Origin of the sequence: Bradyrhizobium sp. 197 (assembly GCF_023073375.1) — a bacterium.
Classification (GTDB): Bacteria; Pseudomonadota; Alphaproteobacteria; order Rhizobiales; family Xanthobacteraceae; genus Bradyrhizobium.
Window position 1 is genome coordinate 111,508 of record NZ_JADPJJ010000108.1, and the last position, 110,882, is coordinate 222,389.

Below are 110,882 nucleotides of genomic sequence, written 5' to 3' on the forward strand. Positions count from 1 at the left end.
AATTGACGCCCCCGTCACGCGGGACGACGTCGATGGGTCGCAGGAGAGGCTTTCGATGCGGACGATTCTGGCTGGCTTGGCTCTCGTGGGTCTGGCGTTGTGCAGTGCGGTTACGAGCGCGGCCCTCGCTTCAGAGCCGTCGCCGGAGCTGATCGCCTACGGCAAGGTGCTGGTTGAGGCCGGCGATTGTGCGGGCTGCCACACCGCTGATCCCGCAAAACCGTTCGCGGGCGGAAAGCGCATCGACACGCCCTTTGGCGCAATCTACGCGCCGAACCTGACCCCGGACCGCGACACCGGCATTGGCGCCTGGACGGATGCCGATTTTACCCGCGCTGTGCGCACCGGCGTCGCACCCGACGGCTCGAACTATTATCCGGCGTTCCCCTATCCCTATTTCACGCGAATGACGAAAGACGACACGCTGGCGATCCGGGCCTATCTCGGAACGCTCGCGGCCGTCACGAGCCGGAACAAGCCGCCGGAGCTACGCTGGCCGTTCGGCTATCGCGGCCTGATGCGGATCTGGAACATGGTGTATTTCAAGCCCGGCTTGTTCGAGCCGGACCAGAGCCAGAGCGCAGCGTGGAATCGGGGCGGCTATCTCGTCACCGGGCTCGGCCATTGCGGCGCCTGCCATACGCCGAAGAACTATTTTGGCGCGGACAAGCAGGCGCAAGCACTCTCGGGCAACAAGGTCGGCGGCTGGTACGCACCAAGACTCGATGGCGCTCCCCGCGCCGGGCTGAAGTCGTGGAGCGTCGAGGACATCACCGAATATCTTCAGAGCGGGCGCAACGCCAGGAGCCATGCCGGCGGGCTGATGGCGGAGGTGGTCGTCAACTCGACCTCGAAGATGAGCGATGCCGATGTGCGTGCGATCGCGGTTTACCTGAAGGGCCTGCCGCCGGCACGGCGCGAGACGATCGTGACGCCGCCTGACGATGCCGAGATGAAGGCCGGCCAGGCGGTCTACGCCAAACTCTGCATTGCCTGCCACGAGGCCGACGGCTCCGGCGCGCCGCGCATCTATCCGCCGCTGCCTGGCAACGCGCTGCTGCAATCGGTCAATCCGTCCTCGACCTTGCGCATCATCCTCGACGGCGCCCACACCGTAACAACGCAGCGCGCGCCCAACACCGGCGAGATGCCGGCCTATGGCAAGCAATTGTCCGACGAAGAGATCGCGGCGGTGACGAACTACATCCGCAATTCCTGGGGCAATGCCGCGCCGCTGGTGACGGCGTCGCAGGTCGCCAAGGCGCGGAAGCAGGAGCCGTAGTCAGGGCTTTCGCTCCTCATCTTCCGTGAAGACGAATTTCGGCATCTCCCATTTGTAGCGCACCGCCAGCAGGCGGAAGCTGATGCCGAGGATAAAGGTCAAAATGGTCCAGAGCTCGGTGTTGAGCTTGAGGCCGAAGGCGGTCGCATAGAACAAGCCGGTAACGACCGAGACGCTGGCGTAGAGCTCGGAGCGGAACAGCAGCGGCACGTCATTGCAGAGCACGTCGCGCAACACGCCGCCGGCGCAGCCGGTCACCATGCCGGAGACAATGACGATCGGCAGCGTGGCGTCCATCTGCCAGGCGATATCGCAGCCCGTCATGGTGAAGACGACGAGGCCGATGGCATCGAGCACGATGAAGGCCACCTTCAGCCGGTGCACGAGGCGCGCCATCAGGATGGTGAGGAAAGCGGCGCCGCCGGCCAGCGCGAGGTAGATTGGGTTTTGCACCCAGGCCAGCGGATAGTGACCCAGGAAGAGATCGCGCAAGGTGCCGCCGCCGAGCGCCGTGATGCAGCCGAGGAAGCAGACGCCGAGCCAGTCCATGCTGCGGCGGCCGGCGGCGAGCGCGGCGCTCATGCCTTGCGCTGCGACCGCGACCAGCGACAGCAGGTGCAGCACGCTATCGCTCGGCGGCAAGCTCCACATCGTTCAGTTCCTTCCTATGCCACGGAACTTACGCTTCGGGTTCCCAGGCGAACAGGTTCCCGATTCCCGGCATGGGGGCAACATGCGACGAAAGCATAATGGGGAATGGAACAGAATCTCGCACCTGAGGGTTGTCCGAGCGCAATAATCGAGGAGACCAAATCGATGGCTGACGACCGTTTTACCAACGATCCGTATCGCCCGAATCTCGCCGATGATGAGTATCGCAACGCGGCGCGACGGGATGCCCAGCTTCAGGCCGATCCCGAGCTTGGTGAAGGCCCTGCCTCCAGCGGCAAGGTTGCGATGTTTGCAGTAGCAATTGCGCTGGTGCTGGGTGCCGTATTCTACGGCCTGAACAACACACACACCGGCAACGAGGCGAGCAACGCGCCGGCGACGCAGACTGCGCAGCAGGCGCCGTCGGCCAATCCGGCGGCACCTCCCGGCATGCGCGACGTGACGCCGCCGCGCACCAACACCGGGCCTGGCGTGACCACAGGCGCCGCGCCGAGCAAGCCGGCCCCGGATACCCAGAAGCCGTCTGACGGCGCGAAGTAACGATTTGCAACAACATGCAACAGCGGCGGGACTCACGTCCCGCCGTTTTCGTTTGCCTCTACCGTCTGAGCATGATCTTTTCGGGAGAACCGCTGCACACTTCTCCGGATCATGCTCTAGCTGAACATCTTGTTGAGCTCGCCGCCGGGATAGCCGCTCCCGAGTTCCGCGAAGGTGCCCTTCTCCGCCATTTCCTTGGCGGCCCGCATGAAGCCGCCCCAGGCGGCGCGTGCGAGCGAGCCGCCGACGCTGATCCGGCGCACACCGAGATTCGCCGCTTCCTGCAATGACAGCCCGGAGCCGCCGATCAACAGGTTGAACGGTTTGGGATGCACCGCCTTCACCACCGCGGCGATGTCCTCGCGGCTCTTCAGGCCCGGCGCGTAAAGGCAATCGGCGCCGGCATCGGCGTAAGCGGCGAGCCGGTCGATAACGAGCTTGAGGTCCGTCACGCCCCACAGATATGCCTCGCAGCGGCCCACCAGCAGCGTGTTGCTGTCACCGATCGCGTTCCGCGAAGCCCTGATACGCTCGACCGCGAGCGCGCGCTCGTAGATCGGCTTGTCCTTGTCGCCCGTGGAGTCCTCGATCGAGAGACCGGCAACGCCGGTGCGCACGCAGCGCTCGACATTGTCCGCGACCTTGTCGGGTTCGACCGCGAAGCCGCCCTCGAAATCGGCGTTGACGGGGATGTCGACGGAGGAGCTCAATGCTGCCAGATGCTGACAGACGTCCTCGACCGAGACGCGGTTGTCGGCCTTGCCGACGGTCCATGCAAAGCCCGCGCTCGACGACGCAAGCGCCTTGAAACCGAGATGCTGCAACGCTTTGGCGCTGCCGACGTCGACCGGATTGGGCAGGATGAAACAGCCGCTCTCGTGCAGCTTCCTGAAGGTCGCGCGCTTGTCAGCAATTGTCACCTGCATGTTTTTCTCCCTTGTCGATCGCGCAGAGATGGGGACGTGCCGCCGCGAGCGCTAGTGCGCGTCGTGCACCGCGCGGCTGTCCTTCGGCGCCTGCTCGCGATCATTCATGCTGTAGTCACGGATGACGCTGGCGATACGCAAATGATAATCGGCGAAGATTTTTGCGCGGCCCTTCGCTTGCGTGCGCCGGTGCTCCATCGTGTTGCGCCACGCCTGAACCGCCGCCTCATCCCGCCAGAACGATATCGACAGGATCTTGCCCTTGTCGGTCAGGCTCTCGAAACGCTCGACCGAGATGAAGCCGTCGATGGTTTGCAGGATGGGCTTGAGGTCGGCCGCGAGGTCGAAATAATCCTGGCGGTGTTCCGGCTTCGGCCAAACCTCGAAGATCACGGCAATCATGGGCATCTCTCCTGTCATTGATGGCCTATAATACCACCTACAAGATCACTTGGCGCAGAAACGTGCGCTCTTCGGCGAGGATGAATTTGTGCTCCTCGGCGAAGTGGAAGTTTGCCATGCCTTCGGTATCCTGACGCAGCCGGGCGCGATAGGCCTCGTAAGCGGCCAGACTCTCGAAGGTGATCAGCGCAAACGCGATGTTGTTGGTGCCCTCGTGCGGCATGAAATAGCCGATCAGGTCGCCGCCGCATTTCGGGATGATGGTGAGCCAGCGCTTCGAATACTCCTCGAACTGCGCGCGCTTGAACGGATCGAGTTGGTAGCGGATGAAGACGGTGACGGACATGATGAGCTCCTGTTTTCTTCGTCATTGCGAGCGAAGCGAAGCAATCCAGAGTGCCTCCGCGGAGACATGCTGGATTGCTTCGTCGCTTCGCTTCTCGCAATGACGACGTGGTGAAAGAATACGCGCTTGCCCGACCGCGATGCTTCGGCTATCATCGAAGTATGAAGTCAGGCCCAGACATTGCCATGATCGCCTCGCTGGTCGGCGATCCCGCCCGCGCCAACATGCTCACGGCGCTGATGAACGGCCGCGCGCTCACCGCGAGCGAGCTGGCGCAGGAGGCCGGCATCACGCCGCAGACCGCAAGCTCGCATCTTTCCAAGCTTGAGGCCGGTGGCCTCATCGAGCCGGAGAAGCAGGGCCGCCACCGCTACTATCGCCTCACCGACGACGACGTCGCTGGCGTGCTCGAAGGCCTTGCGGGCCTCGCCGCGCGGACCGGCCATATGCGGGTGCGCACCGGGCCGAAGGATCCGGCGCTGCGGCGTGCGCGGATCTGCTACGACCATCTCGCCGGCGATCTCGGCGTGCAGATGCTCGACACCCTGCGCGCGCAAAACCTAGTCAGGCAGAAGAAGCAGGACATCGAGCTGACGGCGGAGGGCGAGCGCTTCCTGGCCAAGCATTTGCAGATCTCGCCCGACATGCTCACCCATCCGCGCCGGCCGGTCTGCAAGGCCTGCCTCGACTGGAGCGAGCGGCGCCACCATCTCGCCGGCACGCTTGGTGCCGCCATGATGCAACGTTTCGCCGAGCTGAAATGGGCCGCCCGCGACGCCACGCCCGGCAGCCGCGTGGTGAATTTTACGCGCACCGGCGAGAAGCAGTTTGCGGCGTTGTTCGGTGATGGGCGGGAATAAACACAAGTCCGTGTGAACGACGTCTCTCGTCGTGGCCGGGCTTGACCCGGCCATCCACGTCTTTATGCGAACGATCGTTCCGTGACCTTCAGAGACTCCCATGAACCGCTTCGCTTTGGCCGCGCTCGCCGCCGCCCTCATCGCCTCTCCGCTCACCTCCACTCGCGCCGCCGACACCGCCTCGCGCGAGCCCTACGGCATCGCGCTGGAAGGCTTTGCCTATCCCTACCCCGTGCAATTGCTGCCTCTGACCAATGACGGCGAGCAGCTCAGCATGGCCTATATGGATGTTGCGCCTGCGCGGCCGAACGGCCGCACCGTCGTGCTGCTGCACGGGCGCAATTTCCCGTCGAGCTATTGGGCGCCTGTCATCAAGATGCTGAGCGAGGCCGGTTTCCGCGTCGTGGTGCCGGACCAGATCGGCTTCGGCAAATCCTCCAAGCCGACGGGTGAGCTGCATTTCGACACACTGGCACGCAATACGATGGCGCTACTTGATCATCTCAAGATCGAAAAAGCGGAGATCGTCGCCCATTCGCTCGGGGGCATGCTGGGCGTGCGCATCGCCCGCGCCTATCCCGACCGCGTCGCTCACCTTGTTCTGACGGCCCCAATTGGGCTGGAAGACTACCGCCTCTACGTGCCACCGACACCGACCGAGAAGATTTTCGAGACCGAAGACAAGCTCACGGCCGAAGGCTATCGCAAGCAGCTCCAGACCAATTACGCGATCAAGCTGCCGCCGGACGCGATCACGCCGTTCATCGACGCCCGCTTCAACATCAAGGGCAGTCCTGATTATCCACGCTGGCTGCGCGCCTTTGTCAGCTCCGGCCAGATGATCTATCGCGAGCCGGTGGCGCACGAGGTCGCGCTGATCACCGAGCCGACGCTGTTCATCATGGGTGCCGACGACCACAACGCACCGGGCCGACCGAACGCACCGGAGGCGCTGCGCGCGAAAATGGGGCAGAACGCCGAACTGGCTAAGGCACTGGCTGCGAAGATGCCGAACGCGCGGGCCGTGGTGATCCCGGACACCGGCCATCTCGTCTTCCTGGAATCACCGGAGAAGTACAAGGAGCTGGTCCTGGGCTTTCTCGGCCGCTAACGCCATTGCCGTCGCCTGAGGCGCCTGTGGGGAACGTTCATGCCTCATTCAGGTCATGATTGGCAGATCTGCGTCGCGTCGTGTCGGCATGTTGCGAGCTTTAACGTGTCGAATCGTGTCTTTTGATTCATTGTGCGCCGAAAGCGCCAAGCCCTCCTGCCCCAATCCTGCCCCCCCAATCCTGCCCCCCAAAGCCTGCCCTCCAAAGCCTGCCCCAAAGACGAGAAGGAAGATCAAATGAAATACCTGTTTGCCGCCGTGATGCTCGCCAGCGCGGTCGTTGGTTTCAGCGAGGCGACCAGCGCCGCCGGCGGTTGCGGCCCCGGCTGGCATCGCGGCGCCTATGGCGGTTGCCGGCCGATGCGCGGTCCGGTCGTTGTCCGCCCCCGTCCGATCGTGGTTGCGCCGGCCCCTGTCGTGGTCGTGCCGCGCGCGCGCGTGTGCCCCTACGGCTTCCGCTGGTACGCCGGCCGCTGCCGCCCGCTCTGATCTCGTTTTTTTCGCATAGCGAAATGGCCGCGCGGCAAAAGCCTGCGCGGCCATTTTCTTTTTGAGACGTCTCCAAACAGTTGGTCCGCGTTCCTGCAAGCGGCTCCGAATCAAACGGGGGTCGCAACCGCGATCCCCCGTCCCGATGTCGATCGACGAGCGGTTACCAATGGCGGCGATGCCAGCGCCGGCGGCGCCAGCCCCAGTGACGGCGATGCCAGTGGCCGTGGCCGCGCCAATGCACCTGTTCCGGTTTCAATTGCGCCGCTTCATCGCTGCTGGTGACTGCGGGATGAGCGTCCGGATTGCGCTGCGGCATGCCGGGATCACCGAGCGGGTGCGGCGCCAGCGGCGCGGCCTGTGCGGCGGTGGTGAACGCGGCGGCTCCGGCAGCGACACCGATTGCAAATTTCAAGAAGTTCCGGCGCTCCATGGCATGTCCTCTGGGCTATCGAGCAAGTGATGCAGAGGCAGTGTCGTGGTCACGACATGAACCAAAGCTGAATCCCGCATTCAGGTTAGTTGCGAAGTGAGAGGTTTTGTAGCCCCGACGCCGGGCTACAACGCCGGTGCGCTATTTCCCAAACTCCTGCGCCAGCACCAGCGTTTCGCGCGTGCGCTTCACGTCGGGCCAATCGCGGTTGAAATCGGCGACCAGCTGCTTCAAGGCATCGCCCTTCAGCATCGCCGCGAGCCTGGCCTCGTCGTCGAACTGATACATCGCCTGATGCAGTGAGGGATCGTCCAGGCTCCAGAACCGCCAGGCTTTGCTCACACCGAACGCCTTCACCGCGTCGGGCAGATGTTCCGTCTCGTACCATCTGTCGAAGGCGGCGCGCTTGCCGGCTTCGGTGACGGTGGCGCGAACGACGAAGAAGGCTGACGGCATCGGAGTTCCTCCTGTTTGTGGGGTGAGATTAACCGGTTACGGCGCCGACGACAAAAGAGTTGGCATCACTGTCGGAACGCGTCCGCTTCATCCGTCCTATGCCCAGACAGCACGGAGACACCACATGGCCGACCTCACCCTGACCACCTTCGATTGGGTTCCCGAGATGCCGCGCGGCTTCGTGCGGGACCTTCGCGTGCGCTGGGCCCTTGAAGAAGCTGCCTTGCCGTATCGCGTTGCGAGCGTGCCGTTCGGTGACCGCGACGCTGCGCATTTCGCGCACCAGCCCTTTGGGCAGGTGCCGTGGCTCACCGATGGCGACATCTCGATCTTCGAGAGCGGCGCGATCCTGCTCCATCTCGGCGAACGCAGCGCAAAGCTGATCCCGACTGATCCGCGCGGCCGCAGCGAAGCGATCGCGTGGGTGTTCGCCGCACTCAATTCGGTGGAGATGCCAAGCCTGCCATGGTCGATGCTGAAGTTCATGGGCGATGCGGGCGATACGCCGGCGTGGAAATTCGTGGACGGCTTTCTCAAGCTCCGCCTCAAGCATCTTGAGCCGGTGCTGGCCGGCCGCGAATGGCTGGCGGGCTCCTTCTCCATCGCCGACATCCTGATGTCGGACGTGCTGCGCCCCGTCGATCGCTTCGACGGTTTGGCGGAACATCCGGCCTGCCGCGCCTACGTCACCCGCGCTACGGCGCGCCCCGCCTTCGTCAAGGCCCGCGCCGACCAGATGGCGCATTTCGCCGCGGCGGACGCCGTACGATCTGCGTGACGTGCCTCACATAACTAGCCCGGCATTGGCCATACGATCGCGACCATCGGAACGAAGCAAACGGCTTCAATTATCAGGGGCGGAAGGTGACACATGGCCCGCATCGAATATCTCAAAGACCAGCTTGCCCGCGCCGAGCGCCTGGCAAAGGCGATCCTCGACCAACAAACCGCGCAACGCCTTCAGGCGCTCGCAGCCGAATGCCGCACGGAGTTGCAGGTGCTGACGCACAGGGCCGCGGCGTAAGGCAGTTCGTTACACGAGCTTCATCGGCGTATCGGCGACCACGCGAAGATCGAAGCTGCTGATCAAAGCTGAACGGCGCGCCTCCGCAGCACCGATGGCCTCGTCAGTCTGTCGCAGCGTACTGACGTTCGAGCCGAGCGAGACGATCCCGCCGAGCACGAGAGCTACTGATCCCAGCGCGGCGGTCTGACCTGTCCCGAACAGACCGAGGATCGTGATCAGCAACAGTGCAGCCCCGCCACCAATGGCGATCTTGGACGCCAGAATATACTTCCGGCATCGCTCGGCAATCTCGGCCAGCGCCGCGATCCGGTCTTCAAGGTCTGAAATCTCGTCGGTCGGATCGGCTTCGGTCATGGGATTTGGATCGAGGATGCCAGATCAAAAACGGAGCCGGTAGCCCGCATGAGCGAAGCGACATGCGGGACTTGGATAGAAAACCCGGATGTCGCTACGCTCCTCCGGGCTACAAGTCCTCTACAACGGCAAATTGTCGTGCTTCTTCGCAGGCGTTTCCACCTTCTTGTCCTTCAGCATCGACAACGCCCTTGCAATCCGTTTTCGCGTCGAGTGCGGCATGATGACGTCGTCGATGTAGCCGCGCTCGGCGGCGATGAACGGCGACAGGAAGCGATCTTCGTATTCCTTGGTGCGGGCCGCGATCTTGTCGGGGTCGCCGATGTCGGCGCGGAAGATGATCTCGACCGCGCCCTTGGCGCCCATCACGGCGATCTGGGCGGTTGGCCATGCATAGTTCATGTCGGCGCCGATCTCCTTGGAGGCCATGACGTCGAAGGCGCCGCCATAGGCCTTGCGGGTGATGATGGTCACCAGCGGCACGGTGCACTGCGAGTAGGCGAACAGCAGCTTTGCGCCGTGTTTGATCAAGCCGCCATATTCCTGCGCGGTGCCCGGCAGGAATCCCGGCACATCCACGAAGGTGACGATCGGGATGTTGAAGGCGTCGCAGAAGCGGACGAAGCGCGCGGCTTTCCGCGAAGCGTCGCTGTCGAGCACCCCGGCGAGCACCATCGGCTGATTGGCGACGAAGCCCACCGTGCGGCCGGCGATGCGGCCGAATCCGGTGACGATGTTCTTGGCGAAGGCGTCCGCGATCTCGAAGAAGTCGCCCTCGTCCACGACCTTCAGGATCAGCTCCTTCATGTCGTAGGGCTTGTTCGGATTGTCCGGGATCAGCGTGTCCAGGGACATGTCGACGCGGCCGATGTCGTCGAAGCTCGGCCATTCCGGCACGCCGTCGGTGTTGTTGGACGGCAGGAAGTCGACCAGGCGTCGCATCTGCAGCAGCGTCTCGACGTCGTTCTCGAAGGCGCCGTCCGCGATCGAGGAGCGCGTGGCGTGCACCGAAGCGCCGCCGAGCTCTTCCGCGGTGACGACCTCGTTGGTGACTGTCTTCACCACGTCCGGGCCGGTGACGAACATGTAGCTGGTGTTCTTCACCATGAAGATGAAATCGGTCATGGCCGGCGAATAGACGTCGCCGCCGGCACACGGGCCCATGATGACTGAGATCTGCGGGATCACGCCCGAGGCGAGCACGTTGCGGCGGAACACGTAGGAATAACCGGCCAAGGCAGCTACGCCCTCCTGGATGCGGGCGCCGCCCGCGTCATAGAGGCCGATGATCGGCGCCCGCGCCTTCATCGCCATGTCCTGAAGTTTTGTGATCTTCAGCGCGTGCGTTTCAGAGAGCGACCCGCCGAACACCGTAAAATCCTTGGCGAACACGAACGTCTTGCGGCCGTTGACAGTGCCCCAGCCGGTGACAACGCCGTCGCCGGGCACCTTGTTCTTCTCCATGCCGAACTCGGTGGAGCGGTGCTCGACGAACATGTCGAATTCCTCGAACGATCCCTTGTCGAGCAAGAGCTCGATGCGCTCGCGCGCGGTCAGCTTGCCGCGGGCGTGCTGCGCCTCGATGCGCTTCTCCCCGCCGCCGAGCTTTGCGCCGGCGCGACGGTCTTCAAGGGCGTCCAGGATATTCTTCATTTGCTCCCGCCAGTTCTTAGCCTAAATGCGATTGCCGGGGTTCTAACACGGCATTTTGCGGGCCGGGAAGCGGCTTTCGGCGCCGCAGAGCTGCCTTGCCGCAGCGCGAAAGCGCAAGGAATTACAAAGTTTTGCCTGGGAGGCGAGCATGACCGAAGGAACGGCTGAGACGGGCGCGGCGACGGGCGGCGTCAATATCCTGCTGCGGCTGGAGGGCCTGACCTTGTTTGTGGGGATGGTGATGCTCTACTGGACCTGGGACGGCTCCTGGGCAGTCTTTGCCCTGCTCTTCCTGGTCCCCGATCTGAGTTTTCTCGCCTATCTTGCCGACGCCAAATTCGGCGCGCTGGTCTACAACGCCGCCCACAGCTACATGGCGCCGGTCGCGCTGATGACGCTTGGCTTCGGCCTCGCCTCGCCGCTCACCCTGTCCATCGCCTTGATCTGGCTCGCCCATATCGGCCTCGACCGGGCGCTCGGCTATGGCCTGAAATATGCGGCCGGGTTCGGCTTCACCCATCTCGGCCGGATCGGCCGGCAGAAGGACGCCTGACCCGCTCCTCGCGCAATGACGAGCCTACGGCTCACCCGCCTTGAACGGCTCCTGCTTGTCCGGCGGCACCGTCTCTTCCGCCATCGCCAGCAGCATGGCGACCATCACATAGTTGCCTGCGAGCGCGGTGAGGTCGACGATCTGCTGATCGTTGAAGACCTTCCTGGCGCGCGCATAGGTTTTGTCGCCGACCTTCTTGGTCGTGGTGAGTTCGGTGACGAAGTCGTAGACGACGGTCTCGTCCTCGGCCATCTTCGACGGCCGCTTGTTGGCCTTCAGCTCCGCGATGATGTCGGCCGACAGGCCAGCCTTGGCCGCGAGCGGCGCATGGGCGTACCACTCGACCTGCGAGCGCCACTGCCGCCCGATGATCAAAATCGCAAACTCGTTGAGCTTGCTCGGGACCGAGGTTTCCCAGCGCAGATAATAGAACAGATCGAACAGGCGCTGGCCGAGCACGGGACTGCGGATCATCGGATTGTACGGACCGCCGATGCCGACGCTCGACACCTTCATGATCTGCTCGCCGAGCGGCTTCTGCTTGGCGTCGAGCTGGTCCATCGTGAGCTGCGGAAAGCGTGGCTCCTTGCTGGTGGCAGGCGCTGCAAACATCGTGGCGGCGAGCCAGCCGCCAGCTGCGGCAAGCGTGAGCGACGGCAGCCAGAGTGGTGTTGAGTTCATTTTGTCCTCCCGGTTTTCTTGACCCGGGGGATGCTAATCAAGCGGCGCCAGCCTGGTAGCGCTAGATCGCGCCGATCTCGGCAAGGCAGGCTTGCGTCAGCGGCATGCGCTCGCCGACCAGACGCGGCTCCTTGCAGTCCATGTTGAGCGCGAACACGGTATGCGCTTCGCCCTTCTCGGCCCAGCCCACCATCCAGCCAAGCGACGGCTCGCCGCGCTCGGCGCCAAGCAACCCTGACTTGGCCCGAATGACGCTATCGCCGACCTTGGTCACCGGCAGGATGTCGGCGACGAGATCCTGGCTGCGCTTGGAGATCGGCAGCGCGCGGCGGCGCAGCCTGTCGACGAAATCGACCTGCTCGACCGGATCGATGCGCAAGGCGCCGGTGAGCCAGAACTGGTCGATGCCGCCGCCGATGTCGCGGTTGCCATAGTCGAACAGATCGACATACTTTTGCATGCGCTCTTGCCCGATGCGGCGCGCGATCTCCTGATAGACCGGTACCGCGCTCACCGCGATCGCGCTGCGTAGCGTGTGAGCCTTGTTCCAGGCCTCGATCGGACGCTTCACGCCATCCCAGGGAAATACGTCCTTGTCGGGATCGGCAACGATGCCAGTTTCGAGCGCGATCAGCGAGTTCGGAATCTTGAAGGTCGAGGCTGGCAGCTTCGCCTCGCCCGAACGTTCCTTGTCGCTCGCGACGATCAGATAGTCCTCGACCTTGTAGCCGACGAACGTCCCGGCCGTGCCGAGGTCGGTGAAGCGCTTTGCGAGGCTGTCACGGATCTCGTTGCGTGGCGGCGCGACATGGGCGAATGCACGCGATGGCAAAGCGGCAGCTGCGGCGAGAAAGCCGAGGGTGGAACGGCGGGTGAGCACTGGCGGTGTCCGTTACGCGATGAAGATGGCCGCGACCATGCGGTCGCTATCGTGGTGAAACGATGACAGGTTATTTCTTGAGCATGATCTCTTCGGAAAACCGCTGCACACTTTGCGCTCACGCGGCCCTTCGGGTCCGGATCATGCTTTACCGCCTGCCCGACAGCCGCAGCACGAACACCAGCACTTCGGCGACGGCCTTGTAGAGATCGGGCGGGATCTCCTCGCCGAGTTCGACCTTGGACAGCGCGCCGGCCAAGATCTCGTTCTCCTCGATCGGTATGTCGTTGGCCTTGGCGATCTCGACGATCTTTTCGCCGATCGTGCCCTTGCCCTTGGCGACGACGACCGGCGCGTTGCTGCCCTTCTCGTAATGTAGCGCAATCGCAAGCTTCGACGGGTCGCTCATGTGGCGCGATCCAGGAAGTGGCCGGCGCGGGCGGGTGCGGGCTGTGGCGGGGTGCCATCGCGGACCAGGATGTCGCCGGGCTTGAGCTCGGCCCTGGTCAGGGCCTGGTTGAGCTCGCCGATTCCTGCGCGGAGCTGCTGCGCCGTCGCCGGCCGCTCCGCCCACATCCGCACGAAGGTCTTGTCGCCGTTGAGCGTAATCAGAGCATGCACGGGACCGGCCGGCTCGACATTGAGCGTGAAGCGCGCGCGCCATGCGCGCTTGGCGGGATCGGCGGATTCATTGCCGCCGTCGCGCGAGATTTCGAACTGCGCCATTGCGGTGCCCTGCGGCGTTGCGAAGGGAATCTCGAAATTCCACTGCGGCACGCTCGGATCGATCCTGTGACCGCTGGCGTCAATGCGATCAGGAAGCGAAGCAACCTGGAGCAAGGTCTGGCGCGCGATCGCAGCATCGGTGTCGTCGAGCAGCCGATGCACGGTCGCAGCGAGCGGCGTATCCGGTGCGAGTGATGGCGAGGCAATGGATTGCGGCGACGGCAACGCGCCGCGAACCGGCGGCGGCGTCGCGCGCGAGGCGGCTTCGAAAACATGTCCGTCAGGCACGACCTTGTTTGAGCCCGGCACGTTGCCGGTCATGCGCGGCAGGCTCTGCGTGATCTCCTGCAGGAGGCTCGCGGCCAGGCCTGCGGTCATGGTTCGTGGCATCGCGGCCTGCGGAGAGTTGCCGGCGATGTCGGCCAGTATGGTAGCCGCAAGATTGGCGCTGCGCGGCGGTTGGGCGATGTCGGGTTCGGTTGACGGCAATGCGGTCGGCGCGGCCTCATCTGCTGCCCGAGCCGGCGCGACAGCGGCCTGCGGTGTCCCCGGGGCGCCAGCAAGAGTCGCGGCGCCCTGTGGGGTCGCGGTATCGAGCGTCGTCAGCGTCTGTCGCAGCACCAGCAATGCCGCCTTCAGGTCGGGCATCGTGCCAGAGGACGGCGTCGCGCCGGAGGCCAGCGAGGCCTCGAGGAACAGGCCGGACTTCTGGAAGGCGGATTCGATGTCGCCGCCATCGAGCCCGGTGTCGAGCGGCGTCTGCTGCGCCAGCACGCCCAGCACCGCCTGCTTCAGCCCTCCCGGCAGATCGCTGCCCGTGACGACCGCTGCCAGATTGGCGAACAGCGGCGCCTGACTGCCCTGCTTGGTAACGGCCTCGGCCGAGGCCGTTGTGACGGCGACCTGTTCGGACGAGCTCAGGGTATTGCGGGCCGCGCCCGTCGACGGCGCCAGCGCCGGACTGTCCACCAGCGAGGCCGCAGCCGGCGTCAGCGTGACCTGATCGGCCGCCGCCTCGCCCGCCCCGCCGATAATGGCGAGCCGGATGGTGCCGTCGTTCTGCGACACCGCGAGCTGGAGATTTTGTCCGGGCGATAGCGCCACCTCGGACATTACATCCATCGAGAGGTTGGCGATCGCGATCCGCACCAGATTGTCCGCGAGCACGCTGACGACTTTTGCGTCCACCACGCTGCCGGCCTGCAGCACAAGATCAGGCATCGCCACATCAGCAACAGGGCTGGCAGCACTGACGGGAACGATCGAGCTTATCGGCGTCGGCATTTGGGGCGGCCCAGGGAACGCTGGCATCACCCTAAGGCCGCCTCGTAAACCTCTCGTTAAGGACCTTCGGCCGTGGGCGGCTTCACCGCAGTCAAAACCGCCACGGCAGCCTCGAAATCCCGCAGGCGGGCGACCCGGCGGCCGGCCGCCTCCTCGTCCGCGCCCCACTTCTCGGCGTTCCAGTCCTCGTCGACATGAGCGGCCGCCCAGACCTGGCCGGCATCGCGGACGCCGTGGGCCAGCGCCAGCGCCAGCAGCGCCGAGCCGGTCAGGGTCGTCACCACATGGAGCGCCGCGACCGACCAGGCATCCCGCGGCAGCGCAGCGCGCGCGGCCTGGACCGCCTCGTCCGGCTGCTTCACATGCATGATGCCCTCGGACAGGATGAAATGCGCGCCCAACGCCTCCGCGGCCCAGAACAGCACGGGGTCCCAATGTGCGGCCTCGCGGGCAACCAGCCCCTCCGGATCGCCGGCGCGATAGAACAGCAGGTCAGTCTGAAGGTATTTCGCGAGATCGTCGCTGACGAGATCGACGCGATCCACGACGCCCTCGACCACGCTGTTGGCGATCCGGGTCAGCGGCATGGTCATGGGACTGATCGTCTCGCCCTGAGCCGCCCATTCCGCGGCGACCGCATCGGCCAGCGCGCGCGACGGGATCACGACCTGGCGGCCGGACGGCGTACGGATCGGCTTGCCGTCAAGCGTGATGGCGAAGCCGCCTTCGGCCTCAGCAACGCCGGCGTCCTTGTAGAAGCGCTTGCGCTGCGGCACGCGCGCGGCCTGGCGGACCGATTCCTGCGGATCAAGCGGGGGGCGCCCCGCAGCTTCATCGAACAATTCGCGCATCTCGTTTTCGGTCCCGATCACTCAATGCTAGGCTTGTAAGGTAAGACCGGCCGCCGATAAAGCGAGCGGGAGGTATGAGGGAACTTGCGGGCATTGTGTCTCTGCTCGCCGGGTTTTGGCAGGCCACGGCGGAGGCCGGCTTTCGGACTCCGGAATCGGTGGTCCGCAACGTCTACGCTCATTACGGCCAGGGCGCGCCGGAGCGTTCGAAAGGCCTGCCACGGGATGCCGCCACCGCCCCGCAATTCTTCGACCCTCCTTACGCAACGTGTGGTCCATGCCGCGGGTCGAGCCCTACGATTTCCTGGTGCAGAGCCCGAGCTGGAAGCTCTGCCCCGTCGCGATCGCGATCATTCGCATGCAATACGACAAGACCTATGTCGCGGCGAATTTCGACAACCGCGGCCGGCCGGTCACGCTGAACTTCATCCTGGTCAACGGGCCCGAGGGTTGGCTGATCACTGGTATCGAGAGCCCGGATGACAGCTTGCCGATATTTCTCGAGCAGTTTCGGAATTGAGGTAGTCTAGCCTATCTGGCGTTCTGTTCGCCGGCCATGCATTCATGGGGGCAAGCAATGGCTACATGCGACTATTGCAGTGGGACTTATAGAGGCTGGGCAATAAAGGACGGATCGTATCGCTATTGTAATGGGCTTTGTCACTCAAGAGGAAAGGCGTTGCTCAGCTGCCTCGACGGTTTTCCCTCCGACAAGTTGGATGCAATTATTGCGCGGGAGCACGCGGGACCTTGCCCGAATTGCGGTCAGAACCGTAATGTCGACATCTACGAGTCTCACAAAATACAGTCCTTCTTCGTATATTCATCGTGGCAAACGAGTTCTTTCGTTGCTTGCCAGACATGTGCTCATCAGCGGCAGAAGGAGGATCTATTGTGTTGCCTCTTGGCGGGATGGTGGTCTCCAAGAGGAATGCTCACTACCCCATTCTTTTTAGTATTCAACATTCTCGCGATGTTTCGTCGCCAGGATCCCGTAGTGGCGTCCGACCGGTTTCGCAAATTGATCAGAATGAACCTAGCCCGCCAACTTGCGAGCCAATAAGACAGCCCAACTACTCTTCCGGCGCGTTCTCGATCGGATCAAATCTGGTTGCATCGAGCCCGAGCAAATTCCACGACTGCTGCATGTGCTGCGGCAATGGCGCGGTGGCGTCGATCACGCCGCCGCGCGGATGCGGAATGACGATACGGCGCGCCAGCAGATGCAGCCGGTTTTGCAGGCCGCCCGGCAGTTGCCAGTTCTCGATGTTGAAATATTTGGGATCGCCGACGATGGGGTGGCCGATATGTTCCATGTGGGCGCGCAGCTGGTGGGTGCGCCCCGTCACCGGCTTCAGCGACACCCAGGTCAGCTTGTTGCCGGCAGTCTCGACCACCGCATAGTATGTCACCGCGTGGCTTGCGCCCTCGTCGCCATGCTGGGCGATGCGCATGATGGTGTCGTCCTCGCTTTCTTCCTTCGCAAGGAAGGTAGAGATGCGGCCCTGCTTCGGCTTCGGCAAGCCCGGCACCAGCGCCCAATAGGTCTTTCGCGCCGACCGCGAACGAAATGCGCCGGTCAGATGCGAGGCGGCAAAGCGCGTCTTCGCGACCAGGAGGCAGCCCGACGTCTCCCTGTCGATGCGGTGCACGAGGCGCGGCTTCTGGCCCTTGGAATCGCGCATCACCTCGAGCATCTGGTCGATGTGCCGCGTCATGCCCGAGCCGCCCTGCACGGCGAGGCCGGCCGGCTTGTTCAGGACGAGAACGTCGTCGTCCTCGTAGATCGTCATTTCCTTCAACGCAGCAAGCGTCTTTTGCGCTGCCTCCGACTGCGGATTGGGCGCCTTCGGCGTGTCGAGCTTCAGCGGCGGAATGCGGACGCTCTGGCCCTCCTCCAGCCGGTCCTTGCTGTCGACACGCTTGCCGTCGACCCGCAGCTCACCTTTGCGGACGACGCGTTGGATGTGGGAGAACGACAGGCCGGGAAAGCGCGCTTCGAGGAAACGATCGACGCGCATGTTGTTCTCGTCGGCCGTAACCTTGACGGTCTCCACCTTGGTCGGCAGCAGCGCCTCGACGGGCTTTGCTGGCGCGGACGTTTCCAGCGCAGGCTCCGACACACGCCGCTCAGTGCGCTCGGGCGCAAAGCGCGGTGGCTTCGCGCCGGGCTTGCCGCCCGGCCGCGGCCCAGCTGTCTTCGCGCTGTGCGCCTTGAACGGGCGCGTTTCCTTGCGCTCATCGCGCGAACGGGGCTTTGGATCGGTTCTTTTGATGCGGCGGCTCATGATGCCTGCCTAGCCCAAAAGTGCCCTTTCGTCACGACGAAATGGCGCTTCTGGCCTCAGCCACCCCGCTCCTTCCGCAACTTGGCCCAATAATCCAGCCGCTTGCGGATCTCGCGTTCAAAACCGCGCTCGGGCGGGTCGTAGAAGGTCTGGCGGCCCAGGGCTTCCGGAAAGTAGTCCTGGCCGGAGAACGCGTCCGGGGTGTCGTGGTCGTATTCGTAAGATGCGCCGTAGCCTTCCGACTTCATCAGCTTGGTCGGGGAATTCAGGATATGTTTCGGCGGCAGCAGCGAGCCGGCCTGCTTTGCGACCTGCATCGCCGTGCCGAAGGCGGTGTAGACGGCGTTCGATTTCGGCGCGGTGGCGAGATAGACCACGGCCTGCGCGATGGCGAGCTCGCCCTCGGGATGGCCGAGGAAGTCGAAGGCATCCTTGGCGGCGTTAGCAATGACGAGCGCCTGCGGATCGGCAAGGCCGATGTCCTCCACTGCCATGCGCACGACGCGCCGGGCCAGGAACAGCGGGTCCTCGCCGGCATCGAGCATGCGCGCGAGATAATACAGCGCGGCATCGGGATCGGAGCCCCGTACCGACTTATGCAGCGCCGAGATCAAATTGTAATGGCCATCGGCCGACTTGTCGTAGATGGGCGCGCGACGCTGCAAAATCTCCTGCAATTGCGCGGCGTCGAAAACCTCGTCCTTGCGCGCGGCGCGCCAGACTTCCTCGACGAGCGTCAGCGACGCACGGCCGTCGCCATCGGCCATGCGAACCAGCACGGCGCGCGCTTCCTCGTCGAGCGGCAGCTTGCGCCCCTCGACCTCCTCGGCATGCGCGAACAGCTTTTCGATCGCGGCCGCATCGAGCGAGCGAAACACCAGCACGCGCGCCCGGGACAGAAGCGCCGCGTTGAGTTCGAAGGACGGGTTTTCGGTGGTGGCGCCGACCATCACCACCGTGCCGTCTTCCATGACGGGCAGAAACGAATCCTGCTGGGCGCGGTTGAAGCGATGCACCTCGTCGACGAACAGCAGCGTGCCCTTGCCCATCTCGCGGCGGGCACGCGCGGCCTCAAAGGCTTTCTTCAAATCGGCGACGCCGGAGAACACCGCGGAGATCTGCTCGAAATGCAAATCGGTGGCGTCCGCGAGCAGCCGCGCTACCGTGGTCTTGCCGGTGCCGGGCGGGCCCCAGAATACCAGCGACCCCAGCGTGCGCGTCTCCAGCATGCGCGTCAGCGCGCCGTCGGGACCCAAGATGTGATCCTGGCCGACGACCTCCGCGAGCGCGCGCGGCCGCAGCCGATCCGGCAGCGGATGCGGAGCCTCGTGATCGAGCCCCGCCGCGGCAAAGAGAGTTGGCGTCTCCTGTGGTCGCTTCGGACTCATCCGCCCAGCGTGACGTTGATTTGCTGCCCGCCGCGCACCAGCGTGATGCGCCAGATGCGCTGGCGCTCGGCCGCCGCCTTTTCGAGGTCGCTGGTCTTGCTGATCTTCTGGTTGTTGACCGCCAGGATCACGTCGCCCTTCTGGAAGCCGACATTCGCGGCCGCGCTGTCGCCGCCGAGATCGGTGACCACGACGCCTTCGGTGTCGGCGTCCAGATGCAGCTCGTCGGCGAGCGCCGGGGTGATGGTCGAGACCTTCGCGCCCTGGAGAGGCGAGCGCGCGGTGATGACGAGCTCGTTGCGGCCGGTATCGGGCGCGGCGTCCAGCGCGACCGTCAGCCTGACCGGCTTGCCGCCGCGCTGCACGTCGATCTGCGCCGTGCCGCCGAGCGGCCGTGTGGCGAAGCGATAGTCGAAGGCGTTGGGATCATCCACGGTCTGGCCGTCGATGGAGACGATCAAGTCGGAGGATTTTAGCCCGGCCTTGGCCGCCGGTCCGTTCGGAACGACGCTTGCGACCAGCGCGCCGGTGGGCGAACGCAGGCCGAGGCTTTCGGCGATCTCGGGCGTCACCGCCTGCAATTTCGCGCCAAGCCACGGCCGCTTCACCGCCTTGCCGCCGCCCTTTGCGGAGGCGACGACGACGCGCACCATGTTGGCGGGGATTGCGAAGCCGATGCCCTGCGAGCCGCCGGAGCGCGAATAGATCGCGGTGTTGATGCCCGCGAGCCTGCCGTTCATGTCGACCAACGCGCCGCCGGAATTGCCGGGATTGATCGCCGCGTCGGTCTGGATGAAGAACTGGTAGTCGGTGATACCGACCTGCGTACGCGCCAGCGCCGAGATGATGCCGTGGGTCACGGTCTGGCCGACGCCAAAGGGATTGCCGATGGCCATCACGACGTCGCCTACCATCAGCTCGTCCGAATTGGTGAATTCGAGAGCCGGAAACTTCTCTTTGGTGTCCTTGAGACGCAACACCGCGAGATCGCTGCGAGAGTCCTTCAGCACGATCTCGGCCTCGAACTCACGCTTGTCCGACAGCGACACCTTGACCTGGTCGGCGCCTTCGATGACATGGACGTTGGTGACGACGAGCCCGGACGCATCGACGATCACGCCCGAACCAAGTGAGCGCTGCACCTGCTCCTGCTGCTGGCCGGGCGCGCCGAAGAAGCGGCGGAAAATCGGATCGTCGAGCAGCGGGTTGCGGTTCTGCACTACCTTGGCGGCATAGACGTTGACGACCGCCGGCTGCACCCGCTGCACGATCGGCGCATAGGACAGCCGCAGTTCGGCGGGCGAGGACGGGACACGGCGGTCCTGCGCGGCGGCCGGATTGAAGTTGGCCGAAAAGGCTATGCACAGTGCCGTGACGACGGCGGCCCAGGTCGATCGAAACATTCCTACCTCTCGGAAAAGACGCCGGAATATAGGCGCGTTCGCCCGCTAATAGAAGGGTGCCCGGCGGCATATTCAGCCCCCTTTTGGTGTGTCCGGCCTGCAAGCCCTGCGTGCGAAATAGCAATTTGCCGGGGCTGTGGATTGGCATGATGCACGTCATCTTGCATGGTGGTGCAAGGCGGATTCGGTTGCGGCGAATTTACATCAGTGGGAACCGCGCAACCGGGCGCAGAGTCGCGGGGCAGTCATCGATCATACCTAGGCTCTCCGTTGCGACTTGAGGAAGTTCGTCAACCGATGGAGTCATGACGTGAGCAGGATCAGAATTGCAGCCACGGCGATCGGTCTCGCCGGCGCGCTGGCGGCCTCGCAGGCCCAGGCCCAATCGGCGAGCAGCAGCGATCAGGAGATCGCGCTCCTGAAGCAGCAGTTGAAGATGCTGGAGCAGAAGCTCGACAAGCTCCAGAGCCAGACCGCCGCGAACACCGCGGCTGCGGCCAAGGCCAGGACCGAAGCGAAGGCGGAGGCGAAAGCCGAAGCGCGTTCCGAAGCGAAGGCCGTCGTTGCCAATGCCAACGCGGCGATCCCGCTCAAGGGACCGGCGCCAGCGTCCGGCGTCGTGGTGACGATGCCGAATAACCGGCCGACCATCTGCACCGCCGATGGGGCGAACTGTGTGGGGATCACCGGCCGCGTGCATTGGGATGTCGGCGGCTATGACTATCGGCCCAACACGGCGGCGACCGTGCCGCAAAAGCTCGACAGCGGCGAGAACGTCCGTCGCGCGCGCATCGGTCTCGCCGGCAAATTCTTCAACGACTGGAATTTCGCGCTGGTCTACGACTTCGGCGGTTCCTCCGACGGATTTGGCGGCTCTGCGCCCGGCTCGCTACCCGGCGGCGGCGTCTCAGGCGTCGAGAACGCCTATCTCAGTTACACCGGCTTGAAACCGTTCGGCGGCAAGATGGCCATCGAAGGCGGCATCATGGACCTGCCCTACACCCTCGATGAGGCCACGAGCTCCAACGACATCATGTTCATGGAGCGCGCCTCAGCGGGCATCGTCGCGACCAGCATCGCCGCGGGCGACTTCCGCTCCGCCGTCGGCACACGCTGGTACAACGACCAGCTCTGGATCGGCGGCTATGTCACGGGATCCTCGACCGGTGCGATCCATTCCGCGTCCAGCGTGGCACCGAACGGTGCCTCCGAGCAGTATGGCGCCGTCGCCCGCGTTGCCGGCCAGGTCGTCAGCGGCAAGGATTACTCGCTCCATCTCGGCGGAAACGCCGAATGGCTGATCCAGCCGCCGCGCAACATGATGACGGGTGCGCAGACGGTCACGCTCAGCGACCGCCCGGAACTGCGCATCGATCCGACGGCACTGGCTACCACCGGCGCGATCGCCAATGCCTCCGGCGCGCAGGTCTACAGCGTCGAAGCGGCCGCCACCTACGGACCGCTGATCCTGCAGGGCGAGTATTTCTGGTACAACATCGACCGCAGCGCCAATACCGGCCTGCCGCCGCTGGGTGCGCCGAGCCTCAAATTCCAGGGCGGCTATGCACAGGCCGGCTACGTGCTGACGGGCGAGGGCCGCAGCTACAACGCGGCGAACGCGGCCTATGGCGGCGTCAAGCCGGCGCACCCGTTCTCGCTCGATGGCGGCGGCTGGGGCGCATGGGAAATCGCGGGGCGCTTCTCGACGATCGACCTCAACGACCAGTTCGGAACGGCCACCGGCATCGCAGGCGGCCGGCAGACCGTCTACACGGCGGCCCTGAACTGGTACGTCAACGGCAACGTCCGCTTCATGCTCGACTATCTGCATGGCACGGTATCGAAACAGGCCTCACCGGTCTCGGCCGCCGATGTCGGCTCGAAGTTCGACGCTGTCGCGATGCGCACGCAGTTCGCGTTCTGAGATGATCTCTGCCGGGAGCGACACCGTCCGCTCCCGGAAATCTACGCGGCGCGCTTCGGTTTCTTCACGACGACCGGCGCCGGCGCGCAGGACAGCCGCTGCTGATGGCTCTCGCCCCAGGCCTTCAGGATGTCGATCACGGGCTTGAGGCTCTCGCCGAGCTCGGAGAGAGAATATTCCACGCGCGGCGGCACCTCGGCGTAGACCTTGCGAATGACGAGCTTGTCCTCCTCCAGCGCACGAAGCTGCTTGGTCAGCATGCGCTGGGTGATGCCGCGCACCCGGCGGCGTAATTCGCCGAAACGCTGGGTGCCGTCCTGCAAGTGGTAGAGGATCACGCCCTTCCACTTGCCGTCGATGAGATCGAGCGTCGCCTCGACCGAGCATCCGGGACGACGGGCGAAGTCGCGCCGTTTCATGTGTGTTTTCCCAATAGTATCCAAACAGGGACTATATCCCCGAATTTACAGTACTTGCCAAATTAGAGCCAGAGCGACAGTTAGGACGGCAGGCGAGCACGCCATCTGATGGAGACAAGCCATGAAGGCCGTCGGCTACAAAAAGTCGCTTCCGATCGAGGATCAGGACGCGCTGATCGATTTCGAGACCGCCAAGCCCGAACCCAAGGGGCGCGACATCCGCGTGGCCGTGAAGGCGATCTCGGCCAATCCGGTCGATTACAAGGTGCGCAAGCGCGCCGCCCCGCCCGAGGGCGAGACGAAGATTCTGGGCTATGACGCGACCGGCGTGGTCGACGCCGTCGGTCCCGACGTCACGCTGTTCAAGCCGGGCGACGAGGTGTTTTACGCCGGCTCGATCCTGCGCCAGGGCACCAACTCCGAATTCCATCTGGTCGACGAGCGTATCGTCGGCAACAAGCCGAAAAGCCTGTCGTTCGCGCAAGCCGCCGCCCTTCCCCTCACCTCCATCACCGCTTGGGAGCTGTTGTTCGATCGGCTCGGTGCGGTACCCGGCAAGAGTGTCGATCCGCGCACGCTCTTGATCACGGGCGGCGCCGGCGGCGTCGGCTCGATCCTGATCCAGCTCGCCCGCCGCCTCACCGGGCTGACGGTGCTTGCGACCGCGACGCGGCCGGAATCGCAAAAATGGTGCCTCGATCTCGGCGCGCATGCGGTGATCGACCACGGCAAGCCAATGAAGGAGCAGATCGAGAAGCTGAAGCTGCCGCCGGTGGCGCTGGTTGCGAGCCTCACCTTCACCGACCAGCACTACAAGGCGATCGCGGACGTGATGGCACCCCAGGGCAAGTTCGGCCTGATCGACGATCCCCCGGAATTCACCATGAGCACGTTCAAGGGCAAGGCGATCTCGGTGCATTGGGAATCGATGTTCACGCGCTCCTCGTTCCAGACCGCCGACATGATCGCGCAGCATCATCTGCTGGGCGATGTCGCCGACCTCATCGACAAGGGCGTGCTGCGCACCACGCTCGACCAGACCTTTGGCACGATCAACGCAGCAAACCTCAAGCGCGCGCATGCGCTGCTCGAGAGCGGCAAGTCGCGCGGCAAGATCGTGCTGGAGGGGTGGTAGATAATGCTGCGTAGGGTGGCTTAGCCCTGCGACTGCGCGAAGCGCAGTTCGCACGGCGCATCCCACCCTGCGATTCCGCGCTTGACGCTGCACTGCAGCCTTTACGCAATCGTGTTGACGATGCCGCCCTCGGCACGCAACGCCGCGCCGTTGGTCGCGGAGGCTTCCTTCGAAGCCGCATAAACCACCATGTTGGCGATTTCGTCGAGGCTGGCGAAGCGCTGGAGCAGCGAGCTTGGGCGATGCTGTTTGACGAAATTGGCCGCGGCCTCGTCGAGTGACTGGCCGTTCTGCTTGGCAAGATCCTTTACAAACGTCTCGACGCCTTCAGACATGGTCGGGCCCGGCAGCACGGAATTGACGGTGACGCCGGTGCCGCGGGTTAGCTGCGCCAAGCCTCGCGCGACCGAAAGCTGGGCCGTCTTGCTCATTCCATAGTGGATCATCTCGACGGGAATGTTGAGCCCGGACTCCGAGGAGATGAAGACGACGCGGCCCCAGTTACGCCCAAGCATGCCCTTCAAATACGCGCGCGAGAGACGCACGCCGCTCATGACGTTGACCTCGAAGAAGCGGCTCCAGTCCTCGTCCGGAATGTCGAAAAAGTCTTTCGGCTCGAAGATGCCGGCGTTGTTGATGAGGATATCGACCTCAGGCAGCGCCGCCACGAGTGCCTTGCAGCCCGCAGCGGTCGAGACATCGGCGGCGATGCCGCGGACCTTCCCGCCCACACCTTGCAGCTTGCGCACGACCGCATCGACCTTCTCCTGGCCGCGTCCGTTGATCACGACGCTAGCTCCCGAGCCGGCAAGACCCTTGGCGATGGCGTGGCCGATGCCGGCGGTCGAGCCGGTCACGAGGGCGGTCTTTCCGGAAAGGTCGATGTTCATGCGATGTCTCCATTGATGCTGACGGAGATATCGTGCGCTGCAAGGGCGGCCGCAATCGCCCCTCACCGACGCGTGAGGATTCAGTTGCGAGGCGGAAGCGTCCTGAGAAACGCGACCATGGCGTCGAAACGATGCGCGCCATGAGACGTCGCCGCGTCATACAAAAAAGCGGCGCCCAAGGGCGCCGCTTTCTGAAAACTCGCTACCGGTCGGCTTACGCCGCCTCGGCTTCCTTTTCCTGCACCGGACCGGAGTCCTGGCCCTTGGCATCGACGTCGCGATCAACGAACTCGATCACGGCCATCGGGGCGTTGTCGCCGTAGCGGAAGCCGGCCTTGATGATACGGGTGTAGCCACCCTGGCGATCCTTGTAGCGGGGCGCGAGCGTGTCGAACAGCTTCCTGACCTGATCCTTGTCGCGCATCTCGGAGATGGCCTGGCGGCGCATGGCCAGCCCGCCCTTCTTGCCGAGAGTGATCAGCTTCTCGACGATCGGGCGCAATTCCTTCGCCTTCGGCAGCGTCGTGACGATCTGCTCGTGCTTGATCAGCGCGGCGCACATGTTGGCGAACATCGCGCGGCGATGCTCCGCGGTGCGGTTGAGCTTGCGATGAACCTTGCCGTGACGCATTTTTCTATTCCTTGAATTTCATTCGTCGCGACGGTTCGTCGGACTTGTTGCTCAGGTGGGCTGCCTGCGTTCGCCCGCAAAGGCGCAATGAATTCGCGCCTTTGCCTGTTGTAGTTCAGATCAGTAGTGATCCTCGAAGCGCTTGGCGAGCTCGTCGATGTTCTCCGGCGGCCAGCCCGGCACTTCCATGCCGAGATGCAGACCCATCTGGGCCAGCACTTCCTTGATCTCGTTCAGCGACTTGCGGCCGAAGTTCGGAGTGCGGAGCATTTCCGCTTCGCTCTTCTGCACGAGGTCGCCGATGTAGACGATGTTGTCGTTCTTCAAGCAGTTGGCCGAACGCACCGACAGCTCGAGCTCGTCCACCTTCTTGAGGAAGGCCGGATTGAAGGCGAGGTCCGGGATGATCTCCTGGGCGACTTCCTTGCGCGGCTCTTCGAAGTTGACGAACACGTTGAGCTGATCCTGCAGGATGCGCGCGGCGTAGGCCACGGAGTCATCCGGCGTCAGCGCGCCGTTGGTCTCGATCGTCATGGTCAGCTTGTCGTAGTCGAGGATCTGGCCCTCGCGGGTGTTCTCGACCTTGTAGGAGACCTTGCGGACCGGCGAGTACAGGCTGTCGACCGGGATCAGGCCGATCGGCGCATCCTCGGGACGGTTGCGCTCGGCGGGCACGTAGCCCTTGCCGGTGGCGACAGTGAACTCCATGCGGATCTCGGCGCCCTCGTCGAGGGTGCAGATCTGCAGGTCCGGGTTGAGCACGACCACGTCGCCGACGGTCTGGATGTCGCCGGCGGTGACAGCGCCCGGGCCGGACTTCTTGACGACCATGCGCTTGGGGCCTTCGCCCTGCATCCTGATCGCGATGTCCTTGATGTTGAGCACGATGTCGGTGACGTCCTCACGGACGCCCGCGATCGAGGAGAACTCGTGCAGCACGCCGTCGATGTGCACCGACTGCACCGCTGCGCCCTGGAGCGAGGACAGCAGAATGCGGCGCAGCGCGTTGCCGAGCGTCTGGCCGAATCCGCGCTCGAGCGGCTCGGCGACGATGGTCGCGAAACGGGTCGGATCGCTGCCGGGCTGCACCTGGAGCTTGTTCGGCCGAATCAATTCTTGCCAATTTTTCTGGATTGTCACTGTTTCACCCATACAGGCCAGTCAAACTGCTGCTGCAGACACTGGCGTTGGAGAAAGGCCGCAGATCATTCCCACGGCTTTGCAAAAAGTCATTGCGGGCGTCAGAGCGCCCGCAATTTGGTATCAAACGCGCCGACGCTTGCGGGGACGGCAACCGTTGTGCGGGATCGTGGTCACGTCACGGATCGAGGTGACGGTGAAGCCTGCGGCCTGGAGCGCGCGGAGCGCCGATTCACGGCCCGAACCGGGACCCGCGACTTCGACTTCCAGCGTGCGCATGCCGTGCTCCTGCGCCTTCTTCGACACGTCCTCGGCGGCAACCTGCGCGGCATACGGGGTCGACTTGCGCGAGCCCTTGAAGCCCATCGTGCCGGCGGAAGACCAGGCAATCGTGTTGCCCTGCGCGTCGGTGATGGTGATGGTCGTGTTGTTGAACGACGAGTTCACGTGCGCGACGCCGGAGGCGATGTTCTTGCGCTCACGACGACGAACGCGGGTGGCTTCCTTGCCCATAGAGTACCTTTCCTGGAGATCTCAAGCGCCGCCGTAGTGCCAGCGGCTACACCTGATGGAACGAAAGGCGCGTGGCGAACGGGTCATCCCCTTTCGCCACACGCCGCGATCTGGATTCGAAAACTTACTTCTTCTTGCCGGCGATGGCCTTGGCCGGGCCCTTGCGCGTGCGCGCATTGGTGTGGGTACGCTGGCCGCGCACCGGCAGGCCGCGACGATGGCGCAGGCCGCGATAGCAGCCGAGGTCCATCAGACGCTTGATGTTGATGCCGACCTCACGACGCAGGTCGCCCTCGACGAGATAGTCGCGGTCGATCACTTCGCGAATCTGGAGCACTTCGGCGTCGCTGAGCTGATTGACGCGACGATCCTCGGGGATCTTCACCTTCTCGATGATCTCACCGGCAATCTTCTGGCCGATGCCATGGATGTACTGGAGCGCGATCAGAACGCGCTTGTTGGTCGGAATGTTCACGCCGGCAATACGGGCCACGGCCTTCTCTCCTGTCGCCGATCCCTCGTCAGGAATCTGGCCTTAAGTGCTTGGTTTCTCGGGCAGGTGTTCACAAACGCGAACACGACGCCCACCCCTGGTCTTCCTGGGGCCCGGCATCGTTTTAAACTATCCGACTTGGATGCGGGGCTTATTAGGGGATTCAGGGGGCTTTCGTCAACCGCCGCTAGCGCTTGGCTCGCTTTTTCGTGACCTTTTTTGCAGTCTTTTTGGCACCCTTTTTGACAGCCTTCTTGGCAGTCTTTTTGGTCGTCTTTTTGTTGGTCGCCTTCTTGCCGGCTTTCCTGACCGCCTTCTTGGCACCCGTCACGGCCTTCTTGCCGGCCTTTTTGGCGGATTTCGCAGCCTTTTTGGCTGTTCTGGTCGGCTTTTTGGCCGATTTCTTCGCCGCTCTCGCCTTTTTGGCCAGGGCCGCCTTGGCCACGCTCCGGGCGCGGGTCCTGCCATGCGTCTTGGGCTCGACCGCCCCGAGCGCCAGGAGCTGGCGATGAATGGCGCGGGTGACCTCGTCGATGGCCATCATGCCGTCGATGGTCGAAAGCTTCCGCCGCTCGGAATAGTAGTGAATCAGCGGTTCCGTCTGGTTGCGGTAGCTGGCGAGTCGCTTGGTCAGAACCTCCGGAGTGTCGTCGAGTCGGACCTCCTCCCCGCGCTCCCGCATCTGGGCGACGCGAGTTTCGACACGACTCAGGAGCGCGCTCTCGTTGACGCGGAGCTCGATCACGGCGTCGAGCTTGAGGTGCTTGTGCTTGAGCAGCTCATCCAGCGCCTCGGCCTGCGGCACGGTACGCGGGAAACCGTCGAGGATGAAACCGTTTCTGGCGTCCGGCTGATCGATCCGGTCGGAGATGATTCCGACCACGACATCGTCGGGCACGAGGCCGCCGCTGGCCATGATCTCCTTGGCCTTGAGTCCGACCGGCGTTCCGGCCGCAACGGCCGCGCGCAACATCTCGCCGGTCGAGAGCTGGACGATGCCATAGCGCTGCACCAGCAGCTGCGCCTGGGTCCCCTTGCCCGATCCCGGCGGTCCCAGAAGTATAATTCTCATCGGCGTACGCCCCCCGCATTGGTGAGCGATACGACGCGCACCCGTGTTTTGATGTCCAACTACAGTGCAAATCATAATCGGCGCCGCACCGCTACCCATATCATAAGGGAGCAAATGGCCGGACGCCAAGAAGGCCTTTGAGATCAGTGATTGCGCCACAGTGAGAGCGGCTCTGCCGATGCGACCGAATGGCTCGCTGGCCGCCCCTGCAGACGCCGCGCGTTGCTCGCGCGGCGAATCGGGGACGCAGTCGCGTCGCCCGAGAGGACGCCGCGCTTAACGGCGGCGGCCGCGCAGCTTCGACTTCCGGATCAGGCCTTCGTACTGATGCGCCAGCAGATAGCCCTGCACCTGCGCCACCGTGTCCATGGTGACGCTGACGACGATCAGCAGCGAGGTGCCGCCGAAGTAGAACGGCACCGAGGCGTAGGAGATCAGGATTTCCGGGATCAAGCAGACGATCGCCAGATAGACGGCGCCGAGCACGGTGACGCGCGACAGCACGTAGTCGATATATTCCGCGGTGCGCTCGCCGGGACGAATGCCCGGAATGAAGCCGCCGTGCTTTTTCAGATTGTCCGCGGTCTCGGTCGGATTGAACACGATCGCTGTGTAGAAGAAGGCGAAGAACACGATCAGCGCCAGATACATGATCAGGAACAGCGGACGGCCGTGGCCGAGCTGGGTGGTGATCCACTGGAACCATTCCGGCCCGCTGCCCGCGTTGAAGTTCGCAACCGTGGTCGGCAGCAGCAGCAGCGAGGAGGCGAAGATCGGGGGAATCACGCCCGAGGTGTTGAGCTTGAGCGGCAGATGCGAGGACTGGCCCTCGAACATCTTGTTGCCGACCTGGCGCTTCGGATACTGGATCAAGAGCCGGCGTTGGGCGCGCTCCATGAACACGATGAAGGCGATCACGGCGACCGCCATGATGATGACAACCAGGATCAGGCCGGTCGACATCGCACCCTGACGGCCGAGCTCGAGCATGTTGGCGAGCGCCGCGGGCAGCTCGGCGACGATGCCGGCGAGAATGATCAGGGAGATACCGTTGCCGATACCGCGCGAGGTGATCTGCTCGCCCAGCCACATCAGGAACATGGTGCCGCCGGTCAGCGTGATCGCCGTGGACAGGCGGAAGAACATGCCGGGGTCGCTGACGACGTTGCCGGCGCCTTCGAGGCCCACCGCGATGCCGTAGGACTGGAACGCCGCGAGAATCACCGTGAGATAACGGGTGTACTGGTTCAGCAGCTTGCGGCCGGACTCGCCTTCCTTCTTCAGCGCCTCGAGCTGGGGCGAGACGGTGGTCAGGAGCTGAATGATGATCGAGGCCGAGATGTACGGCATGATGTTCAGCGCAAAGATCGCCATGCGGTGAATGCCGCCGCCGGCGAACATGTTGAACATGCCGAGGATGCCGCCCGCCTGGGAGCGGAACACCTGCTCCCAGATGTTGGGATCGATGCCGGGCAGCGGGATATAGGTCCCGAGCCGATAAACCAGCAGCGCACCCAGGGTGAACCAGATGCGCTTCTTCAGTTCGTCGGCCTTGGCAAACGCACCGAAATTGAGATTGGCTGCCAGTTGTTCCGCTGCAGAGGCCATCTTGGACTTTCTCCCGCCGCCTATTGCGCCGTTATGCCCGCGGCCGGGCTACATTATACCGGACACCGGACATTATCTGGGGCTACGGCTTCGATAAGTCCATCGTCCCGCATGCGCAAAGGCCCGCGAACCGCGGGCCAATGACGCAGTTGTTACGCCGCCTCGCCTTCTTCCTTGGCAGGCGCGAGGATCTTCACCGAGCCGCCGGCCTTCTCGACCGCTTCAATCGCGGTCTTCGTGGCACCATGGACTTCGATGTTGAGCTTGGCCTTGAGCTCGCCGCGGCCGAGCAGCCGCAGGCCGCCCTTGGGGCGGCGGAGCACGCCAGCCTTGACCAGCGATTCGACGCTCACGACGCTGCCGGAGTCGATCTTCTTGGCATCGACCGCGTCCTGGAGCCGGTCGAGATTGATCTCGACGAACTCGACCCGGAAGATATTCGTGAAGCCGCGCTTCGGCAGACGGCGATGCAACGGCATCTGGCCGCCTTCGAAACCCTTGATGCGCACGCCCGAACGCGCGGTCTGGCCCTTGCCACCGCGGCCAGCCTGCTTGCCCTTGCCCGAACCAATGCCGCGGCCGACGCGCATACGCTTCTTGCGCGAGCCGGCATTGTCGGCGATATCGCTGAGCTTCATCGCCCTGCTCCTTGTTTCTTGCGCATGACCTTCACCGAAAACGGGTCCCCGCTTTTCGGGATCGTGCGCCTTTGCTTACTTCTCGTCGACGATGCGAACGAGATGGTGAACTTTCAAGATCATGCCACGGACCGCCGGGGTGTCCGGCAGTTCGCTGGTGCGGCCGATCTTGTTGAGCTTGAGCCCGATCAGCGTCGAACGCTGCGAGTGATGGCGGCGGATCGCGCTGCCAGTCTGCTCGAGCTTGATCGTCTTTGCGGTCGTAACGGCACTCTTGGCCATGGGAGTCTACTCCGAAAAGCTTCCGTTATTCGGCAACCGCCTCGGCGTCGCCACCGATACGGCGGGACTGGAGGGTGGACACCTTGATATTGCGGCGGGCAGCGACCGAGCGCGGCGAATCCTGATGCTTCAGCGCGTCGAAGGTTGCGCGAACCATGTTGTACGGGTTCGACGAGCCGATCGACTTCGCGACCACGTCCTGGACGCCGAGCGTCTCGAACACGGCGCGCATCGGACCGCCGGCGATGATGCCGGTACCGGCCGGGGCTGCGCGCAGGTAAACACGGCCAGCGCCATGACGGCCGGCGATGTCGTGATGCAGCGTACGGCCCTCGCGCAGCGAGACGCGGGTCAGGTTGCGCTTGGCGGATTCAGTTGCCTTGCGGATCGCCTCAGGCACTTCGCGCGCCTTGCCGTGACCGAAGCCGGCGCGGCCCTTCTGATCGCCGATCACGACCAGCGCTGCGAAACCGAAGCGCTTGCCGCCCTTGACGACCTTGGCGACGCGGTTGATGTGGACGAGCTTGTCGACGAACTCGCTGTCGCGCTCTTCCCTGCGTTCACGTCCGCCGCCGCGTTGATCGCGTCCACCACGTTGTTCGCGTTCTGCCATGGTTTTTCCAGTCCTTCAGAGGCTTACGCCTCAATCCTCAAATTCTGTTAGAAGCTCAGCCCGCTCTCACGCGCCGCGTCGGCAAGAGCCTTGACGCGCCCGTGATAGAGATAGCTGCCGCGATCGAACACGACTTCCTTGACACCCTTCTCGGCGGCGCGCTCGGCCAGCAGCTTGCCGACCGCCTTCGCCGCATCGATATCGGCGCCGGTCTTGCCGCCATCGCGCATCGACTTCTCGAGCGAGGAGGCAGAGGCCAGCGTCTCGCCCTTCAGGTCGTCGATGACCTGGGCGTAGATGTGCTTGGACGAGCGGAACACCGACAGGCGCGGACGGCCGCCACCGGAGCGGCGAAGCTTCAGCCGTACACTGCGCTTGCGCCGGGCATTCGTAACCTTGGCTTTCGACATGACCGGCTCCGTTACTTCTTCTTGCCTTCCTTGCGGAAGATGAATTCGCCAACATACTTCACGCCCTTGCCCTTGTAGGGCTCCGGCGGACGATAGGAGCGAATCTCGGCGGCGACCTGGCCGACGCGCTGGATATCGCTGCCCGTCACCGTGATCTCGGTCGGCTTCGGCACGGTGATCGTGATCCCTTCCGGGATCGCGTAGACCACGTCGTGGCTGTAGCCGAGCGCGAGCTGCAGGTTCTTGCCCTGCAGCGCGGCGCGGTAACCGACGCCGGTGATTTCGAGCTTCTTCTCGAAGCCCTTGGTAACGCCTTCGACCAGATTCGCGACCTGAGCGCGAGCGGTCCCGTACAGGGCCCGTGCGCGGTTGGTCTCGACCCGCGGGTTCACCTTGACCTGGCCGTCCTCGAGCTTCACCTCGACGTCGCTATGGACGACGAATTGAAGCTGGCCCTTCGGCCCCTTCATCTTGACGGTCTGCCCGTCGACGGCCGCGGTCACACCCGACGGCACCGCTACCGGCCTTTTGCCAACTCGTGACATGGATCAAAAATCCTTCTCAGAACACCGTGAAGAGAACTTCGCCGCCCACATTCGCTTCGCGCGCGCTGTGGTCGGCCATGATCCCCTTCGGCGTCGACAACACCGAAATGCCGAGCCCGTTGTTGACCCGCGGCAGAGCCTTCACCGAGGCGTAGACACGACGCCCGGGCTTGGAGACTCGTTCGATCTCGCGGATGACGGGCTCGCCGTCGAAATACTTCAGCTCGATCTCGATCTCGCTGCGGCCCGAGGAGTGCTCGAGCGTGGCGTAACCGCGGATGTAGCCCTCGGTCTTGAGAACCTCGAGCACGTTCTCGCGCATCTTCGAACCAGGCGTGGAGACCTTGCTCTTGGAACGCATCTGAGCGTTGCGGATACGAGTGATCAGATCGCTGATTGGATCGTGCGTAGACATCTAAACGACCCTCCTTACCAGCTGGACTTCACGAGGCCCGGGACCATGCCCCTGGAGCCAAGGTCCCGCATTGCGATGCGGGACAGTTTGGTCAAGCGATAATTCGAGCGCGAACGGCCCGACAGCTCGCAACGCAGACGGATGCGGGTGGCCGACGAATTACGCGGCATTTCCGCAAGCTTCAGGGTCGCGGCGAACCGCTCCTCCATCGGCAGCGTCTTGTCGGCGATGATCGCCTTCAACCGCGCGCGCTTCGGGGCGGCGTTCTTCGTCATCCGCTTGCGCCGGTTGTTCTTCTCGACTGAACTCTTCTTTGCCATGCTTGGCTCCTGGGTATCCGCGTTTGAGAGGCTTTACGTCAGCGTCTCACTGCCGGAACGGGAAATTGAAAGCGGTCAACAAGGCCCTCGCCTCGTCGTCGGTCTTGGCCGTGGTGCAGACGGTGATGTCCATACCGCGCGATTCCGTGACCTTGTCGAAGTCGATCTCGGGGAAAATGATGTGTTCCTTGAGGCCGAGCGAATAGTTGCCGCGACCGTCGAAGCTCTTCGGATTCAGGCCACGGAAATCTCGGACGCGCGGCAGCGCGACCGTCACCAGGCGATCGATGAACTCGTACATGCGGGCCTTGCGCAGCGTGACCTTGCAGCCAATCGGCTGGTTCTCACGCAACTTGAAGGTCGCGATCGCGACGCGCGAATAGGTCACGATCGCCTTCTGGCCAGCGATCTGGGTCAATTCGGCAGCGGCGTTCTCGGCCTTCTTCCGGTCGTTGACGGAATCGCCAACGCCCATGTTCAGCACGACCTTGTCGAGACGCGGAACCTGCATGACGTTATCATAACCGAACTTCTCGGTCATTTCCGTCCGGATCTTCGCGTCGAATTCCGCGCGCAGGCGCGGCGTGTAAGCGGCCTCAGCCATCGATCTCAGCTCCCGAGCTCTTGGCGATGCGGACCTTCTTGCCGTCCGCCAGAATCTTGAATCCGACGCGGGTCGGCTTTCCGTCCTTGCCGACATACGCGATGTTGGACAGTTGGATCGGCGACTCTTTCGAGATGATGCCGCCCTCCTGGGCCTGCGTCTGCTTCTGGTGACGCTTGACCATGTTGACGCCACGCACGAGCGCGGTGCCGGCGTCGGGGCGCACTTCGAACACCTCGCCGGTGCGACCCTTATCGCGGCCGGTCAGCACGATGACCTTGTCGCCTTTGCGGATTTTCGCGGCCATCACAGCACCTCCGGCGCGAGCGAGATGATCTTCATGTGGTTCTTGGCGCGCAGCTCGCGCGGCACGGGCCCGAAGATACGGGTGCCGACCGGCTCGGACTGATTGTTGATCAGAACGGCAGCGTTCCGGTCGAAGCGGATGACCGAACCGTCAGCGCGGCGGATGTCCTTGCGGACGCGCACCACGACGGCCTTCATCACGTCGCCCTTCTTCACCTTGCCACGCGGAATTGCTTCCTTGATCGAGACGACGATGATGTCGCCGATCGTGGCGTAGCGGCGCTTGGAGCCTCCGAGCACCTTGATACACATGACACGGCGTGCGCCAGAATTGTCGGCCACGTCGAGGTTGGTCTGCATCTGAATCATTGATGCACCTCGTCCTCTTCTCTTTGCGCCAGCCCAGCCGGCGCTCAACATTTCCCTGAAGTCAGTCGGCTAAAGCCAACAGATCAGGCGCTTTTCTTGTGTTCGCCCCGGATCACGACCCAGCGCTTCAACTTCGAAACCGGCTTCGATTCCTCGATCCACACCATGTCGCCCGGCTTGAACTCGTTGCTCTCGTCGTGCGCGTGGTAGTTCTTCGAACGGCGGATCGTCTTCTTGTAGATCGGGTGTGTGAAGCGGCGATCGACGCGCACCACGATGGTCTTGGCTTGCTTGTCGCTGACGACCACGCCCTGCAAAGTACGTTTCGGCATCTTCGTTAGCCTCTTACTTCTTCTTCGCGCGCGTCTGCGCGGCGACGGTCTTGATCCGGGCGATGTCACGGCGGGCCTCGCGCAGGCGCGAGGTGTTCTCGAGCTGCCCGGTGGCGCGCTGGAAGCGCAGGTTGAAACGCTCCTTCTTCAGGTTCAGGATGGCGTCATCCTGCTGATCGGGGCTCAACGCGCGGATGTCTTCGATCTTCATCTGGGCCATGGCCATTACTCCGCAATGCGCTCGACGAAGCGCGTCTTGATCGGCAGCTTGGCTGCCGCCAGGGTCAGCGCTTCACGCGCGGTCTGGGTGTTGACGCCGTCGATCTCGAACAGCACCCGGCCCGGCTTGACGCGCGCGACCCACAGTTCCGGCGCGCCCTTGCCGGAGCCCATGCGGACTTCGGCGGGCTTCTTCGACACGGGAACGTCGGGGAACACGCGGATCCAGACGCGGCCGGCGCGCTTCATGTGGCGGGTCAGCGCGCGGCGAGCGGCTTCGATCTGGCGCGCGGTGACGCGCTCAGGCTCGGTCGCCTTCAGGCCGAACTGGCCGAAGGCCAACGTCGCGCCCGAAGACGCAACGCCGTGGATGCGGCCTTTATGCGCCTTCCGGAACTTCGTCTTCTTAGGTTGCATCATGGCTTCAAGCCCTCAAATTCTCTGTGCTAGCCTCAGGCCGCGTTATCTCGGCGCTGCCGGCCGCCGCGATCGCCGCCGCCACCAGTCTCGCCTTCGGCCATTCTCTTGTCCTGGGCCATCGGATCGTGCTCGAGGATCTCGCCCTTGAAGATCCAGACCTTGACGCCACAGGTGCCGAAGGTCGTGAACGCGGTCGCAACGCCGTAGTCGATATCGGCGCGCAGCGTGTGCAGCGGCACGCGACCTTCGCGATACCACTCCATGCGCGCGATTTCCGCGCCGCCGAGACGCCCCGAGCAATTGATCCGGATGCCTTCCGCGCCGAGACGCATCGCCGACTGAACGGCGCGCTTCATGGCGCGGCGGAACGCCACGCGGCGCTCCAGCTGCTGCGCGATCGATTCCGCCACCAGCGTCGCATCGAGCTCCGGCTTGCGGATTTCGACGATGTTGATGACGACGTCGGACGAAGTGATGTCCGCGACCTTCTTGCGCAGCTTGTCGATGTCGGCGCCCTTCTTGCCGATCACCACGCCCGGGCGAGCCGAGTGGATGGTGACGCGACACTTCTTGTGCGGACGCTCGATCACGATGCGGGCGACAGCCGCCTGCTTGAGCTCCTTGTGCAGGATCTCGCGGATCTTGACGTCCTCGTGCAACAGCTTGCCGTATTCCTGCTTGCCGGCGAACCAGCGGGAATCCCAGGTCCGGTTGATGCCGAGACGCAGACCGATCGGATTGATCTTTTGACCCATCGTGTGCTCCTGCGTCCCTTAAGCCGCTGCTTCGGCTTCGACCTGACGAACGATGATCGTCAGCTGCGAAAATGGTTTGTAGACACGGCCCGAGCGGCCACGGCCGCGGGCGGCAAAGCGCTTCATCACCAGGCCGTTGCCGACGAAGGCCTGCGCCACGACGAGATCGTCGACGTCGAGGTCGTGGTTGTTCTCGGCATTCGCGATAGCCGATTCCAGGCACTTCTTCACGTCGACCGCGATCCGCTTGCGCGAAAACTGCAGGTCGGCAAGAGCAGAAGCCGCCTTCCGGCCGCGAATGAGCTGGGCGACCAGATTGAGCTTCTGCGGGCTCACCCGAAGCATCCGGGCGACCGCCTTGGCCTCGTTCTCGGCGAGGCTCCGTTCGCGCTTAGGTTTGCTCATCGTTTAATCCTCAAGCCCTCTTGGCTTTCTTGTCGCCGGAGTGGCCATGGAAGGTCCGGGTCGGCGAGAACTCGCCGAACTTGTGACCGACCATTTCCTCGTTGACGGCCACCGGCACGTGCTTCTGACCGTTGTAAACGCCGAAGGTCAGGCCGACGAATTGCGGCAGGATCGTCGAGCGACGGCTCCAGATCTTGATGACGTCGTGACGGCCGGACGCGCGCGCGGCATCTGCCTTCTTGAGCAGAGAACCCTCGACGAACGGGCCTTTCCAGACTGAACGAACCATGTCCGGCGATCCTTACTTCTTCCGCTTGTGGCGGCTTAGGAGAATGAATTTGTTGGTCGACTTGTTGGAGCGGGTCTTCTTGCCCTTGGTCGGCTTGCCCCAAGGAGTGACCGGGTGGCGACCGCCCGAGGTCCGACCTTCACCACCGCCGTGCGGATGGTCGATCGGGTTCATCGAAACGCCGCGGTTGTGCGGCTTGCGGCCCAGCCAGCGGTTACGGCCGGCCTTGCCGATCGAGGTGTTCATGTGATCCGGGTTCGACACCGCGCCGATCGTGCCGCGGCAACGGCCGTGCACCAGGCGCTGCTCGCCCGAATTCAGGCGGATGATCACGTAGTCCTGGTCGCGACCGACGAGCTGCGCATAGGTACCCGCGGAACGGGCGAGCTGGCCGCCCTTCCCGATCTTGAGCTCGATATTGTGGATGATCGTGCCGACCGGCATGTTGCCGAGCGGCATGACGTTGCCCGGCTTCACGTCGACGTAGTTGCCGGCGATGATGGTGTCGCCCACGGCCAGGCGCTGCGGCGCCAGGATGTAGGCCTGCTCGCCGTCCTGATATTTGATCAGCGCGATGAAGCCGCTGCGGTTCGGATCGTATTCCAGCCGCTCGACGGTCGCGGGAACGTCGATCTTCTCACGCTTGAAATCGACGGTGCGCAGCGTCCGCTTGTGACCACCGCCACGGAAGCGCACGGTGATGCGACCGGTGTTGTTGCGGCCGCCAGAGGAATGCTTGCCTTCGGTGAGCGCCTTGACCGGCTTGCCCTTGTAGAGAGCCGAACGATCGACCATGACCAGCTGGCGCTGGCCCGGCGTCGTGGGATTGAATGTCTTCAGTGCCATCGTCGTGCGACCTTACAGACCGGTGGTCACGTCGATCCGGTGACCCTCTTCGAGAGTCACGATCGCGCGCTTGGAGTTCGACTGCGAGCCGAGATTGCCGCGGAAGATCTTGGTCTTGCCCTTGCGGACCAGCGTGTTGACGCTCTTGACCTTGACGTCGAACAGCTTCTCGATCGCTTCCTTGATCTGCGGCTTGGTCGCCTTCGCGGCCACCTTGAACAGCACCTTGTTGTGCTCCGAGGCGATCGTCGCTTTTTCGGTCACGACCGGCGACAGGATCACGTCATAATGGCGAGGCTCGATGTTCTTCGTCATTTGAAGCGCGCCTCCAGCGCATCGATGGCGGCCTTGGTCAGAACAAGCTTCCGACGGCGCAGGATGTCATAGACGTTGATGCCCTGGATCGGCAGCACGTCCATGTTCGGGATGTTGCGGGCAGCAGCGGCAAAGCCGTTGTTCAGCTCGGCACCATCGATGATCAGCGCGTTGGTCAAGCCCAAGCCGGAGAAGTGGCCGAGCAGCGCCTTGGTCTTGGCAGCTTCAAGCGCGGCCTTGTCGATCACGACAAGATCGCCGTCCTTGGCCTTGGCCGAGAGCGCATGCTTGAGAGCGAGCGCACGGACCTTCTTCGGCAGGTCGGTGGCGTGCGAACGCACCACCGGACCGAAGGCACGACCGCCGCCGCGGAACTGCGGCACACGGGCCGAACCGTGACGAGCACCGCCGGTGCCCTTCTGCTTGTACATCTTCTTGCCGGTGCGCCAGATCTCGGCGCGGCCCTTGGTCTTGTGCGTACCGGCCTGGCGCTTGTTGAGCTGCCACTGCACGCAACGTGCAATGATGTCCTGGCGCGGCTCGAGGCCGAAAATGGTGTCGGAAAGCTGGACCGAGCCGGCTTCCTTACCTTCGAGGGTCGTGACCTTCAATTCCATCTCACGCCTCCTGCGCAGCCGGAGCAGCGTCCGCTTCGCCAGCAACCTTGAACTTGCCGGGCTTCGGAGCTTCCTTCGGCAGCGGCTTCTTGACAGCGTCGCGCACGCGGATCCAACCGCCCTTGGAGCCGGGAACGGCGCCTTCGACGAGGATCAGACCGCGCTCGACATCGAGTTGGACAACTCGAAGGTTGAGCGTGGTGATGCGGTCGACACCCATGTGGCCGGCCATCTTCTTGTTCTTCCAGGTCTTGCCGGGGTCCTGACGGCCACCGGTCGAACCGATCGAACGGTGCGAGACCGACACGCCGTGGGTGGCGCGCAGACCGCCGAAGTTCCAGCGCTTCATACCGCCGGCAAAACCCTTACCGACCGAAGTACCGGTGACGTCGACGAACTGACCGACGACAAAGTGGTCGGCCAGGATCTCGGCACCGACGGGGATCATCTGATCCGCGGAGACGCGGAATTCCTCGACTTGCCGCTTCGGCTCGACCTTGGCGACCGCGAACTGGCCGCGCTCCGCCTTGGGCATGTAAACGGTCTTGCGGCTGCCAGAACCAAGCTGGAGAGCGACATAACCGTTCTTCTCTTCAGTGCGGTGGCCTAAGACCTGGCAATTGCCGAGCTTCAGCACGGTCACGGGGATATGTTCGCCGGCCTCTGTAAAGACCCGCGTCATCCCGACCTTTTGTGCGATCACTCCGGAGCGCATCGGCGTGCTTCCTGTTCTTTCTGTCCGCTAGGTGCGAACGTGATCCAAAAATCTTAGAGCTTGATCTCGACGTCGACACCGGCGGCCAGGTCGAGCTTCATCAAAGCATCGACGGTCTGCGGGGTCGGATCGACGATGTCGAGCAGGCGCTTGTGGGTGCGCATCTCGAACTGCTCGCGGCTCTTCTTGTCGACGTGCGGCGAACGGTTGACGGTGAACTTCTCGATGCGCGTAGGCAGCGGAATGGGTCCGCGGACCTGCGCGCCGGTGCGCTTCGCCGTGTTCACGATCTCGCGGGTCGAAGTATCGAGGATACGATGGTCGAACGCCTTGAGACGGATACGAATGTTTTGGCCGTTCATTGCCGTGGTCTCTCTTCCGTGGGGTGGCGAATAGCGAATAGCGAAGGTCACATTCGCTATTCGCCGATCCCTATTCTCGTAATTACTCGATGATCGAGGCGACGACGCCGGCGCCGACGGTGCGGCCGCCTTCGCGGATCGCGAAGCGAAGCTTCTCTTCCATCGCGATCGGCACGATCAGGTGCACTTCCATCGCGATGTTGTCGCCCGGCATCACCATCTCGGTACCTTCCGGCAGATGCACGACACCGGTCACGTCGGTGGTGCGGAAGTAGAACTGCGGACGGTAGTTGGTGAAGAACGGAGTGTGGCGACCGCCCTCTTCCTTGGTGAGGATGTAGGCCTCAGCCTTGAACTTGGTGTGCGGCTTGACCGAACCCGGCTTGCACAGCACCTGGCCGCGCTCGACGTCCTCGCGCTTGGTACCGCGAAGCAGCGCACCGATGTTGTCGCCGGCCTGGCCCTGATCGAGCAGCTTGCGGAACATTTCGACGCCGGTGACGGTCGTCTTCTGCGTGGCGCGCAGACCGACGATCTCGATTTCCTCGCCGACCTTGACGATGCCGCGCTCGACACGGCCGGTCACGACGGTGCCGCGGCCCGAGATCGAGAACACGTCTTCAACCGGCATCAGGAACGGCAGGTCGACCGGACGCTCCGGCTGCGGGATGTACTCGTCGACGGCCTTCATCAGCTCGAGGATGGCCTCGTGGCCGAGCTTCTTGTCGGAATCTTCGAGAGCGGCGAGCGCCGAGCCCTTGATGATCGGAATCTTGTCGCCCGGGAAGTCGTACTTCGAGAGCAACTCGCGGACTTCGAGCTCGACGAGCTCAAGCAGCTCCGGATCGTCGACCATGTCGCACTTGTTGAGGAACACGACGAGCGCGGGCACGCCGACCTGGCGGGCGAGCAGGATGTGCTCGCGGGTCTGCGGCATCGGGCCGTCAGCAGCCGACACAACCAGGATTCCACCATCCATCTGAGCGGCGCCGGTGATCATGTTCTTCACGTAGTCGGCGTGGCCGGGGCAGTCGACGTGCGCGTAATGGCGGTTCTTGGTCTCGTACTCGACGTGAGCAGTCGAGATCGTGATGCCGCGCGCCTTCTCTTCCGGCGCCTTGTCGATCTGGTCGTACGCCGTGAACGTCGCACCGCCGGCTTCGGCGAGGACCTTGGTGATCGCCGCGGTCAGCGACGTCTTGCCATGGTCGACGTGACCGATGGTGCCGATATTACAGTGCGGCTTGTTACGTTCAAACTTTGCTTTGGCCATTTGACTCTCCGTTCAATCGTCAGTTCGAGACCGACGACAATCAGGCAAACTTCTTCTGGACTTCTGCCGACACGTTGGCCGGCGCTTCTGCGTAGTGGTCGAACTGCATGGTGAAGGTCGCGCGACCCTGGCTCATCGAGCGCAGGTTATTCACGTAACCGAACATGTTCATGAGCGGCACCATCGCGTTGATGACGTTGGCGTTGCCGCGCATGTCCTGACCCTGGATCTGACCGCGCCGGGAATTCAGGTCGCCGATGACCGAGCCGGTGTAGTCTTCCGGGGTCACCACTTCGACCTTCATGATCGGCTCGAGCAGGACGGACTTGCCCTTCTGCAAGGCCTCGCGAAATGCAGCACGCGAAGCGATTTCGAAGGCGAGCGCCGACGAGTCGACGTCGTGATACTTGCCGTCGACCAGCGTCACCTTGACGTCCACGACCGGGAAGCCGGCGACCACGCCCGAACCCATCACGCTGTTGAGGCCCTTTTCGACGCCGGGGATGTATTCCTTCGGCACCGAACCGCCAACGACCTTGGATTCGAACTCGTAGCCCTTGCCGGGCTCGTTCGGCTCGACCACGATCGACACTTCGGCGAACTGGCCGGTACCGCCGGTCTGCTTCTTGTGGGTGTACTTGACTTCGGCCTTCTTGGTGACGCGCTCACGGAACGCCACCTGCGGCGCACCGATGTTGGCGTCGACCTTGTAGGTACGACGGAGGATGTCGACCTTGATGTCGAGATGGAGCTCGCCCATGCCCTTGAGGATGGTCTGGCCGGACTCCTGGTCGGTCGACACGCGGAAGGACGGATCCTCCGCGGCGAGCTTCGCCAGCGCCACGCCCAGCTTTTCCTGGTCGGCCTTCGACTTCGGCTCGATCGCGATCTCGATGACCGGCTCGGGGAATTCCATCTTTTCGAGGATCACCGACTTGTCGGGATCGCACAGCGTGTCACCGGTGCGCGCTTCCTTCAGGCCAGCCAGCGCGACGATGTCGCCGGCATAGGCTTCCTTGATGTCTTCGCGGTTGTTCGCATGCATCAGCAACATGCGGCCGATGCGCTCCTTGCGGTCGCGCGTCGAATTGATGACGCCGGTACCCGACAGCAGCGTGCCGGAATAGATGCGGCAGAAGGTGATGGTGCCGACGAACGGGTCGTCCATGATCTTGAACGCCAACAGAGCCAGCGGCTCCTTGTCGTCCGGCAGACGAACGATCTCGTTGCCGTCTTCATCGACGCCCTTGATGGCGGGCACGTCGACCGGCGACGGCAAGTAATCCACGACCGCGTCGAGCAAGGGCTGCACGCCCTTGTTCTTGAAGGCCGAGCCGCACAATACCGGGAAGAACGCGCCAGTCAGCACGGCCTTGCGAATCAAGCGCTTCAACGTCGCCTCTTCAGGCTCCTTGCCATCGAGGTAAGCGGCAAGAACTTCGTCGTCGAGTTCGACGGCGGCTTCCAACAGCTTCTCGCGATATTCCTTGGCCTTCTCGACCATGTCCTCGGGAATATCGATGTCGACGAACTTGGCGTCGAGCTTCTCTTCTTCCCACACCACGCCCTTCATACGGACGAGATCGACCAGGCCCTTGAAGTTGTTCTCGGAGCCGATCGGAAGCTGGATCGCGATCGGCTTTGCGCCGAGACGATCGATAATGTCCTGCATGCACTTGTAGAAGTCGGCGCCGGTCTTATCCATCTTGTTGGCGAAGACGATGCGCGGAACCTTGTACTTGTCGCCCTGACGCCAGACGGTCTCGGTCTGGGGCTCGACGCCCTGGTTGGAGTCGAGCACGCACACGGCGCCGTCGAGCACGCGCAAGCTGCGCTCGACTTCAATGGTGAAGTCGACGTGACCGGGAGTGTCGATGATGTTGAGACGCTTGCCTTCCCAGAACGCGGTGGTCGCGGCCGACGTAATCGTGATGCCGCGCTCCTGCTCCTGCTCCATCCAGTCCATCGTCGCGGCACCTTCGTGCACTTCGCCGATCTTGTGGCTCTTGCCGGTGTAATAGAGGATGCGCTCGGTGGTCGTGGTCTTGCCGGCATCGATATGCGCCATGATACCGAAGTTGCGGTAATTCTCTATGGCATGAACGCGGGGCATGGAGTGTTCCTTAGATTCCGTGTGTCGCCGTTACCAGCGATAATGCGAGAAGGCGCGGTTGGCTTCCGCCATCCGGTGCACGTCTTCGCGCTTCTTGACGGCGTTACCACGGTTGTTCGACGCGTCCAGGAGCTCCGCAGAGAGCCGCTCGGTCATCGTCTTCTCGTTGCGATCGCGCGCAGCCGAGATCAGCCAACGAATGCCCAGCGCCTGACGGCGCACCGTGCGAACTTCGACCGGAACCTGGTAGGTCGCGCCACCGACGCGGCGGGAGCGCACTTCGATCGTCGGCATGACGTTCTCGAGTGCCTGCTCGAACACGCCGAGCGGGCTCAGCTTTGTCTTGCTTTCGATCAGGCCGAACGCACCGTAAACGATGCCCTCAGCAACCGACTTCTTGCCGGCGTACATGACCGAGTTCATGAACTTCGTGACGACGATGTTCCCGAACTTCGGATCGGGAAGGACTTCACGCTTTTCAGCAGAATGGCGACGAGACATGGACCTGGTTCCCGCTTACTTCGGACGCTTGGCGCCGTACTTCGAACGACGCTGCTTACGGTTCTTGACGCCCTGGGTATCCAGAACGCCGCGGAGGATGTGGTAGCGCACGCCGGGCAAATCCTTGACGCGACCGCCGCGGATCATGACCACCGAATGCTCCTGGAGGTTATGGCCTTCACCGGGGATGTAGCCGATCACCTCGAAGCCGTTGGTCAGGCGCACCTTGGCGACCTTACGAAGCGCCGAGTTCGGCTTCTTCGGGGTCGTGGTGTAGACGCGCGTGCAAACGCCGCGCTTCTGCGGGGACTGCTGCAGCGCCGGCACCTTCTTACGCGACTTCTGCACTTCCCGCGGTTGAGCGATCAGCTGGTTGATCGTCGGCATCCTGGCCTTACCCTTTTGTGTTCGCCGCGGCCCCTTTCGGGTCCGCTGTCTTGCCGCAGCCCGTCACCGGGTCCGCAAATTCTCCGGACTACCCGCCCGAGGGGCCGCCTTCCGCGGACAAACCGCACAAAGCGAAATCGCGCCAACCACTCATCACTGAGCGGAAAGCGCTTCGACGCCACAGAGGACCGCGATATCTGGACCGGTCAGCTTGAAGCTGCGGCCCGCGCATCGAGGTCATGCATCCGAATTCGATCTCGAGAGAACATGCTCAAGAGACCTAAAATCGCACTGGCATTGCCTAGCTATGATCGACAGCGTTTGAGCGGCATTCGTCGAGGTTGGTGCCCGTCTTGGTGATCCCAGAGGGATCAAACGGGTGGCCCGTTCCGACGCTGGCGATGCTCACCGCCTGTCGTTAAGTGGCCGCTTTCTATAAGTGGGTGTCGGTCAAGTCAAGGCGAAACGACAGTTAGAAGCGCTTCCCGCGCCTGTCGAAATCGCTTCCTGACCGCCTCGCTGCGCCCTCCCGATATGGGAACGAAGAGCATGTTCCGCTACTAGAAGTCTATTTATATCCGGGTCAAATATACTTTTATAACCCTCGGTAAGGCTTTTTTTCTGTTGGAGCGTCAATGTGCCGCCTTCGGCAGAGATTTGCGCCATGCGGTACACGGATATTGCCATTATCGGCGGGGGATTGTCCGGCTCGACCGCAGCCGCGATGCTCGGCCGTAGCGGCATGTCGACCGTCTTGATTGATCCGCATGAGAGCTATTCGGCGGACTTTCGAGTCGAAAAAATCAGCGGTCACACGCAAGTCGAGCGATTCTTGCGGACCGGAATCGCCGAATCGGTGCTGCGCCGCGCGACCTTCGTGGGCGAGAACTGGATCGCGCGATTCGGCCGCCTCCTCGACAAAGCGCCAAGCCGGCAGTTCAACATGCTCTACGATTCGCTTGTAAACGCCGTCCGCGACGAAATTCCTGCCGGCGTCGAGCGCATCTGCGCCAAGGCCGTTTTGGTCGAGACGAGCACGGAGCGGCAGAAGATCACTCTCTCCAACGACAAGGTGATCTCCGCCCGGCTGGTCGTGCTCGCCAACGGCCTCAACGTTGGCCTGCGCCATCAGCTGGGAATCGCGCGGAAAATCGTTAGTGCCTGCCATTCGATTTCGATCGGGTTCGACGTGGTGCCCGCGGGACGGGATCCGTTCGACTTCCCGGCGCTGACCTATTTCTCGGAACGGCCGAGCGACCGCATCCCCTACCTCTCGCTGTTTCCGATCGGCACGCGGATGCGCGCCAATCTGTTCGTCTATCGTGGCTTCGACGATCCCTGGCTGCGTGAGCTGCGCCGCGCGCCAGCCGAGACGCTGAACGTCGCGCTGCCACGGCTCAAGCGCATCACCGGCCCATTCGACATTCCCGGTGAGCTGAAAATCCGCCCGGTCGATCTCTATGTGAACGATGCAAGCGGTCAGCCCGGCCTCGTGCTGGTGGGCGATGCTTTCTCGACCTCCTGCCCCGCCGCCGGCACCGGCTGCGACAAGGTCTTCACCGACGTCGAGCGGCTCTGCAACGTCTACATCCCGCAGTGGCTGGCCTCCGAGGGGATGGACACAAGCAAGATCGCCGCCTTCTACGCAGATCCGGTCAAGCGGGAGTGCGACGAATGGTCGGCGGCGAAGGCGTTCGACTTCCGCTCGGTCTCGATTGCGACAAGCCCCTACTGGACGGCGCAGCGCTGGGCACGCTTCATTGCCTGGTCGGTTCAGGGGCTATTGCGGCCGCTTGGAGGCGCAGTTCATCTGGAGCCGAACTTCCTCGGTCACTCCTCCTCGTCGTCCTCATCATCCTCGTCGAGGTCGTCTCCATCCTCGTCGCTGTCCTCGTCGACGTGAGCCGCCGCGCCATGCGGCTGGTGGGTCTGGTCGTTCCACAGCTTGCGATAGGTGCCATTCGTGGCCAGCAGTTCGGCATGCGAGCCGCGCTCGATCGCCCTGCCCCCTGAAATCACGATGATCTCGTCCATCTCGACCACCGAGGACAGACGGTGGGTCGACCAGATCATGGTGCGGCCCTTGGCGACCTTCAGCAGCGTGCGGTTGATCGCGGCTTCCGTGGTCTGGTCGAGTGCCGAGGTGGCTTCGTCCAGCAGCAGCACGGAGGGATTACGGATGACCGCGCGCGCGATCGCGATACGCTGGCGCTGGCCGCCCGACAAGGTATCGCCGCGCTCGCCCACCGGCGTGTCGTATCGCTGCGGCAGGCTCATGATGTAGCGGTGGATCTCGGCCTTCCTGGCCGCCTCCTCCACCTCCTCGTCGGTCGCGCCCTCCTTGCCGAGCCGGATGTTCTCGCGGATCGACATGTTGAACAGCATGTTCTCCTGGAACACCACCGCCATGCTCCGGCGCAGCGAATCCAGCGTCACCTTGCGGACGTCGACGCCGTCGATGGTGACGCGGCCCTCGTCCGGTACGTAGAGCCGCAGGATCAGGTTCAGCAGCGTGCTCTTGCCGGAGCCCGAGGGGCCGACGATGGCGATGCGCTTGCCGACATTGAGCTTGAGGCTGAGATTGTCCAGCACCGGCGTCTGGCTGCCTTGGTACTGGAACGACACGTGGTCGAAGGTGATGTCGTTGGTGATGCGCGGCAGGTCGGGCGCGCCGGCACGATCGGCGCTGCGCGTGGGCTCGTCGAGCAGTTCCTGCATGTGACGGATCGCGGCTGCCGAGGAGATCGACACGGGAATGAAATGCATCACATGGGCGATGTTGTAGGACACCTCCCAGAACGCGCTCTCGAAGGTGACGAAGGTGCCGATGGTGATCTGGCCCTTGGTCGCCAGATACGCGCCGATCGCGAGCACGACGATATGCAAGAGCAGCACCGAGATGGTGACCGTCCGCTCCACCATGGTCGACAGGAACGCCGCCGAGGCCATCCTGTTTCGTGTCTCGTCGTTACGGAACTTGAAGAAGCCGAACATCCGGCGTTGCAGGCTGAAAGCCTTGATCACGGCCTGCGCCGCCACGTTCTCCTGCACCATGCCGAGCAGCGCGGACTCGTTGAGCTTCTGCTCGTAGTTCGCCTGAACAGCCTTCGGCGTGAGCATGCGCGGACCGATCAGCGTGATCGGAAACACCAGCAGCGCAACCACCGCGAGCTGCCAGTTCAGGAACACCATCAGGATGATCCCCGCGATCAACTCCAGGAACGGCAGTGCCGCGCTGTTGGCAAAGGTCTTGACCGAGCCCTCGAAGGCCGCGAGGTCGACGGAGAAGCGCGACAGGATTTCGCCGCGCTTGGTGCGGCCGAAATAGGCCGCCGGCAGGTCCTGGACATGCTCGAACAGCCGTTTGCGGACGTCGGAGATGATGCAGGCCGCGAGCCGCGCATCCCAGCGCTCGTACCAGATCGCGACGATCGAGGTGAAGATGCCGGCGACCGCGAGCACGCCGAGGATCTTGTACAGCGCCTGGAAATCCTCCTCGCCGAGCGCATCGTCGATCAGGAACTTCAGGCTGAGTGGCATGATGACATTGAACAGGGTCTCGACGAAGACGCCGAACGCCACGAATGACAGCATCCGCTTGTAGTTCGTCAGATAAGGTTTGACGAAACCCAGGATGGTCGCGAGCGCGCCGGCGGCTTCGCGCGCGGTAAAGACGACGAGATCCTCGTCCTCATCGTCGTCATCGAGCTCCAGCTCGTCATCCTCCTCTTCTTCATCGTCCTCGTCTCCTTCGATATCCGGCTTGGCAGTGGAGGCGAGCTTGTCGTCGAGCTCGGCCGCGTCTTCCGCGGCAAGCTTCTGGTTGTCGGGCGAGAGAGGCTTGGATGCCATGAAACCAACCGATGCTGACGGCCGGCATGACCGCAGAGAAAGCAGAAAATAGCGGCAACCGCCATTGCACCGATTCTATGCGATCAAGATGAATTCGGCAAAACAATTGGCGAAGGCGCCCGCTCGAAGCGGCTAGTCGTCTTCCTCGTCCTCGACCTTGTCGAAAAAGGAATAGCGCAAGGAGTCGGCGTCGGCATACCACTGACCCGGGCCCTTGTTGGCGGCGAGCGTCGCCTCCCAGAGCGCGTCGCTGCAGTCCTTGCGGTGCATCGACAGGTCGAAGCCGTTGCCGAAGAACAGCTCGGACCATTCCCACCAGGTGCCGAGCTTCTTGACACCGCGCAACAGGTCATAGCGGTCGATCACCACTGAAGCCATGTCCGAGGTGATCGAGCCGAACACGAGGCCGGTCTTGACCACGCGGTTCAGCTCCCGGATCGCGCGGACCACCTGCTTCGGGGAAACGTGGCAGAGGCTGGTCTCGAACACGAAATCGAACGCGCCGTTCTTGAACGGCATGTCGGTGATCGAGCCGAGCTTGTTGTATTTCTTCAGCGCCTTCGGCGTTTTGGCGTGGATGGCGCGGTTGTTCTCGATGCCGAAGGCGTCGATGCCGCGATCGCGCAGCGCACCGACCAGCTCACCGCTGGCCGAGCCCGCGACCAATAGCTTGGCGCCCTCGGTCTTGCCCCAGACGATGCCGATCAGCTTGGCCAGGTAATCGGGATCGGTGAAGTGACGCCACGCCTCGCCGTAGGGGCCGAGGCCGCGATAGTTCTCGAAATACTCGCGATCGACCTTGTCGGAGAGCGGCTTGTCGTCCTGCGCGCGCTCGCGGCGCAGGCGCATCATCTCGGTCAGGATGATGTCGGTCGCCGCGTCGGAGGAATCGAGCAGGCCATTCAGCGTCGAGTCGAACAGATAGTCGCCGACCACCACGATGCCGGGGTGCTCCTTCGGCTCGGGCCGGTGATTGGTCATGACGTCGCGCACGGGCAGACCGCCCGGAATCGCGTTCACCGACGACAGCCAGCGGTGGATCTTGCCTTCCATGCAATGCGCGCGCGCGTCGCCGAGCGAGGCCGGCAGCGATTTCAGCGCGGCATCGATCAGCTCCTGGTCCGACAAATTGGCGAAGGCCAGCGCATCGGAGCCGGGAATCAGCCAGTTCAAGACGCCGTGCTTGCCGACGTCGTGGCGCGCGCCCTCGTTGTAGACGCAGCAGCCACCGAAGGCCTCCGACATGAACCACGCGCCGACGATCTTGTCGCCCCAGAACGGCGTGTCGAACAGGATCGAGACGCGGAGGTAGTGCGCGGGACGGTCGAAGTAGGAGACGTGCTTGACCATCGACTTGCGGAGCTGCTCGCCTTCCCAGCCGACGGTGGAAAGCCAGGAATGCGGCAGGCACATCAGCACGAGATCGAAGTCCCGCGTCTCCGGTCCCTTGCCGTTCATCATCTTGAGCTGGTAGCGGCCGGTCGTCGCCTTGCCGACGGTGAGCACGCGGTGATTGAGCTGGATATTGGCGTTGACCTCCGACTGCAGGCATTCGATCAGCTGCTCGTTGCCGTTCTGGATGGAATAGAGGCCGATATAGCCGTCGACATCCATCAGATAGTTCTTGAGCGCGTTGAGGCCGTTGGTGTTGTGACTCTCGGTAGCGAGGTCCGAGCGCGCCATCACCTTGAAGAAGCGCTTTGCTGTTTCGTCCTCGACCTCCTCGTCGAGCACCTGCTCGGCGGTCTTGTAGGCCCAGGGGTTCTCGTTGTCGTGCGCGCCGACGCCCTCGTAATATTCGATCGGCGTCATTGCCTCGGCGCAGCGCTTGCGGAACGCTTCGATCGCGTCCGCGGTCTTGGCGCCGTATTTGCGGCGCATGCCCGGCACGTCGTCGAGGAGTTCGCCGCCGAACTGCACCTGTTCGGCATCCATGGGAATGGTCTGTAGTCCGAAATGTTGGATCAGCTCGCGCAGCGGATCCGGCCCGGTCATCGAGTAGTCGTAGATCTCGGCGACGCCGGCCTCGTACATCGCGGGCGCGGAATCGAATTTGCGCGTGACGATCTTGCCGCCGAGCCGGTCGGACGCCTCGTAGATGGTGACGCGGCAGAGGTCCCCGACCTTGCGTTTCAGGTACCAGGCGCTCATCAGCCCACCGGGGCCGCCGCCTACGATTGCGAGGTCAAGCATGTCAGATCCGTGGTCTCCGGCCCTGCCCCTGTCACGGGACCCCACCGGTCTAAACTCCCCTAGCAGAAGCGCTTTTGCGGCTGAAGGAAAGATGAACAAATGTTGATCCTGCACCGCAGCAGGCAAACAAAGCAGCAAAAAGGCCGGCTTCCGCCGGCCTTTTCATTGTTCTCGGTAGTCCTACGGATGAACGATCATTCCGCGGGCGGCAGCGCCATCGGCTCGACTTCCGGCGCGGGCGACACGACGGCCGCCTGCTTCTCGCGCTCGTCGAGGATCATCTTGTCGCGCTTCACGGCGACTTCGCGGATCTTGGCCATGGAGGCGCCGGTGCCTGCCGGGATCAGCCGGCCGACGATGACGTTCTCCTTGAGGCCTTCGAGCGGATCGACCTTGCCGTTGACCGCCGCTTCCGTGAGGACGCGGGTGGTCTCCTGGAACGAGGCCGCCGAGAAGAAGGAGCGGGTCTGAAGGCTCGCCTTGGTGATGCCGAGCAGAACCGGCGTCGCCGTGGCGATCTTCTTGCCCTCTTCCTTGGCCTTCGCGTTGATCTGGTCGAACTCGATCTTGTCGATCTGCTCGCCCGAGATCATGTCCGTGTCGCCCTGGTCGGTGACTTCCACCTTCTGGAGCATCTGACGGACGATCACCTCGATGTGCTTGTCGTTGATGAGCACGCCCTGGAGCCGGTAGACTTCCTGGATCTCGTTGACCAGATAGGCCGCGAGTTCCTCGATGCCCTTGACCGCCAGAATGTCGTGCGGCGCCGGATTGCCTTCCACGATGAAGTCGCCCTTTTCGACGACGTCGCCGTCCTGAAGGTGGATGTGCTTGCCCTTCGGGATCAGGTACTCGCGTGCCTCTTCGGTCTTGTCCATCGGCTCGATCGAGATGCGACGCTTGTTCTTGTAGTCGCGCCCAAACCGGATGGTGCCCGCGATTTCGGCGATGATCGCCGCATCCTTCGGACGCCGTGCCTCGAACAATTCCGCCACCCGCGGCAGACCGCCGGTGATGTCACGCGTCTTGGCGCTTTCGGTCGAGACACGGGCGAGGATGTCGCCCGCCTGGACCTTGGCTCCGATGTCGACCGACAGAATGGCGTCGACCGACAGCATGTAGCGAGCATCGCCGCCACGGGCGAGCTTGAGCACCTTGCCGTCCTTGCCCTTGATCACGATAGCCGGACGCAGGTCCGCGCCGCCGCGCATCGAGCGCCAGTCGATGACCACGCGCTTGGCGATACCGGTGGCCTCGTCGAGCGTTTCCGAGATCGACTGTCCCTCGACCAGATCCTCGAAGCCGATGGTGCCTTCGACCTCGGTGAGGAGCGGACGGGTGTAGGGATCCCACTCGACGATACGCTGGCCGCGCTTGACCATGTCGCCCTCGTCGATGTGCAGGCGCGAACCGTACTGAATACGGTGCGTCGCACGCTCGGTGCCGTCGGCATCGACGATCGCGATCACCATGTTGCGGACCATTGCGACCAGGTGGCCGTCGCTGTTGCGGGCGATGGCCTTGTTCCTGATCACGATCTTGCCGTCGAAGTTGGATTCGACGAACGACTGCTCGTTGAGCTGCGCCGCACCACCGATGTGGAAGGTGCGCATGGTCAGCTGGGTGCCGGGCTCGCCGATCGACTGCGCCGCGATGACGCCGACGGCTTCGCCGTGGTTGACCGGCGTACCGCGGGCGAGGTCGCGTCCGTAGCACATGCCGCAGATGCCGTTGACGAGCTCGCAGGTCAGAGCCGAACGGATCTTCACCTCCTGCACGCCACCCTGATGGATGGCATCCAGATGGCTCTCTTCCATCAGCGTACCGCGCTTGAAGATCACCTTGCCCGAGCTGTCACGCACGTCTTCGCAGGCCGTGCGGCCCAGGATGCGCGAGCCGAGCGAGGCGACCACGGTGCCGGCATCGACGATGGCGCGCATCTTGATGCCGAGCTTGGTGCCGCAGTCGTTCTGCGTGATGATGCAGTCCTGCGCGACGTCGACCAGACGACGGGTCAGATAGCCGGAGTTCGCGGTCTTCAACGCGGTGTCCGCGAGACCCTTACGGGCGCCGTGGGTCGAGTTGAAGTACTCGAGCACCGAGAGGCCTTCCTTGAAGTTCGAGATGATCGGCGTCTCGATGATCTCACCCGACGGCTTGGCCATCAGGCCGCGCATGCCGGCGAGCTGGCGCATCTGGGCCGGCGAACCGCGGGCACCGGAGTGAGCCATCATGTAGATCGAGTTGATGTCGGCATCCGCCCCGCTCGCCGTCTTCTTGGTCGAGGAGATCTCCTTCATCATAGCCTTGGCGATTTCTTCCGTGGCCTTCGACCAGGCGTCGACGACCTTGTTGTACTTCTCGCCATGGGTGATCAGGCCGTCGTTGTACTGCTGCTCGAAATCCTTCGCCAGCGTACGGGTGGTGTCGACGATCTTCCACTTGGAGTGCGGCACGACCATGTCGTCCTTGCCGAACGAGATGCCGGCCTTGAACGCGTTGTAGAAGCCGAGCGCCATGATGCGGTCGCAGAAGATCACCGTCTCCTTCTGGCCGCAGTGGCGGTAGACCTGGTCGATGACGCCGGAGATTTCGCGCTTGGTCATCAGCTTGTTGATGATCTCGAACGGAACCCGCGGATTCCGCGGCAGCAGGTTGCCCAGCATGACTCGGCCAGCGGTGGTTTCGATCCAGCGCTTGGAAATCTTGCCGGTCTCGTCAATGCCTTCCCACCGGTACCTGATCTTGGTGTGGAGGTGGATGACCTTCGCGTGCAGTGCGTGCTCGAGCTCAGCCATCTCGCCGAAGATCTTGCCCTCGCCGGGCAGGCCTTCGCGCATGATGGAGACGTAGTAGAGACCGAGCACGATGTCCTGCGACGGCACGATGATCGGCTGGCCGTTCGCCGGATGCAGGATGTTGTTGGTCGACATCATCAGGACGCGCGCTTCCAGCTGCGCCTCAAGCGACAGCGGAACGTGCACGGCCATCTGGTCGCCGTCGAAGTCGGCGTTGAACGCGGCGCAGACCAGCGGATGGAGCTGGATCGCCTTGCCCTCGATCAGCACGGGCTCGAACGCCTGGATGCCGAGGCGATGCAGCGTCGGCGCGCGGTTCAGCAGCACCGGGTGCTCGCGGATGACCTCGTCCAGGATGTCCCAGACCTCGGGCCGTTCCTTCTCGACCAGCTTCTTCGCCTGCTTCACCGTGGTGGACAGGCCCTTGGCATCAAGCCGCGAGTAGATGAACGGCTTGAACAGCTCGAGCGCCATCTTCTTCGGCAGGCCGCACTGATGCAGGCGCAGCTCGGGACCGACCACGATCACCGAACGGCCCGAATAGTCGACGCGCTTGCCGAGCAGGTTCTGACGGAAGCGGCCCTGCTTGCCCTTGAGCATGTCGGCGAGCGACTTCAGCGGACGCTTGTTGGCACCGGTGATAACGCGGCCGCGGCGGCCGTTGTCGAACAGCGCGTCGACGGCCTCCTGAAGCATGCGCTTCTCGTTGCGGATGATGATGTCAGGCGCGCGCAGCTCCATCAGCCGCTTCAAGCGGTTGTTGCGGTTGATGACGCGGCGGTAGAGGTCGTTGAGGTCCGAGGTCGCGAAGCGGCCGCCGTCAAGCGGCACCAGCGGACGCAGGTCCGGCGGGATCACCGGGACCACGGTCATGATCATCCATTCCGGCTTGTTGCCGGAGTGGCGGAACGCTTCCACGATCTTCAGGCGCTTGGCGAGCTTCTTGTGCTTGATGTCGGAGTCGGTCTCCTGCATCTCCGCGCGCAAGGTCAGTTCGAGCTTCTCGAGATCCATGCCCTTGAGCAACTCGCGGATCGCTTCCGCGCCGATCATGGCGGTGAAGGAATCCTGGCCGTACTCGTCCTGCGCCTTCAGATACTCGTCTTCCGACAGCAGCTGACGGTCCTTCAGCGCGGTGAGGCCCGGCTCGAGCACGACGTAGTATTCGAAGTAGAGAATCCGCTCGAGATCCTTGAGCGTCATGTCGAGCAGGAGGCCGATGCGCGAGGGCAGCGACTTCAGGAACCAGATGTGGGCAACGGGGGCTGCGAGCTCGATATGGCCCATGCGCTCGCGCCGGACGCGCGACAGCGTGACCTCGACCGAGCACTTCTCGCAGATGATGCCCTTGTACTTCATGCGCTTGTACTTGCCGCACAAGCACTCGTAGTCCTTGATCGGCCCGAAGATGCGGGCGCAGAACAGGCCGTCGCGCTCGGGCTTGAAGGTACGGTAGTTGATGGTTTCCGGCTTCTTGATCTCGCCGTACGACCAGGACAGAATCTTCTCAGGGCTCGCGATCGAGATCCGGATCTGGTCGAAGACCTGAGCCGGCGTCGTCGGATTAAAGAGATTCATAATTTCTTGGTTCATCGTCTTCTCCTCGCGTGCCGGTCGCCTCCGGCAGCAAATTCGAAAATCACTATGCGGGGCGCCCCGCCCCTCGCGACTCGGGGACTGGGTGCCGATGCCCGGCCGTTCAGGCCGGGCATGAGGGTCGTCTTACTCGGCCGCTTCCGCCGTCCCCGGTCCGACCTTGGAATTGTGCAAGTCGACGTTGAGGCCGAGCGAGCGCATTTCCTTGACCAGCACGTTGAACGATTCCGGAATACCGGCCTCGAAGGTGTCGTCGCCACGCACGATCGCCTCGTACACCTTGGTACGGCCGGCGACGTCGTCCGACTTCACGGTCAGCATTTCCTGGAGCGTGTACGCCGCGCCGTAAGCCTCGAGCGCCCACACTTCCATTTCGCCGAAGCGCTGGCCGCCGAACTGCGCCTTGCCGCCCAGCGGCTGCTGGGTGACGAGCGAGTACGGACCGATCGAACGCGCGTGGATCTTGTCGTCGACGAGATGGTGCAGCTTGAGCATGTAGATGTAGCCCACCGTCACCTTGCGATCGAAGGCATCGCCGGTGCGGCCGTCATAGACGGTCGACTGACCCGAAGCGTCGAGACCGGCAAGCTTCAGCATCTCCTCGATGTCCGCTTCCTTGGCGCCGTCGAACACCGGCGTCGCGATCGGCACGCCGCGGCTCAGATTGTGGCCGAGCTCGATCAACTCGTTGTCGTTGAGCGACTTGATCGTCTCGTCCTCGCCGTAGACCTTCTTCAAGGTTTCCTTCAGCGGCTTGATGTCCTGCCTCGACAGGTAGGCATCGACAGTCTGGCCGATACGCTTGCCGAGGCCGGCACAGGCCCAGCCGAGATGGGTCTCGAGGATCTGTCCAACGTTCATGCGCGAGGGCACGCCGAGCGGATTGAGCACGATGTCGGCATGCGTACCGTCTTCGAGGAACGGCATGTCCTCGATCGGCACGATCTTCGACACCACGCCCTTGTTGCCGTGGCGGCCGGCCATCTTGTCGCCGGGCTGGATCTTGCGCTTCACCGCGACGAAGACCTTGACCATCTTCATCACGCCGGGCGGCAATTCGTCACCGCGCTGAAGCTTTTCGACCTTGTCGAGGAAGCGCTGTTCCAGCCCCTTCTTCGACTCGTCGTACTGCTTCCGCATGGCCTCGATCTCGGCCATCAGCTTGTCGTTCGGCGAAGCGAACAGCCACCACTGCGACTTCGGGTACTCCTCGAGCACCGCACGGGTGATCTTGGTGTCCTTCTTGAAGCCCTTCGGACCGGCGATGCCCTGCCGTCCCTCGAGCAGCTCGGCAAGACGGTTGTAGACGTTGCGGTCCAGAATCGCCTGCTCGTCGTCGCGGTCCTTGGCCAGACGTTCGATCTCTTCCCGCTCGATCGCCAGCGCACGCTCGTCCTTGTCGACGCCGTGACGGTTGAACACGCGCACTTCGACGATGGTGCCCTGCACGCCCGGAGGAACGCGCAGCGAGGTGTCGCGAACGTCGGAAGCCTTTTCACCGAAGATGGCGCGCAGGAGCTTTTCTTCCGGCGTCATCGGGCTTTCGCCCTTCGGAGTGATCTTGCCGACCAGGATGTCGCCGGCGCGCACTTCCGCGCCGATGTACACGATACCGGCTTCGTCGAGGTTCTTCAGCGCTTCTTCCGACACGTTCGGAATGTCGCGGGTGATTTCCTCGGGTCCGAGCTTGGTGTCGCGGGCCATCACCTCGAATTCTTCGATATGAATTGAGGTAAACACGTCTTCCTTCACGATCCGCTCGGAGAGCAGGATCGAGTCTTCGAAGTTGTAGCCGTTCCACGGCATGAACGCGACCAGCACGTTGCGGCCGAGCGCGAGCTCACCGAGATCGGTCGACGGGCCGTCGGCGATGATGTCGCCCTTCTTGACGATGTCGCCGACCTTCACCAGCGGACGCTGGTTGATGCAGGTCGACTGGTTCGAGCGCTGGTACTTCATCAGCCGGTAGATATCGACGCCCGACTTGGTCGGATCGAGATCTTCCGTGGCGCGGATGACGACACGGGTTGCGTCGATCTGGTCGATCACGCCCGAACGGCGCGCTGCGATCGCAGCACCCGAGTCACGCGCAACCACGCCTTCCATGCCGGTGCCGACGAACGGCGCCTCGGCGCGAACCAGCGGCACCGCCTGGCGCTGCATGTTCGAGCCCATCAGCGCGCGGTTGGCGTCGTCGTTCTCGAGGAACGGGATCAGCGCGGCTGCGACCGAAACGAGCTGCTTCGGCGACACGTCCATGTAGTCGACCTTGTCCGGGGTCACCGGCAAGACTTCGCCGGCGTGACGGCAGACCACGAGATCTTCGGTGAAGCGGCCCTTCGGATCGAGCGGCACGTTGGCCTGCGCGACCGTGTAGCGGCCCTCTTCCATCGCCGAGAGGTACACGACCTCGTCGGTGACGCGGCCGTCCTTGACCTTGCGGTAAGGCGTCTCGACGAAGCCGTACTTGTTCACGCGCGCGAAGGTCGCGAGCGAGTTGATCAGGCCGATGTTCGGACCTTCCGGCGTCTCGATCGGGCAGATGCGGCCGTAATGCGTCGGATGCACGTCGCGCACCTCGAAGCCGGCGCGCTCGCGGGTCAGACCGCCCGGTCCAAGCGCCGAGAGACGGCGCTTGTGGGTGATCTCCGACAGCGGGTTGGTCTGGTCCATGAACTGCGAGAGCTGCGAGGAGCCGAAGAACTCGCGCACGGCGGCGGCCGCCGGCTTCGCGTTGATCAGGTCCTGCGGCATGACCGTGTCGATGTCGACCGAGGACATGCGCTCCTTGATCGCGCGCTCCATGCGGAGCAAGCCGATGCGGTACTGGTTCTCCATGAGCTCGCCGACCGAACGCACACGGCGGTTGCCGAGATGGTCGATGTCGTCGATCTCGCCCTTGCCGTCGCGCAAATCCACCAGCGTCTTGATGACGGAGAGGATGTCTTCCTTGCGCAGCGTGCGCTGGGTGTCGGGCGCATCGAGGTCGAGGCGCATGTTCATCTTGACGCGGCCGACCGCTGAGAGGTCGTAACGCTCGGCGTCGAAGAACAGCGACTGGAACATCGCCTGCGCCGAATCCAACGTCGGCGGCTCGCCCGGACGCATCACGCGGTAGATGTCGAACAGCGCGTCCTCGCGCGTCATGTTCTTGTCGGCCGAGAGCGTGTTGCGGATGTAGGCGCCGACATTGACGTGGTCGATGTCGAGCAGCGGCAGTTCCTTGTAGCCGTGCTCGTTGAGAGCCTTCATCGACTTGTCGGTGATCTCTTCACCGGCTTCCGCGTGGATCTCGCCGGTCTTCGGATTGACGAGGTCCTCGGCGATGTAGTTGCCGACGAGCTCCGCATCCGACAGGCGCAGCGCCTTGAGGCCCTTCTCCTGCATCTGGCGCGCACCGCGCACGGTGAGCTTCTTGCCGGCCTCGAGCACGACCTTGCCGGTATCGGCATCGATCAGGTCGTTGATGGTCGAGTAGCCGCGGAAACGATTGGCGTCGAACGGAACACGCCAGCCTTCCTTGATCCGCTTGTACTGGATCTTCTTGTAGAAGGTGCTGAGGATCGCCTCGCCGTCGAGGCCGAGCGCGAACATCAGCGACGTCACCGGAAGCTTGCGGCGACGGTCGATACGCGCATAGACGATGTCCTTGGCATCGAACTCGATGTCGAGCCAGGAGCCGCGATACGGGATCACGCGGGCGGCGAACAGCAGCTTGCCCGAGGAATGGGTCTTGCCCTTGTCGTGGTCGAAGAACACGCCGGGCGAACGGTGCATCTGCGAGACGATGACGCGCTCGGTGCCGTTGACGATGAAGGTGCCGTTCATCGTCATGAGCGGGATGTCGCCCATGTAGACGTCCTGCTCCTTGATGTCCTTGACCGACTTCGCGCCGGTTTCCTCGTCGATATCGAACACGATGAGGCGCAGCGTCACCTTGAGGGGCGCGGCGAAGGTCATGCCGCGCTGGCGGCACTCGTCGACGTCGTATTTCGGCGGCTCGAACTCGTAGCGGACGAATTCCAGCATCGAGGTGCCCGAGAAGTCAGAGATCGGGAACACCGAGCGGAACACTGCCTGCAAGCCCTCATCGGACCGCCCGCCCTGGGGCTCGTCGACCATCAGGAACTGGTCATAGGATGCCTTCTGAACCTCGATGAGGTTCGGCATCTCGGCAACTTCCTTGATGTGTCCGAAGAACTTGCGAACGCGTTTGCGACCGGTGAATGTCTGCTGCGCCATCGTGGCCTCTCATTTTCGGCGCCCGATCTGGGCGCGCCGTCCGGAACGCGGCTACCGCCGCTCCCCGGGTTGAATTTTTCGAACCCGCTTTGGAGGACCGGAGACTCAGTTTCAGGTAGGAATGTCCTGAATCTGTTCTTCAGACCTTCAAAACGCAAAACGACGCGCGGGGCGCAGTAGCGCGCCCGCCCGTCACAACCATTCTCTTCACGGACTGCAAAAGCCCGAAATAGCTTGCTCTCCCAACGGCTTACAGGGAAATCCGGCACCCCTGCCCACCGCGCTTTCGTGCTGTCGACCCGATATGGGACGACAGTAGTGCAGATTCGAGGGGTAAAGCCTCACATCCCCACACTTTTTCGTGTTCGACCTGCGTCGGGCTGTTCCGTCGCACGCCTTTTGCATCTGGCCCATCCTTTCGGGGAGTGGACCGAGATCCCGGTTTCGCTGATGCTCACCGGGATCTCGTATCAGTAAGCGTTGCTTACTTGAGCTCGACCTTCGCGCCAGCCTTCTCGAGCTGGGCCTTGAGCTTCTCGGCTTCGTCCTTGTTCACGCCTTCCTTGACAGGCTTCGGCGCGCCCTCGACGAGGTCCTTTGCTTCCTTCAGGCCCAGGCCGGTGATGGCGCGGACTTCCTTGATGACCTCGATCTTCTTGTCGCCGGCGGCGGCAAGAACGACCGTGAACTCGGTCTTCTCTTCAACCGGAGCGGCGGCAGCGCCACCACCAGCCGGACCGGCCACGGCGACAGCCGCGGCAGCCGAAACGCCCCACTTCTCTTCGAGGAGCTTCGCGAGTTCGGCAGCTTCGAGCACGGTGAGGCCCGAGAGGTCGTCAACGATCTTCTGCAAGTCAGCCATTGTTCAGTTTCCTTGAATGTAATCTAGTTCGGGTTTGAGTTTTGCGAAGGGCGTCAGGCCGCTTCGCTCTTTGAGGCATAAGCCTGGATGACGCGCGCGAGCTTGCCCGCGGGCGCATTGGCGAGCTGAGCGATCTTGGTCGCCGGGGCCACAAGAAGGCCGACGATCTTGGCGCGCAGTTCGTCAAGCGACGGCAGCGAGGCAAGTGCCTTCACGCCGTCGACATTCAGGACGGTCGTTCCCATCGAGCCGCCAATGATGACGAACTTTTCGTTCGCCTTGGCGAATTCGACGGCGACCTTTGGCGCCGCTACCGGATCGTCCGAAGTGGCGATCACGGTCGGTCCCTTCAACATGGAACCGATGGCAACGACGTCAGTGCCTTCAAGAGCAATTTTGGCGAGACGGTTCTTCGAGACCTTCACCGAGGCGCCAGCCTGCTTCATCTGCATGCGCAGCTTCTGCATCTGGACAACGGTCAGGCCGGAATATTGGGCAACGACCGCGACGCTCGTGGCCTTGAAGATGCCATTGAGCTGTTCGACCGCTTCCTTTTTTGCCGCTCGTTCCACAGCAAGCTCTTTCCGGTTGGCGGTCATCGCGAGAAACGGGACCACCGGGTTGCACCCATCGTCCCACCCAAAACCTGAACCTCTGGGCCAAAACCCTTCGGACACGCGCCGGGCGAGACGACAATTCAAAGCCTGCCCTCCGGGAGCCCATTGGAGCCCACGGCGTGTCGAGGTCCGAACCAAACCCATTCCGCAGCCAACCCTAAGGTGGACACGAAGTGAAATCCGGTCTTCACCCGTCTATGCAGGCCATGCGATTAAGCCGTTGAGAAATCGAGATTCCCCGCGGGCGCCTGCAGTCTTGGACAGGACAAGGCCAGCCGGCGAACCGCCCGACCCCTGCCCGCATTCCACCATCCGACGGGTTTTCCTTCCTTTTCCGGCAAATCCTTGCGGACGTCCTGAAAAGGAATGATCTCCTGTCGTATCGGGTTTTTCGGAATGCGTGCACGAACGCGCCAGCCAAGGCCGGTACGTCCGGAAGCGGTTCTTTAACCGCTCAGGGCCTGCTTGCCAAGAGCAAAATTCACACCAGTTCCAATCCGTTGCCGCTGGCGCTTGACCCGGGCCGACAAGGGCCGATTCAGGCTCATTTGACCCCATAAGGCAGCGGCTTGCCCTCGAAAAACGCGGTCAGGTTCGCCAGCACACAAATCTGCATGGCAACATGCGATTCGAGGGTATGGCCGCCGATATGGGGGGCGAACACCACATTGGGCAGCGCCGTCAGCGCGTCTGGCGCGTGCGGTTCCTTGTCGTAGACGTCGAGACCCGCGCCGGCGATGGTCTTCTCGGTGAGAGCCGTCACCAGGGCAGTCTCGTCGATCACCGAGCCGCGGGAGATGTTGACGACGTAGCCGTCCGCCCCGAGCCGCTTGAGGATATCGGCGCTGACGGCGTGCTGGGTCTCGGCCCCTGCCCGGACCGCGATCATCAGCACGCTGCTCCAGTCGGCGAGCGCCTCCAGCGTCGGGAAATATTGATACGGCAGATCGTGTTTGCTGCGGCTGAAATAGCCGATTTCGCTCTCGAAGGCGGCGCAGCGCGCCGCGATCTTGCGGCCGATCTCGCCCATGCCGTAGACGCCGATGCGGCGGCCGGGCATGCCGGCCTGCGGGCGCATCATCGGCGACTGCTTTGAGGCAGCCCAATCGCCGCTGCGGACATATTGGTCGGCAACCAGGATCCGTCGCGTCGTCGCCAGCATCAAGGTCATCGCGATATCGGCGACCGAGGCCGCATTGGCGCCGGGGCTGTGGCCGACCGCAATGTTGCGCGCGGCGGCGGCCTTCAGATCGACGCCGTCATAACCGGTGCCGTAGCAGACGATGGTGCCGAGCTTTGGAAACAGGTCCATCGCCTCCGCGCCGAGCGGCGTGCCGCCCGCGGTGAGCACCGCGCGGATGCCACCGAGCTCGTCGGCCGAAAACACCTCGCGCGCCGGCTTGCCGCCGGTGTCGAGCAGCTCGAACCGCTCGGCGAAGCGCGCCATCATCGTTTTGGGAAAGCGCGAGTAGATCAGGACCTTGTCAGTCATTGTTCTTGTTTCCAGTGAACACCGTCACAAACGACGAGGGGCGGAATCGGTTGCCCAATTCCGCCCCTCGCCTCATGCATTTACAAACCCTAGCCGAGAATGGTGCCCGGTTCGACCTTCACGCCGGGGCCCATCGACGAGGACACCGCAACGCGCTGGATGTAGGTGCCCTTGGAACCAGCCGGCTTGGCCTTGGAGACAGCGTCAGCCAGGGCCTTGATGTTCTCGACCAGCTTCTCCTCGGAGAACGAGGCCTTGCCGACGCCGGCCTGCAGGATGCCGGCCTTCTCGACACGGAACTCGACCGAGCCGCCCTTGGCACCCTTCACCGCGCCAGTGACGTCCATGGTCACAGTGCCGATCTTTGGGTTCGGCATCAGGCCGCGCGGGCCCAGCACCTTACCGAGACGGCCGACCAGCGGCATCATGTCGGGGGTCGCGATACAACGATCGAAATCGATCGTGCCGTTCTGCACCTTTTCGACCAGGTCTTCGGCGCCGACGACGTCGGCACCCGCAGCCTTGGCTTCATCAGCCTTGGCGCCGCGGGCGAACACGCCGACGCGGAGCGTACGGCCGGTGCCGTTCGGCAGGGTCACGACGCCGCGGACCATCTGGTCGGCGTGACGCGGATCGACGCCGAGATTGATCGCGACCTCGATGGTCTCGTCGAACTTCGCTTTCGCGCGTTCCTTGACCATCTTGATGGCGTCCGCGAGCGGGTAAAGCTTTTCGCGATCAACACCTTCGCGGGCTTTGTTCAAACGCTTTCCGATTGCCATGACCGCTTACCCTGCCACTTCCAGACCCATCGAGCGGGCAGAGCCCTCGACCATCTTCATGGCCGATTCGATGGTATCGCAATTGAGATCCTTCATCTTCTTCTCGGCGATCTCGCGCACTTGCGCCTTGGTCACCGCGCCGGCCTTGTCGCGGCCCGGCGCCTTCGAGCCGGACTGGATCTTGGCAGCCTGTTTGAGGAAGAAGGACATCGGCGGCGTCTTCATCTCGAAGGTGAAGGAACGGTCCGCATAGATGGTGATGACCACCGGGATGGGGGTGTTCTTCTCTTCCTTCTGGGTCTGGGCGTTGAACGCCTTGCAGAACTCCATAATGTTGAGACCGCGCTGACCGAGCGCGGGACCGATCGGGGGCGAAGGATTCGCCGCACCGGCCGGGACCTGAAGCTTCAGGTATCCGGTCACTTTCTTTGCCATGTATCACTCCTGTTGGGCCGGCCTGGACCGGCGGTTTCAGGTTCGTGGTCTGGGTCGGATGCGGCTGGCAACCGCCCTCTCCCTCCCACGGCCTCTTGTTGCGTGAGACCGAAGTCTCACGCCTACCCGATCAGATCTTCTCGACCTGACCGAATTCCAGTTCGACCGGCGTGGCGCGGCCGAAGATCGACACCGCGACCTTCACGCGCGAGCGCGCCTCGTCGATTTCCTCGACGACACCCGAGAACGAGGCGAACGGGCCGTCGGCCACGCGCACGTTCTCGCCGATCTCGAACGACACCGACGCCTTCGGCCGTTCCACGCCCTCCTGCACCTGGTGCAGGATGCGCATGGCCTCGGCTTCCGAGATCGGCATCGGCTTGTTTTCCGCGCCGAGGAAGCCGGTCACCTTCGGCGTGTTCTTGATCAGATGAAACGCCTCGTCGGTCAGCTTCATCTTCACCAGCACGTAGCCCGGAAAGAACTTGCGCTCGGCGTCGATCTTGCGGCCGCGGCGCACTTCCGTGACCTTCTCGGTCGGAACCAGCACCAGCTCGAACAGCTCCTCGAGCCCACGCTGCTTGGCCTGCTCGCGGATCGATTCGGCGACCTTCTTCTCGAAGTTCGAATAGGCGTGGACGATGTACCAGCGCTTGTCAGACAATTGAGCCGTTGCTGTTGCCATCAGTGGATGCCCAGAAGGAAGGTGATGAGGTAACGGATGACCTGGTCGGCGGCGAAGAAGAAGATCGAGGCCACGGCGACCATGACGAACACCATGATGGTGGTGATGGTCGTCTCACGGCGGGTCGGCCAGGTGACCTTGGCGGTCTCCGAGCGCACTTCCTGCAAGAACTTGAACGGGCTGACTGCCATCGTTTGATGTCCAACGTCCGTCGACAGACGCGAATGAATTTCAGGGATCCGAACAGCCGCCGTTGGCCCAGCCCTCTGTCTCGAAGGATGAGCCGGAATCCGGGCTCGATTGTTCGGGGATTTCAAAGCCGCGCCGGAGATCCGCGTCTAACGGGCCGGCTGCGAGTGGGCGGTATCTACTGCGGATGGGAGCAAAGGTCAAGATCGAGAGGGTGCCAGCGGGTAAACCGGCCTCCGCGGGCGACCGAGCAGAGACCATGCCGATCAAGGGCTTATCGGCCGCCTGCAAAGCGCGGTCCCATGCCCTCCGCCGGTTCTTTGCAGAACGACACCCTGGGTCCCCCTCTCCTGGGACCCCTTCTAGCGACCTGGGGCGGTCAATCGGCCCGATCGATCGTCGAGATGCCCGGCAACGGCACAACGAACTTTCCGCCATCGGCGAAATAGCGGGCATGCTTGGCCCGGATCGGATCCACGTAGCGCCAGGCGAAAACGACGACGAATGCCGGCTTGCGCTCGTAAAGGGCGGCGGGCGACAGGATCGGGATGTCGTAGCCCGGGCCGGCCATCACGTTCCCCTTCTTGGGGTCGTCGTCCACCAGGAAGTCGATCTTCGTCTCCAGGCCGAACTGCGGCAGCAGGGTCGTGGTACCGACAGACACGCCGTAGCCGGCCACGAGTTGACCGCGCGCATGGGCGGCATCGGCCATCGCGACCAACTCGTCGCGGATGGCGGCGATCCTCCGCGCATAGGGCACATAGTAGGTGGGCTGGTCGACGCCGAGCCGGTCTTCCTCGCCGATGAAGCGCGCGACCTCCGCGGAAGGCTTCTTCGGGCCGCCGGCACGCTGCACCGTCACGCGGATAGAGCCGCCCTTGGTCTCGATGTGCTGGACGTCGATCACTTCCATGCCGAGCCGCGCGAAGAAGCGCGTCAGCGGCTTGATGTTAAAATACGACAGATGCTCGTGATAGACGGTGTCGAGGAGGTTCTTCTCAGTGACGTCGACGCCGTACTGCGTTTCGAAAACGAACAGCCCGTCCGGCGCCAGCACGTCGCGGACCCCGATCACCAGCGGATCAAGATTGTCGACATTGGCGATCATGTTGTTGGCGATCACGACGCTCGCCACACCGTGGCTTTGTAGAATGCGATGACCGATGGCATCGGTGAAGAAATCGCCGATGGTCTCGATCCCCGCTTCCGTCGCCCGCCGTGCGATGTCGACGGCGGGATCGACACCCAGCACCCGCATGCCGCGCTCCCTAAAGAAGCCGAGCAGCGATCCGTCATTGCTGCCGAGTTCGACGACCAGCGAGCCCGGCGCGATGGCGAAACGGCTGACGACGTCGTTGGCATAGCCCGCGAAATGCTCCCGCAGGCCGAGCGAGAGCGAGGTGGTGTAAACGTAGTTGCGGTACTGGATCTCGGGATTGCCGACATGGAGAATTTGGAGATGGCCGCAGTCTGCGCACAGGTGCAGCGCCATCGGCACAGCGGCGCGAAAGACGGGATCGTCGACGCTGGCGTTCGGCACCTGGAAGTTCGGCGTGCCGATGGGCATGCCTGCCATCGGGACGACCAGCTCTTGCTTGTCCGAATGACAGAGGCGGCAGGTATGCCGGACGTAGAACAGGTTTTTCATCGTGGGACCGGAAAACGGAGACATGCGGGCGGATGAGGCAATCTCACCCCGTGAAGATCAGATCGACAGCATTGGTCAAGAGACTCAAGGGTGGCGCGCCCAATGTACACCGGCACGGCGATCGACAGCAGCAGCTTCACCGAAAATAGGCCGCCTGCTTCAATCGCGACTGCATTCCCGCCTCAGGATGCCGGATATTCCGCGCGACCGATGACGAGGTCGATCGCGGCCATCATCCAGAACTGGTGCGTGGTCTCGACGATGTTGTAGCTGCGGCTATCGACGTAAAAATCGACGTCGCCGAGATTGCGCAGCGGATTGTCCGCATTCATGCCCGACAGCGTGATCACGTCGAGCTTCATCGTCCGCGCCTGCGCGACCGCATTGAGGATGTTCTTCGAGCGCCCCGACGAGCTGATCGCGACGAGGCAATCGCCGGCGCGAGCGCTCAGCCGCACCGCATGCGCGAGCCAATCCTCGAAACCGTAATCATTGGCAAGGCACGACATCATGCTGGCATCGCTGAAGCAGAGTGCGGGCACTGATGCGTTCTTCGCCAGATCGATAGCGAGATGCGAAGCGATGCCGGCCGAGCCGCCATTGCCGATGAAGATGATGCGACTGCCCTGCTCTCGCGCGCGCAACCAGGTGGCGCGGGTAGCGGAAATCCTGGCGAAAACCCCGTCGTCAACCGCAGTCGCGCGATGGAGGCGCGCCACATAATCGTCGAGGAAAGCCTTGTGATCGGGATCGACGGACTCGGCAGGCATGGGCTCGCGGCTCGACGGCGACATGACGCCCTGATACCGGCTATCACCAGCGATTGCAAAGGTATAATACCTGCAGAGTGTACTAGCAGCCGATTCGGTTTCCGACTCCACTCAACATTGGCGAGCCTGTTTCGCTGGGCATTCGCATCACGGATGTTCCCCATGAAATGCATCGTTACCGGTGGCGCGGGCTTCATCGGCAGTCACCTCGTCGATCGTCTCCTCGACGATGGGCACGAGGTCATCGCGCTCGATAATTTCGTGATCGGACGCGCCGAAAATCTCGCCTCGCGCGCCGATTCGAGTCGACTGAAGATGGTGCGGGCCGACGTCACCGAGCTCGAATCTATCAAGCCGCATTTCGACGGCATCGACTGGGTCTTCCATCTCGCCGCGCTGGCCGACATCGTTCCCTCGATCGAATCCCCGATCCCGTATCACCGCGCCAATGTCGACGGCACGGTCAACGTTCTCGAGGCTGCACGGCAGGCGGGCGTCAGCCGCTTCGTCTATGCCGCGTCGTCGTCCTGCTACGGAATTCCCGACGTCTATCCGACGCCGGAAAGCGCCGAGATCCGGCCGATGTATCCCTATGCGCTCACCAAGAATCTCGGCGAGCAGTGCGTCACGCACTGGTGCCAGGTCTACAAGCTGCCCGCGGTCGCGCTGCGCCTGTTCAACGTCTACGGGCCGCGCCATCGCACCACGGGCACCTACGGCGCCGTGTTCGGTGTGTTCATGGCGCAGAAACTCGCCGGCAAGCCCTTCACGGTGGTCGGCGATGGCGAGCAGACCCGCGACTTCACCTTCGTCAGCGATGTCGCCGACGCCTTCGTGACCGCAGCGCGGTCCGAGGTCTCGAACGAAGTTTTCAACGTCGGCTCCGACAACACCTACAGCGTCAACCGGCTGGTCGAACTTCTCGGCGGCGACAAGGTCCACATTCCCAAGCGTCCCGGCGAGCCCGAGTGCACCCATGCCGACATCACCAAGATCAAGCGGATCCTGAAATGGACGCCGAAGGTGAAATTCGAGGACGGCGTCGCGACGATGCTGAAGTCGATGGAGCAGTACAAGGACGCGCCCCTGTGGACAGTGGACAAGATCGCAGACGCGACCAAGGACTGGTTCAAGTATCTTGGTGACGACTGCGACGCCGCGTCCGGCACGCCGCAGAAGGCAAGCCAGTGAACAGGTTCGCCGGATATCGTTGCCGCGAATCGATCAATTCCGGGCCGGCCGACTGAGGTCGGCCGGCGCTTTGGGTTATCACATGGGCAATCTTCCGACCGACAATCCCGCGTCAACCGCCCAACTGGCGGCGCACGAAAAGATCAAGACAATCGAGGAACTCGGCGAGATCGCGCGATCTGCGCAAGCGCAGGGCCGGAAGGTGGCACTCTGCCACGGCGTCTTCGACCTCGTGCATCTCGGCCACATCAGGCACATCCAGGCCGCGCACAACGAAGGCGACGTCGTCATGGTGACGATCACCGCCGACCGTCACGTCAACAAGGGGCCGGGTCGGCCGATCTTTCCCGAAAACATGCGGGCCGAGATGTTGGCCTCACTCGCGAACGTCGATTGGGTCGGCATCAACCACACCTCCAGCGCCGAGCCGATTCTCGATACGGTGCGGCCGGACATCTATGTGAAGGGGTCCGACTACGAGAACCCCGAAGACGACGTGACCGGCAAGATCAGGACCGAGCGCGACGCCGTCGAGCGTCACGGCGGACGCATCGTGTTCACGCGCGACGTGACCTTCAGCTCCTCGTCGCTGGTGAACCGGTACTTCGACATCTACGATCCTCCACTCCGCGACTACCTGCAAAAGGTCCGTGAAGGTGGCGGCGCCGACCGTCTGCTGAAGCTGATCGACAAGGTGCAGGACATGCACGTCGTGCTGGTCGGCGACACCATCATCGACGAATACCAGTACGTCACGGCGCTCGGAAAGGCCTCGAAGGAAAACATCGTCGCCACGCTATTCAAGAACGGCGAGCAATTTGCCGGCGGCGTCATTGCCGCGGCGAACCATGTCGCGAGCTTCTGCAAATCGGTGGAGATCGTCACGACGCTGGGCGGCAACGACTACCCTGAAGAGTTCATCCGCGCGCATGTCCGCCCGAACGTCACGCTGACGCCGATTCGCATTCAGGGCCGTCCGACCACCCGCAAATCGCGGTTCGTCGAGCTGGGATATCTGCACAAGCTGTTCGAAGTCTACACCATGGACGACACGCCGCTCGACGAGGCCGATCGCAAGGAGATCGACCGTATCACGACGGAGCGCGTGCGCGGCGCCGACGTGGTGATCGTCACCGATTTCGGTCACGGCATGATCGCCTCGAGCACGATCGACGCCCTGATCGCGAACTCCAAGTTCCTGGCGGTCAATGCCCAGAGCAATAGCGGCAATCACGGCTACAACCTGATCACGAGATATCCGCGTGCTGATTACATCTGCATCGACGCGCCGGAGGCGCGTCTGGCGGCAACCGACAAGTTCAGCGACATCGCATCCGTGATCGAGGCCGGCTTGCACGGCAAGATCGACTGCGACAACATGATTATCACGCACGGCTCCTTCGGCTGCTACCCGTTCTCTTCGAAAACCGGCGTCGCGCGCGTTCCCGCCTTCACCAAGACCGTCGTCGACACCGTCGGCGCGGGGGACGCCTTCCTGACGATCACCGCGCCGCTGGTCGCCGCCGGCGGCAATATCGAGGACGTCGCCTTCATCGGCAACGCGGCCGGCGCGATCAAGGTCGGGATCGTCGGCCACCGCAGCTCGGTCGAAAAGGTGCCGCTGGTCAAGTTCGTCACTGCGTTGTTGAAGTAGCGCGAACGGCAAATACTGGAGAACGACAGTGATTGGTCAAAAATGGAATGTGATGGTCACCGGTGGCGCCGGCTATGTCGGCAGCGTGCTGGTTCCCCACTTGCTCGCCGCGGGCCACAAGGTCACCGTGCTCGACCTGTTCATGTATGGCGACGATGTCTTCGATGCCGTCCGCAACAATCCAAATCTGCGCCTGATCAAGGGCGACATCCGCGATGAAGCCGCGATCAACGAGGCCCTGCGCGGCAACGACGCCGTGATCCACCTCGCCTGCATCTCCAACGATCCGTCGTTCGAGCTGGATCCGGGGCTCGGAAAATCCATCAATTACGACTGCTTCCGGCCGATGGTGCGCGCCGCCAAGAAGGCGGGCATCAAGCGCTTCATCTACGCCTCCTCGTCCAGCGTCTACGGCATCAAGGACGAGGCCGAGGTGACCGAGGACCTGTCCTGCGAGCCGCTCACGGACTATTCGAAGTTCAAGGCGATGTGCGAGACCGACCTCGCCGACGAGGCGGCGTCCGGGTTCGTCGCCTGCACGGTTCGTCCCGCCACCGTCTGCGGCTACGCACCGCGGCAGCGGCTCGACGTCGTCGTCAACATCCTGACCAATCTCGCGGTCAACACCGGCCGCATCCGCGTGTTCGGGGGAACGCAGCGCCGGCCCAATCTGCACATCGAGGACATGTCCGCGGCCTATCTGTTCCTGCTCCAGCAGGACGACGCGAAGATCGACGGCAAGACCTACAATATCGGCTACGAGAACCACTCGCTGATGAAGATCGCCGACATCGTCAAGTCGGTGGTCGGCAGCAATGTCGACGTCGCCGTTGAGCCGACCGACGATCTCCGCTCCTACCACGTCTCTTCGGAGAAGATCCGCCGCGAGCTCGGCTTTGCGCCGACCCACACGATCGAGCAGGCCGTGTCCGGCCTTGTCAACGCCTTCAAGGGCGGCCGCCTGCCGAACTCGCTCAACGACCCCCGGTACTTCAACATCAAGATGATGCAGAACATCAGCCTGAAGTGAGCGGCGTGCGGATCGGCATCGATTTCGACAACACGATCATCTGCTACGACAAGGTCTTTGCCGCCGTCGCAAGTCAGCGTGGGCTGGTGCCGGAGGGGTGGGAGGGGCTGAAGACCGACGTGCGGGACCATCTCCGCTCCCGCGCGGGCGGCGAGTTGGCCTGGCAAGGGCTGCAAGGCTTCGTCTACGGCAAGGGCATTGGCAGCGCCGAAATCTATCCGGGGGTGCGGGAATTTTTGTCAGCGTGCAAGCAGGCCGGTTCCAAGGTCTCCATCGTCAGCCACAAGACTCGATTCGGTCATCAGGACCCCGACCGCACCGACCTGCGTGACGCCGCGCGCAGCTGGCTACGACGAGCCGGCCTGATCGACGCTGCGGATTCGGCGCTGGCCGTCGGCGACGTCTATTTCGAGGATACACTGGCCGCCAAGGTCGAGAGAATCGCGGGCCTGGGGCTCGACGTCTTCATCGACGATCTCGTCGACGTCTTCGAGCAACCGCATTTTCCCAAGGCCACGCGATCGATTCTGTTCACGCGGTCGCAGCCCCCCCACCCCGAACAGTGCAAGCCGATCGCGACATGGGCCGATATTCGCCGCGAGGTGCTTGCGGCATGAGCGAGACCGACATAACCGCGCCGGTTGCGATCGCGATCGGCAGCCGCCTGGCCGGTGCGCGAGTCGCGGCCGCCCAGCCGGCACGGTCCGGCGGCAACAACAGGGTGTTTCGGCTGGAGATGGCGGAGGGACCGCCCCTTGCCCTTAAGCATTATCCGTCCGACGGACGCGATCGCCTGGGACAGGAATATGCCGCGCTCTCGTTTCTGTCGCGCCACGGCATCATGTCGACACCGCGGCCGGTCGCAAAGGACGCGGATGCGTTCTGCGCGCTGTACCAATGGTTCGACGGCGAGGCGGCGGTGCTGCGCCCGCAGGGCGACGACGCCGACCAACTCGCCGATTTCCTGATAGCGTTGCAGAAACTGCGCGCCGCCGAAGGCGCGCAAAATTTGCGCAACGCCTCAGCCAGCATCTTTTCGCCCGAGGCAGCCATCGCCCAGTACGAGCAGCGCCTGGACGGACTGCGGCGGGTCTCGGATGATCATCCCGACCTGCGCGCGTTCATCGAAGGCAGCCTGGTTCCCAGCACTGACGTCGCGATTCGGCAGCTCCGCCGGCGCTACGCCGAACTGGGCCGGGATCCCGCAGCGGACCTTGCGCCCAACCATCGCGCGCTAAGTCCGTCCGATTTCGGACTGCACAACGCGTTGCGCGCCGAAGGCGGGTGCTTGCGATTCATCGACTTCGAATATTTCGGCTGGGACGATCCGGTCAAGCTCGTGTCCGACACCGCCATTCACCCCGGCAGCGACCTGCCGGAGGCGAGCGCGAATCGCTTGATCGAACGGCTGTCGCGCGCCTTCGAGGCGGGCGATGACGCGTTTGCGATCCGCCGTGACGTACTGTATCCTGTGTTCAAGGGAATCTGGTGCCTGATTGTCCTGAACGCCTATTTGCCGGACAGCCGCTCCCGGCGCGCAATGGCTGCACAAGGTGGCGATGTTACGATCCGCCTCGCTGGTCAGCTCGACAAAGCCCGCCGGCTTCACCAGACGATTAGCCCAACAGATTTACCGAAGTGACCCAGATCTCGCCCCACGCTGAAGCCGCCCTCACCTGCACGCTGGACGAGCGTAGCCTTTATCTGCGCCGACTGGTCCTCGGTTCTGTCCGCTCCGCGGGACGCGGACATGTCGGTCCGGCATTGTCGCTGATCGAGATGGTCCGCGTACTCTACGACGACGTGCTGCGGATCGATCCGAACAACCCGCGCGATCCGGCCCGCGACCGCGCGATCCTCAGCAAGGGGCACGGGTGTCTGGCGCTCTATGCGCTGCTGGCCGATCGCGGCTTCTTTCCCCTGTCGGAGCTCGACGGCTTCTGCGGCCCCGACAGCATTTTGGGCGGACATCCCGAATACGGAATGGTGCCGGGGGTCGAGGCGTCGACCGGCGCGCTTGGACACGGCCTGTCGATCGGTGTCGGCCTTGCGCTCGCCGCGCGCATGCGCGAGCGCAGCTACCGCACCTTCGTCCTGCTCGGCGACGGCGAGATCAATGAGGGATCGGTGTGGGAAGCTGCCATGGGCGCGGCCAAGCACGGGCTCGACAATCTGGTCGCGCTGATCGACTACAATAAGCTGCAAAGCTACGGGCCCACCGACTACGTCCTGCCGCTGGAGCCGCTCGCGGACAAATGGCGCAGCTTCGGCTTTGCCGTGCAGGAGCTCAACGGCCACGACGTCGGCGCCCTGCGCACCGTCCTGAAGCAGGTACCGGCCGTTCCGGGAAAACCCACCGCGGTCATCTGTCATACCGTCAAGGGCAAGGGTCTGCCAGCCGCGGAATCCAACGCCGATTGGCATCACAAGAACAAGCTGACCGACAGCGAGCTCGGCGCCATCCGCGTCGCTGTCGGCGATTTTTGATCGGCTTCCCATGCGCAATACCGCGATGAACATGGTCCACAAGCTCGCCACGCGCGACGAGCGTGTGCTCTACATCGGCTCCGATCCCGGCGCGGGCACCTTGCGCGCGATGAGCAAGGAGTTTCCCAAGCGCCACCTGATCGAAGGCATTTCGGAAGCGCACATCATCGGCATGTCGGCCGGTCTCGCGATGGAAGGCTTCGTGCCCTACGTCAACACCATCGCGACATTCCTCACCCGCCGCTGCTACGAGCAGATCGCTGTCGATCTCTGCCTGCACAATCTACCGGTGCGGCTGATCGCCAATGGCGGCGGGCTGGTCTATGCGCCGCTCGGCCCAACCCACCAGGCGATCGAGGACATCGCCATCATGCGGGCGCTGCCGAACATGACGGTGGTCTGCCCGTGCGATGCCGACGAGGCGGCGCGGCTGATGGAGCAAACGCTCGACTGGACCGGACCGATCTACATCCGGCTCGGCAAGGGTGGCGACGCCGTCGTCTCGAAGGCCGAGCACGGCTTTGAGATCGGCAAGGCCATCCTGATGCGGCGACCGGGCGACGTCGTCATGGTCACGACAGGCATCATGCTCCAGCGCGCACTCGCTGCGGCCGACCTGCTGGCTGTGCAGGGCATTCGCGCCGGCATCCTGCACATGCACACGGTCAAGCCGCTCGACACCGAGGCGCTGCTGCAATCAATCCGGGGCACCAAGCTGGTGGCGACGCTGGAGGAGCACGTGCCCTCCGGCGGCCTCGGCAGCGCGGTCGCGGAGGCGCTGATCGACAAGCTCGGCTTCGGCCTGCCCGCGATGCTTCGGCTGTCGCTGCCGGATCGTTTCATGCACAATTACGGATCGCAGGACTCGCTGCTGAAGAAGCACGGACTTTCCGCCGGCGCCATTGCGACCTCGATCGAGCGCGCGCTCGCCGCCTCGCACACCTCCTCTCCTCAACTTCATTCCACCTGACGGGCCCCATGCACGACGTTCGATATTCCTATCTGCTCGAGCAATTCTCCGATCCTGCCCCGATCCTGGCCGAGATCGGCCGATTGGTGGCGACCGGTGATTTCACCCTGGGCAAGCCGGTCGCCGAATTCGAGCGGCGCTTTGCCGAGCTGATCGGCGTGCGTCACGCCATCGGCGTCGGATCGGGCACCGACGCGCTCAAGCTGCCGCTCAAGGCGCTCGGCATCGGTCATGGCGACGAGGTCATCACCGCCGCTAACACCTTCATCGCCACCGTCGGCGCCATCGCGGAGACCGGCGCGACGCCCGTGCTGGTCGACTGCGACGATTCCTTTTGCATGAACGTCGACTACGTCGAAGCCGCGATCACGGAGAAGACCAAGGCGATCATGCCGGTTCAGTTGACCGGTGAGGTCACCGACATGGGCAAGCTGATGGCGATCGCCCAACGTCACAACATTCCCGTCGTCGAGGATTCCTGCCAGGGCATTCTGTCGGAGTTCGCGGGAAAGCGCTCCGGCACCCACGGTATCGCAGCCGGCTTCTCCCTGCATCCGCTCAAGAACCTCAACGTCTGGGGCGATGCTGGCGTCGTCGTCACCAATGACGACGGGATGAACGAGCGGCTTCGTCTGATCCGCAACCACGGCATGAAGAATCGCGACGAGATCGCGATCCTCGGCTGCAATTCGCGGCTAGATTCCCTCCAGGCGGTGGTCGGCAACTGGCTGATCGGCCAGACCAGCGAGATCACACGCCGCCGGATCGAGAACGCGGCCTATTATGACGCGGGCCTCGCCGGCCTGCCCGGCCTGCGCATTCCGCCGCGCCGGCCCAACGTGAAGCACGTCTATCATCTCTACATGGTGTTCGCCGAGCGCCGCGACGAGCTCTACAAATACTGCCTGGACAACGGCATCGAAGCGAAGATCCACTACCCCATCCCGCTGTATCAGCAGGAAGGCCTCAAGCATCTCGGCTACGGGCCGGGCACCTTCCCGGTCACCGACCGCCACGCCCAGGAAGTCATCAGCTTCCCCGTCGACCAGCATCTGACGCACGCCCAGCAGGACCGCGTCATCGAGATCGTCCGGAAATTCTGCCATGGACGCTGACACCGGCCGCCGGCGCATCGGTTACGTCAATCTTCCCGCGCAATTCGAGGAAGAGCGCGGCGAGATCATGCAGGCGGTCGAGGGCGTATTCCAGCGTGGCGATTTCATCGGCGGCGCGGCCGTTGCGAAGCTCGAAGAGGAGCTCACCACCTATCTCGGCTCGCCGCATGTGGTGACGCTGAACTCCGGCACCGATGCGCTGCTCCTGTCCTTGAGGGCGCTCGACATCGGTCCCGGCGACGAGGTGATTACCCCGCCGAATTCGTTCGTGGCATCGACTGCCGCGATCGTCGCCGTCGGCGCCACGCCGGTGTTTGCGGACGTACTGCCGGACCAGAACATCGATCCGGCCGCAGTCGAGGCCGCCGTCACTCCGCGGACCAGGGCGATCATGCCGGTGCACCTGACCGGACGCATGGCCGACATGAGCCCGCTGATGACGATCGCGGCCAAGCACGCTCTCGCCGTGATCGAGGACAGCGCGCAGGCCATCGGCTCGACCTATGACGGGCGGATGAGCGGGACCATCGGAACGTTCGGCTGTTTCTCTGCCCACCCGCTGAAGAATCTCAATGCCGCGGGCGACGCCGGCTTCGTCGTCACCGCCGACGCCGAGTTGGCCGCGAGAATTCGACGCCTGCGCAATCACGGCCTGATCAATCGCAGTGACGTCCAGGAGTGGGGCATGGTGTCACGCCTCGACACGGTCCAGGCCGAGGTGCTTCGCATTCGCCTGCGTCACCTGCCCTCCGTGATCGAACGCCGGCGCCGCAACGCCGCGCAATACCGCACTGAGCTCGCCGGCCTTTCCTTGTTCATCCCGGTTTGCCGCAACATCGAGTTCAACACCTTCCATACCTTCGTCGTGCAGACGGACCATCGCGACGATTTCCAGAAATATCTTGCCGACAAGGGTATCGAGACCGCGATCCACTATCCGGTACCGATCCACCTCCAGGAGGCGGCGGCGCATCTGGGTCACGGTCGCGGCGCGTTCCCGGTGACTGAGCGGCAGGCGGATCAGATCCTCACGCTTCCCATCAACCAGTTCCTCTCGGCCTCGGACATCAGCTATGTTTGCGCGACCGCCCGGGAGTATTTTGCATGACGGACACGGCTTTCCTCGAGGCCGATGAGCAGGCGCTGGCGCAACGCTTCATCGACGATGGCTTCGTCACCACGCCGGCCGACGATCGCGCCGGGCTCGACCGGATCCAGCGGCGCGCCGCCGAGCTTGCGGCGGACTATCTGAAGCTGCCGCACGGCAACGACCCCTACGCGATGCTCGACACCATCCACACCCGGGTGAGCGTGGAGGATCTCAACGGCCTGCGGCTGCACGTCTTCAACGGCCTCAACGCCGAGCCCTGGTTCCGGCCGACCTATTTCCGCCTGGCGCGCTCGACGATCGAGACCATCGTCGGCAACGAGCTCTGCATGCAGCGCCGCGTCAATCTCAGCATCCAGCTGCCAGGTGACGATTCCTCGCTGCTCGCCACCCATTCCGACGTCTGGTCGGGCGACTCGCCGTTCGAAGTTGTGGTGTGGGTGCCGCTGGTCGACGTCCACCGCTCCAAATCGATGTATCTGCTGCCGCCGTCCCTGAACGGCGACATGCAGGACCGAATGGCCAGCCTGCGCAGCGCCGAGGAGCTGTACAAGACCATCAAGCCGCACGCGACCTTCATCGAGATCCCCTACGGCCACGTGATGCTGTTCAACCAGACCCTGATGCACGGCAATCGCATCAACGAGGAGCCCGGCACGCGCTGGAGCATGAACTGCCGCTTCAAGAGCATCATGTCGCCCTACGCGGACAAGCGCTTCGGCGAGTTCTTCGAACCGATCCTGCTGCGCCCGGCAACACGCGTCGGCATGCAGTACAAGCTGCCGGGAGGCTTCCATGGCTGAGCGAGCCGGCCATCGCGGCTATATCGGCGCCCGGCCGCTGAACGGCAGCCGCACTCCGCAGCACGTCCAGAACATCGTGATCCGCGACTACGCGCGGCGGAAGAACCTGCATTATCTGCTCAGCGCCGCCGAGCACACCATGCAAGGCAGCTACATGGTGCTCGAGGACATCCTGGACGAGCTGCCGCGGCTGCGTGGCCTGATTCTTTACAGCATCTTCATGCTGCCGCCCGACGAGGCGCGGCGGCGGGAGATCTACGACCGCGTGCTGAGCGAAGGCTGCGACTTGCACGCCGCCGTCGAGGAGATCACGCTGTCCTCGCGCGACGCCATCCAGGCCGTCGAGGACATTCTGCTCGTCAACAAATTCGCGACCATCCTGTGACGATGCCGCGGACCGGTTGGGGACAATGACCGAGATCAACTTACTCCAGCCGATGCACGCATCGACCAAGCGGAACTACGTTCAGCGGGTCGTCGAGCACGACAAGGCGGAATCCGCCACCGTGGCCCGGCAATGGGGCCACGACTATTGGGACGGCGACCGCCGCTATGGCTATGGCGGTTATCGCTACGACGGACGGTGGCGCCCGCTCGCCCAGATCCTGATCGACCGCTACGGCATCAAGCCCGGGATGAGCGTGCTCGATATCGGCTGCGGCAAGGGCTATTTGCTCCATGAGTTCAGCCAGCTCGTGCCCGGCCTCACGATCGCCGGCATCGACATCTCCGACTATGGCATCGCCAACGCCAAGGAGGAGGTGCGGTCGCAATTGAAGATCGGCAGCGCCGTCGCGCTCCCCTATCCCGACCACAGCTTCGATCTCGTGGTGTCGCTCGGCGTGCTTCACAATCTTCCGCTCGAGGACGTCTTCCGCGCTGTGTCCGAGATCGAGCGCGTTGGGCGCGGCACCTCGAAATATCTGATGGTGGAATCGTTCCGCGACGAGCGCGAGAAGGCGAACCTGCTCTACTGGCAGCTCACCTGCCTGAGTTTCCACGGTCCGGAAACGTGGGCCTGGATCTACGACAAATGCGGATACCGGGGCGACCATGGGTTCATCTTCTTCGAATGAAACAACGGGCCTCCGCCCACCGACCTCGTTGCGTGCGCAAAATTCCGAAGTGTATTATTCGGACGACGCCATCGTCACGGCGGACGACGCCACGATCGCCGAGCTGAAGCGCATCGCCGCCGGCAATCCGCGTCTGCGCAGCCGACTGTGCACGCATCCCGATCCCTTGTCCGGCCTGCACGAGATGCTCATCGTGCATCATCGCGAGGCCTATGTGCGGCCTCACAAGCATTTTGGCAAACCGGAGTCGTTCCACGTCATCGAAGGCACCGCGCAGGTCGTGATCTTCGAGGATGACGGGCGGATTCGCGACGTGCTCGAGATGGCGCCTTACGGCAAGGGCCAGCGCTGCTATTACCGGATGCCCGAGCAGGTGTTTCACTCGATCCTGATCACCTCGGAATGGCTGGTGTTTCACGAAACCACCGCCGGTCCGTTCGATCCCTCCCGCACCGCATTTCCTGACTGGGCTCCCGATGGCAGCGATGCCGCTGAAGTCCAGAACTACGTCACGAAGATTGGTGCGCTCGCCGCGGCACGGCAACTTAAGAATTGTGGCAAGACCTCTGGCGCGATATAGGCTTCAACTGCGTCGCGTATCGCCTGGAGCGTCGATGTTTCCTCGCTTTTCCTGCACAGAGCCAAACCCGTGACCGATCATTGCCGCCTCTGCCATTCGACCAATTTGCGCCCGGTCATCGACCTCGGACAGATGCCGATTGCGCATCGGCTTCGGCACAGCCGCGACGAACAGGACGACCGGTATCCGTTCGAGGTGCTGGCGTGTGGCGAGTGCGGCCTGCCCCAGATCGTCGAGCCGATCGATCCCGACATTCTGTACCGGCAGTTCAACTACAATTTCAGCAGCTGGAAGCCGGAGCCGCACCAGGTCGACGAGCTCGATACCATCGCCAAATTCTCGAGCCATCGATCCGTGTTCGAGATCGGATGCAACGACGGCCTGTTCATGGACAGGCTGCGCGAACGCGGCGCGAAGGTTTTGGTGGGCGTGGAGCCGAACCCGGTGTCAGGCAAGATCGCCCGCGGGCGCGGCATCAAGGTCTATGCTGACATGATCAGCCCGGCGCTGTGTCACGACGCGGTCGCAGAGGCCGGCAAGTTCGACCTCGTCGTCTCGCGCCAGGTGCTGGAGCACATCGTCGATTTCGAGAACTTTTTCGACTGCGTGAAGATCGCGCTCAGCGACGACGGGCTGCTGTTCATCGACGTGCCTGATTTCGCACCCGGCTCGACGGCGGGCGACCTCTCGGTCCTGTGGGAGGAGCACGTCAGCTACTTCACCGAACCGACACTGCTCGCGCTGCTGGCGCGCCACGGCTTCGAGGCGGTGTCGGTGAAGAAATACAATTTCAGCGGCGGCAGCCTCGCGATCGCAGCGCGCCGCGCCCCGCACGACGTGACGCCACCGCCCGCCCCTGCCGGCGTCGGCGAGAGGTTCGGCCAGCGCGCAAGGGAGTACGGCGCGCGGCTCCGCCCGATCCTCGCCAAGGCTCGCGCCAACGGCGCCGAGATCGCCATCTACGGCGCCGGTTGCCGCGCCTGCACTTTCACCAATGCCCACGAACTCGCGGATCTCGTCGACCTCTCGGTCGACGACCAGAAGGAGCGCCAGGGCTTGTTCCTGCCCGGCACCGGCATTCCGATCCGTTCGCCGGAGGGCCTCGCAGGCAAGTCAAATCCGCTCGTCTGCCTTCTGGCCGTGAACCAGGAGAACGAAGACAGGGTCAGCAGCCGGCTGCGCGAAACCGTGAAGCGCCCGCTCCACATCGTTTCGATCTTCGCACCCTCGGACATCTGGAGCGAGCTCGATCGCCTCGAGGCGGCCGCAGGGTCGCGGCATGGCTGAGGACAAGCTCTTCAACTACTACGAACGTCAGGAGGTCCTGCCGACGTTCGGGAATTTCAAATCCGCCGCCGAACTCGGAGCCTATGCCGGCCTGCGGCGCGAGTTGTTTTCGGACAAGCTGGTGCTGCCGCCGCGGTTGTTCCGCGACGCCGACGTGCTCGAATTCGGCCCCGATTCCGGCGAGAACGCGCTGGTGTTTGCAGGCTGGGGCGCAAACATGACGCTCGCCGAGCCGAACCGGCATGCGCACGCGAAAATCCAGGATTACTTCGCGCATTTCAGCCAAGCGGAACGTCTGCGTGAACTCGTATCGTCCGATGTCGAAGGATTTCGCAGCGATCGTCGCTTCGACATCATCGATGCCGAAGGATTCATCTACACGGTGCAGCCGACTGAGAATTGGCTCGGCATCTTTCACCGGCTGCTCAATCCGGACGGTTACGCGGTCGTTTCCTACTACGAGCGCTACGGCGGATTCTTCGAGCTCGCGCTCAAGGCGATTCATGCGGCAGGCAAGGTACTGACGGGCCGTCCCGGGCTCGAAACGGCGAAGATGCTGTTCGACGCGAAATGGAACAGCATTCCGCACACACGCAGCTTCGTATCCTGGCTGATGGACGTGCTCGAAAATCCATTCGTTCGGCACCGCTACTTCCTCGAGGCGGGAGCCTTGTGTAGGGCGGCGCACGAGCAGGGATTCGATATCCATTCGGCGTGGCCCGCCTATCGCGACAGCCTGGACGTCTACTGGCACAAGAAGGTCCTGTCCGATGACGAGAAGCTGCGGCGCGCGGCGCGCCATCTCGGCCGCAGCCGTCTGAGCTTTCTCGGCGGACGGAAGCTCTATCTGGCCGGCAGGACCGAAGCGGTCGACGCGATCTCGGCTTCGATCGAGACACTGGTTCTCGATGTCGATGGGATGATCGAGGATCCCTTCGGCGCCAGCCTGCCCCGTGTGATCGCGAGCCTCGCGTCGCTGCGCGAGACGATAAGGACGACAGAAATTCTCGCCGACGATGCTTCCGACATCGGCGCCATCGTCGCGACGCTCGACAGTTTCCATCGTATCTTTGGCGCGATCGAGCGACGGGATGTGTCCGCGGTCACCGCTCTCACCCAGTCAGACCCGGCCTTCATCAACACCTGGGGACAACCGGCGCATTTCCTCGTCATCCGGAAGCGCTTCGAGGGATCCTAGCAAGTGGCGCCAGGCATTGGCATCATCGGAACGGGCATGGTCGGCCAGATGTGCCACCTCGCCAATTTCGCTGCCAATCCCGCCTGCCGCGTTGTCGCGATCGCCGATCTCCGGCCTGATCTCGCTGCCGCAGCGGCGCAAAAATTCGACATCGCCCGGGTCTACGGCACGCACCGGGAGCTGCTGGCGGACAGCGACGTGTCCGCGGTCGTCGTCGTGACGAAGCGACGCGCCACCGGCCCGATCGTGCTGGATGCGTTGAACAGCGGCCGGCATGTGCTGTCGGAAAAGCCGATGGCCTACACCACGGCTCAGGCCGTTGCACTGGCCGAGGCCGCGCGGCGACAAAACCTCGTCTACAGCATCGGCTACATGAAGCGTCACGACGCCGGCGTGGCGCGCGCGGTAGCCGAGTTGACGCGCATTCGAGCGGACCAGTCGCTTGGACGCGTTATCGGGGCGCGAGGCTGGTGCTTCGGCGGCAACACTGGCCGGTCGCAGGACAACTTCGTCATGACCGGCGAAGCGCGGCCGGACGGGCTCGAGCTCTGGCAGGATGGCCCGTACTGGATGCCCGGCGCGATGCGACCCGGCTACGACCATTTTCTGAACGTGTTCAGCCATATCATCAATCTCGCGCGCTATGTGCTCGGATCGTCGCCGGCAGTCGCGCAAAGCACCGTCGAGACCTCGGGCGCGGCGACCGTGACGCTCGACTTCGACGGCGTCGCCTGCGCGCTGCAACTCGTAAATGGAGCTGAGGGCATCTGGCGTGAGGGTCTGAGCATCGCGTTCGAACGGGGCGCAGTGACCATCGAGTTGCCCCCGCCCTTTGCCGAGCAGGAGGCGGAGGTCATCCTCGATCAGCAAGGACAACGCACGCAATTACCGCGCGAAAAGAGTTGGGCGTTTCGGCGTCAGGCCGATGCATTCGTCACCGATATCGTCGAGCAGAGGACGCCGCTGGCTTCCGGCGAAGATTCCGTGGTCGACATCGCCCTCGCGGAGGCGATCTGGAAACGGCAGGTTCCCGTCCCGCCAGCATCTGATCTAAGTGTTTGATTTCGCTGGCAGGAGTGGCAGGGCTCGAACCTGCGACCCCCGGTTTTGGAGACCGGTGCTCTACCAATTGAGCTACACTCCTACGGACCCTGCGTTGCCGCGCGGATCAGGCCGCTTTGAAGCACAGGGGGCGGCCGGATTGCAAGGCCGGATTGCAAGGGTGAAGCGCGCTGGCTTCGCTTGTTTGTGCCGCGCCTTCTGGGCCACAGTCCGCCTCGAATAATAATAAGCAACCGGGAGTGCCCATGACTGCGACAGCCTCTGCGACAGCCGCCCCTCGCCCCTCCACCGCGCCGAACACCCCGCCTCTGCCGGAGGCCCGCCCCGAGACGCTCGGGCTGTCACGTCCCCGCCTTCAGGCCATGTCGGACGCCTTCAAGCGCGAGATCGACAAGGGAACCATTCCCGGCGTCACCGTGCTGGTGGCGCGGCGCGGCCAGGTCGGCTGGTTTGAGGCGCTCGGCAAGCAGAGCCCGACGGGCGCGGCGCCGATGGCGCATGATTCGATCTTCCGCATCTTCTCGATGACCAAGCCGATCGTGTCGGTCGGCATCATGGCGCTGGTCGAGGACGGCCACCTTCTCCTTGCCGATCCCGTCGCGAAATTCATCCCGGAGTTCGCCGACCAAAAGGTCGGCGTGGTCAGCGGCGGCAAGCTGGAACTGGTTCCGCCGAAACGCCCGATGACCGTGCAGGACTTGCTCCGCCACACCTCCGGCCTGACCTACGAGCACCAGGGCGACGGCCCCGTGCACAAGCTCTACCAGGACTCGCGGGTGCGCAGCCGCAAGATCACCAATGCCGAGCACGCCGCCTTGGTGGCGAGCTTGCCGCTGGTCTGCCATCCCGGCGACGAGTTCAACTACAGCCGCTCCACCGACATCCTCGGCCGTATCATCGAAATCGTCAGCGGCAAGTCGCTCGGCACGTACCTCGCCGAGCGCATTCTCGCGCCCTTGCAAATGGCCGAGACCGGCTTTGCAACCAGCGAGGCCAATGCCGGCCGGCTGGCCGAGCCGTTCGCGGCCGATCCCTGGACCAGCGACAAGGTCGCGCTGTTCAACATGCTCGAACAGCCGATCATGGAGTCCGGCGGCGGCGGCCTCGTCTCCACCACCATGGATTATGCCCGCTTCGCGCTGATGCTGCGCAACGGCGGCACCCTCGACGGCAACAGGATCATCGGCCGCAAGACGCTGGAGTCGATGGCGTCCGATCATCTCGGACCTCACGTCGTGACCAACGGCACTCTCCTGTCGCCCGGCCACGGCTTCGGCCTCGGCTTCGCCGTGCGCCGCGAGGCCGGCATCGCGCCCTTCCCCGGCAGCGTCGGCCAGTATTTCTGGAGCGGCATTGCGGGGACGTTCTTCTGGATCGATCCGAAGGAGGATCTGTTCGTCGTGTTCATGAGCCAAGGCCCGGGACAGCGCGATTTTACGCGGACGCTGGTGCGGGATCTGGTGTACGCGGCGGTGGATTGAGGTCTCGTGCCCCGGACGCGACGCAGCGCGTAGCGGTGCGTCGCAGAGCCGGGGCCCAAGCCTCAGCGATCTCGATCTTCGCGACATTCTGGGTCCCGGCTCTGCGGAGCAGCACTTCGTGCTGCACCGCGTCCGGGACACGAGAGCAATGCCAATCAGCAGCCCCTCAACTGATCGTGGCGCCGCCGTCGATCACCATGGTCTGGCCGGTCATGAAGTCGCCGGCCTTCGATCCCAGGAACACTGCGGCGCCCGCGATCTCGTCGGGGATGCCGATGCGCAACAACGGCGAGCGCGCGGTCGAGGCCTTCAAATTCTCCGGATTGTCCCACAATGCCTTGGCGAAATCGGTCTTGATCAGGCCGGGCGCGATGCAGTTGACGCGGATGTTGTGCGGTCCGTATTCGCAGGCCAGGTTGCGCGCAAGCTGCATGTCGGCGGCCTTGGAGATCGCGTAGGCGCCGAGGATGGTCGAGCCTTTCAACCCGCCGATCGAGGAGACGACGATGATCGAGCCGTCCTTGCGCTCGATCATCTGCGGCACCACCATCGAGATCAGCCAGTTGTTGGCGACGATGTTGTTGTCCAGAATCTTCCTGAACTGATCGTCGGAGATGCCGGCGAGCGGACCGTAATACGGGTTCGATGCGGCGTTACAGACCAGCACGTCGATCTTGCCGAAGGCGCGGTTGCTCTCGTCGATGAGGTTTTGCAGGTTTTCCTTCGACGAGATGTTGGCGGCGATGGCGACCGCGGTGCCCTTGCCGAATCTGTCGTTGATGGACTTGGCGACCTGATCGCAGACATCCGCCTTGCGCGAGGAGATCACGACCTTGGCGCCGTGCTCGGCCATGCGCTCGGCGATCGCGCGCCCGATGCCGCGCGTCGAGCCGGTGATGACGGCGACTTTCCCCTTCATGTCGAACAAGGTCATGCTTCTCTCCCAACAGTTCTGATTTGAATTGGCCTGGAGCTTACGCCGCGTCCGCGCGAGCGGGCAACGACTCAGGCGAGTTTCTTGACTTCCGGTCCTGCCGGCTGATGCATCTCCGCATGCGCGTCGTCCGCGATCCACGGCTGCTGGTTCACCATCGGCAGCCGCCACACCGTGCGCTCGGGGTTCGCAAAATGGTCGAGCCGCGTGATCGAGCAATTGTCGATGTCGAACGACAGCGCCTTCTCCAGCTGGCCATCGAGCGCCAGCCCAAGTGCCGCTTTGATGGTGCCACCATGTGCCACTGCGATCACATCACGCCCCGCAGCCTCGGCATTGATCCGATCGATGGTGCGGCGGGCGCGATTGTAGAGGTCCATAAAACTCTCGCCGCCGGGTGCGGGTTCGTTGATATCGGCAAACCAGCTCGAGCCGACAGGGCGGCTGGCGATGAACTGGGCGCGGTTCATGCCCTGCCATCGCCCGAGGTTTTGCTCGGCGAGGTCCGCTTCCCGTGTCATCGACGCAGGCCTCGGAAAACCAGCCGCCCAGATCGCTTCGGCCGTTTGATGCGTGCGCATCAGATTGCTCGAATACCAGACTGCATTGCGTGGCAGCACCTTGGCAACAGCATTGAAGACGTAGGTATCGCTGGTGTCGCAGGCGAGATCGGACTGACCGTAGATGTTGCCGCCGTCATTGCGCACCGGCGCGTGACGGACCCACCACCAGCGTGTCGTGACCACCTTGGGCTTGTCTGCACCTGCCATCGAAACCCTTCCATCCCGTTTGATGTCGCTGTACGTCAGTAGCGAACGTGTCTCAAGACACTTTACCGTTTGAAATCTTGTTTGAAATTCCGTCGCGCGGCAAGCGTCGCGTGCGAACCAGAGGGAGAAAACGCATGGGCCGTCTGCAAGGCAAATCCGTCATTATCACCGGTGCCGGCAGCGGCATCGGCCGCGCGGCCGCGCTGCTGTTCACCAGGGAAGGCGCCAAGCTGATCGCGGTCGATCGCACCGAAGCGGTGAAAGAAACGGTCGACGAGGTGAAGAAGGCCGGCGGTGTCGCCGAAGCGATGGTGGCGGATGCGGGCTCCGAGAAAGACGTCATCGCCGTGATCGACAATGCGGTGAAGACGCACGGCCGGCTCGACGTGATCTGGGCCAATGCCGGCGTCTCCGGCGGACTCGTCCCGCTCGGCGAGCAGACCGTCGAGCAATGGCAGGAGGTGTTGCGGATCAATCTGATCGGGCCGTTCCTCGCGGTGAAGCATGCGATGCCGCACATGGTGAAGCAACAATCCGGCGCGATCGTGCTGACGGCGTCCGTGGCCGGTCTCAAGGCCGGCGCCAGCGGTCATCCCTATGCAGCGAGCAAAGCCGGCGTGATCTCCCTGGTGCAGACCACCGCGTATTCGCTCACCGGCACCGGCGTGCGCATCAACGCGGTGTGCCCCGGCCTGATCGAGACCGGCATGACCAAGCCAATCTTCGACCGCGCCAAGGAGCGCGGCACCGCCGACAAGATCGGCCAGCTCAACCCCCTCAAGCGCCCCGGCCAGCCGCACGAGCTCGCCGCGATGGGATTGTTTCTGGCCAGCGACGAGGCGTCGTACGTCAACGGCCAGGCATTCCCGGTGGACGGCGGGCTGACAGCGTCGATGCCGTATGCGGGGAAACCGGTTTAGCTCGCACGCACCCTCGTGTCCCGGACGCGCTGCAACGCCTCTTCGCGTTGCTGCGCAGAGCCGGGACCCAGAAAGCCGCGCACTCGCTGCTGCATGTGCCCCGGCTCTGCAGCGCACCGCCAAGAGGCGCTGCGCTGCGTCCGGGGCACGAGAGCGTTGTTGAATGCCTGACATGGGATCGCATCCTCGCGGCGTGTTTCGCCCGAGCTTTGCTTCGTCGTCTCACCCTCAAATGAAAGAGAGCGCAGGGAAGACCGGGTGCCGGCTGGCACCCGCGGTCCACTGTGCGAAGTTGTCGTAACAAAATTGCACAGCGGCATACAGGTGAAGCCCAACATCCGGCCTTCCCTGCGCAATGGTTGGAACGGCTTATGTCGTGCTCTCCCCGGGGAGCGATGCACTATTGCCCCCGTCGCCCTGCGGATGGCTGATGCGCGCGGTCCGGTCGGACAGCACACATCACCGCAAGACTTGGCGCACAGACCCCGGGCGCCAGGACGACACGATTTGGCCGTACGCCGATCACACCGGTCGTGCGCGCGACGCCTTCGCTCACGGCTCTCCGCCCTGCGAAACCATTCGCGCCGATGTGATCGGCGTCCACCGCCGCCCGGCCCGCGTTCGTGACGATCGCGATACGCCCCTCTTCCTTGGGCCGGGTTGCGGCGATACATACGCCGTTTCCGAATTTCGGTAAAGCGGAATATCTTTGGCGATGCGGGTTGACCGAGCATTTGGGTGTTTTGCCCGACGGGCCACACAACATCTCGTCGCCCGGACGGATTTGTGCTGGTTTGCCCTAACACCCGCAACATTGGTATGGTTCATGCAAGCTGCGTCAGCTTCCCACCTCCTGATAAGAACGTGAAAATGCCAAGCTCAAGACCCGACCGTATCCGAAAACTGCTCGCCGACCTCGTCGGCTTCGACACGATCAGCGATCGCTCCAACCTGCCCCTGATCGCGCATATCGAGAGCTATCTCGCCGCGCTCGGCGTCAAGGGTGAGCGCATCGTCGACGAGACCGGACAGAAGGCCTCGCTGTGGGTCACCATTGGACCCGAGGACCGCCCCGGCCTGGTGCTGTCAGGACATACCGACGTGGTGCCTGTGGTCGGCCAGGACTGGAGCCACGATCCGTTCAAGCTGATCGAGCGCGACGGCAGGCTCTACGGCCGCGGCACCACCGACATGAAGGGTTTCGTCGCGGTGTGCCTCGCCATGGTGCCTGAAATGCTGGAGGTGAAGCTGGCAACGCCGATCCATCTGGCGATCTCCTATGACGAGGAGATCGGCTGCGTCGGCGTGCGGCCGATGCTCGGCGAGATCGCGAAGAAGAAGGTCAGGCCGCTCGGCTGCTTCGTCGGCGAGCCCACCGAGATGAAGGTCATCATCGGACACAAGGGCAAGCACGGCGTGCGCGCGACGTTTCGGGGGCTGGCCCGCCACTCCTCGATCGCGCCCGACGGGGTGAATGCGATCGAATATGCGGCCGAGCTGATCGTCGAAATCCGCCGCCGCGCGGTCACGCTCGCCGCCGTGCGGTCAACGGACAGCCTCTACGATGTTCCGCACTCGACGCTGCTCACCAGCATCGTCCATGGCGGCGCCGCGCTGAACATCGTGCCGGATAGTTGCACGGTGGATTTCGAATGCCGCGGCATCGGCATCACCGAGTCGCGCGAGGTCACGGATGCGATCGTCGCCTGGGCCAAGGCCGAGCTCGAGCCCGCGATGAAGTCGATGCATCCGGAATGCGGCATCGATTTCGAGGAGATCCTCGACTACCCCGCGCTCGACACGGCCGCCGACGCCGCCATCGTGACGCTGGCCAAGAGCCTCGCCGGCCGCAACGACCACGCCAAGGTCGCCTTCGGCACCGAGGCGAGCCTGTTCGCCAGCATGGCCGATATCCCATCCGTGGTGATCGGCCCCGGTGCGATCGCGCAGGCGCACACGCCGGACGAATTCGTGGAAATGGCGCAGCTGGAGAAATGCGCGGCATTCGTGGAGAAGCTGATCGCGCATTGTGTTGCGTCATAATCGGTGTCTGCAGCTATCTGGGTCCCGGCTCTGCGGAGCAGCACTTCGTGCTGCACCGCGTCCGGGACAAGAGAGCATGGCTATTCATCGGCCTCCGGAGGCGAAATCGCACGCCCGGAATCCGCTCACGTGTCCCGGACGCGGTGCGGCACGCAGTGACGCGCCGCAGAGCCGTGACCCAGGCGCCCTTGGCGATGGTGCCTCAACATGCAATCTTAAGTCGCGCCACCATCGGACACAGGTTGCATGCAGATGCCCTTCTTCGTGTACATCCTCGCGAGCAAGCGAAACGGGACTCTTTATGTCGGGGTCACCAACAATCTCGGTCGACGAATGGCTGAGCACAAGTCCAAACTCCTACCCGGCTTCACGCGGCAATATGACGTAACTCTGCTCGTCTACTTCGAGACCTTCGAGTCCGTACTGGAAGCTCGATCACGCGAGCATTCGTTGAAGCGTTGGCGACGGACGTGGAAGCTCAAGCTGATCGAAGAGCTCAATCCGGATTGGCGCGATCTTACGAACGAGTTGAATACCTTGGCGACGTGACTGGGTCCCGGCTCTGCGGAGCAGCACTTCGTGCTGCACCGCGTCCGGGACACGAGAGCGGCGGATACCGCTCAGCGCTCCTGCAACGCCAGCCGTACGCCAATCGCGCAGTAGATGGTCCCGACCACCTTGCCCTGCCATTTCACGACGGCCGGATGGCGGCGTAGCAAATTGCCAAGACGGCCGGCGGCGACGGCGAACACCACCGTGCTGACGAGGCCGAGCAACACGAAGACAGCGCCGAACAGCGCGAGCTGCAGCGTCGTCGAACCATGCTCGGGACGGACGAACTGCGGCAGGAACGCGAGGAAGAACAGCGCGGTCTTCGGATTAAGCACCTCGGTCAGCACGGCCTGCCGGAATGCTCGCGCTGCGCTGATCGCGGGCGCGCCGCCATTCACCTCGAGCGGCGCCTTGTCGAGAATGGCGCGAATGCCGAGATAGATCAGGAAGCCTGCGCCCGCGTATTTGACGACGCTGAACAGGAGGGCCGAAGTTGCGATGATCGCAGAGAGGCCGACGATCGCCATGGTGGTGTGGACCACGTCACCGGCCGCAATTCCCGCGCCCGTCGCGATGCCGACCCTGGTTCCCGAGCTCGCTGCGCGCGCCATGGTGAGGAGTGTCGCCGGACCGGGAATGAAGACGAAGCCGAAGACGATGAGGATGTAGGTGATGAGCGCGGTGTGGTCGATCATGCGGCCATCTCTCTCGTCATTCTGTCCCGAACGGCTCAATGCGACGTGACTGGGTCCCGGCTCTGCGGAGCAGCACTTCGTGCTGCACCGCGTCCGGGACACGAGGGGCGCGATCGAGGTAAAAAGGCGCGGCCGTCAGCCGCGCCTTCGAAATCCTTAAACCGCGCCCGCCTTCTGCGCGTATTCCCACGACGCTTTCGACAGCGGTACGGTGCGCTTGGCTGACTCCAGCGCCTTGGCATTCGCCGCGGTGCCGTCGCGGACGCGGCCGGCGATGCCCTGGGTGATGCCGGCGAGGCGGAACAGATTGTAGGCGAAGTACCAGTTGAGGTCAGGCACCGTCATCTTGGTGACGTTGCAATAGATCTGCGCGGCCTCTTCCACGCTCGGAATGTTGAGCGCCTTGAGGTCGGCGCCCTCAAGGCCCGGCATGACCCACTGCATCAGGAGATAGGTGAAGTCGGCCATGGGATCGCCCAGCGTGGACAATTCCCAGTCGAGCACGGCCTGCACGCGCGGTTCCGTCGCGTGGAAAATCATGTTGTCGAGGCGATAGTCGCCGTGGACGATCGAGATGCGCGCCTGCTCCGGCACGGTTTTCGGCAACCATTCCGCGACCTTCTCGAACTCCGGAATGGTCTGGGTCTCGGACGCCCGATACTGCTTGGTCCAGCGGTCGATCTGGCGCGCGAAATAATTGCCGGGCTTGCCGAACTCGCCAAGACCGATCGCGACGGGATCGTACATGTGCAGCTTCGCCAGCGTCTCGATCTTGCTGGTGAAGATTTTTCGGCGGTCCTCCGGCGTCTGGCTCGGCAACGCCGGATCCCAGAACACCCGGCCGTCTTCCATCGACATGATGTAGAAGGCCGAACCGATGATGCTGTCGTCCTGGCACAGCGCATAGGCCTTCGCGACCGGAAAGCCCTGCTTTCCAAGCGCTGCGATCACCCGATATTCGCGATCGACCGCATGCGCCGACGGCAACAATTTGCCGAACGGCTTTCGGCGCATCACATAGGAGCGGTTCGGCGTGTCGAGCCGGTAGGTCGGGTTGGACTGGCCGCCCTTGAACTGGAGCACGACCAGCGGTCCCTCATAACTCTCGACGTTGTCGCGCAACCAAGCCTCGAGCCGCATCTCGTCGATACGATGCCGTTCCTCGACAGGCTTGGTGCCCGAGAACTCTTCGTCTTTCCTGACGCCGTCAGCCACGATGACGCTCCCTCTTCAGTCCAAGCATGATCCTAATCGGTAACCGCTCTTGCACTTGCGTCAAGCGGTTATCCAATAAGGATCATGCCCTGTCGTTTCTTCACGTCGGGAGCGCGCTTCCGCCCTCCCTCTTAATGACTGGAAGAGTTTGCATACTTCCGAACTTCAAGCCTGGCAATGGCGCGATTGTGCACCTCGTCCGGGCCGTCGGCGAGACGGAGCGTGCGGATGTGGGCGTAGTCCTTGGCAAGGCCCGCTTCGTCGGACACGCCTGCGCCGCCAAACGCCTGGATGGCTTCGTCGATGATCTTCAGCGCCATGTTGGGCGCTGCGACCTTGATCATGGCGATCTCGGCCTGCGCGGTCTTGTTGCCGACCTTGTCCATCATGTCGGCGGCCTTGAGGCACAGAAGGCGCGTCATCTCGATGTTGGTGCGGGCATCGCCGATGCGCTGCTCCCACACCGAATGCTCGACGATCCGCTTGCCGAAGGCGGTGCGCGAGGTGAGCCGCTTTACCATTTTCTCCAGCGCCTCCTCGGCCTTGCCGATGGTGCGCATGCAGTGATGGATACGGCCGGGACCGAGGCGGCCCTGCGCGATCTCGAAGCCGCGGCCTTCGCCGAGCAGGATGTTTTCCTTCGGCACCCGCACGTTCTCGAGCAGCACCTGGGCGTGGCCATGCGGCGCGTCGTCGAAGCCGAACACGGGGAGCATCTTCTCGACCTTAATGCCGGGCGTGTCGAGCGGCACCAGGATCTGAGATTGCTGCTGGTGCTTGGCCGCCTTGAAATCGGTCTTGCCCATCAGGATCGCGATCTTGCAGCGGGGATCGCCGACGCCGGACGACCACCATTTGCGGCCGTTGATGACGTAGTGATCGCCGTCGCGCGCAATGCTGGTCTCGATGTTGGTGGCGTCAGACGAGGCCACGGCCGGCTCCGTCATCAGGAAGGCGGAACGGATTTCGCCGTCCATCAGCGGGCGCAACCATTTACGCTTCTGCTCTTTGGAGCCGTAGCGCATGAACACTTCCATGTTGCCGGTGTCGGGCGCGGAGCAGTTGAACACTTCAGAGCCCCAGGTGATGCGGCCCATCTCTTCCGACAGCAGCGCGTATTCGAGATTGGTCAGTCCCGCGCCGCGGAATTCGTCGTCCTCATGCTCGTTCGGCGGCATGAACATGTTCCAGAGGCCTTCGGCCTTCGCCTTCTTCTTGAGGTCTTCGAGCACCGGGATGACCTTCCAACGCTCGCCGCTGTGATCCTGCTCGTTGTAGATAGGCACCGCCGGGCGCACGTGCTTGGCCATGAAGGACCGCACGCGGTCGAGCCATTCCTTCTGCTTGGGCGACAGATCGAAATCCATGGGACGCTCCTCGTTGTCTCTTTGCGAACTTGTTTTGCGCCGGACTGTCCTCCCGCACCGCACGACCTGCAAGCGCCAATGCGCGGCTTGCGGATGCTTCGGAACCGGTTCGCGCGTTTGCGAACGAGTCCCGATTGCGGATTGACTTTTCCGGCCTTCAAACGATAGTTTCATACAAGTGTTTGAATTGCAACTCCCTCCCCGAGGGGCACCCATGGCCAGTGATCATACCCGGACTGCCATTCTCGCCGCCGCCGAACGGCTCTATGCCGATCGCGGGTTCGGCGACGTGACGCTGCGCGACATCGTCGCGGAGGCCAATGTCAATCTCGCGGCGGTGAACTATCATTTCGGTTCGAAGGACGAGTTGATCGCGGAGCTGTTCGTGACACGCTCGATCGCCACCAACCGCGAGCGCTTGCGCGAATTGAAGGCGGCGGAAGAACAAGGCGGCGGCCGCGCGCCGATCGAGGTGATCCTGCATGCCCTGGTCGGCCCGACGCTGCGCGGCTGCCTCGGCCCGGAGAACCAGCGCTCCACCGCGGCGCGCTTCATGATCCGCGCCTCGATCGAATCCGTGCCGCCGATCCGCCGCATCAAGAACCGCGAGATCGACCATTTGCGGAAATTCGCCGGCGCGATGCGCCGCGCCCTGCCCGACCGCAGCGAAGTCGATATCTATTGGGGCCTGAATTTCGCGCTCGCCATGGCGCACCACACCATCCGCGAGAGCGAGCGGTTGACCAAGCTGTCGGAAGGCAAATGCGATCTCGACGACGTCGAGGACGTCGTCGCGCGCGTCGTCAGCGTGGCGACGATGGCGCTGACGGCGGGACGGACGGAGGCGAAGCCGCCGTCAAGGGTGGCGGCGCGCTAACCTCACATCATCGCGATGCAGTCGATCTCGACGTCGAAGGGGCCGAACCATTCCGGCGTGCAGACGAAGATCCGCGCCGGATCTTGCGGGAAATAGCGCGCATAGACGGCGTTGAACGCAGCGAAGTGTTTTGTCGAGGTGCAGTAGACGTTGCACTTCATGACGTTGTCCAGGCTCGCGCCCGCCGTCTGAAGGCACAGCTTCATCTGCTCGATGACGAGCTCGCTCTGCCGTTCGATCGGCACTTCCGCGATCTCGCCCGTCTCGGGGTCGAACGGCGGCAGGCCGGCGACGAAGATCATGTTGCCGGCGCGCGTGACCGGCGAGTCGGCGCCTTCCAGCGATCGAGAAAGGTCGAGATCGGTTCGACGCGGAGCGCTTCGCGTTTCATGGGCGGCCACCTTCGGTTCAAGCGAGATGACGGCTTGCTACATCATCCTGCAGCCGCCATGCTTCGCCTCCGATCGAAGTTTGCTCGCCGAACCGCCTAGGCGTGCTGCGGCATCTCCTCGGCCTCTTCCTTGGCGAGCAGCAGCAGCATCTCGATGCCCATCTCGCCTTCCTGCGGCGAGCGAATGAACTTTATTTCGTCGGCGCTTTGCCGCAGCGCGGCAACGATCGCGACGGCCTGGTTTGCCGTGGCCGCCTCGGTCGCCAGAATGGCCTTCTGGTCCTTGGCCTGAAACCCGATCGTGTAGGACATCGTTCCCTCCCGGACTGAGTGGAAGGATCGAATCTGAGTCGCGCGCGGAACGGAAGCCTGTGTGAGTACGGACCGGGATTATCTGGGGATTGCCCGCAAGCCTCAGGCAAGCCCGAGCATCGCGCGCGCCTCGTTTGGCGGTCGCGACGCTCGCCCCCAGGCTCTTCAGGATGCCGGCGGCATGCGCGACGTGCCGCGAGCGCCGGCCCTCTTCCCTTCTCCCAAAAGCTCAGATGATACCCTGCTGCTTCAGCGTCTCGATCTTGTCCGCATCAAAGCCGAGCTTGCCGCCGAGCACCTCCTGGGTGTGCTCCCCTAATAGCGGCGGGGCGCGGTAGGTCTCGATCGGGGTTTCCGAGAGCGTCAGCGCGTTGCGGATCAGCGAGAGATCGGGCTCGAAGGGATGGTCGACCTTCACCCGCATGCCGCGCGACTGGACGTGGGGATCGGAAAACACCTGCTCGAAATTGTTGATCGGACCTGACGGCACGCCGGCCTCCTCCAGCTTGTCCAGCCAGTAGGCCACCGGCTGCTTCAGGAACAGGCCGGCGAAGATCGCCATGATTTCCTTGCCGTGCACGACGCGGTCGTTGTTCTTGACAAAGCGCTTGTCGCTCGCGAGCTCGGGCTCACCGAGCACGGCGCAGGTGCGCTGGAACTGGCCGTCATTGCCGACCACCAGCATCAGTTCCCCGTCGGTGCAGCGGAACACGCCGGCCGGCATGCCGCCATTGCCCCAGGTGCCGCGGCGCGGCGGGGTCTTGCCGTTGACGAGGTAGATCTGCAGCCAGTGCGACAACGATGCAATGACGGTGTCGAACAGGCAGACGTCGATATGCTGTCCTACGCCATCATTGGCGTCGCGATGGTACAGCGCCGAGAGAATCCCGATCGAGGTGTTCATGCCGGTCATGTAGTCGACGATCGACGGGCCGACCTTCATCGGGCCCTCGCCGGGCTCGCCGTCGATATGGCCGGTGACGCTCATCAGGCCGCCCATCGCCTGCAGGATGGCGTCATAGCCGGCGCGCGGCGCGTAAGGCCCCGTCTGGCCGAAGCCGGTCACCGAGCAATAGATGATGCCTGGGTTGATCGCCTTGATCGTCTCGTAGTCGAGTCCGTAGCGCTTGAGATCGCCGACCTTGTAGTTCTCCATGAAGACGTCGACGTCCTTGGCGAGCTCGCGGATGATCGCCTGCCCCTCGGGCTTGGCGATGTTGACCGTGACCGACTTCTTGTTGCGGTTGGCGCAGAGATAGAAGGAATTGTTGTTGTTGGCCTTGCCCTCGGGATCGGTCAGGTAAGGCGGCCCGAAGGCGCGCGCGTCGTCGCCGGTGCCCGGCCGCTCGATCTTGATCACCTCCGCGCCGAGATCGCCCAGCATCTGGGCCGACAAGGGTCCGGCAAGCACGCGGGTGAGGTCAAGGATCTTGATGCCTGAAAGCGGCAGGGCCGACATGTCGAAGTCCTCCGGGGAACTGAATATTGGCGCGGCGGCTAGAAGCCGCGGCTGCGCTCCTGCGGATACACCATTTTTGGCGGTCTGAGCACTGCACTGGCGGCATAAGGCCATCCTCCGCTCGCCAGCGCAGGTCGCCCGAGCGGTCAATTTCCGCAGTGCGAATATTCTCAGGTCACCACCGCCGCAACCACCTCCGGCCGCCGTCGGCCGAGCAGGACCAGGATCAGCACTGTTGCGCAGGAGAACACGAAGGTAAGCCCCAGCGCGCCGCGGCTGCCGAACTGGGTGAGCAGGCCGACCAGCAGCGGCGGAGAAAGGGCGGAGGCGAGATTGAGCGGCAGCGCGATCATCGACATCGCCTTGGCGAACTCAGCCTGATCGTAGAACACCAGCGGGATCGTCGCCCGCGCCACCGCCATCGCGCCGCTGCCGGCACCCACCTGCCAGCGTCTATCAGACTTCGCCTCGTGCGATGCCAAGGCGGCTTCCCGAGCCGGATTATCCAGCCGAAGCCGCGGTACGCCAGGTCCGCTCCAACGGCGAGATCAAATGGCACGGCGAACTCATCCACATCTGCAGTGCCCTCGACGGTGAAAAAGTCGCCGTCGAGGAAACCGAGGACGGATGCTGGCAAGTGCGCTTCTTCGACGTGCCCATCGGCATCATCGACCAGAAAACACGAAAGCTGCGGCGCTGCGCTAGCGCAGCGCCGCAGCCGACCAAATCATGAATCAGTGTCACCCATCCATCCGGGCTGTTCTGTTACCCATCCATCCGCTGGACAACAGCCCCATCGACACATACAGAACGGATGTCCCGGCGAACACCGCCGGCAGGCTCATGCCGAGATCGGCCGCGAGAGCGCGCCCGACGATGGCGGGAAGACCTATTGTACCCCAGCCAACAAGTTGGGTAACCGCGAGCACCAGCAGGACGCCGATGAGCCTGCTGTCAGATTTCAGAAACCGCATTCCAGTCGTCGCCTGCCCGCCAGACGCAGATCACGCCTGTGACGCCAGTCTTACCCTCGGATGCGACGACCGGGAATGGCGGTTCCGAATGGCACGGCCGCGCCAGCCGCGGGGCAGCCGTCAGGCGGGATGGCCGGGATCGACCTGCTTCGGCGTCTTCTTGTCGCGTTGCGGTGTCATCTTGGCGGAATCCGGTGCATCGGCACACCGCGCGGCCCGAGCTGATCGCGCTGAATGTCGTCTTCGGAGCGGGAGGGCTCAATGCCGTTCGGCTCACGGGGCTTGGTCATCGCGGCCTCCTGAAATATCTGCTCGGAGTGATCAGTCATATGCCGAGCGCGTTCTCGCCGGCATCGCGGCCAGGCACGCTGACATGGACCTCGTGTCCCTCGCGAAGCGCCAGGGAGGCCGCGGCGACCGCCGATTCGAACGCGGCTTCCTTGGTGGCGTATCTACTCTTGACGTCGCCGTCGTGCAGCACACCCCATTCGTCCTGCACTGGCACGATGGCGTATTGAGCAAGGCCCATGGTCCAACTCCTCCCGTTCTCAGGTCTATCTTTGCGTGACCTGGGGATGCACAGCGGTCACACGCCACACAATGTTGCCGCTGTCGTCGGCGACCAGCAGCGCGCCGGTCTTGTCGATGGCGACGCCGACGGGCCGCCCGCGCGCGTGATTGTCGTTGTTGAGGAAGCCGGTGACGACGTCCTGCGGCGGGCCACTCGGCTTGCCATCCGTGAACGGCACGAACACCACCTTGTAGCCGTTCAAGACCTGCCTGTTCCAACTGCCATGCTCGCCGACGAAGGCGCCGCCACGATAGGCGGCCGGCAGACTCGCGCTTGTGTTGAAGGCCATTCCGAGCGGCGCAACATGCGAGCTCAACGCGTAGTCAGGCACGATCGCCTTGGCGACGAGGTCGGGCCGCTGCGGCTTGACACGAGGATCGACGTGCTGGCCGTAATAGCTGTAGGGCCAGCCATAGAAGCCGCCGTCCTTCACCGATGTCATGTAGTCGGGCACGAGATCGGGACCGAGTTCGTCGCGCTCGTTCACCACCGTCCACAGCGCCCCGGTCTGCGGCTCGAAGCTGAGACCGTTGGGATTGCGCAGCCCGCTCGCGAAGATGCGCCAACGGCCGCTGGCACGATCGACCTCGAGGATGTTGGCGCGATTGTGCTCGGCCTCCATGCCGTTCTCGGTGATGTTGCTGTTGGAGCCGACGCCGGCATAGAGCTTTGAACCGTCGGGGCTCGCGACCAGGCTCTTGGTCCAGTGATGGTCGATCGGTCCGCCCGGCAGCGGCGTCAGCACCGTGCCCGGGGCGGTGATCTTCGTATCACCCTCCGTGTAGGGATATCTGACGATCGCATCGGTGTTGGCGACATAGAGGTCGTTGCCAACCAGCGCGACGCCGAACGGCGAATTGAGATGGTCGAGGAAGACGCTTTGCGTGTCCGGCACGCCGTCGCCGTTGCCGTCGCGCAGCAGCGTGATGCGGTTGCTCTCGCCGGTGTCGCCGCCTGATGTCGCCCAGGACTCGATGTATCCCATCACGATTTCCTTGGGCCGCTTGATCGGGGCCGCCTTTGGCGCCTTGGATTCCACCACCAGCACGTCGCCGTTGGGAAGCACGTAAAGGAATCGCGGATGCTGCAGGCCCGTCGCAAAGGCCTTGGCCTGCAAACCTTGCGCGACGGTCGGGGTCTCGTCCTTCTTCCAGCCGACGATGCGGGCGATGTGCATCGGCGGCAGCAGGTATTGCTGGATGTCGGGAAGCGTCGGGTTGGCGCCGGTTTGCGCCTTCGGATCGCCACTGCCGTCATTGCAGGCGGCGAGGCATAGCAGCGAGGAGCACAACAGTGCGCGAGCGATTGAGGATTTCATCGCGCAACTCCCACGCCGTGGCGATAGACCATGGCCCAGCCAAGCCAGCCGGTGACGGGCAGGATCAGCACGGTAATTGCCGAAAGCAGGAGCCCCGTCGGCCACACCGATGTCCAGGCATCACGCGTGTGGATCAGGGCGTTGACGGTGGCCAGGATCAGCGCCACCGCGTTGCCGATCAGGTGCGGCCAGGCCGGCGGCTGCGCCCGCACCAGGCGGTTGCCGAGGAAATCGGTCAGACCGGCGATTGCCGCCAGCACGCCGAAGATGACGCCGACGACCAGAAGCCAGGCCGAAAAATCCGCCCACATGATCTCGGCACTGACGACGTAGGCGATGTCGGTCAGCAGCGCCCCGATGAAGCAAGCGATCGGTATCGGCACCAGCATCGGATGAATCGGATGGCCCGCGATTTGCGCGGTAGTGCGCACGCGCACGTTGTCTTGCACGGTTGGCCTCGCTTGCACGGTTGGCCTCGTATGACTTTCGCCCTGCCCGACGGCCAACTCGTCCTTGGGGTGAAGGTTCCTACGCTTGCCTCTAGCCTTGCGCCGTCACCGGTGCGCTGGCTTGATACGCCCCGCGCCAAGGCCGAGGGCACTCGGGCGGACTGTATTCCTTCGACTTTGGCTCGCAACAGGGAGCCAACGTATCAAAGTTTAATGCGTTCTACCCTTCTCTTCGACCAGATTAGGAAACGGGTTTTGGGGTTATCGGACCACCAATGCAGGCAGGATTTGCGTTCTCCAAGCTCGCCGACCGGCTGGCGAGCCTCGCTCCAGTAACTGCCGACGATCTCCACCTGCTCGCGGACATGGCAAGCACAATTGCCCATCTAGGTTCGCGTCAGACCGTTCTGCGGCATGGCGACGATGCCACCCAGTGCTGTCTGCTGCTCCAGGGATATCTGTCCTGGCAGGACGCAGAGAGCGCGGACGGGCAGATCACGTCAATCCATGTTCCCGGTGACATCGCCAATCTACACACGCTTCATCGCCCTCGCGTCGACGGCAACCTGATCGCGCTCGGCCCGGCCATCGTCGCTCTCGTGCCACATCGCTTCTTTCACGATCTGTCCGCGCGTTCGCCCGCTATGTCCCGCGCATTGCTGCTGATGCTGCTCACCGATCACGCCATTCAGCGCAACTGGACAGTGAACCTGGGTAGCCGCGATGCATTGACGCGCGTGGCGCATCTGCTGTGCGAGATCACCGCGCGCCTGCAAAGCGTCGGCCTTGCCAGAGATTTCAGACTGCCATCACCCTTCACCCAATCGGACCTTGCCGCAGCGTGCAGCATCTCCCCTGTCCACGCCAATCGCACCATTCAGGAACTGCGACGATGCAACCTTCTGCAATGGCAGGGTAAGACGGTCATGATCACGGACTGGCCGGCACTCGTGCGGCTCGCAAGTTTCGATCCGACTTATCTGGGGATTCGATCCAGCCATGAGGATGCGTCGTCGCATCTCAGGCCGCTTACGGCGGAGGTTGCGCTCGTTTGAGCCTTTTCAGACGACGCGTTGTCAAACGACGCCTTGAACACCTCGGACGCCTTGAACACCTCGGGAGCGCGCAACCAATTCCTTGCGTGCTTCTGCAAGGACCAAATCCCAATCGCCCGGGGTCCTCTGATGAAACAATCGCAGGCTGGGATACCAAAAGGAGTGAGATCCAGCTGACGGCCAGCGCCAGTCGCAATCCGCATGCAACATCACCCACGCGTCACGTCCGAGCGCTCCGGCGAGGTGGGCTACCATGGTGTCGACGCAAATGAGGAGATCGAGCCGCCGGAGGTGATGACCGAGAACCGTAACGTCAGGTGTACTGACGTCCCTCGCGCCGATCTCTGCCAGTTCGCACGTCCGGGCTCCGCGCTGCAGCGAGCAGAGCGTTACGCCGGGAACGGCAAGATGCCGCAACAGCGGGGGCGGAACGGTCCTTCGCTTGTCCCAATTGCCGACTTCCCAAACCAGGCCGACGGCAAGACCTCGCTCATGCGGAAGCGTTGGCTCGACCGCCGGTGGCAGTGATACGTAAGGTGCGCGCATTTCGACGTGCTCACGCCTCGCCTTTATGGCATGCGGAACCTCCATAATCTCGATATCGACCTCGAAGTCGACGTCAGGCGCACCGTCGTGGAGCGCAAAGGCACGATCAACGCCAGCCGCTCGCTGGACCAGCGGCAGGAGCTCGCTCTGGCACCAGACCGCGACGCTGCGCGCGATATCGCGAAGCGGTCGCATGAAGCGCAGGAACTGAATGGTGTCGCCAAGCCCATGGTAGCAGCGGACCAGCACATGCTTGCCCGTCAGGTCCTCGCCGCGCCAGATCCGCTGGAGGTGACGCGGCCCGGTGTGCTTGGGTGGATACGCAAGCATCGTCAGATCGCGGTCGTTGATCGCCCAGGCGCGTTCGAAGTCGCCTGCCCGCATCGCCTCCGTCCAACCGCCCGACACTCGCGGTGATCCGATCAGCGCCGCACGAATTTGTGAAAGCGGCTCGGTTTGCCGTCCTTGGTCTGGTCCTGGTGGAGGAAGGCAATGCCGGCCTCGTCGAATTTGGTGAAGAATTCGTCCCAGCCGATCCGGTCGAGCCCTTCGTCGGGCGGATCGAAATCGATGCGCAGGATGCCGGCGTGTCCGTCCTCCTCCGTAGCCTTGACCGTCGCGGGCTTTCCACCGCGCTCCTCCGCCCATTTCCGGATGACGTCGTGGCTGGTGGTCTGCTGGGCTTCGCTGGTTTGTGATTTGGATGACATGTGACACCTCGATTGCTGACAAGGAGCGAGCGATGGATCGGCCCTCGCGTCAGACTGTTTCGCCGTGAACGCCGGGCGCGAGGATTTGTTCTTTCGTATGTCGGACTCTCACGAGAGCATCATCTTCTTCATCTTCATCCTGGAAGCTCTTCGTTCCCTCCAAACTGCCCGCGATTTTATCCCAGGTTAAGCGCGCGAAATTTTTCCGGCCGGAATCTGACGTGAGGCGGACATAGTGCCGTGAGCTCAGGAACGAACATACGTTCCTCACGTTCGCCGACGTACTTACGTCAACACTGCATGTCTTCCGGAGGGCTTCGATCCATGCATTCTCGTCTTCAGGACAGGCGGCGCGTGCGCGTCGGCATCGTCGGTGTCGGCAATTGTGCGAGCTCCTTCGTTCAGGGGCTCTCCTACTACCGGGAGGCCAAATCGAACGAGCCGGTGCCCGGGCTGATGAACGCCGATCTCGGCGGCTATCATATCAGCGACATCCAGGTGGCGTCGGCCTTCGACGTCCATGCCGGCAAGGTCGGACGAGACGTCGCCGAGGCAATCTTCGCAGCACCGAACAACACGCATCGCTTTTCCGACGTTGCGCAGACCGGCGTCGTCGTCCAGCGCGGCCCGGTCATGGACGGCATCGGTCACTATTTGAAGGAGGACATTCCGATTGCGGATGTTCCGGAAGCCGACGTCTCCGAAGTGCTCGCGACGTCGCGCACGGACGTGCTGGTGTCCTATCTTCCCGTCGGCTCGCAGCACGCAAGCGAATTTTATGCCGCGCGCGCGATCGAGGCCGGCTGCGGCTACGTCAATTGCATCCCGGTCTTCATTGCCTCGAATACCGACTGGCGGCGGCGTTTCGAGGATGCAGGCCTGCCGATCGTCGGCGACGACATCAAGAGCCAGGTCGGCGCCACGATTCTGCACCGCGTGCTCGCCAATCTCTTCCGCGACCGCGGCGTGCGGCTCGATCGCACCTACCAGCTCAATGTCGGCGGCAACACCGATTTCAAGAACATGCTCGAGCGCGAGCGGCTGACCTCGAAGAAAATCTCCAAGACCCAGGCCGTGACCAGCCAGTTCGACGTGCCCATGGATGCCGATAATATTCATGTCGGTCCGAGCGACCACGTGCCGTGGCTGACCGACCGCAAGCTGGCCTTCATCCGCCTGGAGGGCACGACGTTCGGCGGTGTGCCCTTGAGCGCGGAAGTCAAGCTCGAGGTCTGGGACTCCCCGAATTCGGCAGGTGTCGTGATCGACGCGGTCCGCTGCGCCAAGCTCGCCATGGACCGCGGGCAGGCCGGCGCGCTGACGGGCCCATCGAGCTATTTCATGAAGTCGCCGCCGCAGCAGTTCACGGACGAGGAAGCCGGACGGCGAACGCGCGCGTTCATCGACGACAAGGCGTATACCTGATGACGAAGATCATTCATCTGATCCGCCACGGGCATCACGCCCTCCTCGGCCTGACGCTATGTGGCCGGATGAAGGGCGTAGAGCTCGATGATCCCGGTTGCGAAGAAATGGCGCGATGCGCGGAAAGCATCTCACCGCGACCAACATTGATACAGTCGAGCCCGCAACGGCGCTGCATGCAGTCGGCCTGTATCCTTGCCGCGCATTTCGGCTTGCCGGTCGAGATCGTGCCCGCGCTCAACGAGCTCGACTATGGCGAATGGACTGGACGATCCTTCGAGGCGCTCGCCCCGGATCCCCGATGGTGGCGCTGGAACGAACAACGCGGAACGATCCGTCCGCCGGGCGGCGAAAGCATGCGGGCGCTCCAGAAGCGCGTTGTCGCCCATCTGGAGCAGGTGAGCAGCGACCGCGATCCCGGCACCGTCGTCGCCGTCAGCCATGCCGAGCCGATCCGCGCGGCGCTGCTGTATTATTCCCGGAAAGAGCTCGACGACTTCCTCTCGATCGAGATCGACCCCGGCAGCGTCAGCACCCTCAGCGTGGATAATCGCGGAATCAAGATCACCGGGATCAATCAGCGGGTGCCAGCGTGAGGATCGTCATCTTCGGCCTGACAATTTCCTCTTCCTGGGGCAACGGTCACGCGACCTTGTGGCGTGGGCTTTGCAAGCATCTCGCGCGATCCGGGCACAGCGTCGTCTTTTTCGAGCGCGACGTGCCCTATTACGCCAGCGCGCGGGATTTGCACGAACTGGCGGGCGGCCAGCTGCGACTGTTCTCGAATTGGGACGATGTGCTTCCTTTGGCGCGCAGCGACCTTCGCGATGCCGATGTCGCGATCGTGACCTCCTATTGTCCCGACGCGGTCGCCGCGACCGAGCTTACCCTGTCTGAGGGTCGCGCGCTGCCCGTGTTCTACGATCTCGACACACCGGTCACGCTGGCGAAGCTCATGGCCGGCGGCGCCGTTCCCTATATCGGGCCGCGCGGCCTGCGAGATTTCGCCTTGGTCCTGAGCTTCACCGGCGGTCCCCACATCTGCAACGAATTTCGCGACCGGCTCGGCGCCTGCAACGTCCGTCCGCTCTACGGCCATGTCGACACTGACATCCATCGACCGGTCCCGTCTCAGTCGCACCACCGTGCGCATCTGTCCTATCTCGGCACATATTCGCAGGATCGTCAGCGCGCGCTCGAGGCTCTCTTCGTCGAACCCGCACGGGCACGGCAGGATCTGCGCTTCCTGATCGGGGGTGCGCAATACCCGGAAGATTTTCCCTGGTCGCCAAACATCTATTTCGTGCAGCACTTGCCGCCGTCAGAGCACGCGTCGTTCTTTGCGTCGTCCCGGCTGACGCTCAACGTCACGCGCCGGGCCATGGCGGAGATGGGCTGGTGCCCGTCCGGGCGTCTGTTCGAAGCTGCTGCCTGCAAGGCCCCACTGCTCAGCGACGATTGGCCGGGGATCGATGAATTCTTTGCGCCCGGGCACGAGATCCTGATCGCGCGCGATGAAAAGGACACGCTTGCTGCGTTGACGACGGCCGACGCCGAGCTTCAGCACATTGCCGGGCGCGCATATGAACGGACCATGGATCAGCACACCTCCGACAAGCGCGCAGGCGAACTGATCTCGCTGCTCGAGCAGGCGGCATCCCTCGGCGCGCGCCGGCAACAACCCGAGGAGGCCTGATCATGTGGGGCATCGTTCCGGCCGCAGGCCGCGGCAGCCGCATCCAGCCGCTCGCCTTCTCCAAGGAACTGCTTCCGGTCGGAAGCCGACGGGACGACGGCATGGACCGTCCGTGCGCCGTCTCGGAATATTTGCTGGAGCGGCTGATCCTTGGGGGGGCTGACAAGATCTGCTTCGTGATCTCCCCCGGCAAATCCGACATCCTCGAATATTTCGGCGATCACTATGGCGGCGCCCAGCTCGCTTACGTCGTGCAGCCCGACGCGTCGGGGCTGTGCGATGCCGTGTTCAGGGCGGGCACGGTCGTCGGCCATGACGAAGACGTCATCGTCGGACTTCCGGATACAGTCTGGTTCCCCAAGGCGGCCTTGCAGGCATTGCCGGCCGCCGACCTGTCGTTTCTGCTGTTTCCGGTCGAACATCCCGAGTTCTTCGATGCGGTCGTGCTCGACGGCGATCGCGTGACGGAGATCCAGGTCAAGCAGCCGGACGCAGCGTCGAAATGGATATGGGGCGCCTTCAAGATGTCTGCCAACGGATTTCGCGAACTCCAATCGCTGTGGACAAAGCGCGACCACCGGGATGAATATTTCGGGACACTCGTCAACGCCTACATCGCGGCCGGCGGTCAGGGGCTCGGCGTCAAAGCTGGCGAATCCTATGTCGATGTAGGCACCATCGATGGCTATCGGACGGCAATGGCGTTGCTCGCGGAAAGCTCCACCGGGAACGGACGCTCTCGATTGCTGGCCGGCGGTTCGCCCGAGCCAACCCGCTCAGCCCCCGCAATGAACAATGGAGTGACCGCATGAGCAGAGGCGCCCTCTCCCGCGAGGAAATCCGCCAGCGTGTCGATGCGCTCGGGCCATGGTTTCACAATCTGGACCTGAAGGGTGTACCGACAGCGCCTTCACACTTTCTCGGCGACTATCCCAACGTGAAATGGCGACGCTTCTCCGGGATCATCCCGGACCGTCTCGACGGCAAGACCGTACTCGATATCGGCTGCAATGCCGGCTTCTACGCCATGGAGATGAAGCGGCGCGGCGCCGAGCGCGTCCTCGGCCTGGACACCGACGACGAATATCTCGAGCAAGCCCGCTTCGCGGCCGAGGTGAACGGGCTCAGGATCGAATTCCGCAAGATGTCAGCCTATGACGTCGGACAGCTGCGCGAAAAGTTCGACCTCGTGATCTTCATGGGGGTGCTCTACCATCTGCGGCACCCTCTGCTGGCGCTCGACCTGATCCATGAGCACGTGGCCGGCGATCTCCTGCTGTTCCAATCGATGCAGCGCGGCGACAGCCGCGTGGATCCGGTCGACAAGAACTACGACTTCTGGACCACCGATCAGTTCGATTCGCCGGGCTATCCAAAGCTGCACTTCATCGAGAACAAATATGCCGACGACCCCACCAATTGGTGGGTGCCGAACCGCGCCTGCGCCGAAGCCATGCTGCGCAGCGCCGGCTTTGCGATCGCAGCGCATCCGGAAGACGAAGTCTATCTTTGCAAGCGGGTAACAAGGCCGCAGGCGGAAGGTCCTGTCTATCCGTCGCGGGAGGCCGGCCAATGATCGAAGCCGCCAAGATCTGGAACGAGCCCAACAACAAGTCGCACTGGGACATCCTGATTGATCCGGACTGGACCATGTTCGCCAACCTGGCGCTAGCGGCCGGAAAGGCGATCCGCAGCGCCCATCCCACACTCCCGCGTGTGCTCGGCGGCATATCGCCGATTGATCCGTCGTTCATCCGCAATATGCAGGGGCGTGGCGTACTCGATCACGTCGATGCGGTAGCCGTGCACGGCTTTCCGCTCGACTGGAACCTGTGGCAGATTGCGGAATGGCCGGCCAAGCTCGAGGAGATCAAGGCGGTCACTTCGCTGCCGGTCTGGGTGACGGAGGTGGGAGTCTCGTCTTTCGGCGCCGAAGAGGTGCAGGCTTGGGGACTGACCCGAACCGCGGAGCTCTTGATCGGCCGCGCTCCGCGCATCCACTGGTACAGCCTCTACGATCTGCCTTCGAGCTGGGAGGCCACGACCCGGCATAAGGAGGCTGAAGGCTCCTCCTACTACCGGCATTTCCACATGGGCCTGCTGCGCGAGGACGGGACACCGAAAGCCTCGGCGGAGCTGTTCCGCAACTTTGCACCTGCGATGGGCCTGTGCCAGTGGTTTCATTTCGAGGACCACCGCCTCGATGACGCCGTGGGCTGGATGCGCCGGCTGGGCGTGCAGCATCTCAGGACCGGCCTGTCCTGGGCCGACAGCTTTCGTCCCAACGCGCTCGACTGGTTCGACCGCCAGATGGACGCGCTGGCCGAGTTTCAGGTTACGGTGACCTTCTGCTTCACGCCGGAGCACCGGGGTATCCAGCCTCATCACACCAGCCCGCCGCTCGACGTGAACGAGTTCGCGGATTTCTGCGCGCAGATGGTCGAGCGCTATTGCGCGAAAACAGGGGTCGCGCCTTCCGCGGCGTCTTCGCGTCCGACCATCCGGGAGCCGACATGCGTGCCCTGATCCTGGTGATGGACTCCGTTGGGATCGGCGCCGCGCCCGATGCCGTCAATTACGGCGACGAGGGTGCCGATACCATCGGTCACATCGCTGAGATGTGCAGGGTCGGCAATGCCGATGGTCCGCGGCGGGAAGGACCGCTTCAGCTTCCCAATCTGGTTGCGCTGGGCCTTGGCCAGGCCTGTCGTCTCGCAACCGGGCGCGTGCCGCCCGGGCTGGACGGATGTCCGGAGCATTCGCGCTTTGGCTGCGCAAGCGAGATATCGAAGGGCAAGGACACGCCATCCGGTCATTGGGAGATTGCCGGTGTGCCGGTGCCGTTCGACTGGGGCTATTTTCCAAGGACCAAACCGTGCTTCCCGCGCGACCTGATGGAGCGCCTGTGCGAACAGGCGCGATTGCCCGGCATCCTCGGAAACTGTCACGCCTCCGGCACCGAGATCATCGACGAATTCGGCGAGCGTCACATCAGAACCGGCGAGCCGATCGGTTATACGTCGGCCGACAGCGTGTTTCAGATTGCTGCACATGAGGAGACATTCGGGCTCGAACGCCTCTATGAGGTCTGCCGCGTTGCCCGCCGACTGGTCGATCCCCTGAACATCGGGCGCGTCATCGCCCGGCCGTTCATCGGCACGTCAGCAGGTCACTTCAAGCGAACCGCGCACCGGAAGGATTATTCCGTCCCGCCGCCCGAGCGAACGATCCTCGATCTCGCCGAAAGCGCAGGCCGTGACATCGTGACGATCGGCAAGATCGACGACATCTTCGCCCATCGCGGGACCGGGAGGAACATGCGGGGCGATGGCAACGAAGCGTTGTTCGATGCCACGCTTGATGGGCTGGCCTCTCTTGCAGAGGGTGGGATGTTGTTCGCCAACTTCATCGATTTCGACACGTTGTACGGCCATCGCCGAGACGTCGCGGGATATGCAGCGGCGCTCGAAGCCTTCGATGCCCGCGTTCCCGAGCTGCTTAACCGCGTGCGCGACGATGATCTCCTCATCGTCACGGCCGATCACGGTTGCGACCCAACCTGGAGCGGCACCGATCACACCCGCGAACAAGTGCCAATTCTGGCGGTGCGCGGGCGGTCATCTTCTCCGATCGGCAGACGCACCGGCTTTGCCGATATAGGGGCAACGGTCGCAAGACATCTCGAGCTGCAAGCGCCGATTCGTGGCGTGCATTTTTAGCCGCAGCGCCGGCCGATTCACTTGGGTTATTGATCCAGGTTAGAGAAATGTTTGTTTGTAGGTTTCGCAGGAACGAACATTCCTTGCATCGCTTCTATTTCCAAATGTGACTGGCGCGCCGGTCGCCCCGACCAGAACAGCAGCGCGCGCTTTCATTCTCATCACGGATTGATCCCGCAGGATCGGTCTCACGGCGGCACGGAGCGGTGAATGACGCGAGTATTGATCACTGGAGGCGCCGGATTCATCGGATCGCATGCGGCCGACGTGCTGCTGGCGGCCGGCTATGAAGTCCGCCTGCTCGACAATCTCTCGCCGCAGGTCCACGGAGGCAACCGCCAGCGTCCTGCCTATCTTGCCAAAGAGGCGGAGCTCGTCGTCGGCGACGTCACCGACGCTCCCGCGGTCGAACACGCGTTGCGCGGCACCGACATGGTCCTGCATCTCGCATCCGCGGTGGGCGTCGGCCAGAGCATGTACGACATCGAACCCTATGTCAGGACCAACGAGCTCGGCACCGCCGTGCTGTTGCAGGCACTATCCAAGCGCCCGGTCGAGCGGCTGGTGGTGGCCTCGTCCATGAGCATTTACGGCGAAGGCCTTTACCGGAGCGCCGATCAGAGCGTCATCGCCTGCGACGAACGGCCGATCGAGCAGCTTCGCCGGGGCGATTGGGAGCTACGCGATATCACCGGGCGCCCGCTTGATCCCGTTGCCACCCCGGAGACAAAGCAGCCCTCGCTGAGTTCGATCTACGCACTCAACAAATATGCCCAGGAACGCATGTGCCTGATCACCGGCAAGGCCTATAGCATTCCGACGGTGGCGCTACGCTTCTTCAATGCGTTCGGTCCGCGCCAGGCGCTGTCCAATCCCTATACCGGCGTGCTCGCCATCTTTGCCGCGCGGCTGCTCAACGGCCGGCCCCCCCTTGTCTTCGAGGATGGTCTGCAGCGGCGCGACTTCGTCCATGTACATGACGTCGCCCGCGCCTGCCGCATGGCGCTCGAAGCCGATCGCACCCAGGAGGTCTTCAACGTCGGCTCGGGGCAGTGCCGCACCATTCTCTCCGTGGCGCAGGATCTCGCCGAAGTCATGGGACGCGGCAACATCGGGCCCGAGGTGACGCGGAAATATCGTGCCGGCGATATCCGGCACTGCTTCGCCGACATCGGAAAATCGCGCGACCTGCTCGGCTTCGAGCCGCACGTCGCCTTCAAGGACGGTCTCCGGGAGCTGGCGGAGTATCTCGCCGACCAAATCGCTGACGATCAGGCGGAGCGAGCCACCAAGGAGCTGCAGCAACGAGGATTGGTCGCGTGATGAGTGAACGAGACAACAGACCCGTCCTGATCACCGGCGGCTGCGGATTTATCGGCTGCAACCTCGCCGACCGGCTCGCGGAACGCGGCGATCCCGTGCTGATACTGGACAATCTCGCCCGCGCCGGCGTGCGTGAGAACGCGCAATGGCTGAAGTCCCGGCATGGCGACCGAGTCACAATTACCGTGGCCGACATCCGCGAACCGATCCCGGTGATCGACGCCGTACGTGAAGTCCGCGCCGTGCTGCACTTGGCTGCCCAAGTCGCGGTCACCGACAGCGTGAGCGATCCGGCTTCCGATTTCGAGATCAACGCGCGGGGCACATTGAATGTGCTCGAAGCCGTGCGGCTCCACAATAGCGCCGCGCCGATCGTGTTCGCCTCGACCAACAAGGTCTACGGACGCCTGATCGACGACGGCGACATCGCGCTCACCGGCCGCCGCTACACGCCGACAAGCGGTCTGCTCGCCGGCGGCATCTCGGAAAATGCACCGCTCGACTTCTACAGCCCCTATGGATGCTCCAAGGGAACGGCGGATCAATACGTTCACGACTATGCGCGGGTCTACGGCCTCCAGACCGTGGTGATGCGCATGAGCTGCATCTATGGGCCCCGGCAATTCGGCACCGAAGATCAGGGCTGGATCGCGCATTTCCTGCTGAGCGCCATCCGCAGCAAAGAGCTGACGATCTATGGCGACGGCCATCAGGTCCGCGATGCGCTTCATGTGTCGGACGCGGCCTCGGCCTGGCTCGCTGTGCTCGATCGCATCGCGCTCGCCCGTGGACGCGTGTTCAATCTCGGCGGCGGCCCGGCCAACGCGATCAGTCTGCTGGAATTGATCGACCGCATCACCGATCTGACCGGCCGCAAGGTGGTATATCGCTTTGCCGATTGGAGGCCCGGCGATCAGCCCTGGTACGTGACCGACACGCGCGCCCTCTCCAGCGCGCTCGGCTGGGCGCCTCAGACATCTCTCGCAGACGGCCTCCGATCCCTTCACACCTGGCTGGATGGCCGCTTCGGATCGGCACAGGGCAACCGCGAGGCGCTGGCATGACGCGTGTTGCCCTCATCAACCCAAACTGGGATTTTGGCGGCAGCATCTATTTCGGCTGCCGATCTCCTCACCTTCCGCTCGAACTCGGGATCTCCGAACACTACCTGAAGGCGGCCGGGCACAAGACGCTGCTGCTCGATGCCCATATGTTCGACCTTTCTCTCGCCGATATCGAAGCCGAGCTGCGCGCGTTCGGCCCCGACCAGATCGTCATCACGACGGCACCGACTTATCTGTTCTGGCGCTGCGCCCCTCCCGAGCTCCGCGTCCCGCAGGAGCTTGCAATGGGGGTGCGCGACCTGGCTCCGATCCTCGTGGCAGTGGGCCCCCATGGCTCGACCGTGCCAAAAGCGGCGCTTCGAAAGCTCGGCACCGACGTCGTCGTAATGGGCGAGTGCGAGGCATCCTTGCTGCGTCTTGCCAATGGCGAGCGGGACTTTCCCGGCTTGTGCTTCGCCGATGGCGCATCGCTCCGCGTCAATGGCGGCCCGCAGGCCGTCGCGTTCAGGGATCAACCGCCGCTTGATTGGCCCGAGGAGATGATCCGGCGGCATCATCATCATCATCACCGCTTCGAAGCCGAGCCGCAGGCGCCAGGCGCCGAGGTCGAGTCTTCCAGGGGTTGTCCGTACAACTGCACGTTCTGCGCCAAAGAGAATTTCCGCAACGCTTACCGCAAGCGGCCCCCCTCCGTCGTTCTCGAAGAGATCGACGGCCTGCGCCATCAGGGCATCGAATATGTCTACTTCATCGACGAGATATTTCTTCCGAACGCGGAACTGCTGGAAGGGCTGGCCACACGCGGGCTGAAGT

Annotated in this window: 118 protein-coding genes, 1 tRNA gene and 4 pseudogenes (1 of these 123 running past the window's edge); 45 read left to right on the plus strand and 78 right to left on the minus strand. The window is 63.4% G+C overall.

The window, feature by feature from the left end; translation table 11 throughout:
- The first annotated feature begins 55 nt into the window (after positions 1-55).
- A complete protein-coding gene (locus IVB27_RS25740) occupies positions 56-1,282 on the plus strand; it encodes a c-type cytochrome (protein ID WP_247445948.1) in 1,227 nt (408 codons plus the stop codon).
- Here IVB27_RS25740 and IVB27_RS25745 read toward each other — a convergent pair whose 3' ends face one another.
- On the minus strand, positions 1,283-1,933 hold the full coding sequence (locus tag IVB27_RS25745) for a trimeric intracellular cation channel family protein (protein ID WP_247341253.1): 651 nt from the start codon (positions 1,931-1,933) through the stop codon (positions 1,283-1,285). It lies immediately after the preceding gene.
- Positions 1,934-2,098: 165 nt separating this feature from the next.
- On the opposite strand from IVB27_RS25745, the gene IVB27_RS25750 reads away from it, so the two are divergent.
- Positions 2,099-2,494 (plus strand): hypothetical protein, encoded by a 396-nt coding sequence (locus tag IVB27_RS25750; RefSeq protein ID WP_247341251.1) that lies wholly within the window; start codon positions 2,099-2,101, stop codon positions 2,492-2,494.
- Between the two features lie 116 nt (positions 2,495-2,610).
- Here the strand turns inward: IVB27_RS25750 and IVB27_RS25755 are convergent, their stop codons facing one another.
- The 3 genes from IVB27_RS25755 to IVB27_RS25765 are packed head-to-tail and all read right to left on the minus strand — an operon-like array spanning position 2,611 to position 4,168.
- Positions 2,611-3,420: an isocitrate lyase/PEP mutase family protein gene (locus IVB27_RS25755; RefSeq protein ID WP_247445949.1), complete on the minus strand. Its 810-nt coding sequence runs from the start codon at positions 3,418-3,420 to the stop codon at positions 2,611-2,613.
- A 51-nt stretch (positions 3,421-3,471) separates the two neighbouring features.
- Positions 3,472-3,822, minus strand: coding sequence for an antibiotic biosynthesis monooxygenase family protein (locus IVB27_RS25760; protein WP_247341247.1), 351 nt, complete (start codon positions 3,820-3,822; stop codon positions 3,472-3,474).
- A gap of 37 nt (positions 3,823-3,859) precedes the next feature.
- On the minus strand, positions 3,860-4,168 hold the full coding sequence (locus IVB27_RS25765) for an NIPSNAP family protein (protein ID WP_247341245.1): 309 nt from the start codon (positions 4,166-4,168) through the stop codon (positions 3,860-3,862).
- Between the two features lie 161 nt (positions 4,169-4,329).
- Here IVB27_RS25765 and IVB27_RS25770 point away from each other — a divergent pair, with 161 nt between their 5' ends.
- The 3 genes from IVB27_RS25770 to IVB27_RS25780 all read left to right on the plus strand — a co-directional run bounded on the left by IVB27_RS25770 (position 4,330) and on the right by IVB27_RS25780 (position 6,628).
- On the plus strand, positions 4,330-5,028 hold the full coding sequence (locus IVB27_RS25770) for a winged helix-turn-helix domain-containing protein (protein ID WP_247445950.1): 699 nt from the start codon (positions 4,330-4,332) through the stop codon (positions 5,026-5,028).
- A gap of 100 nt (positions 5,029-5,128) precedes the next feature.
- A complete protein-coding gene (locus IVB27_RS25775) occupies positions 5,129-6,139 on the plus strand; it encodes an alpha/beta fold hydrolase (RefSeq protein ID WP_247445951.1) in 1,011 nt (336 codons plus the stop codon).
- Positions 6,140-6,376: 237 nt separating this feature from the next.
- Positions 6,377-6,628, plus strand: a complete 252-nt coding sequence (locus IVB27_RS25780; protein WP_247445952.1) for a GCG_CRPN prefix-to-repeats domain-containing protein — start codon at positions 6,377-6,379, stop codon at positions 6,626-6,628.
- Between the two features lie 163 nt (positions 6,629-6,791).
- Here IVB27_RS25780 and IVB27_RS25785 read toward each other — a convergent pair whose 3' ends face one another.
- Positions 6,792-7,061 (minus strand): twin-arginine translocation signal domain-containing protein, encoded by a 270-nt coding sequence (locus IVB27_RS25785; protein ID WP_247445953.1) that lies wholly within the window; start codon positions 7,059-7,061, stop codon positions 6,792-6,794.
- Positions 7,062-7,202: 141 nt separating this feature from the next.
- Positions 7,203-7,517 (minus strand): hypothetical protein, encoded by a 315-nt coding sequence (locus IVB27_RS25790; RefSeq protein WP_247445954.1) that lies wholly within the window; start codon positions 7,515-7,517, stop codon positions 7,203-7,205.
- A gap of 124 nt (positions 7,518-7,641) precedes the next feature.
- Between IVB27_RS25790 and IVB27_RS25795 the strand changes: the two genes are divergently transcribed.
- Both IVB27_RS25795 and IVB27_RS25800 read left to right on the plus strand, forming a co-directional pair.
- Positions 7,642-8,295, plus strand: a complete 654-nt coding sequence (locus tag IVB27_RS25795) for a glutathione S-transferase family protein (RefSeq protein ID WP_247445955.1) — start codon at positions 7,642-7,644, stop codon at positions 8,293-8,295.
- Between the two features lie 93 nt (positions 8,296-8,388).
- Complete coding sequence (locus IVB27_RS25800; RefSeq protein WP_247445956.1) at positions 8,389-8,541, plus strand: hypothetical protein; 153 nt, start codon at positions 8,389-8,391, stop codon at positions 8,539-8,541.
- A gap of 9 nt (positions 8,542-8,550) precedes the next feature.
- Here the strand turns inward: IVB27_RS25800 and IVB27_RS25805 are convergent, their stop codons facing one another.
- Both IVB27_RS25805 and IVB27_RS25810 read right to left on the minus strand, forming a co-directional pair.
- Positions 8,551-8,898 (minus strand): hypothetical protein, encoded by a 348-nt coding sequence (locus tag IVB27_RS25805; protein WP_247445957.1) that lies wholly within the window; start codon positions 8,896-8,898, stop codon positions 8,551-8,553.
- Between the two features lie 120 nt (positions 8,899-9,018).
- Complete coding sequence (locus IVB27_RS25810) at positions 9,019-10,551, minus strand: acyl-CoA carboxylase subunit beta (RefSeq protein ID WP_247445958.1); 1,533 nt, start codon at positions 10,549-10,551, stop codon at positions 9,019-9,021.
- A 148-nt stretch (positions 10,552-10,699) separates the two neighbouring features.
- Here IVB27_RS25810 and IVB27_RS25815 point away from each other — a divergent pair, with 148 nt between their 5' ends.
- Positions 10,700-11,104: a DUF4260 domain-containing protein gene (locus IVB27_RS25815; protein ID WP_247445959.1), complete on the plus strand. Its 405-nt coding sequence runs from the start codon at positions 10,700-10,702 to the stop codon at positions 11,102-11,104.
- Between the two features lie 24 nt (positions 11,105-11,128).
- On the opposite strand, the gene IVB27_RS25820 is transcribed toward IVB27_RS25815, so the two are convergent.
- The 5 genes from IVB27_RS25820 to IVB27_RS25840 form a co-directional block, all read right to left on the minus strand.
- On the minus strand, positions 11,129-11,785 hold the full coding sequence (locus tag IVB27_RS25820; protein WP_247445960.1) for a carboxymuconolactone decarboxylase family protein: 657 nt from the start codon (positions 11,783-11,785) through the stop codon (positions 11,129-11,131).
- A gap of 61 nt (positions 11,786-11,846) precedes the next feature.
- Positions 11,847-12,665 (minus strand): penicillin-binding transpeptidase domain-containing protein, encoded by an 819-nt coding sequence (locus tag IVB27_RS25825; protein WP_247445961.1) that lies wholly within the window; start codon positions 12,663-12,665, stop codon positions 11,847-11,849.
- Positions 12,666-12,813: 148 nt separating this feature from the next.
- Positions 12,814-13,074, minus strand: a complete 261-nt coding sequence (locus tag IVB27_RS25830; RefSeq protein WP_007603059.1) for an EscU/YscU/HrcU family type III secretion system export apparatus switch protein — start codon at positions 13,072-13,074, stop codon at positions 12,814-12,816.
- Entirely contained in the window at positions 13,071-14,675 is a 1,605-nt protein-coding gene (locus IVB27_RS25835) for a flagellar hook-length control protein FliK (RefSeq protein ID WP_247445962.1), read from the minus strand. Before IVB27_RS25835 ends, IVB27_RS25830 begins: the two co-directional genes overlap by 4 nt.
- A 56-nt stretch (positions 14,676-14,731) precedes the next feature.
- Positions 14,732-15,526 carry an ATP12 family chaperone protein gene (locus IVB27_RS25840; protein WP_247445963.1) on the minus strand — a complete coding sequence of 265 codons (795 nt, stop codon included), beginning with the start codon at positions 15,524-15,526 and terminating at the stop codon, positions 14,732-14,734.
- Between the two features lie 74 nt (positions 15,527-15,600).
- Here IVB27_RS25840 and IVB27_RS25845 point away from each other — a divergent pair.
- A pseudogene (locus tag IVB27_RS25845) lies at positions 15,601-16,046 on the plus strand (hypothetical protein).
- A gap of 553 nt (positions 16,047-16,599) precedes the next feature.
- Here the strand turns inward: IVB27_RS25845 and IVB27_RS25850 are convergent.
- From IVB27_RS25850 to IVB27_RS25860, 3 genes are read right to left on the minus strand one after another with little or no spacing between them, the layout of a single operon-like run.
- Positions 16,600-17,814, minus strand: a complete 1,215-nt coding sequence (locus IVB27_RS25850) for an RluA family pseudouridine synthase (RefSeq protein ID WP_247445964.1) — start codon at positions 17,812-17,814, stop codon at positions 16,600-16,602.
- Between the two features lie 56 nt (positions 17,815-17,870).
- Positions 17,871-19,202, minus strand: a complete 1,332-nt coding sequence (locus tag IVB27_RS25855) for a replication-associated recombination protein A (protein ID WP_247445965.1) — start codon at positions 19,200-19,202, stop codon at positions 17,871-17,873.
- On the minus strand, positions 19,199-20,605 hold the full coding sequence (locus tag IVB27_RS25860; protein ID WP_247341200.1) for a DegQ family serine endoprotease: 1,407 nt from the start codon (positions 20,603-20,605) through the stop codon (positions 19,199-19,201). Before IVB27_RS25860 ends, IVB27_RS25855 begins: the two co-directional genes overlap by 4 nt.
- Positions 20,606-20,915: 310 nt before the next feature.
- On the opposite strand from IVB27_RS25860, the gene IVB27_RS25865 reads away from it, so the two are divergent.
- Positions 20,916-22,529: an OprO/OprP family phosphate-selective porin gene (locus IVB27_RS25865; protein WP_247445966.1), complete on the plus strand. Its 1,614-nt coding sequence runs from the start codon at positions 20,916-20,918 to the stop codon at positions 22,527-22,529.
- Between the two features lie 41 nt (positions 22,530-22,570).
- Here the strand turns inward: IVB27_RS25865 and IVB27_RS25870 are convergent, their stop codons facing one another.
- The gene (locus IVB27_RS25870; protein WP_247445967.1) at positions 22,571-22,948 is read right to left on the minus strand and encodes a winged helix-turn-helix transcriptional regulator; all 378 of its coding nucleotides are present in this window, start codon (positions 22,946-22,948) and stop codon (positions 22,571-22,573) included.
- Positions 22,949-23,069: 121 nt separating this feature from the next.
- Here IVB27_RS25870 and IVB27_RS25875 point away from each other — a divergent pair, with 121 nt between their 5' ends.
- The gene (locus IVB27_RS25875) at positions 23,070-24,083 is read left to right on the plus strand and encodes a zinc-binding alcohol dehydrogenase family protein (RefSeq protein WP_247445968.1); all 1,014 of its coding nucleotides are present in this window, start codon (positions 23,070-23,072) and stop codon (positions 24,081-24,083) included.
- Positions 24,084-24,184: 101 nt separating this feature from the next.
- Here the strand turns inward: IVB27_RS25875 and IVB27_RS25880 are convergent, their stop codons facing one another.
- From IVB27_RS25880 to rpsL, 32 genes are all read right to left on the minus strand, one after another.
- Entirely contained in the window at positions 24,185-24,973 is a 789-nt protein-coding gene (locus IVB27_RS25880; protein ID WP_247445969.1) for an SDR family NAD(P)-dependent oxidoreductase, read from the minus strand.
- Positions 24,974-25,187: 214 nt separating this feature from the next.
- Positions 25,188-25,604 carry a 50S ribosomal protein L17 gene (gene rplQ / locus IVB27_RS25885; protein WP_007603047.1) on the minus strand — a complete coding sequence of 139 codons (417 nt, stop codon included), beginning with the start codon at positions 25,602-25,604 and terminating at the stop codon, positions 25,188-25,190.
- A 120-nt stretch (positions 25,605-25,724) separates the two neighbouring features.
- A complete protein-coding gene (locus IVB27_RS25890; RefSeq protein ID WP_247341187.1) occupies positions 25,725-26,756 on the minus strand; it encodes a DNA-directed RNA polymerase subunit alpha in 1,032 nt (343 codons plus the stop codon).
- A 111-nt stretch (positions 26,757-26,867) separates the two neighbouring features.
- The gene (gene rpsK / locus IVB27_RS25895; RefSeq protein WP_007603045.1) at positions 26,868-27,257 is read right to left on the minus strand and encodes a 30S ribosomal protein S11; all 390 of its coding nucleotides are present in this window, start codon (positions 27,255-27,257) and stop codon (positions 26,868-26,870) included.
- A 124-nt stretch (positions 27,258-27,381) separates the two neighbouring features.
- On the minus strand, positions 27,382-27,750 hold the full coding sequence (gene rpsM / locus IVB27_RS25900; protein WP_092034909.1) for a 30S ribosomal protein S13: 369 nt from the start codon (positions 27,748-27,750) through the stop codon (positions 27,382-27,384).
- Positions 27,751-27,937: 187 nt separating this feature from the next.
- Positions 27,938-28,822, minus strand: a complete 885-nt coding sequence (locus IVB27_RS25905; protein ID WP_247445970.1) for an adenylate kinase — start codon at positions 28,820-28,822, stop codon at positions 27,938-27,940.
- Positions 28,823-29,098: 276 nt separating this feature from the next.
- The gene (gene secY / locus IVB27_RS25910) at positions 29,099-30,430 is read right to left on the minus strand and encodes a preprotein translocase subunit SecY (protein WP_246916884.1); all 1,332 of its coding nucleotides are present in this window, start codon (positions 30,428-30,430) and stop codon (positions 29,099-29,101) included.
- Positions 30,431-30,582: 152 nt separating this feature from the next.
- The gene (rplO, locus tag IVB27_RS25915) at positions 30,583-31,068 is read right to left on the minus strand and encodes a 50S ribosomal protein L15 (protein WP_247445971.1); all 486 of its coding nucleotides are present in this window, start codon (positions 31,066-31,068) and stop codon (positions 30,583-30,585) included.
- 75 nt (positions 31,069-31,143) lie between these two features.
- Positions 31,144-31,350, minus strand: coding sequence for a 50S ribosomal protein L30 (rpmD, locus tag IVB27_RS25920; protein WP_211399432.1), 207 nt, complete (start codon positions 31,348-31,350; stop codon positions 31,144-31,146).
- A gap of 25 nt (positions 31,351-31,375) precedes the next feature.
- The gene (gene rpsE / locus IVB27_RS25925) at positions 31,376-31,963 is read right to left on the minus strand and encodes a 30S ribosomal protein S5 (RefSeq protein WP_007603037.1); all 588 of its coding nucleotides are present in this window, start codon (positions 31,961-31,963) and stop codon (positions 31,376-31,378) included.
- A 47-nt stretch (positions 31,964-32,010) separates the two neighbouring features.
- Positions 32,011-32,373 carry a 50S ribosomal protein L18 gene (rplR, locus tag IVB27_RS25930; RefSeq protein ID WP_007603036.1) on the minus strand — a complete coding sequence of 121 codons (363 nt, stop codon included), beginning with the start codon at positions 32,371-32,373 and terminating at the stop codon, positions 32,011-32,013.
- An 11-nt stretch (positions 32,374-32,384) separates the two neighbouring features.
- Positions 32,385-32,918 carry a 50S ribosomal protein L6 gene (rplF, locus tag IVB27_RS25935; protein WP_247341181.1) on the minus strand — a complete coding sequence of 178 codons (534 nt, stop codon included), beginning with the start codon at positions 32,916-32,918 and terminating at the stop codon, positions 32,385-32,387.
- A 16-nt stretch (positions 32,919-32,934) separates the two neighbouring features.
- A complete protein-coding gene (rpsH, locus tag IVB27_RS25940; protein ID WP_008136338.1) occupies positions 32,935-33,333 on the minus strand; it encodes a 30S ribosomal protein S8 in 399 nt (132 codons plus the stop codon).
- Positions 33,334-33,347: 14 nt separating this feature from the next.
- Positions 33,348-33,653 (minus strand): 30S ribosomal protein S14, encoded by a 306-nt coding sequence (rpsN, locus tag IVB27_RS25945; RefSeq protein ID WP_247341178.1) that lies wholly within the window; start codon positions 33,651-33,653, stop codon positions 33,348-33,350.
- A 46-nt stretch (positions 33,654-33,699) separates the two neighbouring features.
- Entirely contained in the window at positions 33,700-34,257 is a 558-nt protein-coding gene (gene rplE / locus IVB27_RS25950; RefSeq protein ID WP_247341176.1) for a 50S ribosomal protein L5, read from the minus strand.
- Positions 34,250-34,564: a 50S ribosomal protein L24 gene (gene rplX / locus IVB27_RS25955; RefSeq protein ID WP_247341174.1), complete on the minus strand. Its 315-nt coding sequence runs from the start codon at positions 34,562-34,564 to the stop codon at positions 34,250-34,252. Before rplX ends, rplE begins: the two co-directional genes overlap by 8 nt.
- Positions 34,564-34,932, minus strand: coding sequence for a 50S ribosomal protein L14 (gene rplN, locus IVB27_RS25960; protein ID WP_007603030.1), 369 nt, complete (start codon positions 34,930-34,932; stop codon positions 34,564-34,566). The genes rplX and rplN overlap by 1 nt, the downstream gene beginning before the upstream one ends.
- A gap of 83 nt (positions 34,933-35,015) precedes the next feature.
- Positions 35,016-35,264: a 30S ribosomal protein S17 gene (gene rpsQ, locus IVB27_RS25965; RefSeq protein WP_247341172.1), complete on the minus strand. Its 249-nt coding sequence runs from the start codon at positions 35,262-35,264 to the stop codon at positions 35,016-35,018.
- Between the two features lie 13 nt (positions 35,265-35,277).
- Positions 35,278-35,484 carry a 50S ribosomal protein L29 gene (gene rpmC / locus IVB27_RS25970; protein ID WP_007603026.1) on the minus strand — a complete coding sequence of 69 codons (207 nt, stop codon included), beginning with the start codon at positions 35,482-35,484 and terminating at the stop codon, positions 35,278-35,280.
- A 5-nt stretch (positions 35,485-35,489) separates the two neighbouring features.
- Positions 35,490-35,903: a 50S ribosomal protein L16 gene (rplP, locus tag IVB27_RS25975; protein WP_063982581.1), complete on the minus strand. Its 414-nt coding sequence runs from the start codon at positions 35,901-35,903 to the stop codon at positions 35,490-35,492.
- A 32-nt stretch (positions 35,904-35,935) separates the two neighbouring features.
- Positions 35,936-36,658, minus strand: coding sequence for a 30S ribosomal protein S3 (gene rpsC / locus IVB27_RS25980; protein WP_247341170.1), 723 nt, complete (start codon positions 36,656-36,658; stop codon positions 35,936-35,938).
- A gap of 18 nt (positions 36,659-36,676) precedes the next feature.
- Complete coding sequence (gene rplV / locus IVB27_RS25985) at positions 36,677-37,063, minus strand: 50S ribosomal protein L22 (RefSeq protein ID WP_092034894.1); 387 nt, start codon at positions 37,061-37,063, stop codon at positions 36,677-36,679.
- Positions 37,064-37,073: 10 nt separating this feature from the next.
- Positions 37,074-37,352 carry a 30S ribosomal protein S19 gene (rpsS, locus tag IVB27_RS25990; protein WP_074116739.1) on the minus strand — a complete coding sequence of 93 codons (279 nt, stop codon included), beginning with the start codon at positions 37,350-37,352 and terminating at the stop codon, positions 37,074-37,076.
- Between the two features lie 12 nt (positions 37,353-37,364).
- Positions 37,365-38,198: a 50S ribosomal protein L2 gene (gene rplB, locus IVB27_RS25995; protein WP_247341168.1), complete on the minus strand. Its 834-nt coding sequence runs from the start codon at positions 38,196-38,198 to the stop codon at positions 37,365-37,367.
- Positions 38,199-38,210: 12 nt separating this feature from the next.
- Positions 38,211-38,513: a 50S ribosomal protein L23 gene (locus IVB27_RS26000; protein ID WP_007603019.1), complete on the minus strand. Its 303-nt coding sequence runs from the start codon at positions 38,511-38,513 to the stop codon at positions 38,211-38,213.
- Positions 38,510-39,130 (minus strand): 50S ribosomal protein L4, encoded by a 621-nt coding sequence (rplD, locus tag IVB27_RS26005; protein WP_247341166.1) that lies wholly within the window; start codon positions 39,128-39,130, stop codon positions 38,510-38,512. The genes IVB27_RS26000 and rplD overlap by 4 nt, the downstream gene beginning before the upstream one ends.
- Before the next feature lies 1 nt (position 39,131).
- Entirely contained in the window at positions 39,132-39,845 is a 714-nt protein-coding gene (gene rplC, locus IVB27_RS26010) for a 50S ribosomal protein L3 (protein WP_247341164.1), read from the minus strand.
- 53 nt (positions 39,846-39,898) lie between these two features.
- The gene (gene rpsJ / locus IVB27_RS26015) at positions 39,899-40,207 is read right to left on the minus strand and encodes a 30S ribosomal protein S10 (RefSeq protein ID WP_002712302.1); all 309 of its coding nucleotides are present in this window, start codon (positions 40,205-40,207) and stop codon (positions 39,899-39,901) included.
- Positions 40,208-40,289: 82 nt separating this feature from the next.
- Entirely contained in the window at positions 40,290-41,480 is a 1,191-nt protein-coding gene (tuf, locus tag IVB27_RS26020) for an elongation factor Tu (protein ID WP_247341162.1), read from the minus strand.
- 40 nt (positions 41,481-41,520) lie between these two features.
- The gene (fusA, locus tag IVB27_RS26025) at positions 41,521-43,593 is read right to left on the minus strand and encodes an elongation factor G (RefSeq protein WP_247445972.1); all 2,073 of its coding nucleotides are present in this window, start codon (positions 43,591-43,593) and stop codon (positions 41,521-41,523) included.
- Positions 43,594-43,623: 30 nt separating this feature from the next.
- The gene (rpsG, locus tag IVB27_RS26030) at positions 43,624-44,094 is read right to left on the minus strand and encodes a 30S ribosomal protein S7 (RefSeq protein WP_247445973.1); all 471 of its coding nucleotides are present in this window, start codon (positions 44,092-44,094) and stop codon (positions 43,624-43,626) included.
- A 15-nt stretch (positions 44,095-44,109) separates the two neighbouring features.
- On the minus strand, positions 44,110-44,481 hold the full coding sequence (rpsL, locus tag IVB27_RS26035) for a 30S ribosomal protein S12 (RefSeq protein WP_007603006.1): 372 nt from the start codon (positions 44,479-44,481) through the stop codon (positions 44,110-44,112).
- A 664-nt stretch (positions 44,482-45,145) separates the two neighbouring features.
- On the opposite strand from rpsL, the gene IVB27_RS26040 reads away from it, so the two are divergent.
- Positions 45,146-46,384, plus strand: a complete 1,239-nt coding sequence (locus IVB27_RS26040; protein ID WP_247445974.1) for an FAD-dependent oxidoreductase — start codon at positions 45,146-45,148, stop codon at positions 46,382-46,384.
- Here IVB27_RS26040 and IVB27_RS26045 read toward each other — a convergent pair.
- The 13 genes from IVB27_RS26045 to IVB27_RS26105 all read right to left on the minus strand — a co-directional run bounded on the left by IVB27_RS26045 (position 46,312) and on the right by IVB27_RS26105 (position 66,642).
- Positions 46,312-48,333, minus strand: coding sequence for an ABC transporter ATP-binding protein (locus tag IVB27_RS26045; protein WP_247445975.1), 2,022 nt, complete (start codon positions 48,331-48,333; stop codon positions 46,312-46,314). The genes IVB27_RS26040 and IVB27_RS26045 overlap by 73 nt on opposite strands.
- Positions 48,334-48,465: 132 nt before the next feature.
- Positions 48,466-50,526, minus strand: coding sequence for an FAD-dependent oxidoreductase (locus IVB27_RS26050; RefSeq protein ID WP_247445976.1), 2,061 nt, complete (start codon positions 50,524-50,526; stop codon positions 48,466-48,468).
- 194 nt (positions 50,527-50,720) lie between these two features.
- Positions 50,721-54,917 carry a DNA-directed RNA polymerase subunit beta' gene (rpoC, locus tag IVB27_RS26055; RefSeq protein WP_247445977.1) on the minus strand — a complete coding sequence of 1,399 codons (4,197 nt, stop codon included), beginning with the start codon at positions 54,915-54,917 and terminating at the stop codon, positions 50,721-50,723.
- A gap of 129 nt (positions 54,918-55,046) precedes the next feature.
- On the minus strand, positions 55,047-59,162 hold the full coding sequence (rpoB, locus tag IVB27_RS26060) for a DNA-directed RNA polymerase subunit beta (protein ID WP_247341149.1): 4,116 nt from the start codon (positions 59,160-59,162) through the stop codon (positions 55,047-55,049).
- A gap of 484 nt (positions 59,163-59,646) precedes the next feature.
- Positions 59,647-60,024 (minus strand): 50S ribosomal protein L7/L12, encoded by a 378-nt coding sequence (gene rplL, locus IVB27_RS26065; protein ID WP_247445978.1) that lies wholly within the window; start codon positions 60,022-60,024, stop codon positions 59,647-59,649.
- Positions 60,025-60,077: 53 nt separating this feature from the next.
- Positions 60,078-60,596 (minus strand): 50S ribosomal protein L10, encoded by a 519-nt coding sequence (gene rplJ / locus IVB27_RS26070; RefSeq protein ID WP_247341276.1) that lies wholly within the window; start codon positions 60,594-60,596, stop codon positions 60,078-60,080.
- 589 nt (positions 60,597-61,185) lie between these two features.
- A complete protein-coding gene (locus IVB27_RS26075; protein ID WP_247445979.1) occupies positions 61,186-62,133 on the minus strand; it encodes a 2-hydroxyacid dehydrogenase in 948 nt (315 codons plus the stop codon).
- 89 nt (positions 62,134-62,222) lie between these two features.
- Positions 62,223-62,915, minus strand: coding sequence for a 50S ribosomal protein L1 (gene rplA / locus IVB27_RS26080; RefSeq protein ID WP_092034881.1), 693 nt, complete (start codon positions 62,913-62,915; stop codon positions 62,223-62,225).
- Between the two features lie 6 nt (positions 62,916-62,921).
- The gene (gene rplK / locus IVB27_RS26085) at positions 62,922-63,350 is read right to left on the minus strand and encodes a 50S ribosomal protein L11 (protein ID WP_045008228.1); all 429 of its coding nucleotides are present in this window, start codon (positions 63,348-63,350) and stop codon (positions 62,922-62,924) included.
- 130 nt (positions 63,351-63,480) lie between these two features.
- The gene (gene nusG / locus IVB27_RS26090; protein ID WP_247341142.1) at positions 63,481-64,035 is read right to left on the minus strand and encodes a transcription termination/antitermination protein NusG; all 555 of its coding nucleotides are present in this window, start codon (positions 64,033-64,035) and stop codon (positions 63,481-63,483) included.
- Positions 64,035-64,226 (minus strand): preprotein translocase subunit SecE, encoded by a 192-nt coding sequence (secE, locus tag IVB27_RS26095; RefSeq protein ID WP_045008229.1) that lies wholly within the window; start codon positions 64,224-64,226, stop codon positions 64,035-64,037. The genes nusG and secE overlap by 1 nt, the downstream gene beginning before the upstream one ends.
- A gap of 377 nt (positions 64,227-64,603) precedes the next feature.
- On the minus strand, positions 64,604-65,896 hold the full coding sequence (locus IVB27_RS26100; RefSeq protein WP_345946917.1) for a methyltransferase domain-containing protein: 1,293 nt from the start codon (positions 65,894-65,896) through the stop codon (positions 64,604-64,606).
- Between the two features lie 158 nt (positions 65,897-66,054).
- The gene (locus IVB27_RS26105) at positions 66,055-66,642 is read right to left on the minus strand and encodes an SIS domain-containing protein (protein WP_247341137.1); all 588 of its coding nucleotides are present in this window, start codon (positions 66,640-66,642) and stop codon (positions 66,055-66,057) included.
- 162 nt (positions 66,643-66,804) lie between these two features.
- Between IVB27_RS26105 and IVB27_RS26110 the strand changes: the two genes are divergently transcribed.
- From IVB27_RS26110 to IVB27_RS26185, 16 genes are all read left to right on the plus strand, one after another.
- Complete coding sequence (locus tag IVB27_RS26110) at positions 66,805-67,833, plus strand: SDR family oxidoreductase (protein ID WP_247445980.1); 1,029 nt, start codon at positions 66,805-66,807, stop codon at positions 67,831-67,833.
- 82 nt (positions 67,834-67,915) lie between these two features.
- The gene (locus IVB27_RS26115; RefSeq protein WP_247445981.1) at positions 67,916-69,487 is read left to right on the plus strand and encodes a PfkB family carbohydrate kinase; all 1,572 of its coding nucleotides are present in this window, start codon (positions 67,916-67,918) and stop codon (positions 69,485-69,487) included.
- Positions 69,488-69,515: 28 nt separating this feature from the next.
- Positions 69,516-70,517: an NAD-dependent epimerase/dehydratase family protein gene (locus IVB27_RS26120; protein WP_247445982.1), complete on the plus strand. Its 1,002-nt coding sequence runs from the start codon at positions 69,516-69,518 to the stop codon at positions 70,515-70,517.
- A gap of 5 nt (positions 70,518-70,522) precedes the next feature.
- Entirely contained in the window at positions 70,523-71,134 is a 612-nt protein-coding gene (locus tag IVB27_RS26125) for an HAD family hydrolase (protein WP_247341129.1), read from the plus strand.
- Between the two features lie 119 nt (positions 71,135-71,253).
- Complete coding sequence (locus IVB27_RS26130) at positions 71,254-72,159, plus strand: phosphotransferase (protein WP_247445983.1); 906 nt, start codon at positions 71,254-71,256, stop codon at positions 72,157-72,159.
- Positions 72,156-73,004: a transketolase gene (locus IVB27_RS26135; RefSeq protein WP_247445984.1), complete on the plus strand. Its 849-nt coding sequence runs from the start codon at positions 72,156-72,158 to the stop codon at positions 73,002-73,004. Before IVB27_RS26130 ends, IVB27_RS26135 begins: the two co-directional genes overlap by 4 nt.
- Before the next feature lie 10 nt (positions 73,005-73,014).
- On the plus strand, positions 73,015-73,974 hold the full coding sequence (locus IVB27_RS26140; protein WP_247445985.1) for a transketolase family protein: 960 nt from the start codon (positions 73,015-73,017) through the stop codon (positions 73,972-73,974).
- Between the two features lie 8 nt (positions 73,975-73,982).
- Positions 73,983-75,089, plus strand: a complete 1,107-nt coding sequence (locus tag IVB27_RS26145; RefSeq protein WP_247341120.1) for a DegT/DnrJ/EryC1/StrS family aminotransferase — start codon at positions 73,983-73,985, stop codon at positions 75,087-75,089.
- Positions 75,079-76,197 (plus strand): DegT/DnrJ/EryC1/StrS family aminotransferase, encoded by a 1,119-nt coding sequence (locus IVB27_RS26150; RefSeq protein WP_247445986.1) that lies wholly within the window; start codon positions 75,079-75,081, stop codon positions 76,195-76,197. The genes IVB27_RS26145 and IVB27_RS26150 overlap by 11 nt, the downstream gene beginning before the upstream one ends.
- Entirely contained in the window at positions 76,194-77,000 is an 807-nt protein-coding gene (locus IVB27_RS26155) for a sporadic carbohydrate cluster 2OG-Fe(II) oxygenase (protein WP_247341115.1), read from the plus strand. The genes IVB27_RS26150 and IVB27_RS26155 overlap by 4 nt, the downstream gene beginning before the upstream one ends.
- On the plus strand, positions 76,993-77,385 hold the full coding sequence (locus IVB27_RS26160) for an LIC12192 family sporadic carbohydrate cluster protein (RefSeq protein ID WP_247341113.1): 393 nt from the start codon (positions 76,993-76,995) through the stop codon (positions 77,383-77,385). The genes IVB27_RS26155 and IVB27_RS26160 overlap by 8 nt, the downstream gene beginning before the upstream one ends.
- 25 nt (positions 77,386-77,410) lie before the next feature.
- Positions 77,411-78,076 (plus strand): class I SAM-dependent methyltransferase, encoded by a 666-nt coding sequence (locus IVB27_RS26165; RefSeq protein WP_247341111.1) that lies wholly within the window; start codon positions 77,411-77,413, stop codon positions 78,074-78,076.
- 49 nt (positions 78,077-78,125) lie between these two features.
- On the plus strand, positions 78,126-78,656 hold the full coding sequence (locus tag IVB27_RS26170) for a WbuC family cupin fold metalloprotein (protein WP_247445987.1): 531 nt from the start codon (positions 78,126-78,128) through the stop codon (positions 78,654-78,656).
- A gap of 69 nt (positions 78,657-78,725) precedes the next feature.
- Positions 78,726-79,943 carry a class I SAM-dependent methyltransferase gene (locus IVB27_RS26175; RefSeq protein WP_247445988.1) on the plus strand — a complete coding sequence of 406 codons (1,218 nt, stop codon included), beginning with the start codon at positions 78,726-78,728 and terminating at the stop codon, positions 79,941-79,943.
- Complete coding sequence (locus tag IVB27_RS26180) at positions 79,936-81,141, plus strand: class I SAM-dependent methyltransferase (protein WP_247445989.1); 1,206 nt, start codon at positions 79,936-79,938, stop codon at positions 81,139-81,141. Before IVB27_RS26175 ends, IVB27_RS26180 begins: the two co-directional genes overlap by 8 nt.
- 3 nt (positions 81,142-81,144) lie before the next feature.
- The gene (locus tag IVB27_RS26185; protein WP_247445990.1) at positions 81,145-82,203 is read left to right on the plus strand and encodes a Gfo/Idh/MocA family protein; all 1,059 of its coding nucleotides are present in this window, start codon (positions 81,145-81,147) and stop codon (positions 82,201-82,203) included.
- 6 nt (positions 82,204-82,209) lie between these two features.
- Here IVB27_RS26185 and IVB27_RS26190 read toward each other — a convergent pair.
- A tRNA-Trp gene (locus tag IVB27_RS26190) sits at positions 82,210-82,285 on the minus strand.
- A gap of 163 nt (positions 82,286-82,448) precedes the next feature.
- On the opposite strand from IVB27_RS26190, the gene IVB27_RS26195 reads away from it, so the two are divergent.
- Positions 82,449-83,684: a serine hydrolase domain-containing protein gene (locus tag IVB27_RS26195; RefSeq protein WP_247445991.1), complete on the plus strand. Its 1,236-nt coding sequence runs from the start codon at positions 82,449-82,451 to the stop codon at positions 83,682-83,684.
- 166 nt (positions 83,685-83,850) lie between these two features.
- On the opposite strand, the gene IVB27_RS26200 is transcribed toward IVB27_RS26195, so the two are convergent.
- Both IVB27_RS26200 and IVB27_RS26205 read right to left on the minus strand, forming a co-directional pair.
- The gene (locus IVB27_RS26200) at positions 83,851-84,618 is read right to left on the minus strand and encodes an SDR family NAD(P)-dependent oxidoreductase (RefSeq protein WP_247445992.1); all 768 of its coding nucleotides are present in this window, start codon (positions 84,616-84,618) and stop codon (positions 83,851-83,853) included.
- Between the two features lie 71 nt (positions 84,619-84,689).
- Positions 84,690-85,388: a histidine phosphatase family protein gene (locus IVB27_RS26205; protein WP_247445993.1), complete on the minus strand. Its 699-nt coding sequence runs from the start codon at positions 85,386-85,388 to the stop codon at positions 84,690-84,692.
- A gap of 134 nt (positions 85,389-85,522) precedes the next feature.
- Between IVB27_RS26205 and IVB27_RS26210 the strand changes: the two genes are divergently transcribed.
- The 3 genes from IVB27_RS26210 (at position 85,523) to IVB27_RS26220 (ending at position 88,900) form a co-directional block, all read left to right on the plus strand.
- A complete protein-coding gene (locus IVB27_RS26210; protein WP_247445994.1) occupies positions 85,523-86,308 on the plus strand; it encodes an SDR family NAD(P)-dependent oxidoreductase in 786 nt (261 codons plus the stop codon).
- An 870-nt stretch (positions 86,309-87,178) separates the two neighbouring features.
- A complete protein-coding gene (gene argE / locus IVB27_RS26215) occupies positions 87,179-88,351 on the plus strand; it encodes an acetylornithine deacetylase (RefSeq protein WP_247445995.1) in 1,173 nt (390 codons plus the stop codon).
- Positions 88,352-88,597: 246 nt separating this feature from the next.
- Positions 88,598-88,900: a GIY-YIG nuclease family protein gene (locus IVB27_RS26220; RefSeq protein ID WP_247445996.1), complete on the plus strand. Its 303-nt coding sequence runs from the start codon at positions 88,598-88,600 to the stop codon at positions 88,898-88,900.
- 71 nt (positions 88,901-88,971) lie between these two features.
- Here IVB27_RS26220 and IVB27_RS26225 read toward each other — a convergent pair whose 3' ends face one another.
- The 3 genes from IVB27_RS26225 to IVB27_RS26235 form a co-directional block, all read right to left on the minus strand.
- Positions 88,972-89,598 (minus strand): LysE family translocator, encoded by a 627-nt coding sequence (locus tag IVB27_RS26225; RefSeq protein ID WP_247445997.1) that lies wholly within the window; start codon positions 89,596-89,598, stop codon positions 88,972-88,974.
- Positions 89,599-89,754: 156 nt separating this feature from the next.
- Entirely contained in the window at positions 89,755-90,813 is a 1,059-nt protein-coding gene (locus tag IVB27_RS26230; RefSeq protein WP_247445998.1) for a phosphotransferase family protein, read from the minus strand.
- A 131-nt stretch (positions 90,814-90,944) separates the two neighbouring features.
- Positions 90,945-92,180, minus strand: a complete 1,236-nt coding sequence (locus IVB27_RS26235) for an acyl-CoA dehydrogenase family protein (protein ID WP_247445999.1) — start codon at positions 92,178-92,180, stop codon at positions 90,945-90,947.
- Between the two features lie 214 nt (positions 92,181-92,394).
- Between IVB27_RS26235 and IVB27_RS26240 the strand changes: the two genes are divergently transcribed.
- Positions 92,395-93,057, plus strand: a complete 663-nt coding sequence (locus tag IVB27_RS26240; RefSeq protein ID WP_247446000.1) for a TetR/AcrR family transcriptional regulator — start codon at positions 92,395-92,397, stop codon at positions 93,055-93,057.
- A 2-nt stretch (positions 93,058-93,059) separates the two neighbouring features.
- On the opposite strand, the pseudogene IVB27_RS26245 reads toward IVB27_RS26240, so the two are convergent.
- The 4 genes and pseudogenes from IVB27_RS26245 to IVB27_RS26260 form a co-directional block, all read right to left on the minus strand.
- Positions 93,060-93,448 (minus strand): annotated as a pseudogene (locus IVB27_RS26245) (RidA family protein).
- A 96-nt stretch (positions 93,449-93,544) separates the two neighbouring features.
- Entirely contained in the window at positions 93,545-93,760 is a 216-nt protein-coding gene (locus IVB27_RS26250; RefSeq protein ID WP_247350289.1) for a hypothetical protein, read from the minus strand.
- A gap of 229 nt (positions 93,761-93,989) precedes the next feature.
- Complete coding sequence (locus tag IVB27_RS26255) at positions 93,990-95,219, minus strand: CaiB/BaiF CoA transferase family protein (protein WP_247446001.1); 1,230 nt, start codon at positions 95,217-95,219, stop codon at positions 93,990-93,992.
- A 170-nt stretch (positions 95,220-95,389) separates the two neighbouring features.
- A pseudogene (locus tag IVB27_RS26260) lies at positions 95,390-95,659 on the minus strand (MFS transporter); the annotation flags it as partial.
- A gap of 35 nt (positions 95,660-95,694) precedes the next feature.
- On the opposite strand from IVB27_RS26260, the gene IVB27_RS26265 reads away from it, so the two are divergent.
- A complete protein-coding gene (locus IVB27_RS26265; RefSeq protein ID WP_247446002.1) occupies positions 95,695-95,952 on the plus strand; it encodes a hypothetical protein in 258 nt (85 codons plus the stop codon).
- Positions 95,953-96,000: 48 nt separating this feature from the next.
- Here IVB27_RS26265 and IVB27_RS26270 read toward each other — a convergent pair.
- The 4 genes and pseudogenes from IVB27_RS26270 to IVB27_RS26285 form a co-directional block, all read right to left on the minus strand.
- Positions 96,001-96,193 (minus strand): annotated as a pseudogene (locus IVB27_RS26270) (MFS transporter); the annotation flags it as partial.
- A 325-nt stretch (positions 96,194-96,518) separates the two neighbouring features.
- The gene (locus IVB27_RS26275; RefSeq protein WP_092220800.1) at positions 96,519-96,722 is read right to left on the minus strand and encodes a hypothetical protein; all 204 of its coding nucleotides are present in this window, start codon (positions 96,720-96,722) and stop codon (positions 96,519-96,521) included.
- A gap of 25 nt (positions 96,723-96,747) precedes the next feature.
- Complete coding sequence (locus IVB27_RS26280) at positions 96,748-98,082, minus strand: PQQ-dependent sugar dehydrogenase (RefSeq protein WP_247446003.1); 1,335 nt, start codon at positions 98,080-98,082, stop codon at positions 96,748-96,750.
- A complete protein-coding gene (locus tag IVB27_RS26285; RefSeq protein WP_247446004.1) occupies positions 98,079-98,531 on the minus strand; it encodes a DUF2231 domain-containing protein in 453 nt (150 codons plus the stop codon). The genes IVB27_RS26280 and IVB27_RS26285 overlap by 4 nt, the downstream gene beginning before the upstream one ends.
- A gap of 275 nt (positions 98,532-98,806) precedes the next feature.
- On the opposite strand from IVB27_RS26285, the gene IVB27_RS26290 reads away from it, so the two are divergent.
- A complete protein-coding gene (locus IVB27_RS26290; protein WP_247446005.1) occupies positions 98,807-99,586 on the plus strand; it encodes a Crp/Fnr family transcriptional regulator in 780 nt (259 codons plus the stop codon).
- A 21-nt stretch (positions 99,587-99,607) separates the two neighbouring features.
- Here IVB27_RS26290 and IVB27_RS26295 read toward each other — a convergent pair whose 3' ends face one another.
- Both IVB27_RS26295 and IVB27_RS26300 read right to left on the minus strand, forming a co-directional pair.
- Positions 99,608-100,516, minus strand: a complete 909-nt coding sequence (locus IVB27_RS26295; protein WP_247446006.1) for a hypothetical protein — start codon at positions 100,514-100,516, stop codon at positions 99,608-99,610.
- 38 nt (positions 100,517-100,554) lie between these two features.
- On the minus strand, positions 100,555-100,842 hold the full coding sequence (locus IVB27_RS26300) for a hypothetical protein (RefSeq protein ID WP_247350305.1): 288 nt from the start codon (positions 100,840-100,842) through the stop codon (positions 100,555-100,557).
- Positions 100,843-101,166: 324 nt separating this feature from the next.
- Here IVB27_RS26300 and IVB27_RS26305 point away from each other — a divergent pair, with 324 nt between their 5' ends.
- The 10 genes from IVB27_RS26305 to IVB27_RS26350 form a co-directional block, all read left to right on the plus strand.
- The gene (locus IVB27_RS26305) at positions 101,167-102,267 is read left to right on the plus strand and encodes an inositol-3-phosphate synthase (protein ID WP_247446007.1); all 1,101 of its coding nucleotides are present in this window, start codon (positions 101,167-101,169) and stop codon (positions 102,265-102,267) included.
- Positions 102,267-102,863 carry a histidine phosphatase family protein gene (locus tag IVB27_RS26310; RefSeq protein ID WP_247446008.1) on the plus strand — a complete coding sequence of 199 codons (597 nt, stop codon included), beginning with the start codon at positions 102,267-102,269 and terminating at the stop codon, positions 102,861-102,863. The genes IVB27_RS26305 and IVB27_RS26310 overlap by 1 nt, the downstream gene beginning before the upstream one ends.
- A complete protein-coding gene (locus tag IVB27_RS26315) occupies positions 102,860-103,963 on the plus strand; it encodes a CgeB family protein (protein WP_247446009.1) in 1,104 nt (367 codons plus the stop codon). Before IVB27_RS26310 ends, IVB27_RS26315 begins: the two co-directional genes overlap by 4 nt.
- 2 nt (positions 103,964-103,965) lie before the next feature.
- The gene (locus IVB27_RS26320) at positions 103,966-104,775 is read left to right on the plus strand and encodes a nucleotidyltransferase family protein (protein WP_247446010.1); all 810 of its coding nucleotides are present in this window, start codon (positions 103,966-103,968) and stop codon (positions 104,773-104,775) included.
- Positions 104,772-105,539 (plus strand): TIGR04290 family methyltransferase, encoded by a 768-nt coding sequence (locus IVB27_RS26325; RefSeq protein ID WP_247350316.1) that lies wholly within the window; start codon positions 104,772-104,774, stop codon positions 105,537-105,539. The genes IVB27_RS26320 and IVB27_RS26325 overlap by 4 nt, the downstream gene beginning before the upstream one ends.
- On the plus strand, positions 105,536-106,489 hold the full coding sequence (locus IVB27_RS26330) for a glycoside hydrolase 5 family protein (protein WP_247446011.1): 954 nt from the start codon (positions 105,536-105,538) through the stop codon (positions 106,487-106,489). The genes IVB27_RS26325 and IVB27_RS26330 overlap by 4 nt, the downstream gene beginning before the upstream one ends.
- A complete protein-coding gene (locus IVB27_RS26335; protein WP_247446012.1) occupies positions 106,477-107,682 on the plus strand; it encodes a phosphopentomutase in 1,206 nt (401 codons plus the stop codon). The genes IVB27_RS26330 and IVB27_RS26335 overlap by 13 nt, the downstream gene beginning before the upstream one ends.
- Positions 107,683-107,892: 210 nt before the next feature.
- Positions 107,893-109,005: an NAD-dependent epimerase/dehydratase family protein gene (locus IVB27_RS26340; protein WP_247446013.1), complete on the plus strand. Its 1,113-nt coding sequence runs from the start codon at positions 107,893-107,895 to the stop codon at positions 109,003-109,005.
- Complete coding sequence (locus IVB27_RS26345) at positions 109,005-110,069, plus strand: GDP-mannose 4,6-dehydratase (RefSeq protein ID WP_247446014.1); 1,065 nt, start codon at positions 109,005-109,007, stop codon at positions 110,067-110,069. The genes IVB27_RS26340 and IVB27_RS26345 overlap by 1 nt, the downstream gene beginning before the upstream one ends.
- On the plus strand, positions 110,066-110,882 hold the 5' portion of the coding sequence (locus IVB27_RS26350; protein ID WP_247446015.1) for a TIGR04295 family B12-binding domain-containing radical SAM protein. Its footprint extends 470 nt past the window's final position; the window shows 817 of its 1,287 coding nt (coding positions 1-817); it begins with the start codon at positions 110,066-110,068; its stop codon lies off the right edge, out of view. The genes IVB27_RS26345 and IVB27_RS26350 overlap by 4 nt, the downstream gene beginning before the upstream one ends.

Excerpts from the sequence above, each read along its gene's own strand:
- IVB27_RS25740 (WP_247445948.1), top strand. The coding sequence starts at position 56 with ATGCGGACGATTCTGGCTGGCTTGGCTCTCGTGGGTCTGGCGTTGTGC.
- IVB27_RS25745 (WP_247341253.1), bottom strand. The coding sequence starts at position 1,933 with ATGTGGAGCTTGCCGCCGAGCGATAGCGTGCTGCACCTGCTGTCGCTG.
- IVB27_RS25750 (WP_247341251.1), top strand. The coding sequence starts at position 2,099 with ATGGCTGACGACCGTTTTACCAACGATCCGTATCGCCCGAATCTCGCC.
- IVB27_RS25755 (WP_247445949.1), bottom strand. The coding sequence starts at position 3,420 with ATGCAGGTGACAATTGCTGACAAGCGCGCGACCTTCAGGAAGCTGCAC.
- IVB27_RS25760 (WP_247341247.1), bottom strand. The coding sequence starts at position 3,822 with ATGATTGCCGTGATCTTCGAGGTTTGGCCGAAGCCGGAACACCGCCAG.
- IVB27_RS25765 (WP_247341245.1), bottom strand. The coding sequence starts at position 4,168 with ATGTCCGTCACCGTCTTCATCCGCTACCAACTCGATCCGTTCAAGCGC.
- IVB27_RS25770 (WP_247445950.1), top strand. The coding sequence starts at position 4,330 with ATGAAGTCAGGCCCAGACATTGCCATGATCGCCTCGCTGGTCGGCGAT.
- IVB27_RS25775 (WP_247445951.1), top strand. The coding sequence starts at position 5,129 with ATGAACCGCTTCGCTTTGGCCGCGCTCGCCGCCGCCCTCATCGCCTCT.
- IVB27_RS25780 (WP_247445952.1), top strand. The coding sequence starts at position 6,377 with ATGAAATACCTGTTTGCCGCCGTGATGCTCGCCAGCGCGGTCGTTGGT.
- IVB27_RS25785 (WP_247445953.1), bottom strand. The coding sequence starts at position 7,061 with ATGGAGCGCCGGAACTTCTTGAAATTTGCAATCGGTGTCGCTGCCGGA.
- IVB27_RS25790 (WP_247445954.1), bottom strand. The coding sequence starts at position 7,517 with ATGCCGTCAGCCTTCTTCGTCGTTCGCGCCACCGTCACCGAAGCCGGC.
- IVB27_RS25795 (WP_247445955.1), top strand. The coding sequence starts at position 7,642 with ATGGCCGACCTCACCCTGACCACCTTCGATTGGGTTCCCGAGATGCCG.
- IVB27_RS25800 (WP_247445956.1), top strand. The coding sequence starts at position 8,389 with ATGGCCCGCATCGAATATCTCAAAGACCAGCTTGCCCGCGCCGAGCGC.
- IVB27_RS25805 (WP_247445957.1), bottom strand. The coding sequence starts at position 8,898 with ATGACCGAAGCCGATCCGACCGACGAGATTTCAGACCTTGAAGACCGG.
- IVB27_RS25810 (WP_247445958.1), bottom strand. The coding sequence starts at position 10,551 with ATGAAGAATATCCTGGACGCCCTTGAAGACCGTCGCGCCGGCGCAAAG.
- IVB27_RS25815 (WP_247445959.1), top strand. The coding sequence starts at position 10,700 with ATGACCGAAGGAACGGCTGAGACGGGCGCGGCGACGGGCGGCGTCAAT.
- IVB27_RS25820 (WP_247445960.1), bottom strand. The coding sequence starts at position 11,785 with ATGAACTCAACACCACTCTGGCTGCCGTCGCTCACGCTTGCCGCAGCT.
- IVB27_RS25830 (WP_007603059.1), bottom strand. The coding sequence starts at position 13,074 with ATGAGCGACCCGTCGAAGCTTGCGATTGCGCTACATTACGAGAAGGGC.
- IVB27_RS25835 (WP_247445962.1), bottom strand. The coding sequence starts at position 14,675 with ATGCCGACGCCGATAAGCTCGATCGTTCCCGTCAGTGCTGCCAGCCCT.
- IVB27_RS25840 (WP_247445963.1), bottom strand. The coding sequence starts at position 15,526 with ATGCGCGAATTGTTCGATGAAGCTGCGGGGCGCCCCCCGCTTGATCCG.
- IVB27_RS25850 (WP_247445964.1), bottom strand. The coding sequence starts at position 17,814 with ATGAGCCGCCGCATCAAAAGAACCGATCCAAAGCCCCGTTCGCGCGAT.
- IVB27_RS25855 (WP_247445965.1), bottom strand. The coding sequence starts at position 19,202 with ATGAGTCCGAAGCGACCACAGGAGACGCCAACTCTCTTTGCCGCGGCG.
- IVB27_RS25860 (WP_247341200.1), bottom strand. The coding sequence starts at position 20,605 with ATGTTTCGATCGACCTGGGCCGCCGTCGTCACGGCACTGTGCATAGCC.
- IVB27_RS25870 (WP_247445967.1), bottom strand. The coding sequence starts at position 22,948 with ATGAAACGGCGCGACTTCGCCCGTCGTCCCGGATGCTCGGTCGAGGCG.
- IVB27_RS25875 (WP_247445968.1), top strand. The coding sequence starts at position 23,070 with ATGAAGGCCGTCGGCTACAAAAAGTCGCTTCCGATCGAGGATCAGGAC.
- IVB27_RS25880 (WP_247445969.1), bottom strand. The coding sequence starts at position 24,973 with ATGAACATCGACCTTTCCGGAAAGACCGCCCTCGTGACCGGCTCGACC.
- rplQ (WP_007603047.1), bottom strand. The coding sequence starts at position 25,604 with ATGCGTCACGGCAAGGTTCATCGCAAGCTCAACCGCACCGCGGAGCAT.
- IVB27_RS25890 (WP_247341187.1), bottom strand. The coding sequence starts at position 26,756 with ATGGGTGAAACAGTGACAATCCAGAAAAATTGGCAAGAATTGATTCGG.
- rpsK (WP_007603045.1), bottom strand. The coding sequence starts at position 27,257 with ATGGGCAAGGAAGCCACCCGCGTTCGTCGTCGTGAGCGCAAGAACATC.
- IVB27_RS25905 (WP_247445970.1), bottom strand. The coding sequence starts at position 28,822 with ATGAGAATTATACTTCTGGGACCGCCGGGATCGGGCAAGGGGACCCAG.
- secY (WP_246916884.1), bottom strand. The coding sequence starts at position 30,430 with ATGGCCTCTGCAGCGGAACAACTGGCAGCCAATCTCAATTTCGGTGCG.
- rplO (WP_247445971.1), bottom strand. The coding sequence starts at position 31,068 with ATGAAGCTCAGCGATATCGCCGACAATGCCGGCTCGCGCAAGAAGCGT.
- rpmD (WP_211399432.1), bottom strand. The coding sequence starts at position 31,350 with ATGGCCAAGAGTGCCGTTACGACCGCAAAGACGATCAAGCTCGAGCAG.
- rpsE (WP_007603037.1), bottom strand. The coding sequence starts at position 31,963 with ATGGCAGAACGCGAACAACGTGGTGGACGCGATCAACGCGGCGGCGGA.
- rplR (WP_007603036.1), bottom strand. The coding sequence starts at position 32,373 with ATGTCGAAAGCCAAGGTTACGAATGCCCGGCGCAAGCGCAGTGTACGG.
- rplF (WP_247341181.1), bottom strand. The coding sequence starts at position 32,918 with ATGTCACGAGTTGGCAAAAGGCCGGTAGCGGTGCCGTCGGGTGTGACC.
- rpsH (WP_008136338.1), bottom strand. The coding sequence starts at position 33,333 with ATGTCTACGCACGATCCAATCAGCGATCTGATCACTCGTATCCGCAAC.
- rpsN (WP_247341178.1), bottom strand. The coding sequence starts at position 33,653 with ATGGCAAAGAAGAGTTCAGTCGAGAAGAACAACCGGCGCAAGCGGATG.
- rplE (WP_247341176.1), bottom strand. The coding sequence starts at position 34,257 with ATGGCTGAGGCCGCTTACACGCCGCGCCTGCGCGCGGAATTCGACGCG.
- rplX (WP_247341174.1), bottom strand. The coding sequence starts at position 34,564 with ATGGCCGCGAAAATCCGCAAAGGCGACAAGGTCATCGTGCTGACCGGC.
- rplN (WP_007603030.1), bottom strand. The coding sequence starts at position 34,932 with ATGATTCAGATGCAGACCAACCTCGACGTGGCCGACAATTCTGGCGCA.
- rpsQ (WP_247341172.1), bottom strand. The coding sequence starts at position 35,264 with ATGCCGAAACGTACTTTGCAGGGCGTGGTCGTCAGCGACAAGCAAGCC.
- rpmC (WP_007603026.1), bottom strand. The coding sequence starts at position 35,484 with ATGGCCCAGATGAAGATCGAAGACATCCGCGCGTTGAGCCCCGATCAG.
- rplP (WP_063982581.1), bottom strand. The coding sequence starts at position 35,903 with ATGATGCAACCTAAGAAGACGAAGTTCCGGAAGGCGCATAAAGGCCGC.
- rpsC (WP_247341170.1), bottom strand. The coding sequence starts at position 36,658 with ATGGGTCAAAAGATCAATCCGATCGGTCTGCGTCTCGGCATCAACCGG.
- rplV (WP_092034894.1), bottom strand. The coding sequence starts at position 37,063 with ATGAGCAAACCTAAGCGCGAACGGAGCCTCGCCGAGAACGAGGCCAAG.
- rpsS (WP_074116739.1), bottom strand. The coding sequence starts at position 37,352 with ATGGTTCGTTCAGTCTGGAAAGGCCCGTTCGTCGAGGGTTCTCTGCTC.
- rplB (WP_247341168.1), bottom strand. The coding sequence starts at position 38,198 with ATGGCACTGAAGACATTCAATCCCACGACGCCGGGCCAGCGCCAGCTG.
- IVB27_RS26000 (WP_007603019.1), bottom strand. The coding sequence starts at position 38,513 with ATGACGAAGAACATCGAGCCTCGCCATTATGACGTGATCCTGTCGCCG.
- rplD (WP_247341166.1), bottom strand. The coding sequence starts at position 39,130 with ATGGAATTGAAGGTCACGACCCTCGAAGGTAAGGAAGCCGGCTCGGTC.
- rplC (WP_247341164.1), bottom strand. The coding sequence starts at position 39,845 with ATGCGCTCCGGAGTGATCGCACAAAAGGTCGGGATGACGCGGGTCTTT.
- rpsJ (WP_002712302.1), bottom strand. The coding sequence starts at position 40,207 with ATGAACGGCCAAAACATTCGTATCCGTCTCAAGGCGTTCGACCATCGT.
- tuf (WP_247341162.1), bottom strand. The coding sequence starts at position 41,480 with ATGGCCAAAGCAAAGTTTGAACGTAACAAGCCGCACTGTAATATCGGC.
- fusA (WP_247445972.1), bottom strand. The coding sequence starts at position 43,593 with ATGCCCCGCGTTCATGCCATAGAGAATTACCGCAACTTCGGTATCATG.
- rpsG (WP_247445973.1), bottom strand. The coding sequence starts at position 44,094 with ATGTCTCGTCGCCATTCTGCTGAAAAGCGTGAAGTCCTTCCCGATCCG.
- rpsL (WP_007603006.1), bottom strand. The coding sequence starts at position 44,481 with ATGCCGACGATCAACCAGCTGATCGCTCAACCGCGGGAAGTGCAGAAG.
- IVB27_RS26040 (WP_247445974.1), top strand. The coding sequence starts at position 45,146 with ATGCGGTACACGGATATTGCCATTATCGGCGGGGGATTGTCCGGCTCG.
- IVB27_RS26045 (WP_247445975.1), bottom strand. The coding sequence starts at position 48,333 with ATGGCATCCAAGCCTCTCTCGCCCGACAACCAGAAGCTTGCCGCGGAA.
- IVB27_RS26050 (WP_247445976.1), bottom strand. The coding sequence starts at position 50,526 with ATGCTTGACCTCGCAATCGTAGGCGGCGGCCCCGGTGGGCTGATGAGC.
- rpoC (WP_247445977.1), bottom strand. The coding sequence starts at position 54,917 with ATGAACCAAGAAATTATGAATCTCTTTAATCCGACGACGCCGGCTCAG.
- rpoB (WP_247341149.1), bottom strand. The coding sequence starts at position 59,162 with ATGGCGCAGCAGACATTCACCGGTCGCAAACGCGTTCGCAAGTTCTTC.
- rplL (WP_247445978.1), bottom strand. The coding sequence starts at position 60,024 with ATGGCTGACTTGCAGAAGATCGTTGACGACCTCTCGGGCCTCACCGTG.
- IVB27_RS26075 (WP_247445979.1), bottom strand. The coding sequence starts at position 62,133 with ATGACTGACAAGGTCCTGATCTACTCGCGCTTTCCCAAAACGATGATG.
- rplA (WP_092034881.1), bottom strand. The coding sequence starts at position 62,915 with ATGGCAATCGGAAAGCGTTTGAACAAAGCCCGCGAAGGTGTTGATCGC.
- rplK (WP_045008228.1), bottom strand. The coding sequence starts at position 63,350 with ATGGCAAAGAAAGTGACCGGATACCTGAAGCTTCAGGTCCCGGCCGGT.
- nusG (WP_247341142.1), bottom strand. The coding sequence starts at position 64,035 with ATGGCAACAGCAACGGCTCAATTGTCTGACAAGCGCTGGTACATCGTC.
- secE (WP_045008229.1), bottom strand. The coding sequence starts at position 64,226 with ATGGCAGTCAGCCCGTTCAAGTTCTTGCAGGAAGTGCGCTCGGAGACC.
- IVB27_RS26100 (WP_345946917.1), bottom strand. The coding sequence starts at position 65,896 with ATGTCTCCGTTTTCCGGTCCCACGATGAAAAACCTGTTCTACGTCCGG.
- IVB27_RS26105 (WP_247341137.1), bottom strand. The coding sequence starts at position 66,642 with ATGCCTGCCGAGTCCGTCGATCCCGATCACAAGGCTTTCCTCGACGAT.
- IVB27_RS26110 (WP_247445980.1), top strand. The coding sequence starts at position 66,805 with ATGAAATGCATCGTTACCGGTGGCGCGGGCTTCATCGGCAGTCACCTC.
- IVB27_RS26115 (WP_247445981.1), top strand. The coding sequence starts at position 67,916 with ATGGGCAATCTTCCGACCGACAATCCCGCGTCAACCGCCCAACTGGCG.
- IVB27_RS26130 (WP_247445983.1), top strand. The coding sequence starts at position 71,254 with ATGGCGGAGGGACCGCCCCTTGCCCTTAAGCATTATCCGTCCGACGGA.
- IVB27_RS26140 (WP_247445985.1), top strand. The coding sequence starts at position 73,015 with ATGCGCAATACCGCGATGAACATGGTCCACAAGCTCGCCACGCGCGAC.
- IVB27_RS26145 (WP_247341120.1), top strand. The coding sequence starts at position 73,983 with ATGCACGACGTTCGATATTCCTATCTGCTCGAGCAATTCTCCGATCCT.
- IVB27_RS26150 (WP_247445986.1), top strand. The coding sequence starts at position 75,079 with ATGGACGCTGACACCGGCCGCCGGCGCATCGGTTACGTCAATCTTCCC.
- IVB27_RS26155 (WP_247341115.1), top strand. The coding sequence starts at position 76,194 with ATGACGGACACGGCTTTCCTCGAGGCCGATGAGCAGGCGCTGGCGCAA.
- IVB27_RS26160 (WP_247341113.1), top strand. The coding sequence starts at position 76,993 with ATGGCTGAGCGAGCCGGCCATCGCGGCTATATCGGCGCCCGGCCGCTG.
- IVB27_RS26165 (WP_247341111.1), top strand. The coding sequence starts at position 77,411 with ATGACCGAGATCAACTTACTCCAGCCGATGCACGCATCGACCAAGCGG.
- IVB27_RS26180 (WP_247445989.1), top strand. The coding sequence starts at position 79,936 with ATGGCTGAGGACAAGCTCTTCAACTACTACGAACGTCAGGAGGTCCTG.
- IVB27_RS26195 (WP_247445991.1), top strand. The coding sequence starts at position 82,449 with ATGACTGCGACAGCCTCTGCGACAGCCGCCCCTCGCCCCTCCACCGCG.
- IVB27_RS26200 (WP_247445992.1), bottom strand. The coding sequence starts at position 84,618 with ATGACCTTGTTCGACATGAAGGGGAAAGTCGCCGTCATCACCGGCTCG.
- IVB27_RS26205 (WP_247445993.1), bottom strand. The coding sequence starts at position 85,388 with ATGGCAGGTGCAGACAAGCCCAAGGTGGTCACGACACGCTGGTGGTGG.
- IVB27_RS26210 (WP_247445994.1), top strand. The coding sequence starts at position 85,523 with ATGGGCCGTCTGCAAGGCAAATCCGTCATTATCACCGGTGCCGGCAGC.
- argE (WP_247445995.1), top strand. The coding sequence starts at position 87,179 with ATGCCAAGCTCAAGACCCGACCGTATCCGAAAACTGCTCGCCGACCTC.
- IVB27_RS26220 (WP_247445996.1), top strand. The coding sequence starts at position 88,598 with ATGCAGATGCCCTTCTTCGTGTACATCCTCGCGAGCAAGCGAAACGGG.
- IVB27_RS26225 (WP_247445997.1), bottom strand. The coding sequence starts at position 89,598 with ATGATCGACCACACCGCGCTCATCACCTACATCCTCATCGTCTTCGGC.
- IVB27_RS26235 (WP_247445999.1), bottom strand. The coding sequence starts at position 92,180 with ATGGATTTCGATCTGTCGCCCAAGCAGAAGGAATGGCTCGACCGCGTG.
- IVB27_RS26240 (WP_247446000.1), top strand. The coding sequence starts at position 92,395 with ATGGCCAGTGATCATACCCGGACTGCCATTCTCGCCGCCGCCGAACGG.
- IVB27_RS26250 (WP_247350289.1), bottom strand. The coding sequence starts at position 93,760 with ATGTCCTACACGATCGGGTTTCAGGCCAAGGACCAGAAGGCCATTCTG.
- IVB27_RS26255 (WP_247446001.1), bottom strand. The coding sequence starts at position 95,219 with ATGTCGGCCCTGCCGCTTTCAGGCATCAAGATCCTTGACCTCACCCGC.
- IVB27_RS26265 (WP_247446002.1), top strand. The coding sequence starts at position 95,695 with ATGCCAAGGCGGCTTCCCGAGCCGGATTATCCAGCCGAAGCCGCGGTA.
- IVB27_RS26275 (WP_092220800.1), bottom strand. The coding sequence starts at position 96,722 with ATGGGCCTTGCTCAATACGCCATCGTGCCAGTGCAGGACGAATGGGGT.
- IVB27_RS26280 (WP_247446003.1), bottom strand. The coding sequence starts at position 98,082 with ATGAAATCCTCAATCGCTCGCGCACTGTTGTGCTCCTCGCTGCTATGC.
- IVB27_RS26290 (WP_247446005.1), top strand. The coding sequence starts at position 98,807 with ATGCAGGCAGGATTTGCGTTCTCCAAGCTCGCCGACCGGCTGGCGAGC.
- IVB27_RS26295 (WP_247446006.1), bottom strand. The coding sequence starts at position 100,516 with ATGCGGGCAGGCGACTTCGAACGCGCCTGGGCGATCAACGACCGCGAT.
- IVB27_RS26300 (WP_247350305.1), bottom strand. The coding sequence starts at position 100,842 with ATGTCATCCAAATCACAAACCAGCGAAGCCCAGCAGACCACCAGCCAC.
- IVB27_RS26305 (WP_247446007.1), top strand. The coding sequence starts at position 101,167 with ATGCATTCTCGTCTTCAGGACAGGCGGCGCGTGCGCGTCGGCATCGTC.
- IVB27_RS26310 (WP_247446008.1), top strand. The coding sequence starts at position 102,267 with ATGACGAAGATCATTCATCTGATCCGCCACGGGCATCACGCCCTCCTC.
- IVB27_RS26320 (WP_247446010.1), top strand. The coding sequence starts at position 103,966 with ATGTGGGGCATCGTTCCGGCCGCAGGCCGCGGCAGCCGCATCCAGCCG.
- IVB27_RS26325 (WP_247350316.1), top strand. The coding sequence starts at position 104,772 with ATGAGCAGAGGCGCCCTCTCCCGCGAGGAAATCCGCCAGCGTGTCGAT.
- IVB27_RS26330 (WP_247446011.1), top strand. The coding sequence starts at position 105,536 with ATGATCGAAGCCGCCAAGATCTGGAACGAGCCCAACAACAAGTCGCAC.
- IVB27_RS26335 (WP_247446012.1), top strand. The coding sequence starts at position 106,477 with ATGCGTGCCCTGATCCTGGTGATGGACTCCGTTGGGATCGGCGCCGCG.
- IVB27_RS26340 (WP_247446013.1), top strand. The coding sequence starts at position 107,893 with ATGACGCGAGTATTGATCACTGGAGGCGCCGGATTCATCGGATCGCAT.
- IVB27_RS26345 (WP_247446014.1), top strand. The coding sequence starts at position 109,005 with ATGAGTGAACGAGACAACAGACCCGTCCTGATCACCGGCGGCTGCGGA.